We start from the raw sequence: 115,343 nt of genomic DNA on the forward strand, positions 1-115,343 counted from the left end.
GAGTTTACCGAAGCCAACATCGATGTTTTCCAGACCGGCACCAGGACCAGAAATATCCCAGTAGTAGAAGTCGATCATATGAACGTCATGACGTTGGTAGAAGCGCTTACCTGCCCAGATGGTGGAGCCTGGCAGCCATTCGATCAGGTTTTTACCCTGCACGTTTGCTTCACGGAAGGCCGGATCGGTAGCTTCCCAGTCATTCTGTTGTGCGACGGAATAGGCCACGTTAGTGTCGAAATAGAAGCTCTTATCGCCCTCTTTCCACACTTCCTGACCCAATTTTAATTCAGCATAAGTTTCACATTCGTTGCCAAGACGGTATTTACTTTGAGCACCGGTAGTCTGGAAACACTGTTGTTCACCGCCGCTACCTGTCCAACCAATACCGGAACGTGCATAGCCGTGGAAATCAACAGCCATTGCCTGAGCAGACATTACGCCCGCTGCGACGGCAACCGCCAGAGGAAGTTTGCGCAGAGTAATCATCATTCTATCTCCTGAGTCATTGCTTTTCTTTTTTCACATCACCTGTGACAGGCTTTGTGTGTTTTGTGGGGTGCTTAAACGCCCGGCTCCTTATGCAGTCGACGACATGCAGTGCCATCCTCACGGAACAGATGGCAACGCTCTGGCGGCAGGCCGATAGCGAAAGTGGCACCTTCTTCTACCAACACCACGTCGTTCTGGCGGTACACCAGGTTTTGACGAATGGAAGGGATCTGGATATGGATTTGGGTTTCGTTGCCGAGTTGCTCGACGACCTGAACTTCACCCTCAAGGATGACGTCAGCGATATCACTCGGCAGTAGATGTTCCGGGCGAATACCCAGCGACATATTGGCTCCAACCTGGACATCACGGCTTTCAACTGGCAGCCAGACTTGCTGACGATTTGGCATCGGCAGCTCCACCTGCACTTGATCGATTGCAGTGGCGGTCACTTTTACCGGCAGGAAGTTCATCTTTGGCGAACCGATAAATCCGGCGACAAAACGGTCTGCCGGATAGTGGTACAGCTCCAGCGGTTTCCCAACCTGCGCCACGCGACCGGCGTCCAGCACCACGATTTTGTCGGCCAGCGTCATCGCTTCGACCTGATCGTGGGTGACGTAAATCATTGTGCGGCCCAGGCGTTTATGCAGACGGGAGATTTCGATACGCATTTGCACACGCAGTGCAGCATCGAGGTTGGAGAGCGGTTCATCGAGCAAAAATACGCTTGGCTCGGCCACCAGCGTACGGCCAATCGCCACGCGCTGACGCTGACCACCGGAGAGCGCTTTCGGTTTGCGATCCAGCAAATGCGCCAGTTGCAGCACTTCCGCCACCTGGTTGACGCGTTGGTTAATCACCTCTTTTTTTGCGCCAGCCAGTTTCAGGCCAAATGACATGTTTTCTGCTACTGACAGGTGGGGATAGAGCGCGTAAGACTGAAACACCATACCAACGCCGCGTTCTGCTGGCGGAGTGTCATTCATCCGTTTCTCACCGATGAACAGGTCGCCGCTGGTGATCGTCTCAAGCCCGGCAATCATGCGCAGTAAAGTCGATTTACCGCAGCCAGACGGTCCGACAAACACCACGAATTCACCTTCATGGATATCGAGATTGATATCTTTCGATACCACGACCTCGCCCCAGGCTTTCGTTACATTTTGCAGCTGTACGCTCGCCATGCCCTTCTCCCTTTGTAACAACCTGTCATCGACAGCAACATTCATGATGGGCTGACTATGCGTCATCAGGAGATGGCTTAAATCCTCCACCCCCTGGCTTTTTTATGGGGGAGGAGGCGGGAGGATGAGAACACGGCTTCTGTGAACTAAACCGAGGTCATGTAAGGAATTTCGTGATGTTGCTTGCAAAAATCGTGGCGATTTTATGTGCGCATCTCCACATTACCGCCAATTCTGTAACAGAGATCACACAAAGCAACGGTGGGGCGTAGGGGCAAGGAGGATGGAAAGAGGTTGCCGTATAAAGAAACTAGAGTCCGTTTAGGTGTTTTCACGAGCACTTCACCAACAAGGACCATAGATTATGAAAATAAAAACAGGTGCACGCATCCTCGCATTATCCGCATTAACGACGATGATGTTTTCCGCCTCGGCTCTCGCCAAAATCGAAGAAGGTAAACTGGTAATCTGGATTAACGGCGATAAAGGCTATAACGGTCTCGCTGAAGTCGGTAAGAAATTCGAGAAAGATACCGGAATTAAAGTCACCGTTGAGCATCCGGATAAACTGGAAGAGAAATTCCCTCAGGTTGCGGCAACTGGCGATGGCCCTGACATTATCTTCTGGGCGCACGACCGCTTTGGTGGCTACGCTCAATCTGGCCTGTTGGCTGAAATCACCCCGGACAAAGCGTTCCAGGACAAGCTGTATCCGTTTACCTGGGATGCCGTACGTTACAACGGCAAGCTGATTGCTTACCCGATCGCTGTTGAAGCGTTATCGCTGATTTATAACAAAGATCTGCTGCCGAACCCGCCAAAAACCTGGGAAGAGATCCCGGCGCTGGATAAAGAACTGAAAGCGAAAGGTAAGAGCGCGCTGATGTTCAACCTGCAAGAACCGTACTTCACCTGGCCGCTGATTGCTGCTGACGGGGGTTATGCGTTCAAGTATGAAAACGGCAAGTACGACATTAAAGACGTGGGCGTGGATAACGCTGGCGCGAAAGCGGGTCTGACCTTCCTGGTTGACCTGATTAAAAACAAACACATGAATGCAGACACCGATTACTCCATCGCAGAAGCTGCCTTTAATAAAGGCGAAACAGCGATGACCATCAACGGCCCGTGGGCATGGTCCAACATCGACACCAGCAAAGTGAATTATGGTGTAACGGTACTGCCGACCTTCAAGGGTCAACCATCTAAACCGTTCGTTGGCGTGCTGAGCGCCGGTATTAACGCCGCCAGTCCGAACAAAGAGCTGGCGAAAGAGTTCCTCGAAAACTATCTGCTGACTGATGAAGGTCTGGAAGCGGTTAATAAAGACAAACCGCTGGGTGCCGTAGCGCTGAAGTCTTACGAGGAAGAGTTGGCGAAAGATCCACGTATTGCCGCCACCATGGAAAACGCCCAGAAAGGTGAAATCATGCCGAACATCCCGCAGATGTCCGCTTTCTGGTATGCCGTACGTACTGCGGTGATCAACGCCGCCAGCGGTCGTCAGACTGTCGATGAAGCCCTGAAAGACGCGCAGACTCGTATCACCAAGTAATGCTGTGAAATGCCGGATGCGGCGTGAACGCCTTGTCCGGCCTACAAAACTGAAACGCATGTAGGCCTGATAAGACGCATCAGTGTCGCATCAGGCAGTTGTTGTCGGATAAGGCGTGAAAGCCTTATCCGTCCTGGAATGAGGAAGAACCCCATGGATGTCATTAAAAAGAAACATTGGTGGCAAAGCGACGCGCTGAAATGGTCAGTGCTAGGTCTGCTCGGCCTGCTGGTGGGTTACCTTGTTGTTTTAATGTACGCACAAGGGGAATACCTGTTCGCCATTACCACGCTGATATTGAGTTCAGCGGGGCTGTATATTTTCGCCAATCGTAAAGCCTACGCCTGGCGCTATGTTTACCCGGGAATGGCTGGAATGGGATTATTCGTCCTCTTCCCTCTGGTCTGCACCATCGCCATTGCCTTCACCAACTACAGCAGCACTAACCAGCTGACTTTTGAACGTGCGCAGGAAGTGTTGTTAGATCGCTCCTGGCAAGCAGGCAAAACCTATAACTTTGGTCTTTACCCGGCGGGCGATGAGTGGCAACTGGCGCTCAGCGACGGCGAAACCGGCAAAAATTACCTCTCCGACGCTTTTAAATTTGGCGGCGAGCAAAAACTGCAACTGAAAGAAACGACCGCCCAGCCCGAAGGCGAACGCGCGAATCTGCGCGTGATTACCCAGAATCGTCAGGCGCTGAGTGACATTACCGCCATTCTGCCGGATGGCAACAAAGTGATGATGAGCTCCCTGCGCCAGTTTTCTGGCACGCAGCCGCTCTACACACTCGACGGTGACGGCACGTTGACGAATAATCAGAGCGGCGTGAAATATCGTCCGAATAACCAAATTGGCTTTTACCAGTCCATTACCGCCGACGGCAACTGGGGTGATGAAAAGCTAAGCCCCGGTTACACCGTGACCACCGGCTGGAAAAACTTTACCCGCGTCTTTACCGACGAAGGCATTCAGAAACCGTTCCTCGCCATTTTCGTCTGGACCGTGGTGTTCTCGCTGATCACTGTCTTTTTAACGGTGGCGGTCGGCATGGTTCTGGCGTGTCTGGTGCAGTGGGAAGCGTTGCGCGGCAAAGCGGTCTATCGCGTCCTGCTGATTCTGCCCTACGCGGTGCCATCGTTCATTTCAATCTTGATTTTCAAAGGGTTGTTTAACCAGAGCTTCGGTGAAATCAACATGATGTTGAGCGCGCTGTTTGGCGTGAAGCCCGCCTGGTTCAGCGATCCGACCACCGCCCGCACGATGCTAATTATCGTCAATACCTGGCTGGGTTATCCGTACATGATGATCCTCTGCATGGGCTTGCTGAAAGCGATTCCGGACGATTTGTATGAAGCCTCAGCAATGGATGGCGCAGGTCCGTTCCAGAACTTCTTTAAGATTACGCTGCCGCTGCTGATTAAACCGCTGACGCCGCTGATGATCGCCAGCTTCGCCTTTAACTTTAACAACTTCGTGCTGATTCAACTGTTAACCAACGGCGGCCCGGATCGTCTTGGCACGACCACGCCAGCCGGTTATACCGACCTGCTTGTTAACTACACCTACCGCATCGCTTTTGAAGGCGGCGGGGGTCAGGACTTCGGTCTGGCGGCAGCAATTGCCACGCTGATCTTCCTGCTGGTGGGTGCGCTGGCGATAGTGAACCTGAAAGCCACGCGAATGAAGTTTGATTAAGGGAGATAACAAAAATGGCAATGGTCCAACCGAAATCGCAAAAAGCTCGTTTATTTATTACTCACCTGCTACTGCTACTTTTTATCGCAGCGATTATGTTCCCGCTGCTGATGGTCGTCGCTATCTCGCTGCGTCAGGGAAACTTTGCGACCGGCAGCCTGATCCCGGAGCAAATCTCCTGGGATCACTGGAAACTGGCGTTAGGTTTTAGCGTTGAACAGGCTGATGGTCGCATTACGCCACCGCCATTCCCGGTACTGCTGTGGCTGTGGAACTCGGTAAAGGTCGCCGGGATTTCCGCGATTGGCATTGTGGCGCTCTCCACCACCTGCGCCTACGCTTTCGCCCGTATGCGCTTTCCAGGCAAAGCGACGCTGCTGAAAGGAATGCTGATTTTCCAGATGTTCCCGGCAGTACTTTCACTGGTCGCGTTGTATGCGTTGTTTGATCGTCTGGGTGAGTACATTCCATTCATTGGCCTGAATACTCACGGCGGCGTAATTTTCGCGTATCTGGGTGGGATTGCGCTGCATGTCTGGACCATCAAAGGCTATTTCGAAACCATCGACAGTTCGCTGGAAGAAGCTGCTGCGCTGGATGGTGCGACACCGTGGCAGGCCTTCCGCCTTGTCCTGTTGCCGCTGTCAGTACCGATTCTGGCGGTGGTATTCATCCTGTCGTTTATCGCTGCCATTACTGAAGTTCCGGTCGCGTCGCTGTTACTGCGTGACGTAAACAGCTACACCCTGGCCGTGGGGATGCAGCAATACCTCAACCCGCAAAACTACCTGTGGGGTGACTTTGCCGCCGCTGCCGTGATGTCTGCATTACCGATCACCATCGTCTTCTTGCTGGCTCAACGCTGGCTGGTCAACGGCCTGACGGCAGGTGGTGTGAAAGGTTAAAGATGTTGTTCTGCCAATGTTATGCCGCTGCACCCTCAACTTACGTTATCCCAACTTGTGACTGTTATTCGGCGCTCCACGGAGCGCCTTTTTTTCTTTCGTCTGCAATCTGAATCGTTCGCCGGTTAATATTTCCATCATAGAGCTTATTATTTTTACGTTATTTGTTTTCCCACTTACGATAATTCTCTTTCGTGCTCTGAGTCACGGCAATAGTATTGTTTTTATCAATTTTGGATAATTATCACAATTAAGATCACAGAAAAGACATTACGTAAACGCATTGTAAAAAATGATAATTGCCTTAACTGCCTGACAATTCCAACATCAATGCACTGATAAAAGATCAGAATGGTCTAAGGCAGGTCTGAATGAATACCCAGTATAATTCCAGTTATATATTTTCGATTACCTTAGTCGCTACATTAGGTGGTTTATTATTTGGCTACGACACCGCCGTTATTTCCGGTACTGTTGAGTCACTCAATACCGTCTTTGTTGCTCCACAAAACTTAAGTGAATCCGCTGCCAACTCCCTGTTAGGGTTTTGCGTGGCCAGCGCTCTGATTGGTTGCATCATCGGCGGTGCCCTCGGTGGTTATTGCAGTAACCGCTTCGGTCGTCGTGATTCACTTAAGATTGCTGCTGTCCTGTTTTTTATTTCTGGTGTAGGTTCTGCCTGGCCAGAACTTGGTTTTACCTCTATAAACCCGGACAACACAGTGCCTGTTTATCTGGCAGGTTATGTCCCGGAATTTGTTATTTATCGCATTATTGGCGGTATTGGCGTTGGTTTAGCCTCAATGCTCTCGCCAATGTATATTGCGGAACTGGCTCCAGCTCATATTCGCGGGAAACTGGTCTCTTTTAACCAGTTTGCGATTATTTTCGGGCAACTTTTAGTTTACTGCGTAAACTATTTTATTGCCCGTTCCGGTGATGCCAGCTGGCTGAATACTGACGGCTGGCGTTATATGTTTGCCTCGGAATGTATCCCTGCACTGCTGTTCTTAATGCTGCTGTATACCGTGCCAGAAAGTCCTCGCTGGCTGATGTCGCGCGGCAAGCAAGAACAGGCGGAAGGTATCCTGCGCAAAATTATGGGCAACACGCTTGCAACTCAGGCAGTACAGGAAATTAAACACTCCCTGGATCATGGCCGCAAAACCGGTGGTCGTCTGCTGATGTTTGGCGTGGGCGTGATTGTAATCGGCGTAATGCTCTCCATCTTCCAGCAATTTGTCGGCATCAATGTGGTGCTGTACTACGCGCCGGAAGTGTTCAAAACGCTGGGGGCCAGCACGGATATCGCGCTGTTGCAGACCATTATTGTCGGAGTTATCAACCTCACCTTCACCGTTCTGGCAATTATGACGGTGGATAAATTTGGTCGTAAGCCACTGCAAATTATCGGCGCACTCGGAATGGCAATCGGTATGTTTAGCCTCGGTACCGCGTTTTACACTCAGGCACCGGGTATTGTGGCGCTACTGTCGATGCTGTTCTATGTTGCCGCCTTTGCCATGTCCTGGGGTCCGGTATGCTGGGTACTGCTGTCGGAAATCTTCCCGAATGCTATTCGTGGTAAAGCGCTGGCAATCGCGGTGGCGGCCCAGTGGCTGGCGAACTACTTCGTCTCCTGGACCTTCCCGATGATGGACAAAAACTCCTGGCTGGTGGCCCATTTCCACAACGGTTTCTCCTACTGGATTTACGGTTGTATGGGCGTTCTGGCAGCACTGTTTATGTGGAAATTTGTCCCGGAAACCAAAGGTAAAACCCTTGAGGAGCTGGAAGCGCTCTGGGAACCGGAAACGAAGAAAACACAACAAACTGCTACGCTGTAATCTTCCTGTCCAGCACGCCGCGCCATTTCGGCGTGCTGACTTTTTACTCCCGCTTCAGCCGTTTCGAATTACACAGCCACAGGGTGATCACCAGTAACAGGATCGCAGCCGAGTAGATCAACACATCCAGTGGCGATTTATGATCGACGATGATCAAGCGCACAATGGCGGTGATCCCAATATAGACAAAGTAACGTAGCGGGAAGTGAAAACCGGACTGAAAGTACTTCACAATCAGCGCGATAAATTCGAAATAGAGAAAGTAAACCACCAGTCCTTCTACCAGCTCATATTTGCTGGTTTGTTCTGGCGCGAACAGCACATCAGCCAGATGCACCGTTTCTTTGCCGAGGAAGACAACCAAAATCAGGCCGAGGCACAGCAGGCCAAGATTGAGTACGGTCTGCAAAATGGTGGAGATAAACTCCACGCGCGGACGAGAGAGTGACGTCATAGCAGTACCTCCTTCACAGTGGCGAGCTTCCTGTATAACGCAAAAATGTGACGGAGATCTATATTTTTTGTGTATGTTTTGTTCAACCTGGATTTGGAGCGCGCCTCCACCAAAGCCGGATATACCTACCCGTAGGCCGGATAAGCCGCGCCTGGCGGCGCATCCGGCAAGACAAACCGCACCAAAGCCGGTAATTCAAAAATCACCCATTCAGGTGATTCCCAGCCACCAGCAATGCGCGAAAAATCGACAATGTTCCTCTGGAACAAATGAAACGTAACCTGATAAAGGTGGTAAAAATGAAGCCTTATTTTGCTGCTTTGATGTTATCAGTCTCTGTTCTTCCTGCTTATGCTGGTCCGCTCGGTACTGCTGATAAAGCCGACCTACCGCAAAGCAATGTCTCCAGCCCAATGATGGCCCAGTCGCTCAGGCAACCAGACCTGCAACCGATATCGACGGACAGGAAGACAGAATGTTTTCGCCTTTACACACCAGATCGCAAACCGGGAGTGAACTGCGTTCCTGATGGCTCGACAGGCCATTAAGAATGAAGGTGCCAGTGAGTGCGAAAACTGGCACCTTTCCCATGACTTAGCGGAAATTGACGCTACGGTCGCTGGTCATGTCATACAACTGGAACTTACGCCCAAGTTGCTGACCACCGTCACGCGTCAGCGGCGTCCAGCCAATCGCCGCACGGCTGCGTGTCGGGCCAGACGAGAAGAGATCCAACGGTACCGAGACATACACGCCTTTGGTGAAGTCCCCTTCGCCGTACTCCTCTTTCGAAACATTAGTGATCGTGGCATAGCCACCCACCACCACGCCGCTATCAAAGCGTTTGGCGATCTCCAGCGTGCCGCCTTTATCCCCTGCCAGATACTGCCCGACGCTGGCTTTAACTAACACATCCTGAGCGAAAGATGGCGTCCAGTAGGCGGTCAGATGTCCGGTTTTCACGCTGTAGTCGGTGAATTTCATCATATCTTTTGCACTACGCCAGTCGCGCTGTTTAACGTAGTTGGCATCCAGACCAAACGCCCAGTTGCTGTCCAGCGGGCGATACAACACTTCTGCCCCCGCACCGCCAAACATGGTTTCGAGATAACCACCGTAGACCTGACCGTAGAAGCCGTTGCCCAGATGCTGGAAGTAGTTGGCTTGCAGGTTATTCACATAGACATCGTTCTGCACATACTCGCGCACATGGGTACGCACGCGCGGTAAGTGCGAGTCCTGCGGAGGATTAGTGTAGTTAAACTTGTCGTAGTTGTTGGCAAGATTTGCAAACAGGCTGCCGGTGGTCAGCAGATGGTCCGTCAGCCACAAATCTGCCGTTCCCATCACGCCCAGCTGATACATGTAAAAGTTTTCCGGGCCACCGACCGACTGGTTCAGCACCGGATCGATATGGAAATCAAAGCGTGATTTGTCGATATACCAGCCCTGCTCGGTGGACTGCGGAACCACTGGCTCGACGCGTTTTTGCGCCAGCGTCGTTTCGTGGCCCAACGGCTCTCCGGCGAGATGATTTTTCAGGCTGGCGACATCGGTTTCCGTCGTCACCTGCGGCATGTTAAGGCGATTTTCCGTAATGCGGATCGTTTTGATCCCATCCGGCAGATCGTTCATCACGATCCGATTCGCACGGATGATCCCTTCGCGCGAATCACGATATTTCACCTGCTCGCCGGTAACATACAGCGTATCGCCTTTCGCCTGGATCTGTGGATCGGCAAGTCCAGCATTGTATTTCAACAGCGTTAACTGATTCGCCACCACCGAATGCTGCAAAATGGCATCCTGCGGCTGCGGTTGATATTGCGGGCGGGCGTTATCGTTGTAAGACGGGCGCAGATCGTTAAAGTTGGTGCGCAACGTAACGCCAAACATAAAGGTGTTGCCACGTTCATAGCTAAGGTTAACGTCGGCCCAATCGGTAACGCGATAAATCGCACCGACGTTAAACTTACTTTTTTGCTCCAGCTTCCCGGCAAAATCCTGCTGATAATTATTGCCTTCATACTCCAGTTTCAGGCGCAGCGGTTGCCAGGGCGTCTGGTATTCCACGCCGCCAAACAGTGAGGCAGGACCGTGGAACATCTGGCTACCGTCGATAGATCCCGCCTGTTTGTAGCTGTTATCGCGATAGCAATATTTATCACTGGCTGAACAGAGCGGATTTTTCACATTACCGCTGGTGCCCAAATATCCCCAGCCCAGGCCGAGCGTAAAATCGAACGGCCCCCAGGCTTTGCTGGCAACAAGATATTCCGCATCAAACAGCCCCGTACCGCCGATATCCCGCGCACCAACCGCCACTTGCGGCAGCCAGTAACTCTCTTCCCACAAACGCAGTTTGAGATCGAAGGCTTTATCTTTATACGTTTGATCGCCAGAGAACGCTTCGACGCTGCTGTACTGCCGGGTGCGCACGTCGGTGTAGCGCAGCGTTGTTTCCAGCCACGGGAAGAGTTGCACTGAAGCTGAGTAATAACGGTACTGATCGTTATCGCGATAGTTCAGGCTCAACTCCCCTTCCCGCGCCATGCGTGCGGTGGGCGTTTGTAATAATCCTACGCCACCGAAATCCGACTGCGACGGGCCAATGGGCGCAGGATATGTTTCGCCGTAGCAAGCCATGCTAATGCCCAGCGCCAGTAAGCTAAGCAGATGTCTTTTTTTCATTATTGGGGTATCCGCTGCGTCAGAGTCTGAAGAATGTCGGCGTTAAGGGCATCAGGCGTCTCACTCCAGACGGAGTCCGCGAGGCCAACATAAATAATGCTGCCGGGCATCGGCTCTACGTGACGCTTGTTCCAGTAAGCCACCGGCGCTTTTTGCGTGCGTCCGTCCGGGTAAACCACCCACGCGTAGCTGCGATCCGCACCGCTAAGCAGGTTCTGCCCGGAGAGATAGCTCGCCACGTCGCGACCTGGAGTGAATGGCTGCTTGCCAGGACGGCTGATAAGCCCGAACAGCGTGACCGTGGACGGTGGTGGCCCGACCCACAGCGTGTAGTTGCCCTGCAACGGTGGGTTACCGCGTTCGGCAACGCGGACGATATCAGGATCAAGATTGATTTTTTGCCTGCCCGTCACTTTCAACGCCTGAATTTGCTGGCGTAAGGCGTTAATCGCGGCGGCATCGTCGGCGCTGGAATCTGCAGCCAGTTCTGCCAGCCGTGTCAGCAACGCCTGCTGCTGCCGCAATGCTGCCGCCGTTGCCAGCTCTTCGCTAATCACCGCACCGGGCCACCAGCTGTTTGCCAGCCGCGGTTGGCCTACCAGATCGATTAAATGCTCTGCGCCCGTTAGCGTTTTGGCCTCACTGCTGCCATTGCTGAACACCTTGACGGTTCCTGCCGCGAAGACCGATGACGCTCCCACACTCAAAAGCAACGCGACAAAAGTTTGTTTAATCATTGTTTTGCCGCCTTGATGAGAGTGGTTTTCACCGGGAAATAATCCGCGCCGAGATACTGTTCCGACTGGCGAATTTGCCCTACGCTGTCGATCCAATAGCGGTTATGCCAGCGCGCCTGGTCGGTGGAGACTTCTTCGTCCAGCACGCGAACCGGGGTTTCATCGCTGCCGACTTTGACGGTATCGGTACCATTCCATTTGAAGACTGATCGTGCGGTGGCGTAGCGTACCTGCTTATACTCGGTCCAGCCCATCGTGCGCGTCCAGGTTGCACCATCAATGATTTGTGCGGGTTTAATCAGCGGGTCGGCGGCAAGGTTATTCACTTCAATCAGGTTGTCGCCGCCAAGCAAAGTCTTCACCAGACGACCATGTTGTGTGACGAGAGTGGCTTGATCCTGAGTGACCCATTTTTGTTGTCCGTCTTCAGCGAAGGCCAGCACCACAAACAATTGCGGCCCGCCATTAAGCTGCATGTACTGGCTGGCGTAGGGCATATTTTGAATATCATCGTCCGTCAGCTGTACGCCTGGCGTGCCGAACAGACTGTCCCACAGTGAATTGCCCAGCTCTTTAGTCGTGGCTGAACAGGCCTGTAATAACAGGCAGATAAGAATGAGTGCAGGTCGCTTCACGACTCTTCTCCAGAGGGGCAGAATAACCACACCGGAGTGTGGTTATGGTTAATCCCCTTCATATTTCAAGCCACAGATGCGATGACTCGAATTATTTTGGGGATACATACTTTATTACTGGGTACTGGTGGTTGTGGTTGTGGTGGTCCCGGTATTAGAACCATCACCGCCACCGGTTGCCGCGAGCGCGACACCCACCGCCGAGCTTACGGTGCTGACGCTGGTCGCGGAGGAACTCCCCGCCGAAACCGACGTTGCTGCCGACCCTGCCGCTTCGCCCACCTGTACAGGTGCAGCCCACGCAGAAGTCGCCGCAAGCGCAGATATGGCAAAAATGCCATACAGAACTTTTTTCATAACAATTTCCCTTCATTGAATGAATGGAGATTTACCCAAAAACATTTCGGGCGGGATCGAGTATACACAACTAAAGCATGCGAATTACGGCGCGAGGAATTAGCGATGGTGTTTTAGGATAATTGGAATGAATATCAAATATAAGTTTCAACTTATATTTAAATAACAATAAAAATCATAAACTTAAAATAAAAACAAAAGTAATTAATCTGCGTATTTTCCGAAATAAACAACGATTAAAAATCTATTTTAGGATTAACCTCACGGTATGATTTCCGTTAAATCACAGACAAGGGGATTTATCTGATAAAAAAATGCCGACATAACGTCGGCATTGTTATTAAGGTTATTTAATCAATCGTGCTATGTATTAATTGCCGAATACGATGTACATATCGGCATCGACCTGTAGGCCTGATAAGACGCGACCGCGTCGCATCAGGCATCGGTTGCCGGATGCGGCGTGAACGCCTTATCCGGCCTACATAGCGGCATCAGGCATGAACGATGATTAACCGCGCCACGCTTTATAGCGGTTAATCAGACCATTGGTCGAGCTATCGTGGCTGCTGATTTCTTTATCATCTTTCAGCTCTGGCAGAATACGGTTTGCCAGTTGTTTACCCAGCTCCACGCCCCACTGGTCGAAGGTGAAGATGTTCAGGATCACGCCCTGAGTAAAGATTTTGTGCTCATACAGCGCAATCAACGCCCCCAGGCTGAACGGAGTGATTTCGCGCAGCAGGATGGAGTTGGTCGGGCGGTTACCTTCGAACACTTTGAACGGCACCACGTAGTCAAGCGTTGCCGGATCTTTACCCTGATCGCGATATTCCTGCTCAACCACTTCACGGGATTTACCAAACGCCAGCGCTTCGGTCTGGGCGAAGAAGTTAGACAGCAGTTTCTGGTGGTGATCAGAGAGCGGGTTATGGGTGATAGCCGGGGCGATGAAATCGCACGGTACCATTTTGGTTCCCTGGTGGATCAGCTGGTAGAACGCGTGCTGACCGTTAGTGCCTGGTTCACCCCAGATAATCGGGCCAGTCTGGTAATCCACAACGTTACCGTTACGGTCAACATACTTACCGTTGGACTCCATATTGCCCTGCTGGAAGTACGCCGCGAAACGGTGCATATACTGGTCATACGGCAGAATCGCTTCAGTTTCCGCACCAAAGAAATTGTTGTACCAGATGCCAATCAGCGCCAGCAGTACAGGCAGGTTTTTCTCGGCAGGCGTGGTGGAGAAATGCTTGTCCATCGCGTGTGCGCCAGAAAGCAGTTCAACGAAGTTATCAAAGCCGATGGAGAGAACAATCGACAGGCCAATCGCTGACCACAAAGAGTAACGGCCGCCAACCCAGTCCCAGAACTCGAACATGTTGGCAGTATCAATACCAAACTCGCCAACGGCTTTGGCATTGGTGGAGAGCGCAGCGAAGTGTTTCGCAACGTGTTTTTCATCACCTGCCGCTTTCAGGAACCAGTCACGCGCGCTATGGGCGTTGGTCATGGTTTCCTGAGTGGTGAAGGTTTTAGATGCTACCAGGAACAGCGTGGTTTCCGGGTTTACTTTTTTCAGCACTTCAGCGATGTGAGTCCCATCGACGTTAGAAACAAAGTGCATGTTCAGGTGGTTTTTGTACGGACGCAGTGCTTCGGTCACCATGTATGGGCCGAGGTCAGAACCGCCGATCCCGATGTTCACTACGTCAGTGATTGCTTTGCCGGTATAACCTTTCCACTCACCGGAAATAATCGCTTCTGAGAAGGTTTTCATCTTCTCCAGCACCGCGTTGACTTCCGGCATTACGTCTTTGCCATCAACCAAAATCGGGGTATTGCTACGGTTACGCAGCGCTACGTGCAGCACGGCGCGGTTTTCAGTGCGGTTGATCTTCTCGCCAGAGAACATCGACTTAATCGCGCCCGCCAGATCGCACTCTTTCGCCAGATCCTGTAATTTCGCCAGCGTCTCTTCGGTGATGCGGTTTTTGGAGTAATCCACCAGCATCTGATCGTCGAATGTTGCGGAGAACTTAGAAAAACGATCGCCGTCTTTAGCAAAAAGATCGGCGATCGTAACGTCTTTCATTTCATCGAAGTGTTTCTGTAGTGCCTGCCAGGCAGCGGTCTGCGTTGGATTGATGTTTTTCATTAGCAATACTCTTCTGATTTTGAGAATTGTGACTTTGGAAGATTGTAGCGCCAGTCACAGAAAAATGTGATGGTTTTAGTGCCGTTAGCGTAATGTTGAGTGTAAACCCTTAGCGCAGTGAAGCATTTATTAGCTGAACTACTGACCGCCAGGAGTGGATGAAAAATCCGCATGACCCCGTCGTTGACAACCGCCCCGCTCACCCTTTATTTATAAATGTACTACCTGCGCTAGCGCAGGCCAGAAGAGGCGCGTTGCCCAAGTAACGGTGTTGGAGGAGCCAGTCCTGTGATAACACCTGAGGGGGTGCATCGCCGAGGTGATTGAACGGCTGGCCACGTTCATCATCGGCTACAGGGGCTGAATCCCCTGGGTTGTCACCAGAAGCGTTCGCAGTCGGGCGTTTCGCAAGTGGTGGAGCACTTCTGGGTGAAAATAGTAGCGAAGTATCGCTCTGCGCCCACCCGTCTTCCGCTCTTCCCTTGTGCCAAGGCTGAAAATGGATCCCCTGACACGAGGTAGTTATGTCTGAAATTGTTGTCTCCAAATTTGGCGGTACCAGCGTAGCTGATTTTGACGCCATGAACCGCAGCGCTGATATTGTGCTTTCTGATGCCAACGTGCGTTTAGTTGTCCTCTCGGCTTCTGCTGGTATCACTAATCTGCTGGTCGCTTTAGCTGAAGGACTGGAACCTGGCGAGCGATTCGAAAAACTCGACGCTATCCGCAACATCCAGTTTGCCATTCTGGAACGTCTGCGTTACCCGAACGTTATCCGTGAAGAGATTGAACGTCTGCTGGAGAACATTACTGTTCTGGCAGAAGCGGCGGCGCTGGCAACGTCTCCGGCGCTGACAGATGAGCTGGTCAGCCACGGCGAGCTGATGTCGACCCTGCTGTTTGTTGAGATCCTGCGCGAACGCGATGTTCAGGCACAGTGGTTTGATGTACGTAAAGTGATGCGTACCAACGACCGATTTGGTCGTGCAGAGCCAGATATAGCCGCGCTGGCGGAACTGGCCGCGCTGCAGCTGCTCCCACGTCTCAATGAAGGCTTAGTGATCACCCAGGGATTTATCGGTAGCGAAAATAAAGGTCGTACAACGACGCTTGGCCGTGGAGGCAGCGATTATACGGCAGCCTTGCTGGCGGAGGCTTTACACGCATCTCGTGTTGATATCTGGACCGACGTCCCGGGCATCTACACCACCGATCCACGCGTAGTTTCCGCAGCAAAACGCATTGATGAAATCGCGTTTGCCGAAGCGGCAGAGATGGCAACTTTTGGTGCAAAAGTACTGCATCCGGCAACGTTGCTACCCGCAGTACGCAGCGATATCCCGGTCTTTGTCGGCTCCAGCAAAGACCCACGCGCAGGTGGTACGCTGGTGTGCAATAAAACTGAAAATCCGCCGCTGTTCCGCGCTCTGGCGCTTCGTCGCAATCAGACTCTGCTCACTTTGCACAGCCTGAATATGCTGCATTCTCGCGGTTTCCTCGCGGAAGTTTTCGGCATCCTCGCGCGGCATAATATTTCGGTAGACTTAATCACCACGTCAGAAGTGAGCGTGGCATTAACCCTTGATACCACCGGTTCAACCTCCACTGGCGATACGTTGCTGACGCAATCTCTGCTGATGGAGCTTTCCGCACTGTGTCGGGTGGAGGTGGAAGAAGGTCTGGCGCTGGTCGCGTTGATTGGCAATGACCTGTCAAAAGCCTGCGGCGTTGGCAAAGAGGTATTCGGCGTACTGGAACCGTTCAACATTCGCATGATTTGTTATGGCGCATCCAGCCATAACCTGTGCTTCCTGGTGCCCGGCGAAGATGCCGAGCAGGTGGTGCAAAAACTGCATAGTAATTTGTTTGAGTAAATACTGTATGGCCTGGAAGCTATATTTCGGGCCGTATTGATTTTCTTGTCACTATGCTCATCAATAAACGAGCCTGTACTCTGTTAACCAGCGTCTTTATCGGAGAATAATTGCCTTTAATTTTTTTATCTGCATCTCTAATTAATTATCGAAAGAGATAAATAGTTAAGAGAAGGCAAAATGAATATTATCAGTTCTGCTCGCAAACGAATTCCCGTACACTGAACTCTCTGGCTCACTGAGGGCACCATCATGGCACTCCCCCGTATTACCCAAAAAGAGATGACTGAACGCGAGCAGCGTGAACTTAAAACACTGCTGGATCGGGCGCGGATTGCGCATGGTCGCGTATTGACCAACTCCGAAACCAACAGCATTAAGAAAGATTACATCGATAAATTAATGGTTGAGCGTGAGGCTGAAGCGAAAAAAGCCCGCCAGTTGAAGAAAAAGCAGGCTTATAAACCGGATCCTGAAGCGTCATTTAGCTGGTCAGCAAATACGTCGACGCGCGGCAGGCGCTAATCCACAATCAACGCCTGAGATTTTCACTCGTCAGTGTGAACACAATTTTCCCCTCACCCTAACCCTTTTCCCGAAGGGGCGAGGGGACTGTCCGGGCACTTTTGGGCCGTTTTCATCAGTCTGAGGCGTTAATCAGCGCCCCTTCTTTTTACGCCCCGGCGAGGTAAAACGCTTACCGTTGGACGCCGGGCGACCGCCTTTTTCCGCCGTTTTTTCCATCTTAACGACTGGACGTTTGATGCCCGCTGTTTTCGGTTTGGCCTTCGCTTTAGGTTTTACCTCGGAAGAGGAATTTTCAATGAGCTTAAAGAGGTCGATTAACTCATCGTCGGTTAAATCGCGCCATTCCCCCAGCGGAATGCCGCTTAAGCTAACGTTCATGATGCGCGTGCGTTCCAGCTTTTTCACTTCATAGCCGAAATGCTCGCACATGCGCCGGATCTGACGGTTCAGCCCCTGCACCAGGGTAATGCGGAAGACAAACGGCGCTTCTTTTTTAACTTTGCACTTTTTGGTCACTGTCCCGAGGATTGGCACCCCCGCACTCATGCCGCGAATAAACTCCTCGGTAATCGGTTTATCGACCGTCACCAGATACTCTTTCTCATGATCATTGCCAGCACGCAGGATCTTATTCACCAGATCGCCGTGATTGGTGAGGAAAATCAGCCCCTGGGAGTCTTTATCCAGGCGGCCAATCGGGAACACGCGTTTGCTGTGGTTAACGAAATCGACAATGTTATCGCGCTCGCCATCTTCGGTGGTGCTTACAATACCAACGGGCTTGTTCAGGGCGATAAGTACCAAATCTTCGGCTTCCCGAGGTTCAATCAACTGACCGTTTACTTTCACAACGTCGCCGGGTTTCACCTGATCGCCAATGGTGGCTCGCTTGCCATTAAGGAACACATTGCCTTGCTCGATATAGCGATCCGCTTCGCGGCGTGAGCAAATTCCGCTTTCGCTGATGTATTTATTTAAACGGACTGATGAGTCGGGCAGCATAAATTCTCCTGTAAAAAACGGAATATACCGTACCTTTGGGTTGATAAAAAATAGTCATGAGCGAACTATTTGTTATTTCCATTGGCTTGAATTCGTTACCTGCTCAAATCACTTTCCAGAAGCAATGTGCGACATCGTGAGCCATGTCAGTAAGTGGTTAAATTCGCAGTGGTAGCATGCCTCCCGTGATTTCTTACTAACCGGAGAAGTAATGGAACTGCTTTTATTGAGTAACTCGACGCTGCCGGGTAAAGCCTGGCTGGAACATGCACTGCCGCTAATTGCTGAACAGTTGCAGGGTCGCCGCTCAGCGGTGTTTATCCCTTTCGCTGGCGTAACGCAGACCTGGGATGATTACACAGCGAAAACGGCTGCGGTTCTCGCTCCGCTGGGTGTTTCTGTCACCGGTATTCATAGCGTTGTCGATCCCGTTGCCGCGATTGAAAATGCTGAGATCGTGATTGTCGGCGGCGGGAATACTTTCCAGTTGCTGAAACAGTGCCGCGAGCGCGGGCTGCTGGCACCAATTACTGACGTGGTTAAACGTGGCGCTCTGTATATTGGCTGGAGCGCAGGCGCTAACCTTGCTTGCCCAACTATTCGTACCACCAACGATATGCCGATTGTCGATCCGCAAGGTTTCGATGCGCTAAATCTGTTCCCGCTGCAAATCAACCCGCACTTCACCAACGCGCTGCCGGAAGGCCATAAAGGTGAAACCCGTGAGCAGCGTATTCGCGAACTGCTGGTCGTCGCGCCAGAACTGACGATTATTGGTCTACCGGAAGGTAACTGGATCACAGTGAGTAAAGGTCACGCTACGCTGGGTGGCCCGAACACCACTTATGTGTTTAAGGCTGGTGAAGAAGCGGTTCCGCTGGAAGCTGGTCACCGTTTTTAAGTGAATTGCCGGATGCATGATCCGGCATCTTGTTCATAGTGCCTGATGCGACGCTTGACGCGTCTTATCAGGCCTACAGGATTCACAATATTAATACTCGTCCCGTCCTTCATCTTCATCCGGCTGTTCCAGCACACTGTAAGCCACCGAACAAAACAGCGAGTTCAGGCGCTGCATATCTCCCAGTAAGCCTAAATGTAGCGAACTGGTTTCAATGCTCTGCACGTTTTGCTGATGCAGGCGATCGACGTGGGCGTGGGAATAGCGGCGATTAAGAATGCGAAAACGATGTTTGCTGCGACGCAAACGACGAGCGCTGGTGACATCGCCAGAGAAGAACACCGACATTGCCAGCTTTAAATTACTGAGCAATTGCTCATAGAGCGCATCCAGTTCCTTCAACCCATCAAGCGAAAATGCCCGCCGTGCTGCCAGTGATTTGTCAGCAATTTCGCTGCCCATGCGCTCGACGATATCGGAGGCCTGTTCAAGGTTGAGCGACATTTCGATGATCTCTGCCCAGCGGCGCGACTCTTCCTCCGCCAGCTCTTCTTTTGGCATCCGCGCCAGATACAGCTTAATGGCGGTGTAGAGAACGTTGATATCATCTGCCAGCTTACGCAGCTCTTTCTCCTGCCGTGGCTCACCGTGCATCACTTTATTCAACCCTTCCATCATCTGTTCCATGGCGTCGCCAATGCGCAGGGTTTCGCGCGCGGCGTTCGCCAGAGCAAGCGTGGGCGTATCCAGCGCGCTGACATCCAGATGTTTAGGCCGTAGCTGGGTATCCAGTTCCGGTTCATCGCGAATAATCGTTTTGCAAAACCGTGCCATCGGGTCAACAAATGGCAGCATGACCAGGCAACGTACAAGGTTGTAGAAGACGTGGAAATAGATCACCAGTTCCGCTTTTGGCAATGACAACTTCCCCATTGTCTCTGCCAGCAAATGGACAAACGGCAGGATAATCAGGCTACCCACCAGCTTAAACAGCAGACTACCCAGCGCGACACGGCGGGCTGCGGCATTGGCGGCACTGTTGTTGAGCATTGCCAGCAGACCGGAACCGAGGTTAGCACCAATCACCAGACAGAGCGCCACGGGGAAGGAGATAATGCCTGCGGCGGTCAGAGTCGCGGTCAGCAGTACAGCAGCAAGGCTGGAGTAGCTGATAATGGCGAACATCGCGCCAATCAGCGCATCCAGCAGAATATCGCCGGTCAGCGAGGCAAAGATCACCTGAACGCCGTTTGCCTGGGTGATCGGCGTTACGGCCTGCACAATCAACTCCAGCGCTAGCAAAATCAGCCCAAGACCAATACCGACGCGGCCCAGTTGCCCGGCGCGTGACTGTTTGCGTCCGAGGAAAAAAATCACGCCGATAAAAATAAGTAACGGTGACAGCCAGGATAAGTCGAAGGTGAGAATACGCGCCATTAGCGCCGTCCCGACATCTGCACCCAGCACAATGACCAGAGCCGGTGCGAGGGCTACCAGATCCTGAGCGACAAACGAGGTCACCAGCATGGTGGTGGCATTACTGCTCTGTACCAGTGCGGTAACGCCGATCCCCGCGCAAAAGGCGAGCGGCTTTTTTTCGACGCTCCGGCTAAGGACAGTACGCAAACGCGCGCCGAAGACGCGCATTACGCCGGTTCGAACAATATGAGTCCCCCAGACCAGCAGGGCGACGGCAGAAAGCAGGTGAAGCAGCGTTAACACGAGTTCAGGTTCTCCTTATCGTTATATGTTCCTGAAGCAATTGAATGACCAAAGGACCGGAAACACGCTGACTGGCATCTTTACTGTGCCTTTTGACATTCGTTTTTCCGGCTAAGATTATTCCAGCCTGTTTCCAGTATAAGTGTTTCATATTAATAAAGAGACAGGGCACTCATTGAGCGCCCTGTTTGTTGTAAGGAAAAGTGACAGATTTGTGAATCAGTCCGCGTCATACCCCAGATTCGGTGCCAGCCAGCGCTCAACTTCGGTAACGCTCATACCTTTACGGCGGGCATAATCTTCAACCTGATCGCGCTGAATTTGTGCTACAGCGTAGTACTTGCTGTCCGGGTGGCTGAAGTACCAACCCGAAACCGATGCACCGGGCCACATGGCGAAAGATTCTGTGAGTTTCATGCCAGTGTGTTTTTCCACTTCCAGCAGCTCCCAGATGGTGGCTTTTTCCGTATGTTCCGGGCAGGCCGGATAGCCCGGTGCCGGACGGATGCCCTGGTAGTTTTCGCGGATCAGCTCTTCGTTGCTGAGGTTCTCGTTCGGCGCATAGCCCCAGTAGACTTTACGCACACGCTCATGGAGATACTCCGCAAAGGCTTCGGCTAAACGGTCGGCAAGCGCTTTCACCATGATTTTGTTGTAATCATCGTGCTGCGCTTCAAAGGCATCAGCCAGTGCGTCCTCTTCCAGCCCGCCAGTCACGGCAAATGCGCCGATGTAATCTGCTTTACCAGAAAGCTTCGGCGCAACGAAGTCAGCGAGACAGTAGTTAGCGAAGCCTGTTTTTTCGGTCTGTTGACGCAGATGGTGGCTGACGTTGATCACATGGGTACGCGTTTCGTCACGGTAGATTTCAATGTCATCGCCCACACGGTTTGCCGGGAACAGGCCCACCACGCCACGCGGATTCAGCGTTTTCTCGGCGCTTAATTTATCCAGCATGTCGTTGGCGTCTTTAAACAGCCGCTGCGCCTCAACGCCCACCACTTCATCTTCCAGAATGCGCGGATACTTCCCGGCCAGCGACCAGGTCATAAAGAACGGTGTCCAGTCGATGTAATTACGCAGCGTTTCGATGCTGGCTTCGACTTCCTGCACGCCGAGACGGTGCGCCACCGGCGGCGTGTAAGCCTGCCAGTCAAAAGCGAAGTCGTTATCGCGCGCCGCTTCCAGCGTGACCGGTGGTGTGCGCGGTTTCTTGCGCCCGTGCTGAATACGTACGGTTTCGTACTCCTTGCGGGTACGAGCGACAAAATCATCACGCTGGGTATCGGAAAGCAGCGCCGCCACCACACCAACGGTACGCGAGGCATTCTGCACATACACCGTCGGGCCGCTGTAGTTCTGCTCGATTTTCACCGCCGTGTGCGCTTTTGAGGTCGTCGCGCCGCCAATCAATAGCGGAATAGTGAAGCCCTGACGCTCCATCTCTTTCGCCACGTTAACCATCTCGTCCAGCGACGGCGTGATAAGCCCCGAAAGGCCAATCAGATCAGCATTCACTTCTTTAGCGGTACGGAGAATTTTTTCCGCAGGCACCATAACGCCGAGATCGACAATTTCGTAGTTGTTACATTGCAGCACCACACCAACGATATTTTTACCGATGTCGTGGACGTCGCCCTTCACGGTGGCGATCACCATCTTGCCGTTGGTTTTGCCCTGCTCTTTGCTGGCTTCAATAAACGGTTCGAGGTAGGCCACCGCCTGTTTCATGACGCGCGCCGATTTGACCACCTGTGGCAGGAACATTTTGCCTTCGCCAAACAGATCGCCGACCACGTTCATGCCGTCCATCAACGGGCCTTCAATCACTTCAATCGGGCGCGTAGCCTGCTGGCGGGCTTCTTCGGTATCCTGCTCGATAAACTCAGTAATGCCTTTGACCAGCGAGTATTCCAGACGTTTATTCACTTCCCACGAGCGCCACTCCGCCTGCTGGGCGTTAGCGGTGTCGTCGGTTTTGCTGCCGCGATATTTCTCGGCAAGCTCCAGTAAACGCTCAGTGCCATCATCGCGACGATTAAGAATCACATCTTCCACCGCGTCGCGCAGTTCAGCGGGCAGGTCGTCGTAAATCGCCAGCTGCCCGGCATTGACGATCCCCATATCCATGCCATTGCGAATAGCGTAGTAGAGGAACACTGCGTGAATGGCTTCGCGCACCGGATCGTTGCCACGGAATGAGAAAGAAACGTTAGATACGCCGCCGGAAATCAGCGCGTGCGGCAGTTCGCGTTTGATGTCTTCGCAGGCGCCGATAAAGTCCTGCGCATAGTTGTTGTGCTCTTCAATGCCGGTTGCGACCGCGAAGATGTTCGGGTCGAAGATGATATCTTCTGGCGGGAAGCCAACCTCTTCGGTGAGGATTTTGTACGCCCGACGGCAAATCTCGATTTTCCGTGCGCGGGTATCGGCCTGTCCCTGTTCGTCAAAGGCCATTACCACCACTGCCGCACCGTAACGACGCAAGAGCTTCGCGTGATGGATAAAGGCGTCGACGCCCTCTTTCATCGAGATAGAGTTAACAATGCCTTTGCCCTGGATACACTTCAGACCTTTTTCAATGACATCCCATTTTGAAGAGTCGATCATAATCGGCACGCGAGCGATATCCGGTTCACCGGCAATCAGATTGAGAAAACGCACCATCGCCGCTTCGGCGTCGAGCATCCCTTCATCCATGTTGATATCGATAATCTGCGCGCCGTTTTCCACCTGCTGGCGGGCCACATCCAGTGCCTCGCTGTATTTCTCTTCTTTGATCAGGCGCTTGAACTTAGCGGAACCGGTGACGTTGGTGCGTTCACCCACGTTCACAAACAGGCTATCTTCACCAATGTTCAGCGGCTCCAGGCCGGACAAACGGCAGGCTACGGGGATTTCCGGCAGTTTGCGCGGCGCTAATCCTTCTACTGCACGACTCATCGCTGCAATATGTTGTGGCGTGGTGCCACAGCAGCCGCCGACGATATTGAGAAAACCCGCTTGCGCCCATTCACGTATCTGTTTTGCCATCGTGTCGGCGTCGAGATCGTACTCACCAAAGGCGTTGGGTAGCCCGGCGTTCGGGTGCGCGGTGACGTAGCATTCCGCAATCCGTGACAGCTCCTGCACGTACTGGCGCAGTTCATCGGGCCCCAGCGCACAGTTCAGGCCAAAGGTCAGAGCTTCGGCGTGGCGCAATGAGTTGTAAAATGCTTCGGTGGTCTGCCCGGAGAGCGTGCGCCCGGAGGCGTCGGTGATGGTGCCGGAGATCATAATCGGCAGCTCAACGCCCAGCGCTTCAAACTCCGTTTTCACCGCAAAAACCGCCGCTTTGGCGTTAAGGGTGTCGAAAACGGTTTCAATCAGGATCAGATCCGCGCCACCTTCCACCAGCGCTTTGGTGGACTCTCGATAAGCCGCCACCAGCCCGTCAAAAGTGATATTACGAAATGCCGGATCATTTACGTCCGGAGAAATAGACGCCGTGCGGTTGGTCGGGCCGAGAACACCGGCAACGTAGCGCGGTTTCTCCGGCGTGCGCGCGGTCCACTCATCAGCACAAGCTCGCGCCAGTTTCGCCGCCGCAAAGTTGATTTCCGCCGACAGGGATTCCATCTGGTAATCCGCCATCGCAATGGTCGTGGAGTTGAAGGTGTTGGTTTCGATGATATCCGCGCCCGCTTCAAAGTAGGCGTTGTGGATAGCGGCGATCACTTCCGGTTTGCTGAGCACCAGCAGGTCGTTGTTGCCTTTGAGATCGCATGGCCAGTCGGCAAAGCGTTCACCACGAAAATCGGCTTCGTTCAGTCGATAGCTCTGGATCATGGTGCCCATACCGCCGTCCAGCACCAGAATACGTTCATTTAACTGCGCACGCAGTTGTTCCACTTTGCTGCTCACACTTGCTCCCGACACGCTCAACCCAGATTTAATAAAAATTCAACAAACCATACTGGCATAAACGCATCTGTGGTAAAAGCGACCACCACGCAACATGAGATTTGTTCAACATTAACTCATCGGATCAGTTCAGCAACTATTGCATTAGCTAACAATAAAAATGAAAATGATTTCCACGATACAGAAAAAGGAGGCTGTCATGGTCGCACCCATTCCCGCGAAACGCGGCAGAAAACCCGCCGTTGCCACCGCACCAGCGACTGGACAGGTTCAGTCTTTAACGCGTGGCCTGAAATTACTGGAGTGGATTGCCGAATCCAATGGCAGTGTGGCACTCACAGAGCTGGCGCAACAAGCCGGGTTACCCAATTCCACGACCCACCGCCTGCTAACCACGATGCAACAGCAGGGTTTCGTGCGTCAGGTCGGCGAACTGGGACATTGGGCAATCGGCGCACATGCCTTTATGGTCGGCAGCAGCTTTCTCCAGAGCCGTAATTTGTTAGCGATTGTTCACCCTATCCTGCGCAATTTAATGGAAGAGTCTGGCGAAACGGTCAATATGGCGGTGCTTGATCAAAGCGATCACGAAGCGATTATTATCGACCAGGTACAGTGTACGCATCTGATGCGAATGTCCGCGCCTATCGGCGGTAAATTGCCGATGCACGCTTCCGGTGCGGGTAAAGCCTTTTTAGCCCAACTGAGCGAAGAACAGGTGACGAAGCTGCTGCACCGCAAAGGGTTACATGCCTATACCCACGCAACGCTGGTGTCTCCTGTGCATTTAAAAGAAGATCTCGCCCAAACGCGCAAACGGGGTTATTCATTTGACGATGAGGAACATGCACTGGGGCTACGTTGCCTTGCAGCGTGTATTTTCGATGAGCACCGCGAACCGTTTGCCGCAATTTCAATTTCCGGACCGATTTCACGTATTACCGATGACCGCGTGACCGAGTTTGGCGCGATGGTGATTAAAGCGGCGAAGGAAGTGACGCTGGCGTACGGTGGAATGCGCTGACTTTTTCTGGCGGGCAGAGGCAATATTCTGCCCATCATACCTGAGTGGCAATAGAATAAGGGTGTCTGTTAATCGCATTGACGCCAAAATAACTTAATGTCATACACTTCACACACTTTTATTAACTCAGCATTATTTTTAAACATCAAACCACTTAATCATTAACAAAATCGCAAGATCTCATTCCACCGAAACTTTTACGGCTGCATTATGAGATTGAGCGATTTATGATATTTCTTTAGTTGTAATCATATTAAATTTTTTCACTGTTCTGATAGTTAAAATTCAAGACATCAATAAACAATGAGATATTTAAATGATTACTCGCATCCCTCGTAGTTCTTTCTCTGCAAATATTAATAATACAGCCCAGACAAATGAACACCAAACCCTGAGTGAATTGTTTTATAAAGAACTCGAGGATAAATTTTCTGGCAAGGAGCTGGCGACGCCTCTATTAAAAAGCTTCTCAGAGAACTGTAGACAAAATGGTCGTCATATCTTTAGCAACAAGGATTTTGTCATTAAATTTTCCACGTCCGTCTTACAAGCTGATAAGAAAGAAATTACGATAATTAATAAAAACGAAAACACGACACTTACTCAAACCATTGCCCCAATATTTGAAGAATACCTAATGGAAATTTTACCTCAACGCTCAGACACTCTTGATAAACAAGAATTAAACCTAAAATCAGATAGAAAAGAAAAAGAATTCCCAAGAATTAAACTTAATGGTCAATGTTATTTTCCGGGGCGACCCCAAAACCGTATAGTATGCCGACACATTGCTGCACAATATATTAATGATATTTATCAGAATGTTGATTACAAACCCCATCAAGATGATTACTCTTCAGCTGAAAAATTTCTCACGCACTTCAACAAAAAATGCAAAAACCAGACTTTGGCGTTGGTTTCCAGCCGTCCTGAGGGGCGTTGCGTTGCTGCCTGCGGTGATTTCGGGCTAGTTATGAAAGCATATTTTGACAAGATGGAATCAAATGGCATCAGTGTTATGGCAGCCATATTACTGGTGGATAACCATGCTTTGACGGTCCGGCTAAGAATAAAGAACACAACTGAAGGATGTACCCATTACGTGGTTTCGGTTTATGATCCTAATGTAACTAACGATAAAATAAGAATTATGAGCGAAAGCAAAGAGGATATTAAACACTATTCTCTGATGGATTTTATGAATGTAGATTATAGCCTCCTGAAATGGTCAAATGATCATGTTATTAACCAATCTGTTGCAATAATTCCAGCACTTCCGAAAGAACAGCTATTGATGTTAAAAGGATCTGTGGATGAAATAACCCCTCCATTATCACCAGCAACGATGAATTTGCTAATGGCAATTGGTCAGAATCACCAACTTACACAACTGATGATTCAGCTCCAGAAAATGCCAGAACTACATAGAACAGAAATGTTGACTGCCTATAATAGTGGACATATGAACGTTATTAATACTATTTTTAACGCATTACCCACTCTGTTTAATACGTTTAAATTCGATAAAAAAAATATGAAGCCCCTCCTCCTGGCAAATAATTCTAATGAATATCCCGGTTTGTTTTCAGCGATACAGCATAAACAACAAAATGTTGTAGAGACGGTTTATCTTGCTTTATCTAACCATGCACGCCTGTTTGGATTTACCGCTGAAGATATTATGGATTTTTGGCAACACAAAGCCCCACAAAAATACTCTGCCTTTGAGTTGGCTTTTGAATTGGGTCACCGGGTTATTGCTGAATTAATCCTTAATACATTAAATAAGATGGCTGAAAGCTTTGGCTTTACGGATAACCCTCGATACATTGCGGAGAAAAATTATATGGAAGCTTTACTCAAAAAAGCATCTCCCCATACCGTACGCTAAATCTTTGCCTGCGCCGATACGCATAAACATCTTCCACATGCCCTTCACGTATGCGGTTTTGTAGTGCGCGCCAGTAATCAGCGCGGAACAGGTCGGCGTGCATCTCTTCAAACAGCGGACCAATACGCGGGTCGGCGCATAGCCAGTGGCGAAACTCTTCCGGGAAAACATCGCCCGGCGAGACGCTGTACCACGGTTCGCTGGCAAGTTCGTCTTCCGGATAGCGCGGCGGCGGGATGTCGCGGAAATTCACTTCCGTCATGTAGCAAATTTCATCGTAATCATAAAAAACCACACGCCCGTGACGGGTGACACCGAAGTTTTTAAACAGCATGTCGCCAGGAAAAATGTTAGCAGCGGCAAGCTGGCGAATAGCGTTACCGTATTCTTCAATGGCGTCGCGCAACTGCTGACCTTCCACTTGTTCCAGCCAGATATTGAGCGGCACCATCCGCCGCTCGATATAGAGATGGCGAATTACAATCTGCTCACCAAGATCGGTGATTTTTTCCGCTGCTTCCTGGAGCAGTAATTCCATTAATGCCGGGGAAATATGCCGCTTCTCCAGCACAAAGTTTTCAAACTCCTGGGTGTCCGCCATTCGGCCCACACGGTCGTGCTCTTTCACCAGTTGATAGCAGGCACGAACGTGAGCGGCAGACATCTCTTTCTGCGGCGCGAACTTGTCTTTGATGACTTTGAATACCCGATCAAAGCCCGGCAGCGTAAATACCAACATCACCATTCCACGAATACCCGGCGCTTCAATGAACTGCTCATTACAGCCCTGTAGATAAACGAGATATTCGCGGTAGCTTTCGGTTTTGGCGTGCTTCTGGCAGCCGATAGCCATATACAATTCAGCGGTGGTTTTACCCGGCAGAATTTCCCGTAGCCACTCGACCAACGCTGCGGGCAGCGGCGCGTAAACCATAAAATAAGAACGCGCGAAGCCAAAGACGATGCTCGCTTCGGCGGTGGTCGTCAGGCAGGTATCAATAAATAACTCGCCATCGTCCGTCTGGTGGATCGGCAGCAAAAAGGGCAATGTGCCGGAAGACGTGATCAGTTTGCCCACCAGCCAGGCGGCTTTATTGCGGTAAAACAGTTCGTTCGCCACCTGTAAATGACTTTCCGCGAGGTTGTCTGTCCCCAGCGTTTCCGTCAGATGGCGAATGATGTAATGAATGTCACGGCTTTTATTCTGCCAACGCAGACGCAGCGGCAGGTCGCTGATAACGCGCATCAGCAGAGATTCCCAGCCGTGATCGGGGTGAAAGTCTTTCGCCAGCGGGCGCGGAATAGTACGAAAACGGCGCTCTGGCTGGGAGCTAAAGATAAAAAGCCGCTCGGGAGTAAGCGAGCGGTGGTCAAATAACCGACAGTACACGGAGTTAAAAAAGCTCTCCGCAATCTCGAAGCGCGGGTAATCCGGCAACAGCCGCGTGTAATGCTCTTTAACGCGCAGTAAAAATGCCGCGTCCGTACTTTGGCCGTTAGTAATGCAGCGCAGTTGCTCCACGACCAGACCAACGTGATGATCGTAAAGATGGATACGGTTTTTCATCGCCTGCTGGACAGCATGCCAGTCGGCCTGTTCGAAACGCTGCTGCGCCCCGGAAGTCACTTCGAGGAATCGACCATACTGAGCGTCGAAGCCTTGCAAAATGGTTTGAGCAATCAGTAATTCCAGGCCACGCGGCATTTAGCGCCCTCATCAGGAGCAGAGAATTGCCGGATGCGGCGTAAATGCCTTATCCGGCCTACGTTCGGCAACGGTTGTAGGCATGATAAGACGCGCAAGCGTCGCATCAGGCATCGTGCACCGATTGCCGGATGCGGCGTGAACGCCTTATCCGGCCTACGTTCGGCAACGGCTGTAGGCATGATAAGACGCGCAAGCGTCGCATCAGGCATCGTGCACCGATTGCCGGATGCGGCGTGAACGCCTTATCCGGCCTACAGTCAGCAACGGTTGTTGTTGCTTAGAACTGCGATTCTTCGGTGGAGCCGGTCAGCGCTGTAACCGACGACGTGCCGCCCTGAATAATAGTCGTCACTTTATCGAAGTAACCTGTACCCACTTCCTGCTGGTGAGATACGAAGGTATAGCCATCTTTCGCGGCGGCAAATTCCGGCTGCTGCACTTTCTCAACGTAGTGCTTCATACCCTCGCCCTGGGCATAGGCGTTTGCCAGGTCAAACATGTTGAACCACATGCTGTGGATACCTGCCAGGGTGATGAACTGGAACTTGTAGCCCATATCCGACAGCTGCTGCTGGAAGCTGGCAATAGTTTTGTCGTCGAGGTTTTTCTGCCAGTTGAACGACGGCGAGCAGTTATAAGCCAGCAGTTTGCCCGGATATTTCGCGTGGATAGCTTGTGCAAAGCGACGCGCCAGTTCCAGATCCGGCGTGGAGGTTTCACACCAGACCAGGTCAGCATATGGCGCATACGCCAAGCCACGGCTGATCGCTTGCTCAATGCCCGCATGAGTACGGAAGAAGCCTTCACTGGTACGCTCGCCGGTAATAAATTCGCTGTCATACGGGTCGCAATCGGAGGTGATCAGATCCGCCGCATCAGCATCGGTACGGGCAACCAGCAGGGTTGGAACGCCCGTCACGTCAGCTGCCAGACGCGCCGCGACCAGTTTCTGAATAGCTTCCTGAGTTGGCACTAAAACTTTGCCGCCCATGTGACCGCATTTCTTCACTGACGCCAGCTGATCTTCGAAGTGAACTGCCGCTGCACCGGCTTCAATCATCGCTTTCATCAGTTCAAAGGCATTCAGGACACCGCCAAAACCGGCTTCCGCATCGGCAACGATCGGCAGGAAGTAATCGACATAGCGCGGATCGCCCGGCTCAATGCCCGCGGACCATTGGATCTGATCGGCACGACGGAAGGTGTTGTTGATCCGCTCCACCACAGCTGGCACCGAGTTTGCCGGATAGAGCGACTGATCCGGATACATGCTGGCCGCCAGGTTAGCGTCCGCCGCTACCTGCCATCCCGACAGATAGACTGCTTCAATACCCGCTTTCGCCTGTTGCAGCGCCTGACCGCCAGTCAGTGCGCCGAGGCTGTTGATGTAGCCTTTTTTCGACTCACCGTGCAGCAGACGCCACATTTTCGCTGCGCCCAGTTGCGCCAGCGTGCATTCAGGATTGACTGAACCGCGTAATTTCACCACATCTTCCGCACTGTATGGGCGAGTAATGCCTTCCCAACGCGGTTGAGTCCACTCTTTCTGTAATTCTTCAATTTGTTGTGTACGGGTTTTCATGTGCAGATGCTCCATAGTTATGTGGTGGTTTACGCTAACAGGCGGTAGCCTGGCAGGGTCAGGAAATCAATTAACTCATCGGAAGTGGTGATCTGTTCCATCAAGCGTGCGGCATCGTCAAAACGCCCCTGGGAGAAACGTTCTTCGCCCAGTTCGCTGGCAATGACTTTCATCTCTTCGCCCAGCATCTGGCGGAACAAGGCTTTGGTCACCGGTTTGCCATTGCTCAACGTTTTTTGATGATGGATCCACTGCCAGATCGAGGTACGGGAAATTTCAGCCGTCGCCGCATCTTCCATCAGGCCATAAATCGGCACACAGCCGTTGCCAGAGATCCACGCTTCGATGTACTGCACAGCCACGCGAATGTTGGCGCGCATACCTTCTTCGGTGCGTTCACCATCACAAGGTGCCAGCAGCTGATCGGCAGTAATCGGCGCGTCTTGTTCGCGCATCACTTCAAGCTGATTTTTACGGGAGCCGAGAATGTCGTTGAATACCGCCATTGCCGTGTCCGCAAGGCCTGGGTGAGCGATCCATGTGCCATCGTGACCGTTATTGGCTTCCAGCGATTTATCCGCTTTTACTTTGTTGAGCACCTGGTTATTGTGCTCTTCATCTTTGCTCGGAATAAACGCCGCCATGCCGCCCATCGCAAAAGCACCGCGTTTATGGCAGGTTTTAATCAACAGGCGTGAGTAAGCATTCAGGAATGGTTTATCCATCGTCACTGCCTGTCTGTCTGGCAGGACGCGATCGGGATAGTTTTTCAACGTTTTGATATAGCTGAAGATGTAATCCCAACGACCGCAGTTCAGACCAACAATATGGTCACGCAGCGCGTGAAGGATTTCATCCATCTGGAACACGGCGGGCAGCGTTTCAATCAGCAACGTCGCCTTGATGGTGCCGCGCGGCAGATTAAAGCGATCTTCTGCATAGCTGAAGACTTCGCTCCACCAGGCCGCTTCCTGCCAGGACTGGGTTTTCGGCAGATAGAAATAGGGACCACTGCCCTTTGCCAACAGTGCCTGATAGTTGTGGAAGAAATAGAGCGCAAAATCAAACAGGCTGCCGGGGATTGCCTCACCACGCCAGGTGACATGTTTTTCCGGCAAGTGCAGACCGCGTACCCGACAAATCAAAACCGCTGGATTGGGCTTGAGCTGGTAAATTTTGCCTGCTTCATTAGTGTAACTGATGGTGCCGTTAACCGCATCACGCAGGTTAATTTGCCCGTCGATCACTTTGTTCCAGTCTGGTGCCAGTGAATCTTCGAAATCGGCCATAAAGACTTTCACATTGGCGTTGAGCGCGTTGATCACCATCTTGCGCTCTACCGGGCCAGTTATCTCTACGCGGCGGTCTTCTAAGTCCGCAGGAATCCCGCGAATTTTCCAATCAGCATCGCGAATGGAAGCTATTTCCGAAATAAAATCAGGCAACGTTCCGTTATCAATATCTTGCTGCTGCTGAATGCGCGCTGCCAGAAGTTTATTGCGTTGTGGCGTAAAATGCGTCACCAGCTCAGTCAGAAATTCTACCGCTTCGGCAGTAAGAATTTGCCTCTCCTGCTCGCCATACGGCCTTGTGAAAGCCAGTTCATCGGTTGTTGTTGCCTGTTCAGTCATCGTGCAGCTCCTCGTCATGGATCCGAAAACTTCCCCACTGTGAACGAAGGATCGTTGTGCGCTTTTCGTTCAGCACAACTAAGACTACTCATTTAAAATGCAAAATCAAAAACAATTTCCATTTTAATTAAAAATACTTGATAACTTGTTGATAACAATATGAATAAAATTTATTCACCTGCTGAGGTACGTTTCGGAAATAAAAAAGGCACCCGAAGGTGCCTGAGGTAAGGTGCTGAATCGCTTAACGATCGACTATCACAGAAGATTAATCCAGCGTTGGATTCATGTGCCGTAGATCGTATGGCGTGATCTGGTAGACGTAATAGTTGAGCCAGTTGGTAAACAGTAAATTACCGTGACTACGCCAGCTCGCTCGCGGTGTATTTTGCGGATCATTGTGCGGGAAATAGTTATACGGTACATCCGGGTCTAGTCCGGCTTCCACATCGCGGAAAAATTCCTGCGCCAGCGTTTGCGCATCATATTCGGGATGGCCCGTCACAAAGGCAATGCGCTTATCTTTACTGGCAAACAGATATGCATCCCCTTCTTCCGTCTCTGCCAGAATTTCCAGATCGGTGTAATCACGAATCAACGCTGCCGGAAAGTCAGCATAGCGCGAATGCGGTGCCAGGAATGAATCATCAAAGCCACGCGTCAGAAGCGCATGAGGATGGAGAATATGATGCTCGTAAACGCCAGAGAGTTTGTCGGTGCGAGTTTGCTTAGGAATGCCGTAGAGGATATTGAGCGCGGCCTGTACCGCCCAGCAGACAAACAGCGTCGAGGTGACGTGATCTTTCGACCACTCCAGCACCTGTTTGATCTGCGTCCAGTAAGTGACATCATTAAACTCCACCAGGCCCAGCGGCGCACCAGTTACAATCAAACCGTCAAAGTTCTGATCCTGAATATCTTCAAAGTTACAGTAGAAGTTGTTCAGATGCTCTGCGGGCGTGTTGCGCGATTCACGGGAATCGATGCGCAACAGCTGAATATCGACCTGCAAAGGTGAGTTTGAAAGCAGGCGCAGAAACTGATTTTCAGTTTCAATCTTCTTCGGCATCAGGTTAAGGATCAGAACCTTAAGTGGACGAATTTCCTGACCAGACGCACGAGAAGTTGTCATCACAAAGACGTTTTCTTCACGCAAGAAATTGACGGCGGGTAGCTCGTCCGGCACACGAATCGGCATAACCTGATTACCTCACTACATACGCTTATACGTTTAGACATCCAGATAGCTGAAGATAACCAGAAAATTTGCCAATGTCGAGCCTGCATGTTGAAGGTGAGAAAGTTTCAAGGAAAAGACTACGTTATAATATAAGAATGACTAAAAGGAGAGAAAATGGTTATTAGTATTCGCCGCTCACGGCATGAGGAAGGGGAGGAACTCGTTGCGATTTGGTGTCGTTCTGTCGATGCCACTCACGATTTTCTATCAGCAGAGTATCGGACCGAGCTGGAGGACCTAGTTCGTTCCTTCCTGCCGGAAGCGCCGTTGTGGGTCGCGGTTAATGAGCGGGATCAGCCGGTTGGATTTATGTTGCTAAGTGGGCAGCATATGGATGCGCTGTTTATCGATCCTGATGTGCACGGCTGCGGCGTAGGTCGGGTGCTGGTGGAGCATGCGCTCTCGATGGCACCGGAACTGACAACCAACGTTAATGAGCAAAATGAGCAGGCGGTTGGGTTCTATAAGAAGGTGGGTTTTAAGGTTACGGGACGCTCTGAGGTGGACGATTTGGGGAAACCGTATCCGTTGCTGAATCTGGCGTATGTGGGGGAATAAGCCGCCCCCTATCGTGCTATCGTGCCTGCGTAAGCTGGATAAGACGCGCCAGCGTCGCATCCGGCATTTTTTTCTGCGCCAATGCAAAAAGGCCATCCTGACGGATGGCCTTTCGCTTTATTTGATGCCTGGCAGTTTATGGCGGGCGTCCTGCCCGCCACCCTCCGGGCCGTTGCTTCGCAACGTTCAAATCCGCTCCCGGCGGATTTGTCCTACTCAGGAGAGCGTTCACCGACAAACAACAGATAAAACAAAAGGCCCAGTCTTTCGACTGAGCCTTTTGTTTTATTTGATGCCTGGCAGTTCCCTACTCTCGCATGGGGAGACCCCACACTACCATCGGCGCTACGGCGTTTCACTTCTGAGTTCGGCATGGGGTCAGGTGGGACCACCGCGCTAAGGCCGCCAGGCAAATTCTGTTTTATCAGACCGCTTCTGCGTTCTGATTTAATCTGTATCAGGCTGAAAATCTTCTCTCATCCGCCAAAACATCTTCGGCGTTGTAAGGTTAAGCCTCACGGTTCATTAGTACCGGTTAGCTCAACGCATCGCTGCGCTTACACACCCGGCCTATCAACGTCGTCGTCTTCAACGTTCCTTCAGGACTCTCAAGGAGTCAGGGAGAACTCATCTCGGGGCAAGTTTCGTGCTTAGATGCTTTCAGCACTTATCTCTTCCGCATTTAGCTACCGGGCAGTGCCATTGGCATGACAACCCGAACACCAGTGATGCGTCCACTCCGGTCCTCTCGTACTAGGAGCAGCCCCCCTCAGTTCTCCAGCGCCCACGGCAGATAGGGACCGAACTGTCTCACGACGTTCTAAACCCAGCTCGCGTACCACTTTAAATGGCGAACAGCCATACCCTTGGGACCTACTTCAGCCCCAGGATGTGATGAGCCGACATCGAGGTGCCAAACACCGCCGTCGATATGAACTCTTGGGCGGTATCAGCCTGTTATCCCCGGAGTACCTTTTATCCGTTGAGCGATGGCCCTTCCATTCAGAACCACCGGATCACTATGACCTGCTTTCGCACCTGCTCGCGCCGTCACGCTCGCAGTCAAGCTGGCTTATGCCATTGCACTAACCTCCTGATGTCCGACCAGGATTAGCCAACCTTCGTGCTCCTCCGTTACTCTTTAGGAGGAGACCGCCCCAGTCAAACTACCCACCAGACACTGTCCGCAACCCGGATTACGGGTCAACGTTAGAACATCAAACATTAAAGGGTGGTATTTCAAGGTCGGCTCCATGCAGACTGGCGTCCACACTTCAAAGCCTCCCACCTATCCTACACATCAAGGCTCAATGTTCAGTGTCAAGCTATAGTAAAGGTTCACGGGGTCTTTCCGTCTTGCCGCGGGTACACTGCATCTTCACAGCGAGTTCAATTTCACTGAGTCTCGGGTGGAGACAGCCTGGCCATCATTACGCCATTCGTGCAGGTCGGAACTTACCCGACAAGGAATTTCGCTACCTTAGGACCGTTATAGTTACGGCCGCCGTTTACCGGGGCTTCGATCAAGAGCTTCGCTTGCGCTAACCCCATCAATTAACCTTCCGGCACCGGGCAGGCGTCACACCGTATACGTCCACTTTCGTGTTTGCACAGTGCTGTGTTTTTAATAAACAGTTGCAGCCAGCTGGTATCTTCGACTGATTTCAGCTCCACGAGCAAGTCGCTTCACCTACATATCAGCGTGCCTTCTCCCGAAGTTACGGCACCATTTTGCCTAGTTCCTTCACCCGAGTTCTCTCAAGCGCCTTGGTATTCTCTACCTGACCACCTGTGTCGGTTTGGGGTACGATTTGATGTTACCTGATGCTTAGAGGCTTTTCCTGGAAGCAGGGCATTTGTTGCTTCAGCACCGTAGTGCCTCGTCATCACGCCTCAGCCTTGATTTTCCGGATTTGCCTGGAAAACCAGCCTACACGCTTAAACCGGGACAACCGTCGCCCGGCCAACATAGCCTTCTCCGTCCCCCCTTCGCAGTAACACCAAGTACAGGAATATTAACCTGTTTCCCATCGACTACGCCTTTCGGCCTCGCCTTAGGGGTCGACTCACCCTGCCCCGATTAACGTTGGACAGGAACCCTTGGTCTTCCGGCGAGCGGGCTTTTCACCCGCTTTATCGTTACTTATGTCAGCATTCGCACTTCTGATACCTCCAGCATACCTCACAGTACACCTTCACAGGCTTACAGAACGCTCCCCTACCCAACAACGCATAAGCGTCGCTGCCGCAGCTTCGGTGCATGGTTTAGCCCCGTTACATCTTCCGCGCAGGCCGACTCGACCAGTGAGCTATTACGCTTTCTTTAAATGATGGCTGCTTCTAAGCCAACATCCTGGCTGTCTGGGCCTTCCCACATCGTTTCCCACTTAACCATGACTTTGGGACCTTAGCTGGCGGTCTGGGTTGTTTCCCTCTTCACGACGGACGTTAGCACCCGCCGTGTGTCTCCCGTGATAACATTCTCCGGTATTCGCAGTTTGCATCGGGTTGGTAAGTCGGGATGACCCCCTTGCCGAAACAGTGCTCTACCCCCGGAGATGAATTCACGAGGCGCTACCTAAATAGCTTTCGGGGAGAACCAGCTATCTCCCGGTTTGATTGGCCTTTCACCCCCAGCCACAAGTCATCCGCTAATTTTTCAACATTAGTCGGTTCGGTCCTCCAGTTAGTGTTACCCAACCTTCAACCTGCCCATGGCTAGATCACCGGGTTTCGGGTCTATACCCTGCAACTTAACGCCCAGTTAAGACTCGGTTTCCCTTCGGCTCCCCTATTCGGTTAACCTTGCTACAGAATATAAGTCGCTGACCCATTATACAAAAGGTACGCAGTCACACGCCTAAGCATGCTCCCACTGCTTGTACGTACACGGTTTCAGGTTCTTTTTCACTCCCCTCGCCGGGGTTCTTTTCGCCTTTCCCTCACGGTACTGGTTCACTATCGGTCAGTCAGGAGTATTTAGCCTTGGAGGATGGTCCCCCCATATTCAGACAGGATACCACGTGTCCCGCCCTACTCATCGAGCTCACAATATGTGCATTTTTGTGTACGGGGCTGTCACCCTGTATCGCGCGCCTTTCCAGACGCTTCCACTAACACACACACTGATTCAGGCTCTGGGCTCCTCCCCGTTCGCTCGCCGCTACTGGGGGAATCTCGGTTGATTTCTTTTCCTCGGGGTACTTAGATGTTTCAGTTCCCCCGGTTCGCCTCATTAACCTATGGATTCAGTTAATGATAGTGTGTCGAAACACACTGGGTTTCCCCATTCGGAAATCGCCGGTTATAACGGTTCATATCACCTTACCGACGCTTATCGCAGATTAGCACGTCCTTCATCGCCTCTGACTGCCAGGGCATCCACCGTGTACGCTTAGTCGCTTAACCTCACAACCCGAAGATGTTTCTTTCGATTCATCATCGTGTTGCGAAAATTTGAGAGACTCACGAACAACTTTCGTTGTTCAGTGTTTCAATTTTCAGCTTGATCCAGATTTTTAAAGAGCAAATATCTCAAACATCACCCGAAGATGAGTTTTGAGATATTAAGGCAGGTGACTTTCACTCACAAACCAGCAAGTGGCGTCCCCTAGGGGATTCGAACCCCTGTTACCGCCGTGAAAGGGCGGTGTCCTGGGCCTCTAGACGAAGGGGACACGAAAATTGCTTATCACGCGTTGCGTGATATTTTCGTGTAGGGTGAGCTTTCATTAATAGAAAGCGAACGGCCTTATTCTCTTCAGCCTCACTCCCAACGCGTAAACGCCTTGCTATTCACTTTTCATCAGACAATCTGTGTGAGCACTTCAAAGAACGCTTCTTTAAGGTAAGGAGGTGATCCAACCGCAGGTTCCCCTACGGTTACCTTGTTACGACTTCACCCCAGTCATGAATCACAAAGTGGTAAGCGCCCTCCCGAAGGTTAAGCTACCTACTTCTTTTGCAACCCACTCCCATGGTGTGACGGGCGGTGTGTACAAGGCCCGGGAACGTATTCACCGTGGCATTCTGATCCACGATTACTAGCGATTCCGACTTCATGGAGTCGAGTTGCAGACTCCAATCCGGACTACGACGCACTTTATGAGGTCCGCTTGCTCTCGCGAGGTCGCTTCTCTTTGTATGCGCCATTGTAGCACGTGTGTAGCCCTGGTCGTAAGGGCCATGATGACTTGACGTCATCCCCACCTTCCTCCAGTTTATCACTGGCAGTCTCCTTTGAGTTCCCGGCCGGACCGCTGGCAACAAAGGATAAGGGTTGCGCTCGTTGCGGGACTTAACCCAACATTTCACAACACGAGCTGACGACAGCCATGCAGCACCTGTCTCACAGTTCCCGAAGGCACCAATCCATCTCTGGAAAGTTCTGTGGATGTCAAGACCAGGTAAGGTTCTTCGCGTTGCATCGAATTAAACCACATGCTCCACCGCTTGTGCGGGCCCCCGTCAATTCATTTGAGTTTTAACCTTGCGGCCGTACTCCCCAGGCGGTCGACTTAACGCGTTAGCTCCGGAAGCCACGCCTCAAGGGCACAACCTCCAAGTCGACATCGTTTACGGCGTGGACTACCAGGGTATCTAATCCTGTTTGCTCCCCACGCTTTCGCACCTGAGCGTCAGTCTTCGTCCAGGGGGCCGCCTTCGCCACCGGTATTCCTCCAGATCTCTACGCATTTCACCGCTACACCTGGAATTCTACCCCCCTCTACGAGACTCAAGCTTGCCAGTATCAGATGCAGTTCCCAGGTTGAGCCCGGGGATTTCACATCTGACTTAACAAACCGCCTGCGTGCGCTTTACGCCCAGTAATTCCGATTAACGCTTGCACCCTCCGTATTACCGCGGCTGCTGGCACGGAGTTAGCCGGTGCTTCTTCTGCGGGTAACGTCAATGAGCAAAGGTATTAACTTTACTCCCTTCCTCCCCGCTGAAAGTACTTTACAACCCGAAGGCCTTCTTCATACACGCGGCATGGCTGCATCAGGCTTGCGCCCATTGTGCAATATTCCCCACTGCTGCCTCCCGTAGGAGTCTGGACCGTGTCTCAGTTCCAGTGTGGCTGGTCATCCTCTCAGACCAGCTAGGGATCGTCGCCTAGGTGAGCCGTTACCCCACCTACTAGCTAATCCCATCTGGGCACATCCGATGGCAAGAGGCCCGAAGGTCCCCCTCTTTGGTCTTGCGACGTTATGCGGTATTAGCTACCGTTTCCAGTAGTTATCCCCCTCCATCAGGCAGTTTCCCAGACATTACTCACCCGTCCGCCACTCGTCAGCGAAGCAGCAAGCTGCTTCCTGTTACCGTTCGACTTGCATGTGTTAGGCCTGCCGCCAGCGTTCAATCTGAGCCATGATCAAACTCTTCAATTTAAAAGTTTGATGCTCAAAGAATTAAACTTCGTAATGAATTACGTGTTCACTCTTGAGACTTGGTATTCATTTTTCGTCTTGCGACGTTAAGAATCCGTATCTTCGAGTGCCCACACAGATTGTCTGATAAATTGTTAAAGAGCAGTTGCGACGCGGCTTTCAGCTCACTGTCGCGAGGTGGCGTATATTACGCTTTCCTCTTTCAGAGTCAACCCTGAATTTCAGGACTTTTCTCTTCAACCGAACCGGCTGTTTGTGTGAAGTGATTCACATCCGCCGTGTCGATGGAGGCGCATTATAGGGAGTTCTCCGCAGGCCGCAATAGAAAAATTGCAGAAAAATAACTGACTGCTGCATTCCCCAGCAAAACCCCGCTTTATACCTTTTTACGCACAGAGTTATCCACAATCATCAATGTAATTTCTGTATTTTTCCCACGGTAACCACTGTCAAAATTGTGATCACCATTGAAAGAGAAAAATTCGCGAGCGTTGCGCAAACGTTTTCGTTACAATGCGGGCGAAAAATAAGGATGCCCCGTTAGGGGCGTTAGCTGAGTTTTTCGCGAAAAATTCAGCTAACGCTCTCTGTAATAGTCAAATCCAGGGGATTTACCATGCAACAACGTCGTCCAGTCCGCCGCGCTCTGCTCAGTGTTTCTGACAAAGCCGGTATCGTCGAATTCGCCCAGGCACTTTCCGCACGCGGTGTGGAGCTGCTGTCTACAGGGGGCACTGCCCGTCTGTTAGCAGAAAAAGGTCTGCCGGTAACCGAAGTTTCCGATTACACCGGTTTCCCGGAGATGATGGATGGACGCGTGAAGACCCTGCATCCGAAAGTACATGGTGGCATTCTGGGCCGTCGCGGCCAGGACGATGCCATTATGGAAGAACATCAGATCCAGCCTATCGATATGGTGGTTGTTAACCTGTATCCGTTCGCCCAGACCGTGGCCCGTGAAGGTTGCTCGCTGGAAGATGCGGTTGAGAACATCGATATCGGCGGCCCAACGATGGTGCGCTCCGCCGCCAAGAACCATAAAGATGTCGCAATCGTGGTGAAGAGCAGCGACTATGACGCCATTATTAAAGAGATGGATGACAACGAAGGATCGCTGACGCTTGCAACCCGTTTCGACCTCGCCATCAAAGCCTTCGAACACACTGCCGCCTACGACAGCATGATTGCCAACTACTTCGGCAGCATGGTTCCGGCTTACCACGGTGAAAGCAAAGAAGCCGCCGGTCGCTTCCCACGCACGCTGAACCTGAACTTCATTAAGAAGCTGGATATGCGTTACGGCGAGAACAGCCACCAGCAGGCTGCCTTCTATATAGAAGAGAATGTGAAAGAAGCCTCCGTTGCTACCGCAACCCAGGTTCAGGGTAAAGCCCTCTCTTATAACAACATCGCCGATACCGATGCGGCGCTGGAGTGCGTGAAAGAGTTCGCCGAGCCGGCATGTGTGATTGTGAAGCACGCCAACCCTTGCGGCGTGGCTATCGGCAATTCCATTCTTGATGCTTACGATCGCGCGTACAAAACCGACCCAACCTCCGCATTCGGCGGCATCATTGCCTTTAACCGCGAGCTGGATGCGGAAACCGCACAGGCCATCATTTCTCGTCAGTTTGTCGAAGTGATTATTGCGCCGTCCGCCAGCGAAGAAGCCCTGAAAATCACCGCCGCCAAACAGAACGTACGCGTTCTGACCTGCGGTCAGTGGGGCGAGCGTGTTCCGGGCCTCGATTTCAAACGCGTGAACGGCGGTCTGCTGGTTCAGGATCGTGACCTGGGGATGGTCGGTGCGGAAGAACTGCGCGTGGTGACCAAACGTCAGCCGAGCGAACAGGAACTGCGTGATGCGCTGTTCTGCTGGAAGGTGGCGAAGTTTGTGAAATCCAACGCTATCGTCTATGCCAAAAACAATATGACTATCGGCATTGGCGCGGGCCAGATGAGCCGCGTGTACTCCGCAAAAATCGCCGGTATTAAAGCGGCCGATGAAGGCCTGGAAGTGAAAGGTTCCTCGATGGCTTCTGACGCGTTCTTCCCGTTCCGCGACGGTATTGATGCCGCCGCCGCTGCGGGCGTGACCTGCGTAATCCAGCCTGGCGGTTCTATCCGTGATGACGAAGTGATTGCCGCCGCCGACGAGCACGGTATTGCGATGCTCTTCACCGACATGCGCCACTTCCGCCATTAATGGAGCAATAGATGAAAGTATTAGTGATTGGTAACGGCGGGCGCGAGCACGCGCTGGCCTGGAAAGCGGCGCAGTCGCCGCTGGTTGAAACTGTTTTTGTTGCTCCGGGTAATGCAGGCACTGCGCTGGAACCCGCGCTACAGAACGTCGCTATCGGCGTAACCGATATCCCGGCGCTGTTGGATTTCGCACAAAACGAAAAGATTGATCTGACCATCGTCGGCCCGGAAGCGCCGCTGGTGAAAGGCGTGGTCGATACCTTCCGCGCCGCCGGGCTGAAAATCTTCGGCCCAACCGCAGGTGCGGCCCAACTGGAAGGCTCAAAAGCGTTTACCAAAGATTTCCTGGCCCGCCATAAGATCCCTACGGCGGAATACCAGAACTTCACCGAGGTAGAACCTGCGCTGGCGTATCTGCGTGAGAAAGGCGCGCCAATCGTCATTAAAGCGGACGGTCTGGCTGCCGGGAAAGGCGTTATCGTGGCGATGACGCTGGAAGAAGCGGAAGCGGCTGTTCACGATATGCTGGCGGGCAACGCTTTTGGCGACGCGGGTCATCGCATCGTTATCGAAGAGTTCCTCGATGGCGAAGAAGCGAGCTTTATCGTGATGGTGGACGGAGAGCATGTGCTGCCGATGGCTACCAGCCAGGATCACAAACGCGTAGGCGATAAAGATACCGGACCAAACACCGGCGGGATGGGCGCTTACTCCCCCGCGCCGGTAGTAACCGATGAAGTTCATCAGCGCACCATGGAACGTATCATCTGGCCAACCGTGAAAGGCATGGCGGCGGAAGGCAACACCTACACCGGTTTTCTCTACGCGGGCCTGATGATCGACAAACAGGGCAATCCGAAGGTTATCGAATTTAACTGCCGCTTTGGCGATCCGGAAACCCAGCCGATTATGCTGCGCATGAAGTCCGATCTGGTTGAGCTCTGCCTGGCAGCCTGTGAAGGGAAGCTGGACGAGAAAACATCCGAGTGGGATGAACGCGCTTCTCTCGGCGTGGTGATGGCTGCGGGTGGATATCCGGGCGATTACCGCACCGGTGATGTGATCCACGGCCTGCCGCTGGAAGAAGTGGAAGACGGCAAAGTGTTCCATGCAGGCACAAAACTGGCGGATGACGAGCAGGTAGTGACCAGCGGCGGGCGCGTACTGTGCGTCACCGCGCTGGGTCATACCGTGGCAGAAGCGCAGAAACGCGCTTATGCCTTAATGACCGATATTCACTGGGACGACTGCTTCTGCCGGAAAGATATCGGCTGGCGCGCCATCGAACGCGAGCAGAACTAACGCGACAGTTTTGCCAATAGCGTTTTGCGCGTGATCCCTAACTGACGGGCGGCTTCGGTTTTGTTGCCGCCCGTTTTCTCCAGCGCCGCCAGAATCACCTCTTTTTCCACTTCCACCAACGGCTGAATATCCTGACTTTGTCCCAGCGGGATCGGCGTACTGGCAATCGCCAGCGGCAGCTCGCGTTCGGAAATATATTCCCCGGTCAGCAGCACCACTGCCCGTTCCACCGCGTTTTCCAGCTCACGAATATTTCCCGGCCAGTCGTAATGAATCAACAGATCCATCGCCTGGGGCGTAAAACCTTTTACCGCCTTGCGATTACGCTCGGCAAAGCGCTGCAGAAAATGGCCAGCCAGCAGAGGGATATCTTCCCGCCGTTGCCGCAGCGATGGTACTTCAATCGCCACCACATTCAGGCGATAGTAGAGATCCTGGCGAAAACGCCCGGCATTCACCTCTGCGGCAAGATCGCGATGGGTCGCCGCAATCAGCCGGACATCAACCGAGATAGTCTGGTTGCTACCGACACGCTGAACTTCGCGCTCCTGAATCGCACGCAGCAGACGCACCTGCATCATCGGCGAGATATCGCCAATTTCATCGAGAAACAGCGTGCCGCCGTCCGCCTCAACAAAGCGCCCTTCCCGGCGTTTATCGGCTCCAGTAAACGCCCCTTTTTCGTGACCGAACAATTCAGATTCCAGCAAGGATTCGTTGAGTGCCGCACAGTTGAGCGTTACCAGCGGTTTTTCGCTACGTGCGCTACTGGCGTGAATCGCCCTGGCGACCAGCTCTTTACCGGTGCCGGAATCGCCGTGGATCAGCACCGTGGCTTCCGATGGCGCGACGAGGGCGATTTCACTGAGCAGGTGTTGCATCGCCGGGCTTTTACCGACCATACCGAACTGGCTGGCAGTCACCGCAGGTGTTTCAGCATCAATACTGTGCGTATGCGCGAGCGCCTTTTCCAGCGTCGCCTGTAGGTTATCGAAATCCAGCGGCTTGATGAGATAATCCAGCGCCCCGGTTTTCAGTGCCTCTACCGCCGTCTCGACGCTGGAGTATGCGGTCATAATCAGTACCGGAATCGCCGGATTTAACGCTTTGATCTCTTTTAGCGTGGCAATACCGTCCATCTCCGCCATTCGCACATCGCAAAGCACAAGATCAAAAACTCGCTCCCGCACCTGCTCCAGCGCCTGTCGCCCGCTGTTCGCCAGCGCGACGTTATAGCCCCAGCCGCGCAGTAAAGCCTGCAAAATAGTGCAGTGGCTAATGTCATCATCCACCACCAGAATATCGATATTATCGTGCGTCATCCTTGTGGGTCCTTACGCGTAATATTGACCGGAAGACAGAGGGTGAACGTTGCGCCTTTTCCCTCCTGGCTTGCGACCTGAATTGTACCACCGTGTTGTTCAACAATATTATGCACGACCGCCAGCCCCAATCCGGTGCCTTCGGCTTTGGTGGTGAAGTACGGAGTGAAGATGGCTTCAAGCTGACCTGCCGCAATTCCCTTACCGCTGTCGGTAACGCTGATTTTCACGCCCGCGCCGCTTTCGCTGGCCGTCACGCTAATCACACCATGCTGACCAATCGCCTGAATAGCATTGAGATAGAGATTCAACAGGACCTGAGTCAGCCTGTCTGGGTCGGCCTGAATTACCGGTAATGTGTCGTTGGCGGTAAAGCGTAACTGGATCTCCCGGCTGTTTGCATCCTGGCTTACCAGCTGTAATGAGTGGTTAATCAGCGTGTTGAGATCCACCGCCTGCAAAGCCAGATGCGTTGGCTTAACCAGTTCCAGCAACTCGCTTACCACACGGTTTAAACGGTCGGCTTCTTTCGCCATCACCTGCGCCAATTGATGCGCTTCTCCCCCTGCTGGAGCGCGTTCGGCAAAGTATTTCGCCAGCCCTTTAATTGAGGAAAGTGGATTACGGATTTCGTGGGCAACGCCTGCTGCAAGATGCCCCAGTGCCACCAGCTTCTCTTTGCGCTTCATTTCATCCTGCAACAGCTGGCGCGAGCGCAGATAGCGGCGATACCAGAAGAATGACAACACGCTTGCCAGCAAGACCGTCGCCAGGGCGAAGAGGATAATCAGGGTGTTTCTCTGCTCACGATCTTCGGCACTCACAATATTACTGGCGTCGAAAGCGATGAAAATTGCTTGTGGTGTCGCGGCATACTGCTGCATATGGCGCATCCGGTGCATTCCAGCAGCAAACATCGGTTGAAACTGGCGATAAATTTCCAGAACAGGCTCGCCGTCTGCGCTATCGATCCGCCGCCACGCTTCTTCATCTCCCGGATGTAACTGCTGCATTTCCTGCGGGGAATAAAGCTGTTTTCCCACCATGCCGGAGTTGCTATGCATCACGATTGTTCCTTGTTCATCCGTGACCGCAAACCAACGTACTCCAGGCTGCCCGGCCATTTCTTCCAGTAAGGCCTGCTGCTGCGCATGATGCATGCGCATCCCCATGCCGACGCGCGAGCCGGATTCAAGAGCGCGAATAAGTACACTGCCTTTTTCCAGCAGCGTTTGTCTGGCGGCGGCAGTCTCGCGCCCATAATCGCGAATCACCGTCACCGCAAACAGCCCCACCAGCCCAACAATGACCACGGGGAGGATCGCGCTTAACCATTTAGCTAAGGAGTCTTTAGAACGTTGCATAAAACGCATCTTCTTCTTTGCCTGCTCATCCCTTTCTGACAGCAGAAATCATGCCATCTTTTATCAGCGCTTACCCTGCGCTGTAACACAAAGGCTTAAGTTTCAATGAGTAAAAATGACTCGCTACCCGCAGCAGGCGAGTCATTTTTACTCGTTTATCATGCCAGATTACCCGTCATATCAGCGTTTCATCGTTGGCACGGAAGATGCAATACCCGAAGTAAGACAACCATCGGAGGATTAACCATGAAACGGAACACGAAAATTGCCCTGGTAATGATGGCGCTTTCAGCAATGGCGATGGGCTCGACATCTGCATTTGCTCACGGCGGACACGGTATGTGGCAGCAAAATGCCGCGCCTTTGACCAGCGAACAACAGACAGCGTGGCAGAAAATCCATAATGACTTTTACGCTCAAAGCAGCGCACTGCAACAGCAACTGGTGACGAAGCGTTATGAATACAATGCCCTGTTAGCCGCGAACCCACCGGATAGCAGCAAAATTAACGCGGTCGCCAAAGAGATGGAGAATTTGCGTCAGTCGTTAGATGAGTTACGGGTGAAACGAGATATTGCGATGGCTGAAGCGGGTATTCCGCGCGGTACCGGAATGGGTTACGGCGGCTGCGGTGGTGGCGGTCATATGGGTATGGGCCACTGGTAAATCAGAACGTTTTCTCGTTGGGTTGCCAGCGACAGAAATCAGAGTTTGCCACCAACAGTAATTGCGAACCTTCGGGCGCTTCCAGCCATGCCACGCTGACATCAACAGAAGAGCGGCTCTGGCGGCGCTCGATATGCGCTATCGCCTGCGAATCTAAATCAGGTTTAATGGTTTGCCCTTCGCAGGTGGTCACGGTCTGTTCCATCGCATGCCAGCGCCCCTGGCGCAGCACGACTCTCCCCTGACGTAAGGCATCGCTAATCTGGCGGATCTGATCAGCACGATAACGGTATAAATCGATTTGGTCGTTAGAAAGCTGCTGCTTTTCCCCATCGGATTCACGTTGCATAAAGCTCAGATCACCGCGATCGTCAAAACGCGCGCGAATATTCACCGGCGGTTTGCTGTAAACATTGATATTGATGAGCGTGAGGTTATCGCCCTGCCAGCGATACTCTCGCGTCGTGGTATCGCCACTGCGCCACGGGCTAAACACGGCAAGCAGATGCACATTATCGCCGCTGTCTTTTCGCCAGATGCGTACCGCGCCCTGGTCTTCAGCAAATCCACTGGCGGTAAAGGGAGGAAGTGAAGAGTTGTGGCTACAGGCAGTGAGAAACAGCGCACCTGCCAGCATCAATGATCGACGCCAGAAAGACAAAAGGGGTGAAACCACCCCTTCGTTAAAACTGTTCACTGCCACGCAATCTTACTTAACTGCGTCTTTCAGTGCCTTGCCAGAAACAAATGCCGGTACGTTAGCTGCGGCAATTTTGATTTCTTTACCGGTCTGCGGGTTGCGGCCAGTACGCTCAGCGCGGTGGTTCACTTTGAAGGTACCGAAACCAACCAGTTGTACAGCATCGCCTTCTTTCAGAGACTCAGTAATTGCAGCCAGAGTGGACTCCAGAGCAGCTTTAGCCTGGGTTTTGGACAGTTCTGCTTTCTCTGCAATTACATCAATCAGTTGAGTCTTGTTCATAAGTTATCCTTACAATGTGTTTATCGCTTGCTAAGCATCGAGTGCGACGGAAATGCCAGAATAGCACTCTCCTGCATACACGCACCGATAGCCACTTTTTTTCGCCCCCCAAATGTAGACCAGACGGGGGGCGAAAGGGAAGACTCCAGGTACGACAAATCAGGCGTTAAATCACGTTTTCTGGTCTTATTGCTGAAAAATTATACCAATATTGCTCTCACCCGCCTCACGCAGGTCTGCCCTAAGGCCTTTTATCAGCTCGATATCGCGTTCTTCGCACTCAGCTAAAAGTCGGAATATTTCCCACTGAATGTCCCATTCTTGCTCTACAGCTGGGTTTTCTTTAAGCTCTTCATCGCTCATTTCGCGACCAGCCTGAGTCATTTCCAGCATCGCAACGGTCGTGATGGAGGTCTTACTCACTTCCACCGCGTGTTCGAGCGTTTCACCACTCAAACGCGAATGGACCAGTTCACTTAACGCCACGCATGCATCGATTGCCGGATAAACGCCGTACAGATCGAAATCGTCGGCTGAAGGAATCGCTTCTTCAAATTTCTCCAGTTGGCTGTCGAAATTTACTTTTGCGTCTTTAACGGTCAGCGTTTCCCAGATGAGATCGAGAATGCGACGGTAAATTTGCCCATCACCAAAACCGGTTTGCTGGCAGAACATGGCGTAATTGGGGTACATGCGTTCGCATAAGCAAGCCATGAAAGTGACATGCTGCCAGCTTTCCAGGCGCTCCAGACGCAGATGAATTGGGTTTTGTAACATGTTGAGTTCTCAAATACGGAAATTATCCGCAGTTTACCTGAATTAGGGCTGATTTGCTGTATAGCGCACGAACGCCGGACGTTCCGAGGCCACCGCGTCCGCCCAGCGCGTTGGCTCCGGCAGACGATAGCCTTTCATGCAGCGTTGTACCCACGCCAGCGCGCTGTCCACGCTGACCCGATGGCCGGTAGCGATAAACAACGGGTTACAGCGCGCTTTGCTGCGCCAGACCCAGGCCAGCTGCTCGCCTTTATCCATCAGTGGGGCCAGCGCGCCCGGTTCGCTGGAGAGCGGTTCGAATTTACCGCAGAGCCGTTTTTTCGCCACGCCAATGGTCGGCACATCCACCAATAAGCCAAAATGGCTGGCGACGCCAAGACGGCGAGGATGCGAGATCCCATGACCATCGACAAACACTAAATCCGGCTTTTGCGACAGCATCTCCCACGCTGCCAGCAGCGCAGGATATTCGCGGAAGGAAAGAAAACCTGGAATGTAAGGCATGGTGGTGGCGATGCGGGCAACTTTATACTCCACCAGCTCAAGCGAGGGATATTTCAGCAGCACCATCGCCGCTCGCGTCACTTCTCCGCCCTGCTCAAACCCGACATCGGCTCCGGCGATCAGATCCGGTGGATCTTTATCGAGTCGATCCTCGCGGATCACAGAAGAAGCCAGTTCGATTTGTTGAGCGCGTAATGACGCGAGATCCATAATCACTCCTTAGCGGTGATATTGTTCAGACAGTCGATGCACTGCCTCCACGAACACGCCAGCATGTTCTGGCGGCACATCCTGATGGATGCCGTGACCAAGGTTAAAGACATGACCTTCGCCGTGACCGAAACCTGCAAGTATAGTCGCTACTTCTTCTTCAATGCGGGCAGGCGGCGCGTACAGCATCGACGGATCCATATTACCCTGCAACGCGACTTTATTGCCCACACGGCGGCGCGCATCGGCGATATCCGTTGTCCAGTCGAGGCCCAACGCATCGCAACCGGTTTCTGCCATCGCTTCCAGCCACTGTCCGCCGCCTTTGGTAAACAGCGTGACCGGTACGCGGCGACCGTCGTTTTCACGCAGTAAACCATCAACAATTTTATGCATGTAATAGAGCGAGAACTGTTGATAATCGCGCCCGGTAAGCACACCGCCCCAGGTGTCGAAAATCATCACTGCCTGAGCACCGGCTTTAATCTGCGCATTCAGATACAAAGTGACGCTTTTCGCCAGTTTATCGAGTAGAGCGTGCAGCGCCTGCGGATCGGCATACATCATTTTTTTGATCACGGTGAACGCTTTGCTGCTGCCGCCTTCCACCATGTAGGTCGCCAGCGTCCACGGGCTGCCGGAAAAACCAATCAGCGGCACTTCGCCTTTCAGTTCGCGACGAATGGTACGCACCGCGTTCATCACGTAACCCAGCTCATCTTCCGGGTCCGGAATTGGCAGTTTATCGACGTCGGCTTTGCAGGTGACTGGCGAGGTAAAACGCGGACCTTCTCCGGCTTCAAAATAGAGCCCTAACCCCATCGCGTCCGGCACGGTGAGGATATCGGAAAAGAGGATCGCCGCATCCAGCGGGTAGCGACGCAGCGGTTGCAAAGTCACTTCGCACGCCAGCTCGGCGTTTTTGCACAGCGACATAAAATCGCCCGCCTGGGCGCGCGTGGCTTTATATTCCGGTAGATAGCGACCCGCCTGGCGCATCATCCATACTGGAGTGACATCAACGGGCTGGCGCAGCAGCGCCCGCAGATAACGATCGTTTTTAAGTTCGGTCATTTTGGCTGTTCCTTAGTGCGTCAGGCGGTCAGTGTATCATCACTCATACTCTGCCCGACACATCGCCACAGTATCTTCTATCAGACGGCGCGCTACGGTGCCGGGCGGCGGGAGTAACGGCAAATCGTCATAGCGATACCAGTTCGCCTCAAGCAATTCTTTCGGGTCGATCACGATGTCGCCGCTGTCATATTCCGCCATAAACGCGGTCATTAAAGACTGAGGAAACGGCCACGGCTGGGAAGTCACATAACGCAAGTTTTTAACTTTAATTCCGCTCTCTTCCATCACTTCCCGCGCGACCGCCTGCTCGAGGGTTTCGCCCACTTCGACGAATCCGGCAAGTACCGTATGGACACCGTTACGATGGCGGGTATGCTGGGCGAGGAGGATCGAATCATCGCGACGGATGGCAACAATAATGCAGGGGGCGATTTGCGGGTAGTAACGCTCACGGCAATGGCTGCACAGCATCGCCCATTCGGTTTTGCTCGGATACATTTCATGCCCGCAGTAACCACAGTATTTATGCGATCGGTAAAACTCCGCCAGTTGTACGCCTCGTCCGGCCAGTTGAAACAGCCCAACATCGAGATCAATGACCTGACGTACCGACCCCATATCGTGACGCCGCTGCTGTTGTACTAACCAAACAGGTTCCCCCTGCCATTCGCCGATTTGTAGTGCGCGCTGACCCACAAGATCGAAATTTGCCGCTTCGCCATATGGCAATTCTCCCTTCGGCAACCATAATTTTTGTTCATGGCTGACGACCCACCAGCCGTGATCTAATTTTTCAATTATACGATCCATAGCTCTTGCACTACCTTTGCATCACTGGCATGTTTAACATGGTTTTTACATTTCTCACTGAGCAGTTTTTGAATACAAACTTGCGGAGTCAATCATGCTTAACCAGCTCGATAACCTGACGGAGCGCGTCAGAGGAAGTAACAAACTGGTTGATCGCTGGCTACATGTACGTAAGCATCTGCTCGTGGCTTACTACAATCTGGTTGGCATTAAGCCTGGCAAAGAATCGTACATGAGGCTAAACGAAAAAGCCCTTGATGATTTTTGTCAGAGCCTGGTCGATTACTTGTCTGCCGGACATTTCAGTATTTATGAGCGCATTCTTCATAAGCTGGAAGGCAACGGGCAACTCGCGCGCGCCGCGAAGATTTGGCCGCAACTCGAAGCCAATACCCAACAGATTATGGATTACTACGATTCCAGCCTGGAAACCGCCATCGATCATGATAATTACCTTGAGTTTCAACAGGTTTTATCTGACATCGGCGAGGCGCTGGAAGCGCGCTTTGTGCTGGAAGATAAGCTGATTCTGCTGGTGCTTGACGCCGCCCGCGTCAAACATCCTGCTTGAGTTCTGCGCTGTTAACGCGTAATTTACATTCAACGCCCCGTTTGTGGGGGCTAATTTCTTGTCGGAGTGCCTTAACTGGCTGAGACCGTTTATTCGGGATCCGCGGAACCTGATCAGGCTAATACCTGCGAAGGGAACAAGAGTTAATCTGCTATCGCATCGCCTTTGCGGCGATCGTCTCTTGCTTCATCCGTCGTCTGACAAGCCACGTCCTTAACTTTTTGGAATGAGCTATGTCTGCAACAAAACTGACCCGCCGCGAACAGCGCGCCCAGGCCCAACATTTTATCGACACCCTGGAAGGCACCGCCTTTCCCAACTCAAAACGCATTTATATCACTGGCACACAACCCGGCGTGCGCGTGCCGATGCGTGAGATCCAGCTTAGCCCGACGCTAATTGGCGGCAGCAAAGAACAGCCGCAGTACGAAGAAAACGAAGCGATTCCGGCCTACGACACCTCCGGCCCGTATGGCGATCCGCAGATTGCCATTAACGTGCAGCAAGGGCTGGCAAAACTACGCCAGCCATGGATCGATGCGCGCGGCGATACCGAAGAACTTACCGTGCGCAGTTCCGATTACACTAAAGCGCGGCTGGCAGATGATGGCCTCGACGAGCTACGTTTTAGCGGCTTATTAACGCCAAAACGCGCCAAAACAGGACGCCGCGTCACCCAACTGCACTACGCCCGCCAGGGCATCATCACACCGGAAATGGAATTCATCGCCATCCGCGAGAATATGGGCCGCGAGCGCATCCGTAGCGAAGTTTTACGCCACCAGCATCCGGGAATGAGCTTTGGCGCACGTCTGCCGGAAAATATCACTGCGGAATTTGTCCGTGATGAAGTTGCTGCCGGACGTGCGATTATCCCGGCCAACATTAATCATCCGGAATCGGAGCCGATGATTATTGGCCGTAACTTCCTGGTAAAAGTTAACGCCAATATCGGCAACTCAGCGGTCACCTCTTCCATCGAAGAAGAAGTGGAAAAGCTGGTATGGTCCACCCGCTGGGGAGCGGATACGGTGATGGATCTCTCCACCGGTCGCTATATTCACGAAACCCGCGAGTGGATTTTGCGTAACAGCCCGGTGCCGATCGGTACAGTGCCGATCTACCAAGCGCTGGAGAAGGTTAACGGGATCGCCGAAGATCTTACCTGGGAAGCGTTCCGCGACACGCTGCTGGAACAGGCCGAGCAAGGTGTGGATTACTTCACTATCCATGCGGGCGTACTGCTGCGCTATGTGCCGATGACCGCGAAACGCCTGACCGGTATCGTCTCTCGCGGCGGTTCGATTATGGCGAAATGGTGCCTCTCCCATCATCAGGAAAATTTCCTCTATCAACACTTCCGCGAAATTTGTGAAATCTGTGCCGCTTATGACGTTTCGCTGTCGCTGGGCGACGGTCTGCGCCCCGGTTCTATTCAGGACGCCAACGATGAAGCGCAGTTTGCCGAGCTGCATACGCTGGGCGAACTGACCAAAATTGCCTGGGAATATGACGTGCAGGTGATGATTGAAGGCCCAGGCCACGTGCCGATGCAGATGATCCGCCGCAATATGACCGAGGAGTTAGAGCACTGCCACGAAGCGCCGTTTTACACTCTGGGGCCGCTAACTACCGATATTGCGCCGGGCTATGACCACTTCACGTCGGGGATTGGTGCGGCGATGATTGGCTGGTTTGGCTGCGCGATGCTCTGTTACGTAACGCCAAAAGAGCATCTGGGTCTGCCCAATAAAGAAGATGTTAAGCAGGGGCTTATCACCTATAAGATTGCCGCCCACGCCGCTGACCTGGCGAAAGGGCATCCGGGCGCGCAAATTCGCGATAACGCCATGTCGAAAGCCCGCTTCGAATTTCGCTGGGAAGACCAGTTTAATCTGGCCCTCGACCCGTTTACCGCCCGCGCTTATCACGATGAAACCCTGCCGCAAGAGTCAGGTAAAGTCGCCCATTTTTGCTCCATGTGTGGGCCGAAATTCTGCTCGATGAAAATCAGCCAGGAAGTGCGTGATTACGCCGCCACGCAAACTATTGAAATGGGAATGGCGGATATGTCGGAGAACTTCCGTGCCAGAGGCGGAGAAATCTACCTGCGTAAGGAGGAAGCGTGATGTATCAGCCTGATTTTCCTCCTGTACCTTTTCGTTCAGGACTGTACCCGGTGGTGGACAGTGTACAGTGGATCGAACGTCTGTTGGATGCAGGCGTACGTACTCTCCAGCTACGCATCAAAGATCGGCGCGATGAAGAGGTGGAAGCCGATGTCGTGGCGGCAATTGCGCTGGGCCGCCGCTATAACGCGCGATTGTTTATCAACGATTACTGGCGGCTGGCGATCAAGCATCAGGCGTATGGCGTCCATTTGGGGCAGGAAGATTTGCAAGCCACCGATCTCAATGCCATCCGCGCGGCAGGCCTGCGGCTGGGCGTTTCGACACATGACGATATGGAAATCGACGTCGCGCTGGCAGCACGCCCCTCTTATATCGCGCTGGGACATGTGTTCCCGACGCAAACCAAACAGATGCCTTCTGCACCGCAGGGGCTGGAACAGCTGGCACGGCATGTTGAGCGACTGGCGGATTATCCCACCGTGGCGATTGGCGGTATCAGTCTGGCACGCGCGCCTGCGGTGATAGCAACGGGTGTCGGCAGTATCGCCGTCGTCAGCGCCATTACTCAAGCCGCAGACTGGCGTTTGGCAACGGCACAGTTGCTGGAAATTGCAGGAGTTGGCGATGAATGACCGTGACTTTATGCGTTATAGCCGCCAAATCCTGCTCGACGATATCGCTCTGGACGGGCAGCAAAAACTGCTCGACAGCCAGGTGCTGATTATCGGTCTGGGCGGGCTGGGTACACCTGCTGCGCTGTACCTGGCGGGCGCTGGCGTCGGGACGCTGGTACTGGCAGATGACGACGATGTGCATTTAAGCAATCTGCAACGACAAATCCTCTTTACCACTGAAGATATCGATCGCCCGAAATCGCAGGTCAGCCAACAGCGACTGACACAGTTGAATCCCGACATTCAACTGACAGCATTACAACAACGGTTAACGGGTGAGGCGTTAAAAGATGCGGTTGCACGGGCCGATGTGGTGCTCGACTGTACCGACAATATGGCGACTCGCCAGGAGATTAATGCCGCCTGCGTGGCACTCAACACGCCGCTTATCACCGCCAGCGCGGTCGGATTTGGCGGTCAGTTGATGGTACTGACGCCGCCCTGGGAGCAGGGGTGTTACCGCTGCCTGTGGCCAGATAACCAGGAGCCAGAACGCAACTGCCGCACGGCGGGCGTGGTTGGCCCGGTGGTCGGGGTTATGGGCACTTTGCAGGCACTGGAAGCCATTAAGTTATTAAGCGGTATAGAGACACCTGCGGGAGAACTCCGACTGTTCGACGGTAAATCCAGCCAGTGGCGCAGCCTGGCGTTGCGCCGCGCCAGTGGTTGCCCGGTATGCGGAGGAAGCAATGCAGATCCTGTTTAACGATCAAGCGATGCAGTGCGCCGCCGGGCAAACTGTTCACGAACTACTGGAGCAACTCGACCAACGACAAGCGGGCGCGGCTCTGGCGATTAATCAGCAAATCGTCCCGCGTGAGCAGTGGGCGCAACATATCGTGCAGGATGGCGACCAGATCCTGCTTTTTCAGGTTATTGCAGGGGGTTGAAATGTTACGTATTGCGGACAAAACGTTTGATTCACATCTGTTTACCGGCACAGGGAAATTCGCTTCTTCACAACTGATGGTGGAGGCGATCCGCGCTTCCGGCAGCCAGCTGGTGACACTGGCGATGAAACGTGTCGACTTGCGCCAGCACAACGACGCTATCCTCGAACCGCTTATCGCGGCGGGTGTGACCCTGCTGCCAAATACATCCGGGGCGAAAACAGCGGAAGAAGCCATTTTCGCCGCCCATCTGGCTCGTGAAGCGTTAGGCACAAACTGGTTAAAATTAGAGATTCACCCTGACGCCCGCTGGCTGTTGCCCGATCCCATCGAAACCCTGAAAGCCGCCGAAACGCTGGTACAACAGGGATTTGTCGTGCTGCCTTACTGCGGGGCCGATCCGGTATTGTGTAAACGTCTGGAAGAAGTCGGCTGTGCAGCGGTGATGCCGCTCGGCGCGCCGATTGGCTCGAATCAGGGACTGGAAACCCGCGCCATGCTGGAGATTATTATCCAGCAGGCCACAGTGCCGGTGGTTGTCGATGCTGGCATCGGCGTTCCCAGCCATGCCGCGCAGGCGCTGGAAATGGGGGCCGACGCGGTGTTAGTGAATACGGCGATTGCCGTCGCGGACGATCCCGTCAACATGGCGAAGGCATTTCGTCTGGCGGTAGAAGCAGGCCTACTGGCACGTCAGTCCGGACCGGGCAGCCGCAGTTATTTTGCTCATGCCACCAGCCCGCTGACCGGATTTCTGGAGGCATCGGCATGAAAACCTTCAGCGATCGCTGGCGACAACTGGACTGGGACGACATCCGCCTGCGTATCAACGGCAAAACGGCTGCTGACGTAGAGCGGGCGCTAAATGCCTCGCAACTCACCCGCGACGACATGATGGCGCTGTTATCGCCTGCCGCCAGTGGCTATCTGGAACAACTGGCCCAACGGGCGCAGCGTCTGACCCGTCAGCGATTTGGCAACACAGTTAGTTTCTACGTCCCGCTTTATCTTTCCAATCTTTGCGCTAACGACTGCACGTACTGTGGATTTTCCATGAGTAATCGCATCAAGCGCAAAACGCTGGATGAAGCGGATATTGCCAGGGAAAGTGCCGCTATACGGGAGATGGGCTTTGAACATCTGCTGTTAGTCACTGGTGAACATCAGGCGAAAGTGGGGATGGATTACTTTCGTCGTCATCTCCCTGCCCTTCGTGAACAGTTCTCTTCACTACAGATGGAAGTGCAACCGCTGGCGGAGACGGAATACGCCGAGTTAAAGCAACTTGGTCTGGATGGCGTGATGGTTTATCAGGAGACATATCACGAGGCGACTTATGCCCGCCATCATCTGAAAGGCAAAAAACAGGACTTCTTCTGGCGGCTGGAAACGCCGGATCGGCTGGGGCGTGCGGGGATTGATAAGATAGGCCTCGGCGCGCTAATTGGCCTTTCCGACAACTGGCGCGTTGACAGCTATATGGTTGCCGAACATTTGCTATGGCTGCAACAGCATTACTGGCAAAGCCGTTACTCTGTCTCCTTTCCGCGCCTGCGCCCGTGTACTGGCGGCATTGAGCCTGCGTCGATTATGGATGAACGCCAGTTAGTGCAAACCATCTGCGCCTTCCGACTGCTTGCACCGGAGATTGAACTGTCACTCTCCACGCGGGAATCACCGTGGTTTCGCGATCGCGTTATTCCGCTGGCGATCAATAACGTCAGCGCCTTCTCGAAAACGCAGCCAGGTGGCTATGCCGATAATCACCCCGAGTTGGAACAGTTCTCACCGCACGACGATCGCAGACCGGAAGCGGTTGCTGCCGCGTTAACCGCTCAGGGTTTGCAGCCGGTATGGAAAGACTGGGACAGCTATCTGGGACGCGCCTCGCAAAGACTATGAGACGGAATGTAAGAACGTAAATTTATTCCGAGCCGCTACGGAAGATGAAAAACGCAAGGTTGTTGAAAGCGTTGTGTTTTTTTATGGTAGTGCCGTCAGCAGGAATGTTGTCCAGGGCGAAAAGCTTCTTCCTCGTTTCGCCCTGCCTTTCTTAATATTTTCCGTGAAGAATTTGCCCTCTGAATAACACCCATAAAAAAACCCGCCGAAGCGGGTTTTTACGTTATTTGCGGATTAACGATTACTCGTTATCAGAACCGCCCAGACCTGCGTTCAGCAGTTCTGCCAGGCTGGCAGATGCGTCTTCGGCAGTCACCTGCGGTGCAGCCGGAGCTTCACCCGCAGCACGGCGACGCATACGATCCTGGTGGTACGCGTAACCGGTACCTGCCGGGATCAGACGACCCACGATAACGTTCTCTTTCAGGCCGCGCAGTTCGTCGCGTTTGCCCGCAACGGCTGCTTCGGTCAGCACGCGAGTGGTCTCCTGGAACGATGCCGCGGAGATGAAGGACTCGGTTGCCAGAGACGCTTTGGTGATACCCAGCAGATCGCGGGAGTAAGTTGCACCCACTTTGCCGTTCGCTTCCAGTTCGCGGTTTGCGATCTTGACGCGAGAGTATTCAACCTGTTCGCCTTCCAGGAAGTCGGAGCTGCCCGCGTTAACGATGGTAGCTTTACGCAGCATCTGACGAACGATAACTTCGATGTGTTTATCGTTAATCTTAACGCCCTGCAGACGGTATACGTCCTGTACTTCGTTAACGATGTAACGAGTAACAGCATGAACACCACGCAGACGCAGAATGTCGTGCGGCGCTTCCGGACCATCGGAAATTACGTCACCACGTTCTACACGTTCACCTTCGAACACGTTGAGCTGACGCCATTTCGGAATCATCTCTTCGTACGGATCGCTACCGTCTACCGGGGTGATAACCAGACGACGTTTACCTTTGGTTTCTTTACCGAAGGAAACGATACCGCTGATTTCAGCCAGGATTGCCGGCTCTTTCGGACGACGTGCTTCGAACAGGTCCGCAACGCGCGGCAGACCACCGGTGATGTCCTTGGTACCGCCGGATTCCTGCGGAATACGCGCCAGGGTGTCACCAGAGCTGATCTGTACGCCATCTTCCAGCTGAACAATCGCTTTACCCGGCAGGAAGTACTGCGCAGGCATATCGGTACCTGGGATCAGAACGTCGTTACCCTGAGCATCAACGATTTTCAGTGCCGGACGCAGATCTTTACCACCTGCGGTACGTTCTGCGGAATCCAGAACCACCAGCGAAGACAGACCGGTCAATTCGTCTGTCTGACGAGTAATGGTCTGACCGTCGATCATGTCAGTAAAGCGTACAAAACCGCTTACTTCGGTGATAACCGGCATGGTGTGCGGGTCCCAGTTTGCAACGGTTTCGCCGCCAGCAACCTGTTCGCCATCGCCTTTCGCCAGTACCGCACCGTAAGGCACTTTGTAGCTTTCTTTGGTACGACCGAATTCGTCGATCAGTTTCAGTTCGGTGTTACGGGAAGTGATAACCAGTTTACCGCTGGAGTTCACAACCGACTTCACGTTGCTGAGCTTGATGCTACCTTTGTTTTTCACCTGGATGCTGGATTCAGCAGCCGCACGAGATGCCGCACCACCGATGTGGAACGTACGCATGGTCAGCTGTGTACCCGGTTCACCGATGGACTGTGCCGCGATAACACCGATTGCTTCACCTTTGTTGATGATGTGGCCACGCGCCAGGTCACGACCGTAGCAGTGCGCACATACACCAAAGTCGGTGTCACAAGATACAACAGAACGTACTTTTACCGCGTCGACAGAGTTCTCTTCCAGCAGGTCACACCACTGTTCGTGCAGCAGCGTGTTGCGCGGAACGAGGATATCAGCAGTACCCGGCTTCAGAACGTCTTCAGCAGTTACACGACCCAGTACGCGATCGCGCAGCGGCTCTTTAACGTCACCACCCTCGATAACCGGAGTCATCATGATACCTTCATGGGTACCACAATCGTCTTCGGTAACCACCAGGTCCTGCGCCACGTCAACCAGACGACGAGTCAGGTAACCGGAGTTTGCAGTTTTCAGTGCGGTATCCGCCAGACCTTTACGAGCACCGTGGGTGGAGATGAAGTACTGGAGTACGTTCAGACCTTCACGGAAGTTCGCGGTGATTGGCGTTTCGATGATGGAGCCATCCGGCTTCGCCATCAGACCACGCATACCAGCAAGCTGACGAATCTGTGCCGCAGAACCACGCGCACCGGAGTCGGCCATCATGTAGATGCTGTTGAAGGAAACCTGCTTCTCTTCCTGACCGTCACGGTTAATCACGGTTTCAGTTTGCAGGTTATCCATCATCGCTTTGGATACACGATCGTTCGCCGCAGCCCAGATATCGATAACTTTGTTGTAGCGTTCGCCCGCAGTTACCAGACCAGACTGGAACTGCTCCTGAATTTCAGCAACTTCTGCTTCTGCCTCGGAGATGATTTCGTGTTTCTTCTCCGGGATGACCATGTCATCGATACCAACAGATGCACCAGAACGCGCTGCATAGGCGAAGCCGGTGTACATGATCTGGTCCGCAAAAATAACGGTCGGTTTCAGACCGAGAATGCGGTAGCAGGTGTTCAGCATTTTGGAGATTGCTTTTTTACCCAGCGCCTGGTTGACGATGGAGTAAGGCAGACCTTTCGGTACAATCATCCACAGAATGGCACGGCCAACAGTCGTGTCTTTCAGGCTGGTTTTCGCTACTAATTCACCGTTTGCATCTTTTTCATACTCGGTGATACGCACTTTAACGCGCGCATGCAGAGAAGCCAGACCAGAGCGATACAGACGTTCTGCTTCTTTCGGGCCAGTCAGCACCATGCCTTCGCCTTTGGCGTTAACACAGTCACGGGTCATATAGTACAGACCCAGAACAACGTCCTGAGACGGAACGATGATTGGTTCGCCGTTCGCCGGGGACAGGATGTTGTTGGTAGACATCATCAGCGCACGCGCTTCCAGCTGGGCTTCCAGCGTCAGCGGTACGTGAACAGCCATCTGGTCACCATCGAAGTCGGCGTTATATGCCGCACAAACCAGCGGGTGCAGCTGGATAGCTTTACCTTCGATCAGTACCGGTTCAAATGCCTGGATACCCAGACGGTGCAGAGTCGGTGCACGGTTCAGCAGTACCGGGTGTTCGCGGATAACTTCGTCCAGGATATCCCAAACGACAGCTTCTTCGCGCTCAACCATTTTCTTCGCAGCTTTAATGGTGGTAGCAAGACCACGCAGTTCCAGCTTGCCGTAGATGAACGGTTTGAACAGCTCCAGCGCCATTTTCTTCGGCAGACCGCACTGATGCAGACGCAGGTATGGACCTACGGTGATTACAGAACGACCGGAGTAGTCAACACGCTTACCGAGCAGGTTCTGACGGAAACGACCCTGTTTACCTTTGATCATGTCGGCCAAAGATTTCAGAGGACGCTTGTTAGAACCGGTGATCGCACGACCGCGACGACCGTTATCCAGCAGGGCGTCTACCGCTTCCTGCAGCATACGTTTTTCGTTACGTACGATGATGTCCGGCGCAGCCAGATCCAGCAGACGTTTCAGACGGTTGTTACGGTTAATGACGCGACGATACAGATCGTTCAGGTCAGAAGTCGCGAAACGACCACCATCCAGCGGAACCAGCGGACGCAGATCTGGCGGCAGTACCGGCAGAACGGTCAGGATCATCCACTCTGGTTTGTTACCAGACTGAACAAACGCTTCCAGCAGTTTGATACGCTTGGTCAGCTTTTTACGCTTGGTTTCGGAGTTGGTTTCGTTCAGCTCTTCACGCAGCTGTTCGCACTCTTGCTCCAGATCCATGCTCTTCAGCAGAGCCTGGATTGCTTCCGCACCCATCTTCGCGTCGAATTCGTCACCGAACTCTTCCAGCGCGTCCAGATACTGCTCTTCAGTCAGGATCTGCTGACGTTCCAGGTTGGTCATACCGCCTTCGATAACCACATAGGATTCGAAGTACAGTACGCGTTCGATATCGCGCAGCGGCATATCGAGCAGCAGGCCGATACGGGACGGCAGCGATTTCAGGAACCAGATGTGCGCAGTCGGGGAAGCCAGTTCGATGTGGCCCATACGCTCACGGCGTACTTTTGTCTGGGTCACTTCAACGCCGCACTTCTCACAGATGACGCCACGGTGTTTCAGGCGCTTGTACTTACCGCACAGGCACTCGTAATCTTTTACCGGCCCAAAGATACGGGCGCAGAAAAGGCCGTCACGTTCTGGTTTGAACGTACGGTAGTTGATGGTTTCCGGCTTTTTAACTTCACCGAAAGACCATGAACGGATCATGTCTGGCGAAGCCAGAGCAATTTTGATCGCATCAAACTCTTCGGTTTTAGTCTGCGCTTTCAGAAACTTTAATAAATCTTTCACGGATTTGCTCCCGTCGGAGTTAGCACAATCCGCTGCCGGGTTTTACCCCGACAGCAGTGACCTGTTTGAGCGAGAATTACTCGTCTTCCAGTTCGATGTTGATACCCAGCGAACGAATCTCTTTCAACAATACGTTGAAGGATTCTGGCATGCCCGGCTCCATCTGATGGTTGCCGTCCACGATGTTTTTATACATCTTAGTACGACCGTTCACGTCATCAGACTTAACGGTGAGCATTTCCTGCAGGGTGTATGCTGCGCCGTATGCTTCCAGCGCCCACACTTCCATCTCCCCGAAACGCTGACCACCGAACTGTGCCTTACCACCCAGCGGCTGCTGAGTAACCAGGCTGTAAGAACCGGTGGAACGCGCGTGCATCTTGTCGTCGACCAGGTGGTTCAGTTTCAGCATGTACATGTAACCAACGGTTACCGGGCGTTCGAACTGTTCACCAGTGCGACCGTCGTACAGGCGGATCTGACCGGAAGTCGGCAGGTCGCCAAGTTTCAGCAGCTCTTTAATTTCTGCTTCTTTCGCACCGTCGAACACCGGCGTTGCGATTGGCATACCTTTGCGCAGGTTTTCAGCCAGACGCATAACTTCTTCATCGCTGAAGGTACTCAGGTCAACTTTCTGACGAACGTCAGCGCCCAGATCGTACGCACGCTGGATGAATTCGCGCAGTTTCGCGACTTCTTGCTGCTGTTTCAGCATGGCGTTGATCTTGTCGCCGATACCTTTCGCAGCCATACCCAGGTGGGTTTCGAGGATCTGACCGATGTTCATACGAGACGGTACGCCCAGCGGGTTCAGTACGATGTCTACCGGCGTACCGTTTTCATCGTAAGGCATATCTTCGATCGGGTTGATCTTAGAAATTACACCCTTGTTACCGTGACGACCTGCCATCTTGTCACCAGGCTGGATACGGCGTTTAACCGCCAGATATACCTTAACAATCTTCAGCACGCCCGGTGCCAGATCGTCGCCCTGGGTGATTTTGCGGCGTTTCGCTTCGAGTTTCTTCTCGAACTCGTGTTTCAGTTCGTCATACTGCTCAGCCAGCTGTTCCAGCTGATTTTGTTTCTCTTCGTCGGTCAGGCCCAGCTCCAGCCAGCGATCGCGCGGCAGTTTGTCGAGCTTCTCAGCTTCAACGCCACCGGCTACCAGCACAGCACGGATACGGCTGAACAGACCCGCTTCGAGGATCTGCAGTTCTTCAGACAGGTCTTTCTTCGCCTGTTTGAGCTGCATTTCTTCGATTTCCAGCGCACGTTTGTCTTTTTCTACGCCATCGCGAGTAAAGACCTGAACGTCGATAACCGTACCGGATACACCGTTTGGTACGCGCAGAGAAGAGTCTTTAACGTCAGAGGCTTTCTCACCGAAGATCGCACGCAGCAGTTTTTCTTCTGGGGTCAGCTGAGTTTCACCTTTCGGCGTAACCTTACCAACCAGAATGTCGCCACCGGTCACTTCCGCACCAATATAAACAATACCGGATTCATCCAGTTTGGAGAGCGCAGCTTCACCCACGTTCGGGATGTCAGCGGTGATCTCTTCTGGCCCCAGCTTGGTGTCACGGGACACACACGCCAGTTCCTGAATGTGGATGGTGGTGAAACGGTCTTCCTGAACAACACGCTCGGATACGAGGATGGAGTCTTCGAAGTTGTAACCATTCCACGGCATGAACGCTACGCGCATGTTCTGACCAAGCGCCAGTTCACCGAGGTCGGTGGACGGACCGTCTGCCAGCACGTCGCCACGTTCAACCGGTTCACCCAGAGACACACACGGCATCTGGTTGATACAGGTGTTCTGGTTAGAACGGGTGTATTTGGTCAGGTTGTAGATGTCGATACCTGCTTCACCCGGATACATCTCGTCTTCGTTAACTTTGATAACGATACGGGAAGCATCCACGTACTGAACGACACCACCACGTTTAGCTACCGCAGTTACACCGGAGTCAACGGCAACAGCACGTTCCATACCAGTACCAACCAGCGGCTTATCAGCACGCAGAGTCGGAACGGCCTGACGTTGCATGTTCGCACCCATCAATGCACGGTTGGCGTCATCGTGTTCCAGGAACGGGATCAGGGACGCACCGACGGATACCACCTGCTGGGTGGATACGTCCATGTAGTCAACCTGGTCACGGCTGAACAAGCTGGATTCGCCTTTGCTACGGCAAGTTACCAGGTCTTCTACGAAGTGGCCTTCTTCATCCAGGTTGGAGTTCGCCTGGGCGATAACGTAGTTGCCTTCTTCGATAGCAGACAGGTAGTGAATTTCGTCAGTTACAACACCGTCGGTCACTTTACGATACGGAGTCTCAAGGAAGCCGTATTCGTTAGTCTGTGCGTACACGGACAGAGAGTTGATCAGACCGATGTTCGGACCTTCAGGGGTTTCGATTGGACATACGCGACCGTAGTGAGTCGGGTGTACGTCTCGAACTTCGAAGCCTGCACGTTCACGGGTCAGACCGCCTGGGCCGAGTGCGGAGATACGACGTTTGTGCGTAATCTCAGACAGCGGGTTGTTCTGGTCCATAAACTGAGACAGCTGGCTGGAACCGAAGAACTCTTTCACTGCTGCGGAAATCGGCTTGGCGTTGATCATATCCTGAGGCATCAGGGTATCCAGATCGCCCAGAGACAGACGCTCTTTCACCGCACGCTCTACACGTACCAGGCCAACGCGGAACTGGTTTTCCGCCATTTCGCCAACGGAACGGATACGACGGTTGCCGAGGTGGTCGATATCATCGACTTCGCCTTTACCGTTACGGATATCGATGAGCTTTTTCATAACATCAATGATGTCGTCTTTGCTCAGGATACCGGAACCTTCGATTTCTTCGCGCAGCAGAGAACGGTTGAACTTCATACGACCAACCGCAGACAGGTCATAACGGTCTTCGGAGAAGAACAGGTTCTCGAACAGGCTTTCCGCTGCTTCACGAGTCGGCGGCTCGCCAGGGCGCATCATGCGGTAGATTTCTACCAGTGCGCTCAGACGGTCGTTAGTTGGGTCGACACGTAAGGTTTCAGAGATATATGGGCCGTGATCCAGATCGTTGGTGAACAGCGTTTCGATACGCTTGTGACCAGACTGGCTCAGCTTAGCCAGCAGATCCAGGCTCAGCTCCATGTTCGCTGCGCAGATCAGCTCGCCGGTAGACTCATCAATATAGTCTTTAGCAACCACTTTACCTGCGATGTACTCAACCGGGACTTCGATCAGTTTGACGTCGTCTTTTTCCAGCTGGCGAATGTGGCGCGCAGTGATACGGCGGCCTTTTTCTACGTACACTTTACCGTTAGCTTCGATGTCAAAAGATGCGGTTTCACCACGCAGGCGTTCCGGCACCAGTTCCATCTGCAGCTTGTTATCACGGATTTCAAAGATAACTTTTTCAAAGAACAGGTCGAGGATCTGCTCTGTGGTGTAGTTCAGGGCGCGCAGAATGATGGTCGCAGGCAGTTTACGGCGACGGTCGATACGTACGAACAGGTTGTCCTTCGGATCGAATTCGAAGTCCAGCCAGGAACCACGGTAAGGGATGATGCGCGCGTTATACAGCACTTTACCCGAAGAGTGGGTTTTACCTTTGTCGGAGTCAAAGAAGACGCCCGGACTACGGTGCAGCTGGGAAACGATAACACGCTCAGTACCGTTGATAACAAAGGTACCGTTGTCTGTCATGAGCGGAATTTCGCCCATGTAGACTTCTTGTTCTTTAATGTCTTTTACGGTGCCTTCCGGCGCTTCGCGCTCATAGATCACCAGACGCAGTTTAACGCGCAGCGGTGCGGAATAGGTCACGCCACGGATTTGACATTCCTGGACGTCAAACACCGGTTCGCCAAGGCGGTAGCTGACGTATTGCAGCTCGGAATTACCGCTGTAGCTCTGAATCGGGAATACGGAACGGAAAGCAGCTTCCAGACCATACTGCCCTTCAGGATCTTGCTCGATAAATTTCTGAAACGAGTCAAGCTGGATAGAAAGGAGATAAGGTACATCCAGAACTTGTGGACGTTTACCAAAATCCTTACGAATACGTTTTTTCTCGGTATAGGAGTAAACCATAGGGTTCCTCAGCTCGCTGACAAGTCGACCCATCTGTCCATTGAGCGGACAGTTTGTGCAACACTATTTTGTTGACCGGAAAATGGAACACTTTCCGCAATGCCTGTTGCTATCACGCTTAAACCATTTCATTGCGATTTACACAGAACGGACGTCCTGTCGCAGTATATTAAGTCGTCGATAGAAACAAGCATTGAAAGGCACAGCAGTAGTCAAACAGTGTGAAACGCTACTGGCGCCTTACAGCGCAAAAAGGCTGGTGACTAAAAAGTCACCAGCCATCAGCCTGATTTCTCAGGCTGCAACCGGAAGGGTTGGCTTATTTAACTTCAACTTCAGCGCCAGCTTCTTCCAGAGCTTTTTTCAGTGCTTCTGCGTCGTCTTTGCTCACGCCTTCTTTCAGAGCAGCCGGTGCAGATTCTACCAGGTCTTTAGCTTCTTTCAGACCCAGGCCAGTTGCGCCACGTACTGCTTTGATAACAGCAACTTTGTTAGCGCCAGCAGCTTTCAGAATTACGTCGAATTCAGTTTTTTCTTCAGCAGCTTCAACCGGGCCAGCAGCTACAGCTACAGCAGCAGCAGCGGAAACACCGAATTTTTCTTCCATTGCAGAGATCAGTTCTACAACGTCCATTACAGACATAGCTGCAACTGCTTCAATGATTTGATCTTTAGTGATAGACATTTAAATTGTTCCTGAATATCAGAATAAGTTTATACGTAAGCGAATGCGTTAAAAAGATAACTGCGATTAAGCAGCTTCTTTCGCATCGCGTACAGCAGCCAGAGTACGAACCAGTTTGCCAGCCGAAGCTTCTTTCATGGTTGCCATCAGGCGTGCAATTGCTTCTTCGTAGGTCGGCAGAGTTGCCAGGCGGTCGATCTGAGACGCCGGGATCAGCTCACCTTCAAAGGCAGCGGCTTTGACCTCAAATTTTGCATTCGCTTTCGCGAACTCTTTGAACAGACGAGCAGCAGCGCCCGGGTGTTCCATAGAGTATGCAATCAGGGTCGGACCAACAAACGCGTCTTTCAGGCACTCGAACGGAGTACCTTCAACAGCACGGCGCAGCAGGGTGTTACGAACAACACGCATGTATACGCCAGCTTCGCGACCTGCTTTACGCAGTTCAGTCATTTTATCTACAGTTACGCCACGGGAATCCGCAACTACTGCAGACAGCGCGCCTTTGGCTACTTCGCTGACTTCAGCAACAATCGCTTGTTTGTCTTGAAGATTTAAAGCCATTAGCTTTGCTCCTGGATGTTTGCCAGAGAAAATCTCTGGAACTCACTTCACTCCTCCAAACGGAGAGAGCGTCTTAATTACGGTGAGCAGAAACAAGCCAGAATATAAAAGAATAATCTTAGCGTTCTGTCACCGTCTACGCAGGGGATTAAGTTTCTTGCGAAACTCCTGCGGTCTTCGACGGAGGCCTGGATAGGCCAGGCTCCAACGAACAAATCTTTTCTATCCGTCGCTATTCAACTTGTGGCGACGTTGGCTTCCTTCATTCGCACCAGTCACATAGTTAGCTATGCTCCTGGCGACTCACTCAGTTGCCGCCTTGCCACAACCCGAATATCTCGGATATACGTCTGCATTAAGCATTATACGTGGGGGTAAGATTGTAGACAAAATCACCGCCCACGTAAAGGCATTAGTTTACAGAAGCGCTCAGGCCAGCCTGGTCAACTGCAACACCTGCACCCATGGTGGTGGAGATGCTAACTTTCTTGATGTACACGCCTTTCGCCTGAGTCGGTTTTGCTTTTTTCAGCGCAACCAGCAGAGCTTCCAGGTTTTCTTTCAGTTTGTCAGCGTCAAAGTCCACTTTACCGATGGTGGTGTGGATGATGCCGTTTTTGTCGTTACGGTAACGAACCTGGCCAGCTTTAGCGTTTTTAACCGCTTCAGCAACGTTCGGCGTTACAGTACCCACTTTCGGGTTTGGCATCAGGCCGCGCGGACCCAGAACCTGGCCCAGCTGGCCAACAACGCGCATTGCATCCGGAGAAGCAATAACAACGTCAAAGTTCATTTCGCCTTTCTTGATCTGGTCAGCCAGATCTTCCATACCTACCAGTTCTGCGCCTGCAGCTTTAGCAGCTTCAGCATTTGCACCTTGGGTAAATACGGCTACGCGAACGGAACGGCCAGTACCGTGCGGCAGTACAGTTGCACCACGTACGTTCTGGTCAGATTTACGAGCGTCGATGCCGAGGTTAACAGCTACGTCCACGCTTTCTACGAATTTAGCAGTCGCCAGCTCTTTCAGCAGTGCGATAGCTTCGTTGATGTCGTACTGTTTGGTTGCATCAACTTTCTCGCGGATAACACGCATGCGCTTGGTCAGTTTAGCCATTTCTTAGTCCTCCACTACCAGGCCCATGGAACGTGCAGTACCTTCGATGGAGCGAGTCATCGCTTCAATGTCGGCACCAGTCATGTCGGCAGCTTTGGTCTGCGCGATTTCCTGCAGCTGAGCGCGGGAAATTTTACCCACTTTGTCTTTGTTCGGCTTACCGGAACCAGACTTGATACCAGCCGCTTTTTTCAGCAGAACTGCTGCCGGCGGGGTCTTGGTAACGAAAGTGAAAGAACGGTCAGCGTAAACGGTGATTACTACCGGAATCGGCAGACCTTTTTCGATGGAATCAGTTTTTGCGTTGAACGCTTTGCAGAATTCCATGATGTTTACGCCCTGCTGACCCAGAGCCGGACCTACTGGCGGACTCGGGTTAGCCATACCAGCTGCAACCTGCAGCTTGACATAGGCTTGTACTTTCTTAGCCATTATAAATTCCTCAAGTTGGGTAATAACGCCTCTGAGAGGCTCCCCGTGATATAAAAAATCGTTTTACGGGCAAGGCCCATAAAAACAAAAGGCGCGAAATTGTATTCCAATCTCACGCCTTGTGCAACGATTAAATCGCCGCTTTTTTGATCGCTGGGTTAGGCTTTTTCAACCTGGCTGAAGTCCAGCTCTACCGGGGTCGCACGACCGAAGATAGAAACAGACACTTTCAGACGAGATTTCTCGTAATCCACTTCTTCAACAACACCGTTGAAGTCAGCGAACGGACCATCATTAACACGGACCATTTCACCCGGTTCAAACAGCGTTTTCGGACGCGGCTTATCACCAACCTGCTGCAGGCGGTTCATAATCGCATCGACTTCTTTATCGCTGATTGGCGCAGGACGATCGGAAGTACCGCCGATGAAGCCCATCACACGCGGTACGCTGCGCACCAGGTGCCAGCTCGCGTCGTTCATCACCATCTGAACGAGGACGTAGCCAGGGAAGAATTTACGTTCGCTTTTGCGACGCTGACCGCCACGGATTTCAACCACTTCTTCGGTTGGTACCATGACTTCACCAAACAAATCTTCCATGTTGTGTAATTTGATATGCTCACGCAGCGACGTTGCTACGCGGCCTTCAAAACCGGAAAACGCCTGAACGACGTACCAGCGCTTTTTAGGAGCTTCAGACATCTCAGAACCTCAGGCCAGTGATAAAGGATACCAGGCGAACCAGAATACCATCCAGTCCCCACAGGATCAGTGACATTACTGCGGTAACCGCAGCCACAATCAGCGTGGTGTGCAATGTTTCCTGGCGAGTCGGCCAAATGACCTTACGGACTTCGGTACGCGCTTCACGGGCAAAAGCAACGGTAGCTTTACCTTTTGTCGTTAACAGCGCGACACCACCCGCTGCAGCAATCAGAATTACTACGGCCAGCGCACGCAGCGGCAGCATAATGTCGCGATAAAGGTAGTTGCCGACAATCGCCACCAGGAGCAATGCCACCACAACGACCCACTTCATCGCTTCCAGGCCGCGCCCGCTTCCTTGAGCTTCGGTATTCGCACTCATAAACCAACCTGTCAGAAGTTTTCTACAAACATTTTCACCCCGCGATCGCGAGGCAAACCAAATCGAAACGCGTATTAGCTTTTCGGATTATACGCCCTCAACAGAGCCTGTCTCAGCAATGATTATGACAAAGAAAATCACTGATGAGCCAGGTTCTGGTACGAAAGCGTGCAAAAAGGGCATCAAATGATGCCCTTTTAGTGCGCATTGCGTCAAATGTTATCGGCAATTAGCTCAGAACTTTTGCTACAACGCCCGCGCCAACGGTACGGCCGCCTTCACGGATTGCGAAACGCAGACCGTCGTCCATCGCGATCGGGTGGATCAGGGTAACAACCATTTTGATGTTGTCGCCCGGCATTACCATCTCTACGCCTTCCGGCAGTTCGATGGTACCAGTCACGTCAGTAGTACGGAAGTAGAACTGCGGACGGTAGCCTTTGAAGAACGGAGTATGACGACCGCCTTCATCTTTGGACAGAATGTACACTTCAGATTCGAACTTGGTGTGCGGCTTGATGGTGCCCGGCTTAGCCAGTACCTGACCACGTTCGATTTCTTCACGTTTGATACCACGCAGCAGAACACCTACGTTCTCACCAGCACGGCCTTCGTCCAGCAGTTTGCGGAACATTTCAACGCCAGTACAGGTAGACTTCTGAGTCTCTTTGATACCAACGATTTCAACTTCTTCACCAACTTTGATGATACCGCGTTCTACACGACCGGTAACAACGGTACCACGACCGGAGATGGAGAATACGTCTTCGATCGGCAGCAGGAACGGCTTGTCAATCGCACGCTCTGGTTCCGGAATGTAAGAATCCAGGAAGCCAGCCAGTTCCAGGATTTTCGCTTCCCACTCTGCGTCGCCTTCCAGCGCTTTCAGAGCAGAACCACGAACGATCGGAGTGTCGTCGCCCGGGAAGTCATACTGAGACAGAAGTTCACGAACTTCCATTTCAACCAGTTCCAGCAGCTCTTCGTCATCAACCATGTCGCATTTGTTCAGGAACACGATGATGTACGGAACGCCTACCTGACGACCCAGCAGGATGTGCTCACGAGTCTGCGGCATCGGGCCGTCAGTCGCAGCAACTACCAGGATCGCGCCGTCCATCTGAGCAGCACCGGTGATCATGTTTTTAACATAGTCGGCGTGCCCCGGGCAGTCTACGTGTGCGTAGTGACGGGTCGGGGTGTCGTATTCAACGTGAGAAGTGTTGATGGTGATACCACGAGCTTTTTCTTCCGGCGCGTTATCGATCTGGTCGAATGCGCGAGCAGCACCGCCGTAGGTTTTAGCCAGTACGGTAGTGATTGCAGCGGTCAGCGTTGTTTTACCATGGTCAACGTGGCCGATAGTACCGACGTTAACGTGCGGTTTTGTACGTTCAAACTTTTCTTTAGACATCGATTGTCCCTCTAAGACACGGATAAATCGGTGATATCACCACATCAACCAGGCAACATGCCCGACTTGTTGAATGCAATAAACAGAAGGAAAAAACAGGGAGGAGAAAAGAAGTGGTGCTGATAGGCAGATTCGAACTGCCGACCTCACCCTTACCAAGGGTGCGCTCTACCAACTGAGCTATATCAGCACATCTTGGAGCGGGCAGCGGGAATCGAACCCGCATCATCAGCTTGGAAGGCTGAGGTAATAGCCATTATACGATGCCCGCATCCTGGAACTCGGCTACCTGATTTTCATTCTGCACTGAATATCGAGAGAAGCTCTCTTCATTCGAGCCGGTAAGCGAACTTATCGTCTCGGGCTACGCCATCGCGTGGCCGAAATTGGTGGTGGGGGAAGGATTCGAACCTTCGAAGTCTGTGACGGCAGATTTACAGTCTGCTCCCTTTGGCCGCTCGGGAACCCCACCGGACTTGATGGTGCCGACTACCGGAATCGAACTGGTGACCTACTGATTACAAGTCAGTTGCTCTACCTACTGAGCTAAGTCGGCATCAAGTAGCGCGCATTCTATGGAGACATGCGAGTTCATGCAACTAAAAAATTGCATAATTTGTTTTATTGGTCACATTTTATGCGACACGATGAAGAAACAGCCGAACGGAGGGCAGATTAGCACACTTTTTCAACATCATTGTGCTCAACAATGCGCTCCTGCTAAACCATAATTCTTTTTATCAGATGGAATATCTGTCACATTGCTTTTCAACGATATCTTCCTGGCAGAGATTTTTTCTTATTATTCCTCCCCATCTGGTGTTACCCTCCTGCCCATTAACCCATTCAACAGAACTGTGACGCGCCATGGCAAATATCGCTTTGCCGATAGAGCTATGACCGCCAGAAACATGCTTATGAGTATAAAAGAGCAAACGTTAATGACGCCTTACCTACAGTTTGACCGCAACCAGTGGGCAGCTCTGCGTGATTCCGTACCTATGACGTTATCGGAAGATGAGATCGCCCGTCTCAAAGGTATTAATGAAGATCTCTCGTTAGAAGAAGTTGCCGAGATCTATTTACCTTTGTCACGTTTGCTGAACTTCTATATAAGCTCGAATCTGCGCCGTCAGGCAGTTCTGGAACAGTTTCTTGGTACTAACGGGCAACGCATTCCTTACATTATCAGTATTGCTGGCAGTGTCGCGGTGGGGAAAAGTACAACCGCCCGTGTATTGCAGGCGCTATTAAGCCGTTGGCCGGAACATCGTCGTGTTGAACTGATCACTACAGATGGCTTCCTTCACCCTAATCAGGTTCTGAAAGAACGTGGTCTGATGAAGAAGAAAGGCTTCCCGGAATCGTATGATATGCATCGCCTGGTGAAGTTTGTTTCCGATCTCAAATCCGGCGTGCCAAACGTTACAGCCCCTGTTTACTCGCATCTTATTTATGATGTGATCCCGGATGGAGATAAAACGGTTGTTCAGCCTGATATTTTAATTCTTGAAGGGTTAAATGTCTTACAGAGCGGGATGGATTATCCACACGATCCACATCATGTATTTGTTTCTGATTTTGTCGATTTTTCGATATATGTTGATGCACCGGAAGACTTACTTCAGACGTGGTATATCAACCGTTTTCTGAAATTCCGCGAAGGGGCTTTTACCGACCCGGATTCCTATTTTCATAACTACGCGAAATTAACTAAAGAAGAAGCGATTAAGACTGCCATGACATTGTGGAAAGAGATCAACTGGCTGAACTTAAAGCAAAATATTCTACCTACTCGTGAGCGCGCCAGTTTAATCCTGACGAAAAGTGCTAATCATGCGGTAGAAGAGGTCAGACTACGCAAATAATTTGCAGGGGAGCGAATACTCCCCTTTCTTATTTTTCTGCACTACGCAGGGATATTTCACCGCCCATCCAGGGTTTTATTATTCCATCCTGCTCAAGTAATAAAGCCCCCTGTTTGTCTATTCCGCGTGAAATGCCAAATATTTCTTTATCACCAATGATAAGTTTCACTGGGCGATTAATAAAATTATCCAGCTTTTCCCAGCGCGACAGATAAGGTGCCAATCCTTCTTGTTCGAAGAGTTCCAACGCAGCACGTAATTCACGTATTAGCATGGCCGCCAACGTATTACGATCGAGATTGATCCCCGCTTCCTGCAGCGTGATCCACCCCTGATTAACGACACTCTCTTCAACACGGCGCATTGCCATGTTGATCCCGGCTCCAATGACTATTTGCGCCGCATCGCCAGTTTTGCCAGTCAGCTCCACAAGAATGCCTGCCAGCTTGCGATCCTGCAGATAGAGGTCATTAGGCCATTTGACACGAACTTTATCTGCTCCCAGCTTGCGTAATACTTCCGCCATCACGATACCGATAACCAGACTTAAACCAATCGCCGCCGCCGGGCCTTGTTCCAGACGCCAGAACATCGACAAATATAAGTTTGCGCCAAAAGGCGAAAACCATTTCCGCCCCCGGCGACCACGGCCAGCCTGCTGGTATTCTGCAACACAGGCATCGCCCGATTTAAGCTCTCCGATACGATCAAGAAGGTACTGATTCGTGGAGTCAATAACTGGCAGCACGGCTACACTACCGCCATCCAGCTGACCCAATATCTGTTCAGCATTAAGTAACTGGATGGGCCCAGGCAGGCTGTATCCTTTACCCGGAACGGTAAAGACATCAACGCCCCAGTCACGCAGTGTCTGAATGTGTTTATTAATAGCCGCCCGGCTCATTCCCAGCGTTTCACCCAACTGCTCGCCAGAGTGAAATTCACCGTTCGCTAACAGGGCAATCAATTTCAGTGGCACGGTGTTATCCTTCATGAAATTGTCTCCACTGCGCTCACTTCACCTGATGCACCAATAAAGCGGACTTCAGGCTCAAGCCAGACATTAAATTTTTCACCCACTTTTTGTCTTACATGGTGTGCCAGTTGCACCACATCTTCGCTTTTTGCATTGTCTTCATTAATGAGAACTAACGCCTGTTGACGGTGCACCGCAGCCCCACCCATTTGCATCCCTTTTAGCTGGCACTGATCAATAAGCCAACCTGCTGCCAGTTTTACTGAACCATCCGCCTGGGGGTAATTTGGTGCTGTTGGAAATTGTGACAGTAATGCTTCAGCCGTTTCGGCAGATACAACAGGGTTTTTGAAGAAACTACCGGCATTGCCATTCACTTTTGGATCAGGGAGTTTGGTGGTGCGCATATGACACACCGCATTAAATACTTGCTGTGGCGTTACTGTTGTAGGATCCAGACGAGTTAAGTCACCATACGTTAGTACAGGTTGCCACTCTTTTGGCAGACGCAGACCTACGGCTACAATGGCGAAGCGATCCTGGTATTCATGTTTAAAAATACTGTCGCGATAGCCAAAACGGCACTCTTTGGCAGTTAAGCGCACTTGCTTGCCTGTCGCCAGTTCAACACAATCAACATAAGCGCAAACTCGCTGTAATTCTACGCCATAAGCACCAATATTCTGGATAGGTGATGAGCCGACACAACCAGGAATTAATGCCAGATTTTCCAGACCAGGCATACCTTCCTGCAAAGTGTATTTTACCAGGCGATGCCAGTTTTCTCCGGCTCCTACATGTAAATACCACGCATCAGGTTCATCATGAATTTCGATACCTTTGATCCGGTTGATGATCACCGTGCCGCGATAGTCTTCCAGAAAAAGTACATTACTTCCTTCACCCAGAATAAGAACGGGTTGTCCTTCTGCGGTTGCATGCTGCCAGGCATTGAGTAATTGTTGTTCGTCTTCGGCACATACAATGTGCTGAGCATTATGATCAATGCCAAATGTGTTCCAGGGTTTTAAGGAGTGGTTCATAGCTGCTTTCCTGATGCAAAAACGAGGCTAGTTTACCGTATCTGTGGGGGGATGGCTTGTAGATATGACGACAGGAAGAGTTTGTAGAAACGCAAAAAGGCCATCCGTCAGGATGGCCTTCTGCTTAATTTGATGCCTGGCAGTTCCCTACTCTCGCATGGGGAGACCCCACACTACCATCGGCGCTACGGCGTTTCACTTCTGAGTTCGGCATGGGGTCAGGTGGGACCACCGCGCTAAGGCCGCCAGGCAAATTCTGTTTTATCAGACCGCTTCTGCGTTCTGATTTAATCTGTATCAGGCTGAAAATCTTCTCTCATCCGCCAAAACATCTTCGGCGTTGTAAGGTTAAGCCTCACGGTTCATTAGTACCGGTTAGCTCAACGCATCGCTGCGCTTACACACCCGGCCTATCAACGTCGTCGTCTTCAACGTTCCTTCAGGACTCTCAAGGAGTCAGGGAGAACTCATCTCGGGGCAAGTTTCGTGCTTAGATGCTTTCAGCACTTATCTCTTCCGCATTTAGCTACCGGGCAGTGCCATTGGCATGACAACCCGAACACCAGTGATGCGTCCACTCCGGTCCTCTCGTACTAGGAGCAGCCCCCCTCAGTTCTCCAGCGCCCACGGCAGATAGGGACCGAACTGTCTCACGACGTTCTAAACCCAGCTCGCGTACCACTTTAAATGGCGAACAGCCATACCCTTGGGACCTACTTCAGCCCCAGGATGTGATGAGCCGACATCGAGGTGCCAAACACCGCCGTCGATATGAACTCTTGGGCGGTATCAGCCTGTTATCCCCGGAGTACCTTTTATCCGTTGAGCGATGGCCCTTCCATTCAGAACCACCGGATCACTATGACCTGCTTTCGCACCTGCTCGCGCCGTCACGCTCGCAGTCAAGCTGGCTTATGCCATTGCACTAACCTCCTGATGTCCGACCAGGATTAGCCAACCTTCGTGCTCCTCCGTTACTCTTTAGGAGGAGACCGCCCCAGTCAAACTACCCACCAGACACTGTCCGCAACCCGGATTACGGGTCAACGTTAGAACATCAAACATTAAAGGGTGGTATTTCAAGGTCGGCTCCATGCAGACTGGCGTCCACACTTCAAAGCCTCCCACCTATCCTACACATCAAGGCTCAATGTTCAGTGTCAAGCTATAGTAAAGGTTCACGGGGTCTTTCCGTCTTGCCGCGGGTACACTGCATCTTCACAGCGAGTTCAATTTCACTGAGTCTCGGGTGGAGACAGCCTGGCCATCATTACGCCATTCGTGCAGGTCGGAACTTACCCGACAAGGAATTTCGCTACCTTAGGACCGTTATAGTTACGGCCGCCGTTTACCGGGGCTTCGATCAAGAGCTTCGCTTGCGCTAACCCCATCAATTAACCTTCCGGCACCGGGCAGGCGTCACACCGTATACGTCCACTTTCGTGTTTGCACAGTGCTGTGTTTTTAATAAACAGTTGCAGCCAGCTGGTATCTTCGACTGATTTCAGCTCCACGAGCAAGTCGCTTCACCTACATATCAGCGTGCCTTCTCCCGAAGTTACGGCACCATTTTGCCTAGTTCCTTCACCCGAGTTCTCTCAAGCGCCTTGGTATTCTCTACCTGACCACCTGTGTCGGTTTGGGGTACGATTTGATGTTACCTGATGCTTAGAGGCTTTTCCTGGAAGCAGGGCATTTGTTGCTTCAGCACCGTAGTGCCTCGTCATCACGCCTCAGCCTTGATTTTCCGGATTTGCCTGGAAAACCAGCCTACACGCTTAAACCGGGACAACCGTCGCCCGGCCAACATAGCCTTCTCCGTCCCCCCTTCGCAGTAACACCAAGTACAGGAATATTAACCTGTTTCCCATCGACTACGCCTTTCGGCCTCGCCTTAGGGGTCGACTCACCCTGCCCCGATTAACGTTGGACAGGAACCCTTGGTCTTCCGGCGAGCGGGCTTTTCACCCGCTTTATCGTTACTTATGTCAGCATTCGCACTTCTGATACCTCCAGCATACCTCACAGTACACCTTCACAGGCTTACAGAACGCTCCCCTACCCAACAACGCATAAGCGTCGCTGCCGCAGCTTCGGTGCATGGTTTAGCCCCGTTACATCTTCCGCGCAGGCCGACTCGACCAGTGAGCTATTACGCTTTCTTTAAATGATGGCTGCTTCTAAGCCAACATCCTGGCTGTCTGGGCCTTCCCACATCGTTTCCCACTTAACCATGACTTTGGGACCTTAGCTGGCGGTCTGGGTTGTTTCCCTCTTCACGACGGACGTTAGCACCCGCCGTGTGTCTCCCGTGATAACATTCTCCGGTATTCGCAGTTTGCATCGGGTTGGTAAGTCGGGATGACCCCCTTGCCGAAACAGTGCTCTACCCCCGGAGATGAATTCACGAGGCGCTACCTAAATAGCTTTCGGGGAGAACCAGCTATCTCCCGGTTTGATTGGCCTTTCACCCCCAGCCACAAGTCATCCGCTAATTTTTCAACATTAGTCGGTTCGGTCCTCCAGTTAGTGTTACCCAACCTTCAACCTGCCCATGGCTAGATCACCGGGTTTCGGGTCTATACCCTGCAACTTAACGCCCAGTTAAGACTCGGTTTCCCTTCGGCTCCCCTATTCGGTTAACCTTGCTACAGAATATAAGTCGCTGACCCATTATACAAAAGGTACGCAGTCACACGCCTAAGCATGCTCCCACTGCTTGTACGTACACGGTTTCAGGTTCTTTTTCACTCCCCTCGCCGGGGTTCTTTTCGCCTTTCCCTCACGGTACTGGTTCACTATCGGTCAGTCAGGAGTATTTAGCCTTGGAGGATGGTCCCCCCATATTCAGACAGGATACCACGTGTCCCGCCCTACTCATCGAGCTCACAATATGTGCATTTTTGTGTACGGGGCTGTCACCCTGTATCGCGCGCCTTTCCAGACGCTTCCACTAACACACACACTGATTCAGGCTCTGGGCTCCTCCCCGTTCGCTCGCCGCTACTGGGGGAATCTCGGTTGATTTCTTTTCCTCGGGGTACTTAGATGTTTCAGTTCCCCCGGTTCGCCTCATTAACCTATGGATTCAGTTAATGATAGTGTGACGAATCACACTGGGTTTCCCCATTCGGAAATCGCCGGTTATAACGGTTCATATCACCTTACCGACGCTTATCGCAGATTAGCACGTCCTTCATCGCCTCTGACTGCCAGGGCATCCACCGTGTACGCTTAGTCGCTTAACCTCACAACCCGAAGATGTTTCTTTCGATTCATCATCGTGTTGCGAAAATTTGAGAGACTCACGAACAACTTTCGTTGTTCAGTGTTTCAATTTTCAGCTTGATCCAGATTTTTAAAGAGCAAATATCTCAAACATCACCCGAAGATGAGTTTTGAGATATTAAGGCAGGTGACTTTCACTCACAAACCAGCAAGTGGCGTCCCCTAGGGGATTCGAACCCCTGTTACCGCCGTGAAAGGGCGGTGTCCTGGGCCTCTAGACGAAGGGGACGTATCAGTCTGCTTCGCAAGACGCCTTGCTTTTCACTTTCTATCAGACAATCTGTGTGAGCACTGCAAAGAACGCTTCTTTAAGGTAAGGAGGTGATCCAACCGCAGGTTCCCCTACGGTTACCTTGTTACGACTTCACCCCAGTCATGAATCACAAAGTGGTAAGCGCCCTCCCGAAGGTTAAGCTACCTACTTCTTTTGCAACCCACTCCCATGGTGTGACGGGCGGTGTGTACAAGGCCCGGGAACGTATTCACCGTGGCATTCTGATCCACGATTACTAGCGATTCCGACTTCATGGAGTCGAGTTGCAGACTCCAATCCGGACTACGACGCACTTTATGAGGTCCGCTTGCTCTCGCGAGGTCGCTTCTCTTTGTATGCGCCATTGTAGCACGTGTGTAGCCCTGGTCGTAAGGGCCATGATGACTTGACGTCATCCCCACCTTCCTCCAGTTTATCACTGGCAGTCTCCTTTGAGTTCCCGGCCGGACCGCTGGCAACAAAGGATAAGGGTTGCGCTCGTTGCGGGACTTAACCCAACATTTCACAACACGAGCTGACGACAGCCATGCAGCACCTGTCTCACAGTTCCCGAAGGCACCAATCCATCTCTGGAAAGTTCTGTGGATGTCAAGACCAGGTAAGGTTCTTCGCGTTGCATCGAATTAAACCACATGCTCCACCGCTTGTGCGGGCCCCCGTCAATTCATTTGAGTTTTAACCTTGCGGCCGTACTCCCCAGGCGGTCGACTTAACGCGTTAGCTCCGGAAGCCACGCCTCAAGGGCACAACCTCCAAGTCGACATCGTTTACGGCGTGGACTACCAGGGTATCTAATCCTGTTTGCTCCCCACGCTTTCGCACCTGAGCGTCAGTCTTCGTCCAGGGGGCCGCCTTCGCCACCGGTATTCCTCCAGATCTCTACGCATTTCACCGCTACACCTGGAATTCTACCCCCCTCTACGAGACTCAAGCTTGCCAGTATCAGATGCAGTTCCCAGGTTGAGCCCGGGGATTTCACATCTGACTTAACAAACCGCCTGCGTGCGCTTTACGCCCAGTAATTCCGATTAACGCTTGCACCCTCCGTATTACCGCGGCTGCTGGCACGGAGTTAGCCGGTGCTTCTTCTGCGGGTAACGTCAATGAGCAAAGGTATTAACTTTACTCCCTTCCTCCCCGCTGAAAGTACTTTACAACCCGAAGGCCTTCTTCATACACGCGGCATGGCTGCATCAGGCTTGCGCCCATTGTGCAATATTCCCCACTGCTGCCTCCCGTAGGAGTCTGGACCGTGTCTCAGTTCCAGTGTGGCTGGTCATCCTCTCAGACCAGCTAGGGATCGTCGCCTAGGTGAGCCGTTACCCCACCTACTAGCTAATCCCATCTGGGCACATCCGATGGCAAGAGGCCCGAAGGTCCCCCTCTTTGGTCTTGCGACGTTATGCGGTATTAGCTACCGTTTCCAGTAGTTATCCCCCTCCATCAGGCAGTTTCCCAGACATTACTCACCCGTCCGCCACTCGTCAGCAAAGCAGCAAGCTGCTTCCTGTTACCGTTCGACTTGCATGTGTTAGGCCTGCCGCCAGCGTTCAATCTGAGCCATGATCAAACTCTTCAATTTAAAAGTTTGATGCTCAAAGAATTAAACTTCGTAATGAATTACGTGTTCACTCTTGAGACTTGGTATTCATTTTTCGTCTTGCGACGTTAAGAATCCGTATCTTCGAGTGCCCACACAGATTGTCTGATAAATTGTTAAAGAGCAGTGCCGCTTTGCTTTTTCTCAGCGGCGCGGGGTGTGCATAATACGCTTTCCCGCTACAGAGTCAAGCATTTATTTTTGCTTTCTCTGCCGGAGTTCTCAGGAGAACCCCGCTGACCCGGCGGCGTGTTTGCCGTTGTTCCGTGTCAGTGGTGGCGCATTATAGGGAGTTATTCCGGCCTGACAAGAGGAAATTTAAAATAATTTTCTGACCGCGCAACATTCAACCAAATCAGCCTAAAACTGCCAGTTTTTCGAGCGTTTCGAAGCCGTAACGCTGTAAAACGGGCAATAATTGTTCAGCTCCTGGCGTCATTGCCATACAAAAGGCAATATTCGCATCGGCAGATTTTGCATCCGGGGCTTCATGTTCTAACAACCAGGCCGTTCGGCGAGCAATCGCTGCGCCAGAATCCACCAGCCGGGTTCCCTCTGGCAGCACTTGTAACAGTTCTTCTTGTAGTAGAGGGAAATGGGTGCAACCCAATACAACGGTATCTGGCGGCTCTTTCATTCTTAACCACGGGCGTAGGATACGTTTTAGTGCATCCAGAGAAACATCTTCGCCATGTAGCTTCGCTTCAGCCAACTCAACCATCTCTGCCGAGCCCAGCATTTCTATCTGGCATTCATTAGCGAAACGCGCGATCAGCTCATGAGTATAAGAACGTTTAACTGTTCCGCGGGTTGCCAGTAATCCGACAATGCCATTTGCCGTCAGACGTGCAGCAGGTTTAATCGCCGGCACGACACCAACAACCGGGAAGTCGAACTTTTCGCGTAATGCAGGAAGTGAAACGGTACTGGCAGTGTTGCAAGCGACCACAGCCAGCGCAAGGGGATAACGTTCTTGCACCGCGGTGACAATTGCCACCACTCGCTCAACAATAAACGCTTCGCTTTTTTCGCCATACGGGAAAGCGACGTTATCGAAAGCATAAATGTAATGGAGATCCGGTAAGAGATGCCGGATCTCGTCATAGACCGACAACCCACCGACGCCGGAGTCAAACACCAGCACGGTGGGACGTGGTTCAGAAGGTGTAGCTGCCAGACAAGGTGTATTCCCGTCCTGCAGTTTGGTAGCCATAGACTGTCTCATAATCTTTGTCGAACAGGTTGGCTATTTTACCACGAACTGTCAGGTGAGAGGTGACCGGATACGCAACCGCAAGATCCCACAAGCTCACACCGCCCATTTTAACGGTTTGATAAGGATAAGATGAGTAATCCTTATCATAGCGAGTGCCTAAATACTGATAAGTAATACCCCAGTCGAAGTCATACAACTGCCAGTCGAGCTGGTATTTCACCTGCTGTTTAGCACGGCGTAACAACGGCGTGTCGGTAATCGCATTGCGCGCATCGACATAATCATAACTCACAGTATGCGTCAGTGGTCCGGTATCAAAATTGGCGGTCGCCTCGACGCCCTTAATCCGCGCTTTCCCTTCGTTGTAATATTTCAGGGTGTGATCATCATAATCGATCAAGTCACTGACATCGTTACGATATCCGGAAATACGCCAGTTCACCCCAGCGGTTAAGCCTTCAAACGCGCCTTCCCACTGTTTGCTTTTCTCCGGGTCCAGATTCGGATTTCCGTAGAAGCCATACAGTTGCCCCAGATTTGGTGCCTTATAAGATGTCCCGTAGGAAGCAATGAAGCGATAACCTTCGATGAATTCCCAACCGGCGCTGGTTTGCCAGGTTCCATGACGACCAAACTGTGAGTTATCGTCACTGCGTGCTGCGCCTTCAAAGGTAAAATCGCCGACTTGTTGCAGCCCGGTCAGATAGATGCCGGTATTACGTTGATCATATCCATCCTCAACATAACCTGTACCCGGCGTCGTAGTCTGTTTCTGCCAGTCGACACCCGCACCAATACTACCGTGACCAACGATGACATTGTTTGCCCACTGGACGGTGTATTGCTTCATCTCATCGAGCGTCGCCGACGAATCATAACGACCATAATGGGGATCGTAGTTGTAATCTTTGCTATGGCTATAGCTGGTAATGAGTTGTGATTTAATCAGTTCGCCGTTATAGCGCAGCCCGGCGTCCCAACTTTGGCTATAGAGTTTACGGGTATCGAGCAACGGTGAACCGGGAGAATAATACGCGTCATAATTGGTACGGTTATCATAGCCATAGCCGCGCACAAAGCCGCTCCAGGCATCAGTAAAGTTATGCTCCAGCGCGCCATAAAGCGTTTTACTTAAAAAACCATCGTTATCTGTCTGCGCTTGCGTTCCGGTATTACCATAGGCAACAACATCATAACCATGAGTATGGGCATAATCGCCCAACAGCGTTACCCGTGTCTTATCCCCCAGTTGTTGCTGCGTAGAGACATCATAGTTCTGATAACTATTGCTTCCCCACCCTGCTGAAATTTCCGTTCCGGGTTCATCGCGCGTCGTGATGATATTCACCACCCCGCCTATTGCATCGGAACCATAAACAGCGGAGCGCGGCCCACGGATATATTCAACACGCTGGACAAGCGCAATAGGGAACTGGCTAAGGTCGGCAGAACCACTCACCCCCGCCAGATTCAGGCGTACGCCATCAATTAACACCAACACATGACTGGCATTTGTACCGCGAATAAAAATAGATGAGAGCTGACCTGAACCGCCGTTTTGGGTGATATCGACGCCCGGAAGACGGCGCAGCACATCATTGACCGAGGTCGACTGCCAGCGGTCGATATCCTGACGGGTCACAACGGTGGTTGGTGCAAGCACAGTGCTGCGCGGCTGTTCAAAACGGTTAGCAGTAACGACGAGAGTATCCGGGCTGGTATCCTGTGCCCAAGCGGAAAATGCCGTGACGGAACACGCCGTCAGCAGCGAAGCTTTTTTAATCATTGTAAAGCATCCACAATAGAAGAAGGATGCCGCAGGTTTCATCAATATTACGCGATGATGAGAACCAGATGCGACGTTGGCCGGCAGGTCTTCGGGCTTGGAGGGGTATCTAAGATACTAAGAGATGATGACTTCCCACCGGATGGCAGTGTCCGCATAACGCAATCATCGCACCTTTCCTTACCGCTGCGCGTCAGCTCCAGATTCGCACTGGATTCCCTATTAACTCACAGGACCGGCAAGTGGATGCTACAGGTTGTAACAAGTTACTGTCCAGACGTAGCTCACAAATAGGAATTCATCAAGATCTGGACATCTGATGAGCAATCCCTACAATCGCCGCGTACTTTAATTTTTCAGGATACATCATGACCCCCGAACACCTTCCAACAGAACAGTATGAAGCGCAGTTAGCCGAAAAAGTGGTACGTTTGCAAAGTATGATGGCACCGTTTTCTGACCTGGTTCCGGAAGTGTTTCGCTCGCCGGTCAGTCATTACCGGATGCGCGCGGAGTTCCGCATCTGGCACGATGGCGATGACCTGTATCACATCATTTTCGATCAACAAACCAAAAGCCGCATCCGCGTGGATAGCTTCCCCGCCGCCAGTGAACTTATCAACCAGTTGATGACGGCGATGATTGCGGGTGTGCGTAATAATCCCGTTCTGCGCCACAAGTTGTTCCAGATTGATTACCTCACTACGCTGAGTAATCAGGCGGTGGTTTCCCTGCTATACCATAAGAAGCTGGATGATGAGTGGCGTCAGGAAGCGGAGGCCCTGCGCGATGCACTGCGCGCGCAGAATCTGAATGTGCATCTGATTGGTCGGGCAACGAAAACCAAAATCGAGCTGGATCAGGATTACATCGATGAACGTCTGCCGGTCGCAGGGAAAGAGATGATCTACCGTCAGGTAGAAAACAGCTTTACCCAGCCGAACGCGGCGATGAATATTCAGATGCTGGAATGGGCGCTGGACGTAACCAAAGGCTCAAAAGGCGATTTACTGGAGCTGTACTGCGGCAACGGTAACTTTTCATTAGCGCTGGCGCGCAATTTTGATCGGGTATTAGCCACCGAAATCGCTAAGCCGTCGGTTGCTGCTGCGCAATACAACATCGCAGCTAACCATATTGATAACGTACAAATTATTCGTATGGCGGCAGAAGAATTTACTCAGGCGATGAATGGTGTGCGCGAGTTTAACCGCCTGCAAGGGATCGACTTAAAGAGTTATCAGTGCGAAACCATTTTTGTCGACCCACCGCGCAGCGGTCTGGACAGTGAAACCGAGAAAATGGTGCAGGCGTATCCGCGTATTTTGTACATCTCCTGTAACCCGGAAACGTTATGCAAGAATCTGGAAACATTAAGCCAGACGCACAAGGTCGAACGTCTGGCTCTGTTTGATCAGTTCCCCTACACGCACCATATGGAGTGCGGCGTATTACTGACCGCGAAGTAAAACCCATGCCGGATGCGCCAGCATCCGGCATAATACCGATTACTCAGCAACTTCCTGCTTACGGTTACGCATCTTCGCGCCAATCCAGAACACCATAATGACGGAGAGTACTGCCGGGAAGAAGTTAGAGCCGATATCCGGATATTCCGCACGAACTACCGTGCTGTACAGCAGTACGCCGAGAATAAAACAGGCAGCTGCCAGACCCGGCAAGCCTACCGGCATAGTGCGATTAAGATAACGTTGATGCAGGCAGTAAACCGTCAGCACCAGGGAAATAATCGGGAATACAGAAAATGGCACAATGGAGCTAAACAGCGCTGCGAAAGTACCATTAATCGATAAGCCAGCAACTAACGCCAGCAGCAGCGTACCTCTATCTTGATTTGCTTGTTTCATTACTCGTCCTTCACATTTCCCGGAATAATTGCGGTTTTCTCTTGTTCACGGCGATACCAGTAATAAGCCCCTTTCGAAATCATTCGCAGTTGCAGTACCAGTCGCTCTTCTAATTGCCGACGTTGTTCGACGCCGACGTCCAACGCCTCGGCACCCGCACTGAAGACAATTGTCACCATTGCTTCGGCTTGCGCTTCAGTAAACGCACGCGGCATATGGTTTTCGAGTTCCAGATAGTCCGCAAGTTCCGCAATGAAGTGCTGAATTTCACGCGCAACGGCGGCACGAAACGCAGCGGAGGTGCCGGAGCGTTCCCGCAATAATAACCGGAAGGCGTTAGGATTATTACCGATGAACTCCATAAATGTGGAGACCGAGGTGCGGATCACACTCCCGCCTTTGGCGATACGCTGACGCGCCTGGCGCATGAGTTGGCGTAGCATTAAACCGCTCTCATCAACCATGGTCAGACCCAGTTCGTCTACGTCGCGGAAATGCCGATAAAAAGAGGTGGGAGCAATGCCCGCTTCACGCGCCACTTCACGCAAACTCAGGCTGGCGAAGCTGCGTTCAGCACTTAATTGGCTAAATGCGGCTTCCACCAGCGAACGGCGGGTTTTTTCTTTTTGTTGCGCTCTTACGCCCATCACGATGTCTGAATCCTTGCCAAAAGTACTGCTGGCACTATACCAGAGAATGAACATACTGGATTGCTCCAGTATTGTGAATGAACGGTAACGCAATAAAACATATTTACTGCAATTCTTTGGCCGGTTCTTTTACGTACAGCGGAAACCTGCCGCTTAAACGGAGAGTATCGTCGATAAAAATCCAATAAAACGTCAGGGCAAAAGTAAGAAACAGACAAAGCAAAGGCCGCTCAGGATATAGCCAGATAAATGACGGGGATCAATTGGCTTACCCGCGATAAAATGTTACCATTCTGTTGCTTTTATGTATAAGAATAGGTAAGCCCTACCATGCCACATTCCTACGATTACGATGCCATAGTAATAGGTTCCGGCCCCGGCGGCGAAGGCGCTGCAATGGGCCTGGTTAAGCAAGGTGCGCGCGTCGCAGTTATCGAGCGTTATCAAAATGTTGGCGGCGGTTGCACCCACTGGGGCACCATCCCGTCGAAAGCTCTCCGTCACGCCGTCAGCCGCATTATAGAATTCAATCAAAACCCACTTTACAGCGACCATTCCCGACTGCTCCGCTCTTCTTTTGCCGATATCCTTAACCATGCCGATAACGTGATTAATCAACAAACGCGCATGCGTCAGGGATTTTACGAACGTAATCACTGTGAAATATTGCAGGGAAACGCTCGCTTTGTTGACGAGCATACGTTGGCGCTGGATTGCCCGGACGGCAGCGTTGAAACACTAACCGCTGAAAAATTTGTTATTGCCTGCGGCTCTCGTCCATATCATCCAACAGATGTTGATTTCACCCATCCACGCATTTACGACAGCGACTCAATTCTCAGCATGCACCACGAACCGCGCCATGTACTTATCTATGGTGCTGGAGTGATCGGCTGTGAATATGCGTCGATCTTCCGCGGTATGGATGTAAAAGTGGATCTGATCAACACCCGCGATCGCCTGCTGGCATTTCTCGATCAAGAGATGTCAGATTCTCTCTCCTATCACTTCTGGAACAGTGGCGTAGTGATTCGTCACAACGAAGAGTACGAGAAGATCGAAGGCTGTGACGATGGTGTGATCATGCATCTGAAGTCGGGTAAAAAACTGAAAGCTGACTGCCTGCTCTATGCCAACGGTCGCACCGGTAATACCGATTCGCTGGCGTTACAGAACATTGGGCTAGAAACTGACAGCCGCGGACAGCTGAAGGTCAACAGCATGTATCAGACCGCACAGCCACACGTTTACGCGGTGGGCGACGTGATTGGTTATCCGAGCCTGGCGTCGGCGGCCTATGACCAGGGGCGCATTGCCGCACAGGCGCTGGTAAAAGGCGAAGCCACCGCACATCTGATTGAAGATATCCCTACCGGTATTTACACCATCCCGGAAATCAGCTCTGTGGGCAAAACCGAACAGCAGCTGACCGCAATGAAAGTGCCATATGAAGTGGGCCGCGCCCAGTTTAAACATCTGGCACGCGCACAAATCGTCGGCATGAACGTGGGCACGCTGAAAATTTTGTTCCATCGGGAAACAAAAGAGATTCTGGGTATTCACTGCTTTGGCGAGCGCGCTGCCGAAATTATTCATATCGGTCAGGCGATTATGGAACAGAAAGGTGGCGGCAACACTATTGAGTACTTCGTCAACACCACCTTTAACTACCCGACGATGGCGGAAGCCTATCGGGTAGCTGCGTTAAACGGTTTAAACCGCCTGTTTTAAAACTTTATCGAAATGGCCATCCATTCTTGCGCGGATGGCCTCTGCCAGCTGCTCATAGCGGCTGCGCAGCGGTGAGCCAGGACGATAAACCAGGCCAATAGTGCGGCGTGGTTCCGGCTTAATGCACGGCAGATAAACAACCCCATCGCGTTTGCGCTCCGGCGGCACAGCCAGCGCTGGCAGTAAAGTGATCCCGCTACCTGCCGCCACCATGTTGCGCAGAGTTTCCAGGCTGGTCGCGCGGAAGTGTGTATCTTCATCCGCCCCGGCTTCAAAACAGAAACCCATTGCCTGATCGCGCAAACAGTGACCATCTTCCAGCATCAGCAGTTTTTCCCCTGCCAGATCGGCCATCGGTACGCATTCGCGGTTCGCCCACGGGTGATCTTCATAGATAGCCAGCAACATTGGCTCATCAAACAACGGCACTTCAATGAATGCTTCGCTCTCTTTCACCAGCGCGAGGATCACGCAATCGAGTTTGCCGCTGTCCAGTTGCGCCAGTAACTGGTGGGTCTGTGCTTCATGCAGATACATTTCCAGCTTTGGAAAGGTCTGGTGCAGCATAGGGATAATATGCGGTAGCAGGTACGGTCCAACTGTGGGAATCAAACCAATGTGCAGCGGTCCGGACATCGTCTCGCCCTGCTGGCTTGCCATCTCTTTAAGGACTTTCACCTCACGCAGCACGGTACGCGCCTGATCCACCAGCAGCATTCCCGCCTGGGTGAACAACACTTTACGGCTGGTCCGCTCCAGCAACATCACGCCCAGCTCATCTTCCAGCTTACGAATTTGCCCGCTAAGCGTCGGCTGGCTAACGTGGCAGGAATCTGCCGCACGCCGAAAATGGCGGTGTTCAGCCAATGCCACCAGGTACTCAAGATCACGAATATTCATTATCCATCCTCCATCGCCACGATAGTTCATGGCGATAGGTAGAATAGCAATGAACGATTATCCCTATCAAGCATTCTGACTGATAATTGCTCACAGAAACGGAGCGGCACCTCTTTTAACCCTTGAAGTCACTGCCCGTTTCGAGAGTTTCTCAACTCGAATAACTAAAGCCAACGTGAACTTTTGCGGATCTCCAGGATCCGCTTTTTTTTGCCATAAAAAAGCCCGGCGATAAGCCAGGCTCAAATTTATACATATAAATGTTCTTACCCTAACCGAGCATGCGCAAAAGCAATCGCCTGCGCCACCTGCTGCGGTGAGACGCCGCCTTTTGCCGCACGCTTGTCGAGGCACGATTGCAGCGACAGAATCGGATAGACATCTTCGTCAATCACCTGACTGAATTTCTGCAACTCACTGAGCGGCAGATCTTCCAGCGGTTTGCCCTGACGAATGGCTTCCACCACCGCTTCACCAACAATATGGTGCGCCTCGCGGAACGGTACGCCTTTCGCCACCAGATAATCCGCCAGTTCGGTGGCGTTGGCGTAACCCTGCTGAGCCGCTTCCTGGCAACGTGGACGTTTCACCTGAATGCCGTCCAGCACCAGCGCCGCCATATGCAGGCAGTCCAGCCAGGTATCGAGCGCGTCGAACAGACCTTCTTTGTCTTCCTGCATATCTTTGTTGTAAGCCAGCGGCAAACCTTTCAGCGTCATCATCATGCCGGTTAACGCCCCCTGCACCCGACCGCATTTACCGCGAATCAGCTCCAGCGCATCCGGGTTTTTCTTCTGCGGCATTAATGATGAACCGGAAGTCACGCGGTCAGAAAGCTCCACAAACCCCGCTTCGCCGGTGTTAAAGAAAATCAGATCTTCAGCAAAACGCGACAGATGCACCATGCCGATAGCGGCAGCAGAAAGCAGTTCCAACACATGGTCACGGTCAGAAACGCTGTCGAGACTGTTACGGGTCGCCGAAGCAAAGCCCAGCCAGCCTGCTAACTGTTCACGGTCGATTTCATAGGCCGTTCCCGCCAGCGCGCCACAGCCTAGCGGGCTGACATCCAGACGCTTAAGCGCATCCTGCAAACGGCTTTCATCACGCGCCAGCATCTCAACATAGGCCAGGCACCAGTGCGCGAACGTCACCGGCTGGGCGCGTTGCAGGTGAGTGTAACCTGGCATTACCGCGTCCTGATTGTTTTGTGCGGTTTCCACCAGCGCCGATTGCAGCTGCCGGTTAGCCGTCAGTAACTCGCTAACGGTATCTTTGCACCACAGTTTCAGGTCAGTCGCTACCTGATCATTACGGCTACGCCCGGTATGCAGCTTTTTGCCTAACTGGCCCACTTTGTCGATCAGTTTGCCTTCCACCCAGCTATGGATATCTTCGGCGTCGCTTTCAAGGATTTGTTGTGGCCTGGCGCGAACATCTTCCAGCAACACGTTCAGCGCCTCTTCCAGTTGCGCCTGCTCTTCTGCGGTTAACACGCCTACCGTGACCAGGGCTTTGGACCAGGCCACAGAGCCAACAATATCCTGCTCCGCCAGACGGTAATCAAAGCGCAGTGAGTCGTTGAATTGTTTGAACCGTTGATCTGCTGCCTGGGTAAAACGCCCGCCCCAAAGTGCCATAACTCTGTTTCCTTATTTTGAAATTCAATGCCGGAAAGCTGCGCCTCCGGCCAACAAAACTTAAGCTAAAATCCGCGTACCCATCGGCATACCGTTAAACAGTGCCGGAAGCTGCTCCGCATGACGCCAGGAGGCGATATCTACCGGACGGCCCAGCGTGCGGGCCGCATCCAGCGCCGCGTTCACTTTCACTATCATGCCGTCAGTAATAATGCCCTGCTCAATCAGTTGTTCTGCTTTCGCGGCGGTCATTTCGGCAATGCGTTGCCCTTTGCCGTCGAGAATGCCGCTGACGTCGGAGAGCAAAATCAGATCCGCGCCCAGCGTTGCCGCCAGCGCCGTTGCCGCCTGGTCGGCATTGACGTTCATCAGTTGCCCTTCGTCTGTTACGCCAATGGAGCTGACCACCGGCAGATAACCGTTCTCCAGCAAGGAGTTGATAAGCTTAGGCGAACCTGGCTGCGCCAGTCCAACATGGCCTAACTCTTCATCAAGCTGGGTCACTTTGACGCTGTCGCCGTCACCGAGAAACAAACCTACGGCCGCAATCTGATGTTTCTTCGCCCATGCCAACAGGGTTTTATTTGCCGTTCCCGCCAGTGCTCCGGTGATAATGTCTATCTGATCCGCAGGCGTCACCCGCAGGCCATTTTTCTTTTTCACCGGCAGATTCAGCCCTTTCATCAGCTCATCCACCACGCAACCGCCGCCGTGCACAATCACCAGCGGACGCTGATGTGACTCACGATAATTCACCAGTGCGCTAAACAGACGTTCCAGCGCCTCTTCACTATCCAGCAGTACGCCGCCCAGTTTGATAATTAATGGATTCATCATTGCACCCTTAAATAAGAGACTGCGTTTCCGCATAGCCGAAACGAATATTGGCGCACTGTACCGCTTGTGCCGCCGCGCCTTTCAGTAAGTTGTCTTCGGTCGCCACAATAATCAGATGCTCGCCCTGAACGGCAAACCCGATATCGCAAAATGGCAGCCCAACGACATTTTTCAGCGCCGGAACGCCTTTGTCATACAGCCGCACCAGCGGTTTATGGGCATACGCCTGCTGTAACACTTGCGCGACTTGCGCCTGGGTCACACCCGATTTCAGGCGGCAGGTAATGGTTTCGAGAATGCCGCGCGGGAAATTGCCCAGATGTGGGGTGAAGATAACGTCAGCACCGAGGTGTGTGGCGATCTCTGGTTGATGGCGATGAGTAAAGACGCCATACGGTTGCAGGCTAACTTCACAAAAGCTGTTTGAAATGGCCGCTTTACGCCCTGCACCGCTCACGCCGCTGGTGGCGTTGATCACCGGCCACTGATTGAGGTCAAGAAGATCGGCATCAATCAACGGTTTCAGCGCCAGCTGTGCCGCCGTCGGATAACAGCCCGGCACCGCAATCAAATTCGCTTCTTTTAATTTATTACCGCACCACTCCGCCAGACCGTAGGCTGCCTGTTCCAACAGTTCCGGGTATTGATGGGTAAAGCCGTAATATTTTTCATAGAAGGTGGCGTCGTTAACACGAAACGCGCCGGAAAGGTCGAACACCACGCAGCCCGCTTCAAGAAACTGCGGCGCTAAATCGTGGCTAACTTCATGGGCGGTGGCGAGAAACACTACGTCCACCCCTGGGCTAAACTCGCTGATATCCGACATCGGCTGCAACGGCAGATCAACGATGCCTTTTAGCTGCGGATGCAAATCGGAGATTAACTTTCCCGCATCATTGCTTTGCGCTGAAACAGTCAAAGCGGTTATGTTCATATGCGGATGGCGATTTACATAGGTCACTAGCTCTGCGCCAGCGTAGCCGCTGGCACCCACAATCAGCGTATTCAACATCGGGGCTATTCACCTTCTTATGTCTGGTTGCCAGGTTAAACGTAAAACATTCACCTTACGGCTGGTGGGTTTTATTACGCTCAACGTTAGTGTATTTTTATTCATAAATACTGCATGAATATTGATACTATCATGACCAGAGGTGTGTCAACAATGAAAAACAAATTACCGCCATTTATCGAGATTTACCGCGCTCTGATTGCCACACCTTCAATAAGCGCCACGGAAGAGGCACTCGATCAAAGCAATGCAGATTTAATCACTCTGCTGGCGGACTGGTTTAAAGATTTGGGCTTCAATGTGGAAGTGCAGCCTGTTCCAGGAACTCGCAACAAATTCAATATGCTGGCAAGTATCGGACAGGGGGCTGGCGGCTTGTTGCTGGCGGGGCATACCGATACGGTGCCATTTGATGACGGTCGCTGGACGCGCGATCCGTTTACACTGACGGAGCATGACGGCAAGCTTTACGGCTTAGGCACCGCCGACATGAAAGGCTTTTTTGCGTTTATCCTTGATGCGCTACGCGATGTCGACGTCACGAAACTGAAAAAACCGCTCTACATTCTGGCGACTGCTGATGAAGAAACCAGTATGGCCGGAGCGCGTTATTTTGCCGAAACTACCGCCCTGCGCCCGGATTGCGCCATCATTGGCGAACCGACGTCACTACAACCGGTACGCGCACATAAAGGTCATATCTCTAACGCCATCCGTATTCAGGGCCAGTCGGGGCACTCCAGCGATCCAGCACGCGGAGTTAACGCTATCGAACTAATGCACGACGCCATCGGGCATATTTTGCAATTGCGCGATAACCTGAAAGAACGTTATCACTACGAAGCGTTTACCGTGCCATACCCTACGCTCAACCTCGGGCATATTCACGGTGGCGACGCTTCTAACCGTATTTGCGCTTGCTGTGAGTTGCATATGGATATTCGTCCGCTGCCTGGCATGACACTCAATGAACTTAATGGTTTGCTCAACGATGCATTGGCTCCGGTGAGCGAACGCTGGCCGGGTCGTCTGACGGTCGACGAGCTGCATCCGCCGATCCCTGGCTATGAATGCCCACCGAATCATCAACTGGTTGAAGTGGTTGAGAAATTGCTCGGAGCAAAAACCGAAGTGGTGAATTACTGTACCGAAGCGCCGTTTATTCAAACGTTATGCCCGACGCTGGTGCTCGGTCCGGGTTCCATCAATCAAGCTCATCAGCCTGATGAATATCTGGAGACGCGGTTTATTAAACCCACCCGTGAGTTGATTATCCAGGTAATTCACCATTTTTGCTGGCATTAAAACGTAGGCCGGATAAGGCGCTCGCGCCGCATCCGGCACCGTTGCCAAACTCCTGTGCCGCAATAATGTCGGATGCGATGCTTGCGCATCTTATCCGACCTACACCTTTGGTGTTATGTATGGCGATTTTTTAACATTTCCATAAGTTACGCTTATTTAAAGCGTCGTGAATTTAATGACGTAAATTCCTGCTATTTATTCGTTTGCTGAAGCGATTTCGCAGCATTTGACGTCACCGCTTTTACGTGGCTTTATAAAAGACGACGAAAAGCAAAGCCCGAGCATATTCGCGCCAATGCGACGTGAAGGATACAGGGCTATCAAACGATAAGATGGGGTGTCTGGGGTAATATGAACGAACAATATTCCGCATTGCGTAGTAATGTCAGTATGCTCGGCAAAGTGCTGGGAGAAACCATCAAGGATGCGTTGGGAGAACACATTCTTGAACGCGTAGAAACTATCCGTAAGTTGTCGAAATCTTCACGCGCTGGCAATGATGCTAACCGCCAGGAGTTGCTCACCACCTTACAAAATTTGTCGAACGACGAGCTGCTGCCCGTTGCGCGTGCGTTTAGTCAGTTCCTGAACCTGGCCAACACCGCCGAGCAATACCACAGCATTTCGCCGAAAGGCGAAGCTGCCAGCAACCCGGAAGTGATCGCCCGCACCCTGCGTAAACTGAAAAACCAGCCGGAACTGAGCGAAGACACCATCAAAAAAGCAGTGGAATCGCTGTCGCTGGAACTGGTCCTCACGGCTCACCCAACCGAAATTACCCGTCGTACACTGATCCACAAAATGGTGGAAGTGAACGCCTGTTTAAAACAGCTCGATAACAAAGATATCGCTGACTACGAACACAACCAGCTGATGCGTCGCCTGCGCCAGTTGATCGCCCAGTCATGGCATACCGATGAAATCCGTAAGCTGCGTCCAAGCCCGGTAGATGAAGCCAAATGGGGCTTTGCCGTAGTAGAAAACAGCCTGTGGCAAGGCGTACCGAATTACCTGCGCGAACTGAACGAACAACTGGAAGAGAATCTCGGCTACAAACTGCCCGTCGAATTTGTTCCGGTACGTTTTACCTCGTGGATGGGCGGTGACCGCGACGGCAACCCGAACGTCACTGCCGATATCACCCGCCACGTCCTGCTGCTCAGCCGCTGGAAAGCCACCGATTTGTTCCTGAAAGATATTCAGGTGCTGGTTTCTGAACTGTCGATGGTTGAAGCGACCCCTGAACTGCTGGCACTGGTTGGCGAAGAAGGTGCCGCAGAACCGTATCGCTATCTGATGAAAAACCTGCGTTCTCGCCTGATGGCGACACAGGCATGGCTGGAAGCGCGCCTGAAAGGCGAAGAACTGCCAAAACCAGAAGGCCTACTGACACAAAACGAAGAACTGTGGGAACCGCTCTACGCTTGCTACCAGTCACTTCAGGCGTGTGGCATGGGTATTATCGCCAACGGCGATCTGCTCGACACCCTGCGCCGCGTGAAATGTTTCGGCGTACCGCTGGTCCGTATTGATATCCGTCAGGAGAGCACGCGTCATACCGAAGCGCTGGGCGAGCTGACCCGCTACCTCGGTATCGGCGACTACGAAAGCTGGTCAGAGGCCGACAAACAGGCGTTCCTGATCCGCGAACTGAACTCCAAACGTCCGCTTCTGCCGCGCAACTGGCAACCAAGCGCCGAAACGCGCGAAGTGCTCGATACCTGCCAGGTGATTGCCGAAGCGCCGCAAGGCTCCATTGCCGCCTACGTGATCTCGATGGCGAAAACGCCGTCCGACGTACTGGCTGTCCACCTGCTGCTGAAAGAAGCGGGTATCGGGTTTGCGATGCCGGTTGCTCCGCTGTTTGAAACCCTCGATGACCTGAACAACGCCAACGATGTCATGACCCAGCTGCTCAATATCGACTGGTATCGCGGCCTGATTCAGGGCAAACAGATGGTGATGATTGGCTATTCCGACTCAGCAAAAGATGCGGGCGTGATGGCAGCGTCCTGGGCGCAATATCAGGCACAGGATGCATTAATCAAAACCTGCGAAAAAGCGGGTATTGAGCTGACGTTGTTCCACGGTCGCGGCGGTTCCATTGGTCGCGGCGGCGCACCTGCCCATGCGGCACTGCTGTCACAACCGCCAGGAAGCCTGAAAGGCGGCCTGCGCGTAACCGAACAGGGCGAGATGATCCGCTTTAAATATGGTCTGCCAGAAATCACCGTCAGCAGCCTGTCGCTTTATACCGGGGCGATTCTGGAAGCCAACCTGCTGCCACCGCCGGAGCCGAAAGAGAGCTGGCGTCGCATTATGGATGAACTGTCAGTCATCTCCTGCGATGTCTACCGCGGCTACGTACGTGAAAACAAAGATTTTGTGCCTTACTTCCGCTCCGCTACGCCGGAACAAGAACTGGGCAAACTGCCGTTGGGTTCACGTCCGGCGAAACGTCGCCCAACCGGCGGCGTCGAGTCACTACGCGCCATTCCGTGGATCTTCGCCTGGACGCAAAACCGTCTGATGCTCCCCGCCTGGCTGGGTGCAGGTACGGCGCTGCAAAAAGTGGTCGAAGACGGCAAACAGAGCGAGCTGGAGGCTATGTGCCGCGATTGGCCATTCTTCTCGACGCGTCTCGGCATGCTGGAGATGGTCTTCGCCAAAGCAGACCTGTGGCTGGCGGAATACTATGACCAACGCCTGGTAGACAAAGCACTGTGGCCGTTAGGTAAAGAGTTACGCAACCTGCAAGAAGAAGACATCAAAGTGGTGCTGGCGATTGCCAACGATTCCCATCTGATGGCCGATCTGCCGTGGATTGCAGAGTCTATTCAGCTACGGAATATTTACACCGACCCGCTGAACGTATTGCAGGCCGAGTTGCTGCACCGCTCCCGCCAGGCAGAAAAAGAAGGCCAGGAACCGGATCCTCGCGTCGAACAAGCGTTAATGGTCACTATTGCCGGGATTGCGGCAGGTATGCGTAATACCGGCTAATCTTCCTCTTCTGCAAACCCTCGTGCTTTTGCGCGAGGGTTTTCTGAAATACTTCTGTTCTAACACCCTCGTTTTCAATATATTTCTGTCTGCATTTTATTCAAATTCTGAATATACCTTCAGATATCCTTAAGGAATTGTCGTTACATTCGGCGATATTTTTTCAAGACAGGTTCTTACTATGCATTCCACAGAAGTCCAGGCTAAACCTCTTTTTAGCTGGAAAGCCCTGGGTTGGGCACTGCTCTACTTTTGGTTTTTCTCTACTCTGCTACAGGCCATTATTTACATCAGTGGTTATAGTGGCACTAACGGCATTCGCGACTCGCTGTTATTCAGTTCGCTGTGGTTGATCCCGGTATTCCTCTTTCCGAAGCGGATTAAAATTATTGCCGCAGTAATCGGCGTGGTGCTATGGGCGGCCTCTCTGGCGGCGCTGTGCTACTACGTCATCTACGGTCAGGAGTTCTCGCAGAGCGTTCTGTTTGTGATGTTCGAAACCAACACCAACGAAGCCAGCGAGTATTTAAGCCAGTATTTCAGCCTGAAAATTGTGCTTATCGCGCTGGCCTATACGGCGGTGGCAGTTCTGCTGTGGACACGCCTGCGCCCGGTCTATATTCCAAAGCCGTGGCGTTATGTTGTCTCTTTTGCCCTGCTTTATGGCTTGATTCTGCATCCGATCGCCATGAATACGTTTATCAAAAACAAGCCGTTTGAGAAAACGTTGGACAACCTGGCCTCGCGTATGGAGCCTGCCGCACCGTGGCAATTCCTGACCGGCTATTATCAGTATCGTCAGCAACTAAACTCGCTAACAAAGCTACTGAATGAAAATAATGCCTTGCCGCCGCTGGCTAATTTCAAAGATGAATCGGGTAACGAACCGCGCACCTTAGTGCTGGTGATTGGCGAGTCAACCCAGCGTGGACGCATGAGTCTGTACGGTTATCCGCGTGAAACTACGCCGGAGCTGGATGCGCTGCATAAAACCGATCCGAATCTGACCGTGTTTAATAACGTGGTTACGTCTCGTCCGTACACCATTGAAATCCTGCAACAGGCGCTGACCTTTGCCAATGAAAAGAACCCGGACCTGTATCTGACGCAGCCGTCGCTGATGAACATGATGAAACAGGCGGGTTATAAAACCTTCTGGATCACCAACCAGCAGACGATGACCGCCCGCAATACCATGCTGACGGTATTTTCGCGCCAGACCGACAAGCAGTACTACATGAACCAGCAACGTACGCAGAGTGCGCGTGAATACGACACCAACGTGCTGAAGCCGTTCCAGGATGTGCTGAATGACCCTGCGCCGAAGAAACTGATCATCGTTCATCTGCTGGGTACGCATATCAAATACAAATACCGCTACCCGGAAAATCAGGGCAAGTTTGATGGCAATACCGATCATGTTCCGCCAGGATTAAGCGCAGAAGAGCTGGAATCATATAACGATTATGACAACGCTAACCTGTATAACGATCATGTGGTTGCCAGCCTGATTAAAGACTTTAAAGCGGCAGACCCGAACGGATTCCTGGTTTACTTCTCTGACCACGGTGAAGAGGTTTACGACACGCCGCCTCATAAAACCCAGGGGCGTAATGAGGACAACCCGACGCGTCATATGTACACCATTCCGTTCCTGCTGTGGACGTCGGAAAAATGGCAAGCGACTCATCCCCGTGATTTCTCACAGGATGTCGATCGTAAATACAGCCTGGCGGAACTGATCCACACCTGGTCAGATTTGGCGGGCTTATCTTACGACGGTTACGATCCAACCCGTTCAGTGGTGAATCCGCAGTTCAAAGAAACTACCCGCTGGATTGGTAACCCGTACAAGAAAAACGCGCTGATCGATTACGACACACTGCCGTATGGCGATCAGGTGGGTAATCAGTAATTATCAGCCAGGCGCTATTTGCCGGATGCGACGCTTGACGCGTCTTATCCGGCCTACAGATCGCGGCGGTAGGCTGGATAAGGCGTTTACGCCACATCCGGCAATACAACTGCCGCAATGTTTACATCGAACTCCCCTCAGGCCACACTTTTCAGGTGGCCTTTTTTAATAATGCCAGTTACTGTTTTCCCGTCTACATACCTAAGGGAATAACATGTATCACGACGTCAGCTATCTGCTCTCCCGCCTGATCAACGGCCCGCTGTCCCTGCGCCAGATTTACTTTGCCAGCAGTAACGGCCCGGTGCCCGATCTTGCGTATCAGGTCGATTTTCCACGGCTGGAAATTGTGCTGGAAGGTGAGTTTGTTGATACCGGCGCTGGAGCAACGTTAGTTCCCGGCGATGTGCTGTACGTTGCCGCTGGTGGCTGGAATTTCCCACAATGGAAAACACCCGCTACCACCTTTAGCGTGCTGTTTGGCAAACAGCAACTCGGCTTCAGCGTCGTGCAATGGGATGGCAAACAATATCAAAATCTGGCGAAGCAACACGTCGCCCGGCGCGGCCCACGCATAGGTTCTTTTCTGCTACAAACGCTCAATGAAATGCAAATGCAGCCGCAGGAGCAGCAAACGGCAAGGCTTATCGTCGCCAGCCTGCTTAGCCACTGCCGCGATTTGCTTGGCAGCCAAATCCAGACCGCCTCACGCAGCCAGGCACTATTTGAAGCTATTCGCGATTATATCGACGAACGCTATGCCTCCGCGCTTACCCGCGAATCTGTTGCGCAGGCGTTTTATATTTCGCCAAATTACCTCTCGCACCTGTTTCAAAAAACGGGGGCCATTGGTTTTAACGAATACCTGAATCACACGCGACTGGAGCACGCTAAGACGTTATTGAAAGGCTATGACCTGAAGGTAAAAGAAGTGGCGCACGCCTGCGGCTTTGTCGACAGCAACTACTTCTGCCGTCTGTTTCGTAAAAACACCGAACGCTCGCCGTCGGAATATCGTCGGCAGTACCACAGCCAACTGACAGAAAAACCGACTACTCCAGAATAAGATGGGTTTGCTGCGGCGCAGAAAGCACTTTGCGCACCGCGCTCATTACCCGCTGCGGCTCACGCAGGAATGCGTAGATGCTGCATTGCACATAGCGGCAATGTTCAAATCGCTCGGCACCGGCAAGCTCGATATCCGTAATCAACAGAGCAACATCCGCCCGACGGATATCCTCGTCCGCTAAACGATTCTCCGTTCCCAGCGCGCCCTGAGTTTCAATGCTGACTCCCCACTTCTCTAACAGGCACAACTTTTCCAGCCGTTCCGCCGCCATATAAGTATGCGCCACGCCACTGACGCAGGCGGTTACTGCCACCAGGTATGCCATTTTAACCTCCCACGGTAACCTGAAATCCGGCCCGTTCTGCCATTTCGCGCATCGTTGTCACATCGGCTGACGACGGCGCAGGCACCTCTTTCATCGACCATGTTTTCCCCAGCAGGCGGTATTTCGGTTCGCCGTACTGATGAAACGGTAACAGATGGATCTGCCTGATTTTCAGCGGGATCAGTACATCCAGCGCCTGCTGCATATTCTCCCGGCTGAGCGTGAAACCAGGGATCAACGGTAAACGCGGGATCACGTTGACACCCTCACTCACCAGCAAACGCAGATTCTCCAGCACGCGTGGCAGGTTCATCTTCACCACATCCCGCGCCTGAGTCGCGTCCATAATTTTTAAATCGAACAGCACTTCATCGCACAATTTCGCCAGCGGTAACAGCTTGCTTGCTGGCGCGTCTCCGGCAGTTTCAATGGCGCATGACACACCCCACAGCCGCAGTCGCTGTAAAAAACGGGTAGCAAACTCCGCCTGCATTAACACTTCGCCGCCAGAAAGCGTGACGCCGCCGCCGGACGTGCGAAAAAAAATGTCATCTTTCATCACTTCCCGTTCCAGAGCGTCAAGGCTGATATCGCGACCAATCCGTTCAAACGCCCCGGAGGGGCATTCATCCGCATCACGCAAACATTTCGCACAGTGCAGACATTTCGCCTCTCTGCGTACCGTCTGGATTTTGCCGGAGATCGACTCCGGATTAGCACACCACGGGCAAAGATGCGGACAGCCTTTAAAAAAGACCACCGTACGAATGCCCTCACCATCATTCAGTGAATAACGCTGAATGTTGAAAATGCGCGCCACATCATTGCGGCGCGTTTCCACAACGTTACAGCTGATGCGCTGTCCGGCGGATGATGTCATCCTGGATCTCCTTCGACAGTTCGACAAAGAAGGCGCTGTATCCGGCAACGCGCACCACCAGCCCGGCATAATCTTGTGGGCGCTGTTGCGCTTCCCGCAACGTGTCGGCGTTCACCACGTTAAACTGAATATGTTGTAACTTAAGCTGGGTAAACGTCCGTAAGAAGTCGGCCAGTTTGCGTAATCCCGCTTCACCTTCCAGGGTCGCCGGAGTGAATTTCACGTTCAGCAATGTACCGTTAGACAGCAGTGTGTTATCGAGCTTACTGACTGACTTCAGTACCGCCGTTGGCCCTTGTGCGTCCTGACCCAGCATAGGTGACAAGCCGCCGTCTGCCAGCTGTTCTCCGGCAAAACGACCGTCTGGCGTCGCGCCAACCACCGATCCCAACGGAACGTGAGCAGAAACGGTATACGATCCCGGCGTGAAGTAGCCGCCGCGCGGGTTCTGGTATTTTTCCACTTCTTTGCAGTAGTGGCGCAACAGTTCGGCGCTAATGTTATCCACCTCGTCGATATCGTTACCGTATTTCTCAAAGCGGTTAATTAAGCGAGCGCGGACTTTTTCGCCTTCTGGCGTTGCAAAGTTGGCTTTTAATACCGACAGCAATTCGTCAAAACTTAAACGCTGTTGATCAAAAACCATCCCTTTCAACGCATGGAGAGAATCGCTCAGGTTGGCGATACCGATCCCCTGTACGCCGGAGAAGTTATAACGCGCGCCGCCATCGGTAATATCGCGGCCTTTTTCCAGACAATCGCTGATAAAAGACGAGAGCAGCGGTACAGGTGCCCAGTCGCGATGGCCGATATCGCAAATATTACTGCCTTCAACCATCAGGGTGATGTAGTGGCTGATCTTGGCACGGATCTGTTCCAGTAAACCTTCATAAGTCAGCGCGGCATTGCCTTCATTTTCATGCAGGCAGATTTCCATCACTTTCAGCAGGTTAAACATCGCGATGTCATGCAAGCCGTAGGTTCTGCCGGGAATAGATAATTCCACACAGCCCACTACGGAATAGTCGCGCGCATCTTCCAGCGAAACGCCACGGTTGAGGAACGCTGGCACCACCACTTCATCGTTAAAGATTTGCGGAATACCGGTGCCGAGGCGAATGGTTTCGGCGGTTTTCATCAGGAACGGCGTGTCGATCAAGGCGTTAGTGCGCACGCCGAGGTTCGGTTGCGGTAATTGCACGCTTTGATAGGCGTCAAGGCAAAGGAACGAAAGCACGTTCACCGCGCTACGTCCGTTCTCGGTTAACCCGCCGAGCAGTGCGGTATAGCCGGTCGGGAAACCGGCGAAATAACGCGCGCTGCTGGTGGAGCGCAACAGCACGATGTCGTTGCATTTCACCCATAAAGATTCGAGCAGTTCTTTCAGGAACGCCGCATCTTCGCCCTGGGTTAATGATGTCTGATAGAACGGCAACATATACTGGTCGAAGCGCCCCAACGATAGCGAACTGGCGTTGGATTCGTATTGCAGAATGATGTTCATGTACCAGAATAACTGGCACGCCTGCCAGAACGTCTGCGGCTTATGTTGCGCGTTATGGCGGGAGATCTCCGCAATAGTCAGCAGCTCTTCGCGACGCTGGGCATCTGTGCAGTTTGCCGCCATCGTTTCCGCCAGTTCGGCGTAACGCAAAATGTGTTTCTGCGAGGCTTCCAGCAGTAACAGCGCTGCCTGATAAAAGTGATTCTCCGGCTGTTGCTGACAATGTTGCTGCATCTGTGCTACCAGCTCCCCCAGCCCGTGATTCAGCAGGCGTGGGTAATCAATAATAATGTGCCCCTGGCCTTTATCTGTCTGGTTGATGCTGAAAATCTGCGTGCTGGTCGCGGCTTTTACTTCATCTGTCATCTGCCCGTTGATGAAATCTTTCATCGAACGTTTTTCCCCGTACGGGAACAACTCTTCGCGGTAGATACGTTTATCTTCTTCGCTGATAGCAAAGCGGTCCTGCGGACGCGTCGGGAATTGATCCAGCTCTTTCAGCAGCCAGTAAGGGTCCATTTCCGGCGACATAATCCCGGCGCGCGGTTTTACGGTGCGGTTACCGGCAATCAGTTCTTCATCACGAATCGAAATTTCAACATGTTCAAGGATATACGCTGTTGCTTTCGCCCGGCGCAATATCACCGGTTCGCCTTCGGTTTGCCGATGGCTGGCGGTATAAAGCAGCGCCCGCTCCAGCGAGATTTCACGGGTATTGGAAAACAGTGCAGTTTTGAGGCGAGAGATACGATTCGTCATGAGGAACTCCTGTGGGAAAGCGAACCCGCCCTTGCGAGCGGGAGAAGAACTTAAGCGGTTTGCGCCAGGTGAGCTTCAATTTTGCTCATAATGGCGTCAGCACGTTTTACCGCATCGCTGATGTTGACGCGCACGATGGTCTTGCCAGCAAAACGCTCTTCAAACTTGATGCCGATATCTTTGGTCAGAATCACCATATCAGCGCTCGCCACGTCTTCCGCTGTCAGTTCATTTTCCAGACCAATTGACCCCTGGGTTTCTACTTTCACTTCCCAGCCTTTCGCTTTCGCGGCACTTTCCAGCGCCTCTGCTGCCATATAGGTATGGGCAACACCTGAAGGACATGCGGTTACTGCAATAATTTTCGTCATGGCTTGTTCCTCAATTAATTAATTTCAAAATCCAAATCCAGGTCGTCTTCTTTTTCATCAGTCGAAGACCCATTTTTACGCGCCAGACTTTTCAGCACGTTCACACAAACAGCCGTCACCACTGCTCCGACAGCCACTGCGGCGATATAACCCAGCTTGCCTTCAACCACCGGCAGTACAATCAGACCACCCCAGCCTGCATAGCACTGCGCACCGACCAGCGCCGCAGTTACCGCACCACAAACAGAACCAACCATGATGGAAGGAATGACACGCAGCGGATCGGCAGCGGCGAAAGGAATCGCCCCTTCAGTAACCCCAACGCACCCCATCACCAGCGCCGCTTTACCAGTTTCGCGCTCTTCTGCGGAGAAATTTTTACGACCAATCAGCGTCGCCAGCCCCATCCCCAGCGGTGGAACACAAATCCCAACAGCGGCAATAGCCACCACGGTATAAACACCCTGAGCAACGCAAATCAGCATGAAGGCATAGGCCACTTTGTTAACCGGACCGCCCATATCGAACGCCAGCATCAGACCCATGATCACCGCCAGCATAACAATGCTGCCCTGCTGCATCCCCTGAAGCCACTGAGTCAGGCTGTTGGTCAACGCCCCTACAGGCTCGCCCAAGCCCCACATCATGATGCCTGCGGTAATCAGTGTGCCGACGATAGGAATGATGAAGATAGGCATCACCGAGCGCAGAACTTTATGCACCGGAATTTTCTTCAGGTAATGCACCACGATGCCGCCGATAATCCCGGCGATCAGCGCACCAAAGAAGCCCGCACCAAAGCTGTTACCAACCCAGGCACCGATAGCGCACGGAGCCAGCGCAGAACGCTCTGCAATGGAGTAACCAATGTAAGCGGCGAGGAAAGGCACCATCAGCGTCAAACCCGCAACGCCGATATCAAACAGTTTTTTCAGATTCGGATCGGCTACGGCATCCGGCACTGCGCCTTTGCCATACAACATGACGGAAACCGCCAGCAAAATACCGCCCGATACCACGAAGGGAATCATGTGTGAAACGCCCGTCATTAAATGCTGACGGGTATTTTTCAGGATCTGCACCAACTCATTCATAAGCTGCTCCCGGGCTTGCAAAAGCCCATGTCCATATTTTTGATGGAGGAAACAATAGGCAATCGCAGGCGGAGCAAACAGTGGATAAAAAGGCCATTTACTGGACTTTTGTAATATCAGTACAAAAATGCGATCCGCCTCATAACTTGCGATAATCCGGAAGCATGCCGCAAAACGGCGTCTTGTGAGACGCGTCGCAAATTGACGGTTACATTACATTTGTCCAGCTTTTGGCAGATTTGTCACATGGCAGGCCGTTGCCGTGCGCTCTTATCCTGTAAACAGAAAACCGTACCGGGAGAGAGGCAATGGCCCTGATTGTGGAATTTATTTGTGAGCTACCTAACGGCGTACATGCACGTCCGGCAAGCCACGTTGAAACGCTGTGTAATACTTTTTCATCACAAATTGAGTGGCATAACTTGCGCACTGACCGCAAGGGCAACGCCAAAAGCGCCCTTGCGCTGATTGGCACCGATACGCTGGTGGGCGATAACTGCCAGTTACTGATTTCCGGGGCCGACGAACAGGAAGCGCACCAGCGTTTAAGCCAATGGCTGCGCGATGAATTCCCCCACTGCGACGCACCGCTGGCGGAAGTTAAATCTGACGAACTGGAACCACTGCCGGTTTCACTGACCAATCTGAATCCGCAAATTATCCGCGCCCGCACCGTGTGCAGCGGTAGCGCAGGCGGCATTCTGACGCCGATCTCTTCTTTAGATCTCAATGCGCTGGGTAATCTTCCTGTTGCCAAAGGCGTTGACGCCGAGCAATCCGCGCTGGAAAACGGCCTGACACTGGTATTGAAAAACATTGAATTTCGACTGCTGGATAGCGACGGTGCTACCAGCGCGATACTGGAAGCTCACCGATCCCTGGCTGGCGATACTTCTTTACGTCAGCACTTACTGGCAGGCGTCAGCGAGGGATTAAGCTGTGCCGAAGCGATTGTCGCCAGTGCACACCACTTCTGCGAAGAGTTCGCCCGTTCCAGCAGTAGCTACCTGCAAGAACGCGCCCTGGACGTACGCGACGTCTGCTTCCAGTTACTCCAGCAAATCTACGGTGAGCAACGCTTCCCGGCACCGGGAAAACTGACGCAGCCCGCCATTTGTATGGCTGATGAACTGACCCCCAGCCAGTTCCTCGAACTGGATAAAAATCACCTCAAAGGATTGTTGCTCAAAAGCGGCGGCACCACCTCACATACGGTGATCCTTGCCCGTTCGTTCAACATTCCAACGCTGGTTGGTGTGGATATTGATGCCCTCACTCCGTGGCAGCATCAGACGATTTATATCGACGGCAACGCTGGGGCGATTGTGGTTGAGCCAGGGGAAGCCGTAGCCCGTTATTATCAGCAAGAAGCCCGCGTACAGGACGCCCTGCGTGAGCAACAGCGTGTCTGGCTGACCCAACAAGCCCGTACCGCTGACGGTATCCGCATTGAAATTGCCGCTAACATCGCTCACTCCGTGGAAGCACAGGCCGCGTTCGGCAATGGTGCGGAAGGCGTTGGTTTGTTCCGCACTGAAATGCTCTATATGGATCGCACCAGTGCACCGGGCGAAAGCGAGCTGTACAACATTTTTTGTCAGGCGCTGGAGTCTGCCAACGGACGCAGCATTATTGTGCGCACTATGGACATTGGCGGCGACAAACCCGTTGATTATCTAAACATTCCCGCAGAGGCAAACCCGTTCCTCGGTTATCGCGCGGTGCGTATTTATGAAGAATACGCCTCGCTGTTCACCACACAACTACGGTCGATCCTGCGCGCCTCCGCTCACGGCAGCCTGAAAATCATGATCCCGATGATCTCCTCAATGGAAGAGATCTTATGGGTGAAAGAAAAACTGGCGGAAGCCAAACAGCAACTACGTAACGAACACATTCCGTTTGATGAGAAGATCCAGCTCGGCATTATGCTGGAAGTGCCGTCGGTGATGTTCATCATCGATCAATGCTGCGAAGAGATTGATTTCTTTAGTATTGGTAGTAATGACCTGACGCAGTATCTGCTGGCGGTGGATCGCGATAACGCTAAGGTTACTCGTCACTACAACAGCCTGAATCCGGCATTCTTGCGGGCGCTCGATTACGCCGTGCAAGCGGTGCATCGCCAGGGAAAATGGATTGGTCTGTGCGGTGAGCTGGGAGCGAAAGGTTCCGTGCTGCCGTTGCTGGTCGGTTTAGGGCTGGATGAGCTGAGCATGAGCGCACCATCAATTCCGGCGGCGAAAGCGCGGATGGCGCAACTTGATAGCCGTGAGTGCCGCAAGTTGCTCAACCAGGCAATGGCCTGCCGTACTTCGCTGGAAGTGGAACACCTGCTGGCGCAATTCCGCATGACCCAACAAGACGCACCGCTGGTCACCGCCGAGTGCATCACACTGGAAAGCGACTGGCGCAGCAAAGAAGAAGTACTCAAAGGCATGACCGATAACCTGCTGCTGGCGGGCCGCTGCCGCTATCCGCGTAAACTGGAAGCCGACTTGTGGGCGCGCGAGGCCGTTTTCTCTACCGGTCTGGGCTTTAGTTTTGCCATTCCACACAGCAAATCAGAACACATTGAGCAATCCACCATCAGCGTAGCGCGTCTGCAAGCGCCGGTGCGTTGGAGCGATGATGAAGCGCAATTCATCATTATGTTAACCCTGAACAAACACGCTGCGGGCGATCAGCATATGCGCATTTTCTCGCGCCTCGCTCGTCGCATCATGCACGAAGAATTCCGTAACGCGCTGGTTAACGCCGCCTCTGCCGACGCTATCGCCAGCCTGCTGCAACATGACTGGAACTGTAAAAGGAAACATCATGGAACTGTATCTGGACACCGCTAACGTCGCAGAAGTCGAACGTCTGGCACGCATATTCCCCATTGCCGGGGTGACAACTAACCCGAGCATTATCGCTGCCAGCAAGGAGTCCATCTGGGAAGTGCTGCCGCGTCTGCAAAAAGCGATTGGTGATGAGGGCATTCTGTTTGCTCAGACTATGAGTCGTGACGCGCAGGGTATGGTGGAAGAAGCGAAGCGCCTGCGCGACGCCATTCCGGGCATCGTGGTGAAAATCCCGGTGACTTCCGAAGGTCTGGCCGCCATTAAGATGCTGAAAAAAGAAGGTATTACTACACTTGGCACCGCTGTATATAGCGCCGCACAAGGGTTATTAGCCGCACTGGCAGGGGCAAAATACGTTGCTCCGTATGTTAACCGCGTAGATGCCCAAGGCGGAGACGGCATTCGTACGGTTCAGGAGCTGCAAGCACTGTTAGAAATGCACGCGCCAGAAAGCATGGTGCTGGCAGCCAGCTTTAAAACGCCGCGTCAGGCGCTGGACTGTTTACTGGCAGGATGTGAATCCATCACCCTGCCCTTAGATGTAGCGCAACAAATGCTCAACACCCCTGCGGTAGAGTCAGCTATAGAGAAGTTCGAACACGACTGGAATGCCGCATTTGGCACTACTCATCTCTAAAGGAGCAATTATGGACCGCATTATTCAATCACCGGGTAAATACATCCAGGGCGCTGATGTGATTAATCGTCTGGGCGAATACCTGAAGCCGCTGGCAGAACGCTGGTTAGTGGTGGGTGACAAATTTGTTTTAGGTTTTGCTCAATCCACTGTCGAGAAAAGCTTTAAAGATGCTGGACTGGTAGTAGAAATTGCGCCGTTTGGCGGTGAATGTTCGCAAAATGAGATCGACCGTCTGCGTGGCATCGCGGAGACTGCGCAGTGTGGCGCAATTCTCGGTATCGGTGGCGGAAAAACCCTCGATACTGCCAAAGCACTGGCACATTTCATGGGTGTTCCGGTAGCGATCGCACCGACTATCGCCTCTACCGATGCACCGTGCAGCGCATTGTCTGTTATCTACACCGATGAGGGTGAGTTTGACCGCTATCTGCTGTTGCCAAATAACCCGAATATGGTCATTGTCGACACCAAAATCGTCGCTGGCGCACCTGCACGTCTGTTAGCGGCGGGTATCGGCGATGCGCTGGCAACCTGGTTTGAAGCGCGTGCCTGCTCTCGTAGCGGCGCGACCACCATGGCGGGCGGCAAGTGCACCCAGGCTGCGCTGGCACTGGCTGAACTGTGCTACAACACCCTGCTGGAAGAAGGCGAAAAAGCGATGCTTGCTGCCGAACAGCATGTAGTGACTCCGGCGCTGGAGCGCGTGATTGAAGCGAACACCTATTTAAGCGGTGTAGGCTTTGAAAGTGGTGGTCTGGCTGCGGCGCACGCAGTGCATAACGGCCTGACCGCTATCCCGGACGCGCATCACTATTATCACGGTGAAAAAGTGGCATTTGGTACGCTGACGCAGCTGGTTCTGGAAAACGCACCGGTTGAGGAAATCGAAACCGTAGCTGCACTTAGCCATGCGGTAGGTTTGCCAATAACTCTCGCTCAACTGGATATTAAAGAAGATGTCCCGGCGAAAATGCGAATTGTGGCAGAAGCGGCATGTGCAGAAGGTGAAACCATCCACAACATGCCTGGCGGCGCGACGCCAGATCAGGTTTACGCCGCTCTGCTGGTAGCCGACCAGTACGGTCAGCGTTTCCTGCAAGAGTGGGAATAACCTACTCCAAACTCCCGGCTTGTCCGGGAGTTTGAACGCAAAATTGCCTGATGCGCTACGCTTATCAGGCCTACGCAATCTCTGCAATATATTGAATTTGCGTGCTTTTGTAGGCCGGATAAGGCGTTCACTCCGCATCCGGCACTCTGTGCCAGTAATCTGAAACTCCCACGTTGTTCAGGAATTTTTTATCCGCTTCTGGACATTTTCTCTACAGAACAATCGTTAGCCCGGAAGGTCGAATCTGTGACTCTTATTTTCACGGACGAACCAGATGAAAGCTTCACTGGCGCTGCTCAGCCTGCTAACGGCATTTACCAGCCACTCCTTAAAATCTCCCGCCGTTCCACCAACCGTGGTACAAATCCAGGCCAATACCAACCTTGCCATCGCAGACGGTGCCAGACAGCAAATTGGCAGCACGCTATTTTACGATCCGGCGTATGTGCAGCTTACTTATCCTGGCGGTGATGTTCCGCAAGAACGCGGTGTATGTTCCGATGTGGTGATCCGCGCATTGCGCAGCCAGAAGGTCGATTTGCAGAAACTGGTTCACGAAGATATGGCGAAGAATTTTGCTGAGTACCCGCAAAAATGGAAGTTAAAGCGCCCGGACAGCAACATCGATCACCGTCGGGTGCCTAATCTGGAAACCTGGTTTAGCCGCCATGATAAAACACGCCCCACCAGCAAGAACCCCAGTGACTATCAAGCGGGCGATATTGTCTCCTGGCGACTGGATAACGGGCTGGCACATATTGGGGTGGTTTCAGATGGCTTCGCCCGCGACGGTACGCCGCTGGTGATACATAACATTGGCGCAGGCGCGCAGGAAGAAGATGTGCTGTTTAACTGGCGGATGGTGGGGCATTATCGTTATTTTGTTAAATAAGAGATCGCCCCACATGAAGAAAAAATTCAGATCCTTTTTACACTGACGGCTTCTTTTTTCTTACGGCTCACCAGCGCCAGTGCCAGCACAATCAGCACAATACCGCTACCCTCAACCGCGCCAGGATTCTCACCGAGCAGCCACCAGGAAAAGAGTACGCCGCAAACGGGAACGGCCAGTGTGCTTAAGCTGGCAATACTGGCAGGCAAGTTTTTCAATACAAACAACCATAAGCTCCACGCCAGCGCCGTCGCCAGAATCGCACTGTAGGCCAGCGCCCAGAACACGGTGGGTTGCCAGTCAATTTCACGTTGCGGTACCAGTAAAGCGACCACACTCATCACCAGCGCCGCATACAGCATCTGCCAGGATGTTAACGACAATAAATCCACGCGCGGATGACGGGCGTAAAGGCGTTTAGCGACAATGGCGCTCGCCCCCCAACTGACACCGGAGAGGATCGCCAGCATGGCGCTTTTCATCGAAGAGAAATCGAGTTGCCACGGCTGCAACACCAAAAATAAACCGAAAGCGGCAATCAGAATCGCGAAATATTGCCCACGTCGCAGGCGTTCACCGAGAAACAACGCGGCGAAAATCACTACCCAGAACGGCATGGTATAGCTCAGGATCGCTACTTTCCCCGCTCCGCCGCTGACCAGCGCCCACTGCGCCAGACCAACCATCCCACAGGTTTGTAACAGGGCAATGGCTAAGGTGTAATTAAACGGCGTCGGGCGCATTCCGCGACCACGTAATAAAAGGACGATGAATAAAACGAGAGCGCCGAAAATGCAGCGTAAGGCGGTGAAGTCGAAGGCACCGATGTAGCTGGTGACTTGCTTCATGAAAATCCAGCTATAACTCCAGATAAGTGTGAGCACAACCAGGCCACTGATTGCCAGTGGGTTGCTCTTTCCTGCGGCAGACATGAGAGATCCAGTGTGTAGTTTTCCTGTGGACACTATACGCCGGTAAAGAAACTTCAGCGACTGCCTGAAAGGCAGTCGCTGAAGAAGGTCAGATTACAGCATGTCGAAACGGTCGAGGTTCATCACTTTCACCCATGCCGCCACGAAGTCTTTAACAAACTTCTCGTGGGCATCGCTGCTGGCGTAAACTTCAGCCACCGCACGCAGGACTGAGTTAGAACCAAATACCAGATCCGCACGGCTGGCTGTGTATTTCACTTCGCCAGTTTCACGGTCACGGCCTTCGAACAGCTCTTTCGATTCGTCCGCCGCTTTCCACTCGTAACGCATATCCAGCAAATTCACGAAGAAGTCATTGCTCAATACGCCAACGCGGTCAGTGAAGACGCCGTTTTTGCTGCCATCGAAGTTGGCACCCAGTACGCGCATCCCGCCCACCAGCGCAGTCATTTCCGGCGCGGTCAGCGTCAGTTGCTGGGCTTTGTCGATCAGCAGTGACTCGGTGGTGGAAACATCCAGACGAGCACGATAGTTACGGAAACCGTCAGCAATTGGCTCCAGCAGTTCGAACATCTCAATGTCAGTCTGATCCTGACGCGCATCAACGCGACCCGGCGCAAACGGTACATGAATGCTCAAACCTGCGGCGCTTGCGGCTTTCTCAACACCAACCACACCAGCCAGCACGATGATATCCGCCAGCGAGGCTTTACCAGACTCTTTCTGGATTTTCTCCAGAACAGGCAGAGCACGAACGGCTGCGGCGTTCACATCCCAGTCGCGCTGCGGCATTAATGCCAGACGCGCACCGTTGGCACCACCGCGTTTGTCGCCACCACGGAAGGTAGAAGCAGATGCCCAGGCCACCGATACCAGCTCACTAACAGACAGACCAGAATCCGCAATCGCGAATTTCAGATCGATAATGTCCTGCTCGGTCGGGTTGTAGATCGGCTGCGGCAGCGGATCTTGCCAGATCAGATCTTCTTTCGGCACTTCCGGCCCGATGTAGCGAGATTTCGGCCCCATATCCCTGTGCGTCAGTTTGAACCAGGCACGGGCAAAGGCTTCGTTGAACGCCTGCGGATCGTTGAGGAAACGACGAGAGATCTTCTCGAACTCAGGATCAAAACGCAGCGTCAGGTCGGTCACCAGCATTGTCGGTTTACGTTTCTTCGACGGATCAAACGGATCCGGGATAATTTCCGGTGCGTCTACCGCTTCGAACTGGATTGCGCCAGCCGGGCTGCGGGTCTGTACCCACTCATACTTGAACAGGTTCTCGAAGAAATAGTTGCTCCACTGGGTCGGCGTCTGGGTCCAGACTACTTCCAGACCAGAGGTAATGGCATCTGCGCCAACGCCGCTGCCGTAAGTGCTCGCCCAACCTAAACCTTGTTCTTCAATCGGTGCAGCTTCTGGATCAGGACCTACATTTGATGTCGGACCGGCACCGTGGGTTTTACCCAGCGTATGACCACCCGCAATCAGCGCCACGGTTTCTTCGTCGTTCATGCCCATGTTGCCGAAGGTCGCGCGGATAGCTGCTGCCGCAGAAAGCGGTTCGCCGCTGTGATCCGGGCCTTCCGGGTTAACGTAAATCAGACCCATCTCGGTTGCACCCAGCGGTGCTTTCGCCAGCGCTTCCGGATGACGGTGAGTCAGCCAGGCTTTTTCATCACCCCAGTTAACATCCAGATCCGGTTCCCAGACGTCTTCACGACCGGCACCAAAACCGAAGGTACGGAAGCCGGAGTTTTCTAGCGCCACGTTACCCGCGAGGATAAACAGGTCGGCCCAGGAGATTTTCTGACCATATTTCTGTTTGATTGGCCACAACAGGCGACGCGCTTTATCGAGGCTTACGTTATCCGGCCAGGAGTTCAGCGGTGCAAAACGTTGCTGACCACGACCCGCGCCACCGCGTCCATCGATTGAACGGTAAGTCCCCGCGCCGTGCCAGGCCATACGAATAAACAGACCGGCGTAACTGCCCCAGTCGGCTGGCCACCACGGTTGAGATTCTGTCAACAGGGCTTTCAGATCTTTTTTCAGGCCGTAGTAATCTAATTTGCTGAATTCTTTGCGGTAGTCAAAGTCCTCACCCAGTGGGTTAGAACGATTAGAATGTTGGTTTAACAGGTCAACACGAAGTTGATTTGGCCACCAGTCGCGAGTGGTTGTGCCCGCCCCCGCACTCTGGTCGTGACCGCCCTGATGGAACGGGCATTTGCCAGTGGCTGTGGTGTTATGGATATCGTCTGACGTGCTCATCAATGTGCTCCCCTCTACAGTGTTACCGTTACGATACACAGCGTTAGAGAGAAGTTATAATTGAATTAATCCACGGATGCGATAGTTGAGATCTTACATATTGTTGGTTAAAGAGATGTAGATCAAATTGATCTTAATTAAGCTTTTTTGATTATGTCCGAATTCGGACAAATGCTTTATAAAAAAGGGTTTTAGCTTCATATCCTTCAAGTAATGAGGGAGAAAACAAGGCTGATAACCTTATTTTCCCGCCCTCATTTCGAGGCAGCATTTTGTGCTCTGTTTAAAATTTGTGATCACTGTGTGATTTTCACAAAAGCCACACTATTTATAAACCAGGTCGAACCCCCAGCGTATGGCAAATCGCGTAACTCATTTCAGCACGGTTAAGCGTATAGAAGTGGAAATCTTTCACTCCTTCACGGCTTAAAATCTTCACCATATCCATGGCAATATTCGCGCCAACCAGTTTGCGGGTTTCGGCATCATCATCCAGACCGTCGAACATTTGCGCCATCCACGCCGGAATACGCACGTTGGTCATATCGGCAAATTTCTTCGCCTGTTTAAAGTTAGATACCGGCAAAATTCCCGGAATAATTTCCACATCAATGCCCGCCGATACACAGCGGTCACGAAAACGCAGGTAGCTTTCGACATCGAAGAAGAACTGAGTAATCGCGCGGTTGGCTCCGGCATCCACTTTGCGTTTCAGATTAAGCAAATCCGCCTGAGCGCTTTTTGCTTCCGGGTGAACTTCCGGATACGCCGCCACGGAGATATCGAAATCTGCCACTTCTTTTAACAGCGTCACCAGGTCAGAAGCATACATTTCTGGCTTACCACTTCCCGGCGGCAGATCGCCACGCAGCGCCACGATATGACGAATACCGTTATTCCAGTAGTCGCGTGCAATGGTGCGCAGCTCGTCGGGCGTCGCATCAATGCAAGTAAGATGCGGTGCCGCTTCCAGACCAGTGCGATCTTTAATGCCTTTAATAATGCTGTGCGTACGGTCGCGCTCGCCGGAGTTCGCGCCATAGGTCACCGATACAAACTTCGGTTTCAGGCTGCTAAGGCGATCGATGGAGTTCCACAGGGTCTGCTCCATTTCACTGGTACGCGGCGGGAAAAACTCGAACGAAACGTTAATCTGCCCCTGGACTTCTGCCAGGCTCTGATTCAGGGCATCCCGCTGGCTGGCGTGAAAAAAGCTCATACCTTACCTCATCAATCGCTTGTAGTTATATGTTGTGTTGTGCACATCTATCCGTTTAGACGTCCAGATGTAAAGATGAAGGAAAAGCCGAAGGGCGTCAACCGAAAAATGACCAATGATGGTGAGGAAAAATCAGGGAAGATGAAAAAACTTCAGGATGGTAAGAAAAAGAAAATCCGGTATGCAAAGCAAACCGGACTGCAAATATAAACTAACCATGTACTTATTGCTTCTTGCCGGATTCGTCGTAAACGCTTAATCCGGCCTAATCCTATGATAATTCAATATATTTCATTAGAAACCATAAACCCGAAAACATGAGTACCGGGCATTATTAAATTTCTGAAATTACAACAACTGTGCCAGCCGGTTGATATCCGACTGAATCGCCCCGGCGGTGACGTCGCGCCCCGCGCCAGGCCCACGGATCACCAGCGGGTTGTCGCGATACCAGCGGCTTTCGATGGCAAAGACGTTATCGCACGGCAGCAGTGATGCCAGCGGATGGTCTTCACGCACCGCCTCCACGCCCACACGCGCTTTGCCGTTGGCATCGAAACGCGCCACGTAGCGTAGCACCAGCCCCATTTCGCGGGCCGCTTCCAGCCGTTGCACCATCTGCTCGTTAAGTTCATCGCCATTTTCAAAGAAATGGTCGATGCTGCCGCCTTCGCAATGAGCAGGCACCAGCGATTCCACACGTACCTGGTCCGGTTCAATGTTGTAACCCGCTTCACGCGCCAGAATTACCAGCTTGCGCATTACGTCTTTGCCGGAGAGGTCGTCACGCGGATCAGGCTCGGTTAAGCCCTGCTGCCACGCCTGATCCACCAGCTCGGTAAACGGCACGCTACCGTCGAATTGCAGGAACAGCCAGGAGAGCGTGCCGGAGAAGATCCCGCTGATCGACAAAATAGTATCGCCGCTGTCGATCAGATCGCGCACGGTGTGGTTGATCGGCAAGCCCGCACCGACGGTGGCATTGTACAGCCAGTGACGCCCGGTTTTTTCGAAGGCGTCGTGGATCTGGCGATATTTATTGCTGTCGCTGGCTCCCGCCAGTTTGTTGGCGCTGATAACGTGGAAACCGTGGCTGGCGAAATCAAGATACTGATCAGCAAGCTGCTGGCTGGCGGTAACGTCCAGCACCACTAAATCATCATACGGATGGGCGCGCATCCACAGGAACAACGACTCTTCATCCTGCTCAACCGCTTCATCGTTGAAGAAGGCTAACGCGCGGCTGGCGTCCAGCCCGTCATAGCTCAACAGGCTGCGGCGGCTGTCCACCACACCTGCCAGCACAAACTCAAAGCCGGTACGTGCCGAAAGCGTGCTCTGCTCACGGGCGAACAGTTCCAGCCAACGGGAACCGATATTGCCCTTACCGAACAATACCAGGCCGATGCGTTTTTCTGCGCGGAAGACGGACTGATGCAGCCCCTGAATCAGGCTTTCGGTCGGGCCGGTGCGCAGTACTGCCACCAGGCTGATGCCGTCATCGGACTGCCAGGTAAATTCGACCGGCTGGCCTTTCAGTTGCTGCCAGAAGCGGTGGCAATGCAGCGGGTTACGGGTGACGC

At 52.4% G+C, this 115,343-nt stretch carries 85 protein-coding genes, 6 tRNA genes, 6 rRNA genes and 3 riboswitches (2 of these 100 only partly in view); of the genes, 33 read left to right on the forward strand and 64 right to left on the reverse strand.

The features are described from left to right. Together lamB and malK are read right to left on the reverse strand one after the other, a co-directional pair. Positions 1 to 492 carry the 5' end (the start) of a maltoporin LamB gene (gene lamB, locus ACU8XX_RS22905; protein WP_000973658.1) on the reverse strand. Its footprint begins 849 nt before the window's first position, so 492 of the gene's 1,341 nt are visible here — the first part of the coding sequence; it begins with the start codon at positions 490 to 492; its stop codon lies off the left edge, out of view. 71 nt (positions 493 to 563) lie between these two features. Then, a complete protein-coding gene (gene malK / locus ACU8XX_RS22910; protein WP_000179165.1) occupies positions 564 to 1,679 on the reverse strand; it encodes a maltose/maltodextrin ABC transporter ATP-binding protein MalK in 1,116 nt (371 codons plus the stop codon). Positions 1,680 to 2,043: 364 nt separating this feature from the next. On the opposite strand from malK, the gene malE reads away from it, so the two are divergent. The 4 genes from malE to xylE all read left to right on the forward strand — a co-directional run bounded on the left by malE (position 2,044) and on the right by xylE (position 7,684). Then, positions 2,044 to 3,234, forward strand: a complete 1,191-nt coding sequence (gene malE / locus ACU8XX_RS22915) for a maltose/maltodextrin ABC transporter substrate-binding protein MalE (RefSeq protein ID WP_000695387.1) — start codon at positions 2,044 to 2,046, stop codon at positions 3,232 to 3,234. Between the two features lie 153 nt (positions 3,235 to 3,387). After that, positions 3,388 to 4,932 (forward strand): maltose ABC transporter permease MalF, encoded by a 1,545-nt coding sequence (malF, locus tag ACU8XX_RS22920; protein WP_001297290.1) that lies wholly within the window; start codon positions 3,388 to 3,390, stop codon positions 4,930 to 4,932. Positions 4,933 to 4,946: 14 nt separating this feature from the next. Further along, positions 4,947 to 5,837 (forward strand): maltose ABC transporter permease MalG, encoded by an 891-nt coding sequence (gene malG, locus ACU8XX_RS22925; protein WP_001252058.1) that lies wholly within the window; start codon positions 4,947 to 4,949, stop codon positions 5,835 to 5,837. Between the two features lie 371 nt (positions 5,838 to 6,208). Beyond that, the gene (gene xylE / locus ACU8XX_RS22930) at positions 6,209 to 7,684 is read left to right on the forward strand and encodes a D-xylose transporter XylE (protein WP_001097274.1); all 1,476 of its coding nucleotides are present in this window, start codon (positions 6,209 to 6,211) and stop codon (positions 7,682 to 7,684) included. A 43-nt stretch (positions 7,685 to 7,727) separates the two neighbouring features. On the opposite strand, the gene psiE is transcribed toward xylE, so the two are convergent. Then, a complete protein-coding gene (psiE, locus tag ACU8XX_RS22935) occupies positions 7,728 to 8,138 on the reverse strand; it encodes a phosphate-starvation-inducible protein PsiE (RefSeq protein WP_000202902.1) in 411 nt (136 codons plus the stop codon). 125 nt (positions 8,139 to 8,263) lie between these two features. Then, on the reverse strand, positions 8,264 to 8,407 hold the full coding sequence (locus ACU8XX_RS22940) for a hypothetical protein (RefSeq protein ID WP_000487766.1): 144 nt from the start codon (positions 8,405 to 8,407) through the stop codon (positions 8,264 to 8,266). On the opposite strand from ACU8XX_RS22940, the gene ACU8XX_RS22945 reads away from it, so the two are divergent. Further along, positions 8,408 to 8,686, forward strand: coding sequence for a periplasmic protein (locus ACU8XX_RS22945; protein ID WP_001295279.1), 279 nt, complete (start codon positions 8,408 to 8,410; stop codon positions 8,684 to 8,686). 46 nt (positions 8,687 to 8,732) lie between these two features. On the opposite strand, the gene ACU8XX_RS22950 is transcribed toward ACU8XX_RS22945, so the two are convergent. The 5 genes from ACU8XX_RS22950 to pgi form a co-directional block, all read right to left on the reverse strand. Further along, complete coding sequence (locus ACU8XX_RS22950) at positions 8,733 to 10,829, reverse strand: YjbH domain-containing protein (RefSeq protein WP_000745711.1); 2,097 nt, start codon at positions 10,827 to 10,829, stop codon at positions 8,733 to 8,735. Then, positions 10,829 to 11,566 carry a capsule biosynthesis GfcC family protein gene (locus tag ACU8XX_RS22955; RefSeq protein WP_000595505.1) on the reverse strand — a complete coding sequence of 246 codons (738 nt, stop codon included), beginning with the start codon at positions 11,564 to 11,566 and terminating at the stop codon, positions 10,829 to 10,831. Before ACU8XX_RS22955 ends, ACU8XX_RS22950 begins: the two co-directional genes overlap by 1 nt. Continuing rightward, entirely contained in the window at positions 11,563 to 12,201 is a 639-nt protein-coding gene (locus tag ACU8XX_RS22960) for a YjbF family lipoprotein (protein WP_001301119.1), read from the reverse strand. The genes ACU8XX_RS22955 and ACU8XX_RS22960 overlap by 4 nt, the downstream gene beginning before the upstream one ends. Positions 12,202 to 12,315: 114 nt before the next feature. Further along, the gene (gene yjbE / locus ACU8XX_RS22965) at positions 12,316 to 12,558 is read right to left on the reverse strand and encodes an exopolysaccharide production protein YjbE (protein ID WP_000757333.1); all 243 of its coding nucleotides are present in this window, start codon (positions 12,556 to 12,558) and stop codon (positions 12,316 to 12,318) included. Positions 12,559 to 13,069: 511 nt separating this feature from the next. Continuing rightward, positions 13,070 to 14,719 carry a glucose-6-phosphate isomerase gene (pgi, locus tag ACU8XX_RS22970; protein WP_000789986.1) on the reverse strand — a complete coding sequence of 550 codons (1,650 nt, stop codon included), beginning with the start codon at positions 14,717 to 14,719 and terminating at the stop codon, positions 13,070 to 13,072. A 236-nt stretch (positions 14,720 to 14,955) separates the two neighbouring features. Then, a riboswitch (Lysine riboswitch) is annotated at positions 14,956 to 15,152 on the forward strand. A gap of 91 nt (positions 15,153 to 15,243) precedes the next feature. On the opposite strand from pgi, the gene lysC reads away from it, so the two are divergent. Next, positions 15,244 to 16,593, forward strand: a complete 1,350-nt coding sequence (gene lysC, locus ACU8XX_RS22975; protein ID WP_001290310.1) for a lysine-sensitive aspartokinase 3 — start codon at positions 15,244 to 15,246, stop codon at positions 16,591 to 16,593. Between the two features lie 252 nt (positions 16,594 to 16,845). Beyond that, positions 16,846 to 17,118: a DUF3811 domain-containing protein gene (locus ACU8XX_RS22980; protein WP_001207634.1), complete on the forward strand. Its 273-nt coding sequence runs from the start codon at positions 16,846 to 16,848 to the stop codon at positions 17,116 to 17,118. A 132-nt stretch (positions 17,119 to 17,250) separates the two neighbouring features. On the opposite strand, the gene rluF is transcribed toward ACU8XX_RS22980, so the two are convergent. Continuing rightward, a complete protein-coding gene (gene rluF / locus ACU8XX_RS22985) occupies positions 17,251 to 18,123 on the reverse strand; it encodes a 23S rRNA pseudouridine(2604) synthase RluF (protein ID WP_000936377.1) in 873 nt (290 codons plus the stop codon). A gap of 211 nt (positions 18,124 to 18,334) precedes the next feature. On the opposite strand from rluF, the gene pepE reads away from it, so the two are divergent. Then, positions 18,335 to 19,024, forward strand: coding sequence for a dipeptidase PepE (gene pepE, locus ACU8XX_RS22990; protein ID WP_000421763.1), 690 nt, complete (start codon positions 18,335 to 18,337; stop codon positions 19,022 to 19,024). Positions 19,025 to 19,114: 90 nt separating this feature from the next. On the opposite strand, the gene ACU8XX_RS22995 is transcribed toward pepE, so the two are convergent. Both ACU8XX_RS22995 and metH read right to left on the reverse strand, forming a co-directional pair. Next, entirely contained in the window at positions 19,115 to 20,746 is a 1,632-nt protein-coding gene (locus ACU8XX_RS22995; protein WP_000956830.1) for a Na/Pi cotransporter family protein, read from the reverse strand. 219 nt (positions 20,747 to 20,965) lie between these two features. Next, positions 20,966 to 24,649, reverse strand: a complete 3,684-nt coding sequence (metH, locus tag ACU8XX_RS23000) for a methionine synthase (RefSeq protein WP_000096011.1) — start codon at positions 24,647 to 24,649, stop codon at positions 20,966 to 20,968. A 199-nt stretch (positions 24,650 to 24,848) separates the two neighbouring features. On the opposite strand from metH, the gene iclR reads away from it, so the two are divergent. Beyond that, complete coding sequence (iclR, locus tag ACU8XX_RS23005; protein WP_000226403.1) at positions 24,849 to 25,673, forward strand: glyoxylate bypass operon transcriptional repressor IclR; 825 nt, start codon at positions 24,849 to 24,851, stop codon at positions 25,671 to 25,673. Positions 25,674 to 25,989: 316 nt separating this feature from the next. Then, positions 25,990 to 27,564, forward strand: coding sequence for a ShET2/EspL2 family type III secretion system effector toxin (locus ACU8XX_RS23010; RefSeq protein ID WP_000632890.1), 1,575 nt, complete (start codon positions 25,990 to 25,992; stop codon positions 27,562 to 27,564). Here the strand turns inward: ACU8XX_RS23010 and aceK are convergent. The 4 genes from aceK to metA form a co-directional block, all read right to left on the reverse strand. After that, complete coding sequence (gene aceK / locus ACU8XX_RS23015) at positions 27,533 to 29,269, reverse strand: bifunctional isocitrate dehydrogenase kinase/phosphatase (RefSeq protein WP_001137223.1); 1,737 nt, start codon at positions 29,267 to 29,269, stop codon at positions 27,533 to 27,535. The genes ACU8XX_RS23010 and aceK overlap by 32 nt on opposite strands. 280 nt (positions 29,270 to 29,549) lie before the next feature. Further along, the gene (gene aceA, locus ACU8XX_RS23020; RefSeq protein ID WP_000857856.1) at positions 29,550 to 30,854 is read right to left on the reverse strand and encodes an isocitrate lyase; all 1,305 of its coding nucleotides are present in this window, start codon (positions 30,852 to 30,854) and stop codon (positions 29,550 to 29,552) included. A gap of 29 nt (positions 30,855 to 30,883) precedes the next feature. Further along, complete coding sequence (gene aceB, locus ACU8XX_RS23025; RefSeq protein ID WP_240765309.1) at positions 30,884 to 32,485, reverse strand: malate synthase A; 1,602 nt, start codon at positions 32,483 to 32,485, stop codon at positions 30,884 to 30,886. A gap of 268 nt (positions 32,486 to 32,753) precedes the next feature. Continuing rightward, entirely contained in the window at positions 32,754 to 33,683 is a 930-nt protein-coding gene (gene metA / locus ACU8XX_RS23030; RefSeq protein ID WP_446908381.1) for a homoserine O-succinyltransferase MetA, read from the reverse strand. A 156-nt stretch (positions 33,684 to 33,839) separates the two neighbouring features. Here metA and ACU8XX_RS23035 point away from each other — a divergent pair, with 156 nt between their 5' ends. Further along, complete coding sequence (locus ACU8XX_RS23035) at positions 33,840 to 34,283, forward strand: acetyltransferase (protein WP_097466716.1); 444 nt, start codon at positions 33,840 to 33,842, stop codon at positions 34,281 to 34,283. Between the two features lie 294 nt (positions 34,284 to 34,577). Here ACU8XX_RS23035 and rrf (ACU8XX_RS23040) read toward each other — a convergent pair. The 4 genes from rrf (ACU8XX_RS23040) to ACU8XX_RS23055 all read right to left on the reverse strand — a co-directional run bounded on the left by rrf (ACU8XX_RS23040) (position 34,578) and on the right by ACU8XX_RS23055 (position 39,673). Further along, positions 34,578 to 34,693 (reverse strand): 5S ribosomal RNA (rrf, locus tag ACU8XX_RS23040). 94 nt (positions 34,694 to 34,787) lie between these two features. After that, positions 34,788 to 37,691, reverse strand: a 23S ribosomal RNA gene (locus ACU8XX_RS23045). Between the two features lie 193 nt (positions 37,692 to 37,884). Continuing rightward, positions 37,885 to 37,960: transfer RNA gene (locus ACU8XX_RS23050), tRNA-Glu, on the reverse strand. A gap of 171 nt (positions 37,961 to 38,131) precedes the next feature. Next, a 16S ribosomal RNA gene (locus ACU8XX_RS23055) occupies positions 38,132 to 39,673 on the reverse strand. The 16S, 23S and 5S rRNA genes sit together here with 1 tRNA gene alongside, the layout of an rRNA operon. Before the next feature lie 616 nt (positions 39,674 to 40,289). On the opposite strand from ACU8XX_RS23055, the gene purH reads away from it, so the two are divergent. Both purH and purD read left to right on the forward strand, forming a co-directional pair. Further along, positions 40,290 to 41,879, forward strand: coding sequence for a bifunctional phosphoribosylaminoimidazolecarboxamide formyltransferase/IMP cyclohydrolase (gene purH / locus ACU8XX_RS23060; protein ID WP_001187559.1), 1,590 nt, complete (start codon positions 40,290 to 40,292; stop codon positions 41,877 to 41,879). An 11-nt stretch (positions 41,880 to 41,890) separates the two neighbouring features. Beyond that, positions 41,891 to 43,180 carry a phosphoribosylamine--glycine ligase gene (gene purD / locus ACU8XX_RS23065; RefSeq protein WP_000866812.1) on the forward strand — a complete coding sequence of 430 codons (1,290 nt, stop codon included), beginning with the start codon at positions 41,891 to 41,893 and terminating at the stop codon, positions 43,178 to 43,180. On the opposite strand, the gene zraR is transcribed toward purD, so the two are convergent. Both zraR and zraS read right to left on the reverse strand, forming a co-directional pair. Next, a complete protein-coding gene (zraR, locus tag ACU8XX_RS23070; RefSeq protein ID WP_000148551.1) occupies positions 43,177 to 44,502 on the reverse strand; it encodes a sigma-54-dependent response regulator transcription factor ZraR in 1,326 nt (441 codons plus the stop codon). The two genes, purD and zraR, sit on opposite strands and share 4 nt — an antisense overlap. Continuing rightward, the gene (gene zraS / locus ACU8XX_RS23075; RefSeq protein WP_001211923.1) at positions 44,499 to 45,875 is read right to left on the reverse strand and encodes a two-component system sensor histidine kinase ZraS; all 1,377 of its coding nucleotides are present in this window, start codon (positions 45,873 to 45,875) and stop codon (positions 44,499 to 44,501) included. The genes zraR and zraS overlap by 4 nt, the downstream gene beginning before the upstream one ends. A 237-nt stretch (positions 45,876 to 46,112) precedes the next feature. Between zraS and zraP the strand changes: the two genes are divergently transcribed. Beyond that, on the forward strand, positions 46,113 to 46,532 hold the full coding sequence (gene zraP / locus ACU8XX_RS23080) for a zinc resistance sensor/chaperone ZraP (protein WP_001296714.1): 420 nt from the start codon (positions 46,113 to 46,115) through the stop codon (positions 46,530 to 46,532). A 1-nt stretch (position 46,533) separates the two neighbouring features. On the opposite strand, the gene ACU8XX_RS23085 is transcribed toward zraP, so the two are convergent. The 6 genes from ACU8XX_RS23085 to nudC form a co-directional block, all read right to left on the reverse strand. Beyond that, the gene (locus ACU8XX_RS23085) at positions 46,534 to 47,229 is read right to left on the reverse strand and encodes a DUF1481 domain-containing protein (protein WP_001300651.1); all 696 of its coding nucleotides are present in this window, start codon (positions 47,227 to 47,229) and stop codon (positions 46,534 to 46,536) included. Between the two features lie 12 nt (positions 47,230 to 47,241). After that, complete coding sequence (hupA, locus tag ACU8XX_RS23090; RefSeq protein ID WP_001044513.1) at positions 47,242 to 47,514, reverse strand: nucleoid-associated protein HU-alpha; 273 nt, start codon at positions 47,512 to 47,514, stop codon at positions 47,242 to 47,244. A 186-nt stretch (positions 47,515 to 47,700) separates the two neighbouring features. Beyond that, positions 47,701 to 48,291: a YjaG family protein gene (locus ACU8XX_RS23095; protein ID WP_000940106.1), complete on the reverse strand. Its 591-nt coding sequence runs from the start codon at positions 48,289 to 48,291 to the stop codon at positions 47,701 to 47,703. A 42-nt stretch (positions 48,292 to 48,333) separates the two neighbouring features. After that, positions 48,334 to 49,005 (reverse strand): deoxyribonuclease V, encoded by a 672-nt coding sequence (gene nfi, locus ACU8XX_RS23100; protein WP_000362388.1) that lies wholly within the window; start codon positions 49,003 to 49,005, stop codon positions 48,334 to 48,336. Between the two features lie 9 nt (positions 49,006 to 49,014). Then, positions 49,015 to 50,079, reverse strand: coding sequence for a uroporphyrinogen decarboxylase (hemE, locus tag ACU8XX_RS23105; RefSeq protein ID WP_000137657.1), 1,065 nt, complete (start codon positions 50,077 to 50,079; stop codon positions 49,015 to 49,017). A gap of 39 nt (positions 50,080 to 50,118) precedes the next feature. Then, complete coding sequence (nudC, locus tag ACU8XX_RS23110; protein WP_000373940.1) at positions 50,119 to 50,892, reverse strand: NAD(+) diphosphatase; 774 nt, start codon at positions 50,890 to 50,892, stop codon at positions 50,119 to 50,121. Between the two features lie 94 nt (positions 50,893 to 50,986). On the opposite strand from nudC, the gene rsd reads away from it, so the two are divergent. The 7 genes from rsd (at position 50,987) to thiH (ending at position 57,061) form a co-directional block, all read left to right on the forward strand. Continuing rightward, on the forward strand, positions 50,987 to 51,463 hold the full coding sequence (gene rsd / locus ACU8XX_RS23115) for a sigma D regulator (RefSeq protein ID WP_000934302.1): 477 nt from the start codon (positions 50,987 to 50,989) through the stop codon (positions 51,461 to 51,463). Positions 51,464 to 51,515: 52 nt separating this feature from the next. Further along, positions 51,516 to 51,616: riboswitch (TPP riboswitch) on the forward strand. An 80-nt stretch (positions 51,617 to 51,696) separates the two neighbouring features. After that, positions 51,697 to 53,592 (forward strand): phosphomethylpyrimidine synthase ThiC, encoded by a 1,896-nt coding sequence (gene thiC / locus ACU8XX_RS23120; RefSeq protein ID WP_001276903.1) that lies wholly within the window; start codon positions 51,697 to 51,699, stop codon positions 53,590 to 53,592. Next, positions 53,592 to 54,227, forward strand: a complete 636-nt coding sequence (gene thiE, locus ACU8XX_RS23125; protein ID WP_000284615.1) for a thiamine phosphate synthase — start codon at positions 53,592 to 53,594, stop codon at positions 54,225 to 54,227. The genes thiC and thiE overlap by 1 nt, the downstream gene beginning before the upstream one ends. Next, the gene (thiF, locus tag ACU8XX_RS23130) at positions 54,220 to 54,975 is read left to right on the forward strand and encodes a thiazole biosynthesis adenylyltransferase ThiF (protein WP_000999737.1); all 756 of its coding nucleotides are present in this window, start codon (positions 54,220 to 54,222) and stop codon (positions 54,973 to 54,975) included. Before thiE ends, thiF begins: the two co-directional genes overlap by 8 nt. After that, the gene (gene thiS / locus ACU8XX_RS23135; protein WP_001166226.1) at positions 54,959 to 55,159 is read left to right on the forward strand and encodes a sulfur carrier protein ThiS; all 201 of its coding nucleotides are present in this window, start codon (positions 54,959 to 54,961) and stop codon (positions 55,157 to 55,159) included. Before thiF ends, thiS begins: the two co-directional genes overlap by 17 nt. Position 55,160: 1 nt before the next feature. Then, complete coding sequence (gene thiG, locus ACU8XX_RS23140; RefSeq protein ID WP_000944104.1) at positions 55,161 to 55,931, forward strand: thiazole synthase; 771 nt, start codon at positions 55,161 to 55,163, stop codon at positions 55,929 to 55,931. Next, a complete protein-coding gene (thiH, locus tag ACU8XX_RS23145; RefSeq protein ID WP_000847447.1) occupies positions 55,928 to 57,061 on the forward strand; it encodes a 2-iminoacetate synthase ThiH in 1,134 nt (377 codons plus the stop codon). The genes thiG and thiH overlap by 4 nt, the downstream gene beginning before the upstream one ends. A gap of 241 nt (positions 57,062 to 57,302) precedes the next feature. On the opposite strand, the gene rpoC is transcribed toward thiH, so the two are convergent. The 13 genes from rpoC to ACU8XX_RS23210 form a co-directional block, all read right to left on the reverse strand. Next, positions 57,303 to 61,526: a DNA-directed RNA polymerase subunit beta' gene (gene rpoC / locus ACU8XX_RS23150; RefSeq protein WP_000653944.1), complete on the reverse strand. Its 4,224-nt coding sequence runs from the start codon at positions 61,524 to 61,526 to the stop codon at positions 57,303 to 57,305. Between the two features lie 76 nt (positions 61,527 to 61,602). Beyond that, entirely contained in the window at positions 61,603 to 65,631 is a 4,029-nt protein-coding gene (rpoB, locus tag ACU8XX_RS23155; RefSeq protein ID WP_000263098.1) for a DNA-directed RNA polymerase subunit beta, read from the reverse strand. A 319-nt stretch (positions 65,632 to 65,950) separates the two neighbouring features. Beyond that, a complete protein-coding gene (rplL, locus tag ACU8XX_RS23160) occupies positions 65,951 to 66,316 on the reverse strand; it encodes a 50S ribosomal protein L7/L12 (protein WP_000028878.1) in 366 nt (121 codons plus the stop codon). Between the two features lie 66 nt (positions 66,317 to 66,382). Further along, positions 66,383 to 66,880 (reverse strand): 50S ribosomal protein L10, encoded by a 498-nt coding sequence (rplJ, locus tag ACU8XX_RS23165; RefSeq protein ID WP_001207201.1) that lies wholly within the window; start codon positions 66,878 to 66,880, stop codon positions 66,383 to 66,385. A 412-nt stretch (positions 66,881 to 67,292) separates the two neighbouring features. Further along, the gene (gene rplA, locus ACU8XX_RS23170) at positions 67,293 to 67,997 is read right to left on the reverse strand and encodes a 50S ribosomal protein L1 (protein ID WP_001096684.1); all 705 of its coding nucleotides are present in this window, start codon (positions 67,995 to 67,997) and stop codon (positions 67,293 to 67,295) included. Between the two features lie 3 nt (positions 67,998 to 68,000). Beyond that, positions 68,001 to 68,429 carry a 50S ribosomal protein L11 gene (gene rplK / locus ACU8XX_RS23175; RefSeq protein ID WP_001085926.1) on the reverse strand — a complete coding sequence of 143 codons (429 nt, stop codon included), beginning with the start codon at positions 68,427 to 68,429 and terminating at the stop codon, positions 68,001 to 68,003. Positions 68,430 to 68,587: 158 nt separating this feature from the next. Continuing rightward, entirely contained in the window at positions 68,588 to 69,133 is a 546-nt protein-coding gene (gene nusG / locus ACU8XX_RS23180) for a transcription termination/antitermination protein NusG (protein WP_001287516.1), read from the reverse strand. Between the two features lies 1 nt (position 69,134). Next, positions 69,135 to 69,518: a preprotein translocase subunit SecE gene (gene secE / locus ACU8XX_RS23185; protein ID WP_001275702.1), complete on the reverse strand. Its 384-nt coding sequence runs from the start codon at positions 69,516 to 69,518 to the stop codon at positions 69,135 to 69,137. A 229-nt stretch (positions 69,519 to 69,747) separates the two neighbouring features. Beyond that, a complete protein-coding gene (gene tuf / locus ACU8XX_RS23190; RefSeq protein ID WP_000031784.1) occupies positions 69,748 to 70,932 on the reverse strand; it encodes an elongation factor Tu in 1,185 nt (394 codons plus the stop codon). Positions 70,933 to 71,046: 114 nt separating this feature from the next. Further along, positions 71,047 to 71,122: transfer RNA gene (locus ACU8XX_RS23195), tRNA-Thr, on the reverse strand. A gap of 6 nt (positions 71,123 to 71,128) precedes the next feature. Next, positions 71,129 to 71,203, reverse strand: a tRNA-Gly gene (locus ACU8XX_RS23200). Between the two features lie 116 nt (positions 71,204 to 71,319). Then, positions 71,320 to 71,404 (reverse strand) — tRNA-Tyr (locus ACU8XX_RS23205). Between the two features lie 8 nt (positions 71,405 to 71,412). After that, positions 71,413 to 71,488: transfer RNA gene (locus ACU8XX_RS23210), tRNA-Thr, on the reverse strand. Between the two features lie 361 nt (positions 71,489 to 71,849). Between ACU8XX_RS23210 and coaA the strand changes: the two genes are divergently transcribed. Further along, a complete protein-coding gene (gene coaA, locus ACU8XX_RS23215; RefSeq protein WP_000023081.1) occupies positions 71,850 to 72,800 on the forward strand; it encodes a type I pantothenate kinase in 951 nt (316 codons plus the stop codon). 28 nt (positions 72,801 to 72,828) lie between these two features. Here the strand turns inward: coaA and birA are convergent, their stop codons facing one another. The 8 genes from birA to btuB all read right to left on the reverse strand — a co-directional run bounded on the left by birA (position 72,829) and on the right by btuB (position 82,983). After that, positions 72,829 to 73,794 carry a bifunctional biotin--[acetyl-CoA-carboxylase] ligase/biotin operon repressor BirA gene (birA, locus tag ACU8XX_RS23220; RefSeq protein WP_032173770.1) on the reverse strand — a complete coding sequence of 322 codons (966 nt, stop codon included), beginning with the start codon at positions 73,792 to 73,794 and terminating at the stop codon, positions 72,829 to 72,831. Beyond that, on the reverse strand, positions 73,791 to 74,819 hold the full coding sequence (gene murB / locus ACU8XX_RS23225) for a UDP-N-acetylmuramate dehydrogenase (protein ID WP_001016666.1): 1,029 nt from the start codon (positions 74,817 to 74,819) through the stop codon (positions 73,791 to 73,793). The genes birA and murB overlap by 4 nt, the downstream gene beginning before the upstream one ends. Positions 74,820 to 74,953: 134 nt before the next feature. Further along, positions 74,954 to 75,069 (reverse strand): 5S ribosomal RNA (gene rrf, locus ACU8XX_RS23230). Between the two features lie 94 nt (positions 75,070 to 75,163). Further along, positions 75,164 to 78,067: ribosomal RNA gene (locus tag ACU8XX_RS23235) — 23S ribosomal RNA — on the reverse strand. A gap of 193 nt (positions 78,068 to 78,260) precedes the next feature. After that, positions 78,261 to 78,336, reverse strand: a tRNA-Glu gene (locus tag ACU8XX_RS23240). Positions 78,337 to 78,421: 85 nt separating this feature from the next. Continuing rightward, a 16S ribosomal RNA gene (locus ACU8XX_RS23245) occupies positions 78,422 to 79,963 on the reverse strand. A 373-nt stretch (positions 79,964 to 80,336) separates the two neighbouring features. Beyond that, on the reverse strand, positions 80,337 to 81,194 hold the full coding sequence (gene murI / locus ACU8XX_RS23250; RefSeq protein ID WP_000201820.1) for a glutamate racemase: 858 nt from the start codon (positions 81,192 to 81,194) through the stop codon (positions 80,337 to 80,339). Further along, positions 81,139 to 82,983, reverse strand: coding sequence for a TonB-dependent vitamin B12 receptor BtuB (btuB, locus tag ACU8XX_RS23255; RefSeq protein WP_000591359.1), 1,845 nt, complete (start codon positions 82,981 to 82,983; stop codon positions 81,139 to 81,141). Before btuB ends, murI begins: the two co-directional genes overlap by 56 nt. A gap of 65 nt (positions 82,984 to 83,048) precedes the next feature. Continuing rightward, positions 83,049 to 83,238, reverse strand: a riboswitch (cobalamin riboswitch). 113 nt (positions 83,239 to 83,351) lie between these two features. On the opposite strand from btuB, the gene trmA reads away from it, so the two are divergent. Beyond that, positions 83,352 to 84,452 carry a tRNA (uridine(54)-C5)-methyltransferase TrmA gene (gene trmA, locus ACU8XX_RS23260; RefSeq protein ID WP_000187022.1) on the forward strand — a complete coding sequence of 367 codons (1,101 nt, stop codon included), beginning with the start codon at positions 83,352 to 83,354 and terminating at the stop codon, positions 84,450 to 84,452. Between the two features lie 39 nt (positions 84,453 to 84,491). On the opposite strand, the gene ACU8XX_RS23265 is transcribed toward trmA, so the two are convergent. Together ACU8XX_RS23265 and fabR are read right to left on the reverse strand one after the other, a co-directional pair. Beyond that, positions 84,492 to 84,851 carry a YijD family membrane protein gene (locus tag ACU8XX_RS23265; protein WP_000806411.1) on the reverse strand — a complete coding sequence of 120 codons (360 nt, stop codon included), beginning with the start codon at positions 84,849 to 84,851 and terminating at the stop codon, positions 84,492 to 84,494. Continuing rightward, positions 84,851 to 85,501, reverse strand: coding sequence for an HTH-type transcriptional repressor FabR (gene fabR, locus ACU8XX_RS23270; protein ID WP_001309117.1), 651 nt, complete (start codon positions 85,499 to 85,501; stop codon positions 84,851 to 84,853). Before fabR ends, ACU8XX_RS23265 begins: the two co-directional genes overlap by 1 nt. Positions 85,502 to 85,831: 330 nt before the next feature. On the opposite strand from fabR, the gene sthA reads away from it, so the two are divergent. Next, positions 85,832 to 87,232, forward strand: a complete 1,401-nt coding sequence (gene sthA, locus ACU8XX_RS23275; protein ID WP_001120810.1) for a Si-specific NAD(P)(+) transhydrogenase — start codon at positions 85,832 to 85,834, stop codon at positions 87,230 to 87,232. On the opposite strand, the gene oxyR is transcribed toward sthA, so the two are convergent. The 4 genes from oxyR to argC all read right to left on the reverse strand — a co-directional run bounded on the left by oxyR (position 87,215) and on the right by argC (position 91,621). After that, positions 87,215 to 88,132, reverse strand: coding sequence for a DNA-binding transcriptional regulator OxyR (oxyR, locus tag ACU8XX_RS23280; RefSeq protein ID WP_001025939.1), 918 nt, complete (start codon positions 88,130 to 88,132; stop codon positions 87,215 to 87,217). The two genes, sthA and oxyR, sit on opposite strands and share 18 nt — an antisense overlap. 266 nt (positions 88,133 to 88,398) lie before the next feature. Next, complete coding sequence (gene argH / locus ACU8XX_RS23285; RefSeq protein WP_016241742.1) at positions 88,399 to 89,772, reverse strand: argininosuccinate lyase; 1,374 nt, start codon at positions 89,770 to 89,772, stop codon at positions 88,399 to 88,401. Positions 89,773 to 89,832: 60 nt separating this feature from the next. Next, on the reverse strand, positions 89,833 to 90,609 hold the full coding sequence (gene argB / locus ACU8XX_RS23290; RefSeq protein ID WP_001302318.1) for an acetylglutamate kinase: 777 nt from the start codon (positions 90,607 to 90,609) through the stop codon (positions 89,833 to 89,835). Between the two features lie 7 nt (positions 90,610 to 90,616). Further along, positions 90,617 to 91,621, reverse strand: a complete 1,005-nt coding sequence (gene argC, locus ACU8XX_RS23295; RefSeq protein WP_000935370.1) for an N-acetyl-gamma-glutamyl-phosphate reductase — start codon at positions 91,619 to 91,621, stop codon at positions 90,617 to 90,619. Between the two features lie 153 nt (positions 91,622 to 91,774). On the opposite strand from argC, the gene argE reads away from it, so the two are divergent. The 4 genes from argE (at position 91,775) to ACU8XX_RS23315 (ending at position 98,910) form a co-directional block, all read left to right on the forward strand. Continuing rightward, entirely contained in the window at positions 91,775 to 92,926 is a 1,152-nt protein-coding gene (gene argE, locus ACU8XX_RS23300) for an acetylornithine deacetylase (RefSeq protein WP_001301272.1), read from the forward strand. 351 nt (positions 92,927 to 93,277) lie between these two features. After that, the gene (gene ppc / locus ACU8XX_RS23305; RefSeq protein WP_001005586.1) at positions 93,278 to 95,929 is read left to right on the forward strand and encodes a phosphoenolpyruvate carboxylase; all 2,652 of its coding nucleotides are present in this window, start codon (positions 93,278 to 93,280) and stop codon (positions 95,927 to 95,929) included. A 181-nt stretch (positions 95,930 to 96,110) separates the two neighbouring features. Continuing rightward, complete coding sequence (locus tag ACU8XX_RS23310; protein WP_000556295.1) at positions 96,111 to 97,844, forward strand: phosphoethanolamine transferase CptA; 1,734 nt, start codon at positions 96,111 to 96,113, stop codon at positions 97,842 to 97,844. A 214-nt stretch (positions 97,845 to 98,058) separates the two neighbouring features. Continuing rightward, positions 98,059 to 98,910, forward strand: a complete 852-nt coding sequence (locus ACU8XX_RS23315) for an AraC family transcriptional regulator (protein ID WP_000274624.1) — start codon at positions 98,059 to 98,061, stop codon at positions 98,908 to 98,910. Here the strand turns inward: ACU8XX_RS23315 and ACU8XX_RS23320 are convergent. The 5 genes from ACU8XX_RS23320 to ACU8XX_RS23340 are packed head-to-tail and all read right to left on the reverse strand — an operon-like array spanning position 98,897 to position 103,846. Further along, a complete protein-coding gene (locus ACU8XX_RS23320; RefSeq protein WP_000323846.1) occupies positions 98,897 to 99,238 on the reverse strand; it encodes a PTS fructose-like transporter subunit IIB in 342 nt (113 codons plus the stop codon). The genes ACU8XX_RS23315 and ACU8XX_RS23320 overlap by 14 nt on opposite strands. A 1-nt stretch (position 99,239) precedes the next feature. Further along, on the reverse strand, positions 99,240 to 100,118 hold the full coding sequence (locus ACU8XX_RS23325; RefSeq protein ID WP_000204139.1) for a [formate-C-acetyltransferase]-activating enzyme: 879 nt from the start codon (positions 100,116 to 100,118) through the stop codon (positions 99,240 to 99,242). Further along, positions 100,084 to 102,381: a formate C-acetyltransferase gene (locus ACU8XX_RS23330; protein WP_240765313.1), complete on the reverse strand. Its 2,298-nt coding sequence runs from the start codon at positions 102,379 to 102,381 to the stop codon at positions 100,084 to 100,086. The genes ACU8XX_RS23325 and ACU8XX_RS23330 overlap by 35 nt, the downstream gene beginning before the upstream one ends. Before the next feature lie 50 nt (positions 102,382 to 102,431). After that, on the reverse strand, positions 102,432 to 102,752 hold the full coding sequence (locus tag ACU8XX_RS23335) for a PTS fructose-like transporter subunit IIB (RefSeq protein WP_000161265.1): 321 nt from the start codon (positions 102,750 to 102,752) through the stop codon (positions 102,432 to 102,434). 14 nt (positions 102,753 to 102,766) lie between these two features. Next, positions 102,767 to 103,846 (reverse strand): PTS fructose transporter subunit EIIC, encoded by a 1,080-nt coding sequence (locus ACU8XX_RS23340; protein WP_001004454.1) that lies wholly within the window; start codon positions 103,844 to 103,846, stop codon positions 102,767 to 102,769. A 308-nt stretch (positions 103,847 to 104,154) separates the two neighbouring features. Between ACU8XX_RS23340 and ptsP the strand changes: the two genes are divergently transcribed. From ptsP to ACU8XX_RS23360, 4 genes are all read left to right on the forward strand, one after another. Continuing rightward, positions 104,155 to 106,692 (forward strand): phosphoenolpyruvate--protein phosphotransferase, encoded by a 2,538-nt coding sequence (gene ptsP, locus ACU8XX_RS23345; protein ID WP_112034039.1) that lies wholly within the window; start codon positions 104,155 to 104,157, stop codon positions 106,690 to 106,692. Beyond that, positions 106,667 to 107,329 (forward strand): fructose-6-phosphate aldolase, encoded by a 663-nt coding sequence (fsa, locus tag ACU8XX_RS23350; protein WP_000424845.1) that lies wholly within the window; start codon positions 106,667 to 106,669, stop codon positions 107,327 to 107,329. Before ptsP ends, fsa begins: the two co-directional genes overlap by 26 nt. A 10-nt stretch (positions 107,330 to 107,339) precedes the next feature. After that, positions 107,340 to 108,443, forward strand: a complete 1,104-nt coding sequence (gene gldA, locus ACU8XX_RS23355; RefSeq protein ID WP_000374004.1) for a bifunctional L-1,2-propanediol dehydrogenase/glycerol dehydrogenase — start codon at positions 107,340 to 107,342, stop codon at positions 108,441 to 108,443. Positions 108,444 to 108,717: 274 nt separating this feature from the next. Continuing rightward, entirely contained in the window at positions 108,718 to 109,335 is a 618-nt protein-coding gene (locus ACU8XX_RS23360) for a DUF1287 domain-containing protein (protein WP_000647891.1), read from the forward strand. 26 nt (positions 109,336 to 109,361) lie between these two features. Here ACU8XX_RS23360 and yijE read toward each other — a convergent pair whose 3' ends face one another. The 3 genes from yijE to metF all read right to left on the reverse strand — a co-directional run bounded on the left by yijE (position 109,362) and on the right by metF (position 113,760). After that, positions 109,362 to 110,267, reverse strand: coding sequence for a cystine transporter YijE (yijE, locus tag ACU8XX_RS23365; protein WP_001271262.1), 906 nt, complete (start codon positions 110,265 to 110,267; stop codon positions 109,362 to 109,364). A gap of 93 nt (positions 110,268 to 110,360) precedes the next feature. Further along, positions 110,361 to 112,541 carry a catalase/peroxidase HPI gene (katG, locus tag ACU8XX_RS23370; RefSeq protein WP_001300600.1) on the reverse strand — a complete coding sequence of 727 codons (2,181 nt, stop codon included), beginning with the start codon at positions 112,539 to 112,541 and terminating at the stop codon, positions 110,361 to 110,363. Between the two features lie 328 nt (positions 112,542 to 112,869). Then, the gene (metF, locus tag ACU8XX_RS23375) at positions 112,870 to 113,760 is read right to left on the reverse strand and encodes a methylenetetrahydrofolate reductase (protein ID WP_000007523.1); all 891 of its coding nucleotides are present in this window, start codon (positions 113,758 to 113,760) and stop codon (positions 112,870 to 112,872) included. 75 nt (positions 113,761 to 113,835) lie between these two features. On the opposite strand from metF, the gene ACU8XX_RS23380 reads away from it, so the two are divergent. Then, complete coding sequence (locus ACU8XX_RS23380; protein WP_000660586.1) at positions 113,836 to 113,970, forward strand: hypothetical protein; 135 nt, start codon at positions 113,836 to 113,838, stop codon at positions 113,968 to 113,970. A gap of 138 nt (positions 113,971 to 114,108) precedes the next feature. Here ACU8XX_RS23380 and metL read toward each other — a convergent pair whose 3' ends face one another. Beyond that, a protein-coding gene (gene metL, locus ACU8XX_RS23385) for a bifunctional aspartate kinase/homoserine dehydrogenase II (RefSeq protein ID WP_000110772.1) crosses the window boundary here: on the reverse strand, positions 114,109 to 115,343 show its 3' portion. It continues 1,198 nt past the right edge of the window; only the last 1,235 of its 2,433 coding nucleotides appear in the window; its start codon lies beyond the right edge, outside the window — the gene reads right to left on this strand; its stop codon occupies positions 114,109 to 114,111.

It is taken from the genome of Escherichia sp. MAL-1, from assembly GCF_052948035.1.

Bases quoted from the DNA above. Each gene is read 5' to 3' on its own strand.
- ptsP (WP_112034039.1), top strand. From the start codon at position 104,155: ATGGCCCTGATTGTGGAATTTATTTGTGAGCTACCTAACGGCGTACAT.
- aceA (WP_000857856.1), bottom strand. From the start codon at position 30,854: ATGAAAACCCGTACACAACAAATTGAAGAATTACAGAAAGAGTGGACT.
- xylE (WP_001097274.1), top strand. From the start codon at position 6,209: ATGAATACCCAGTATAATTCCAGTTATATATTTTCGATTACCTTAGTC.
- ACU8XX_RS22980 (WP_001207634.1), top strand. From the start codon at position 16,846: ATGGCACTCCCCCGTATTACCCAAAAAGAGATGACTGAACGCGAGCAG.
- argB (WP_001302318.1), bottom strand. From the start codon at position 90,609: ATGATGAATCCATTAATTATCAAACTGGGCGGCGTACTGCTGGATAGT.
- tuf (WP_000031784.1), bottom strand. From the start codon at position 70,932: ATGTCTAAAGAAAAGTTTGAACGTACAAAACCGCACGTTAACGTCGGT.
- zraS (WP_001211923.1), bottom strand. From the start codon at position 45,875: ATGCGTTTTATGCAACGTTCTAAAGACTCCTTAGCTAAATGGTTAAGC.
- ppc (WP_001005586.1), top strand. From the start codon at position 93,278: ATGAACGAACAATATTCCGCATTGCGTAGTAATGTCAGTATGCTCGGC.
- zraP (WP_001296714.1), top strand. From the start codon at position 46,113: ATGAAACGGAACACGAAAATTGCCCTGGTAATGATGGCGCTTTCAGCA.
- ACU8XX_RS23310 (WP_000556295.1), top strand. From the start codon at position 96,111: ATGCATTCCACAGAAGTCCAGGCTAAACCTCTTTTTAGCTGGAAAGCC.
- ACU8XX_RS23265 (WP_000806411.1), bottom strand. From the start codon at position 84,851: ATGAAACAAGCAAATCAAGATAGAGGTACGCTGCTGCTGGCGTTAGTT.
- ACU8XX_RS23035 (WP_097466716.1), top strand. From the start codon at position 33,840: ATGGTTATTAGTATTCGCCGCTCACGGCATGAGGAAGGGGAGGAACTC.
- rplJ (WP_001207201.1), bottom strand. From the start codon at position 66,880: ATGGCTTTAAATCTTCAAGACAAACAAGCGATTGTTGCTGAAGTCAGC.
- rplL (WP_000028878.1), bottom strand. From the start codon at position 66,316: ATGTCTATCACTAAAGATCAAATCATTGAAGCAGTTGCAGCTATGTCT.
- purD (WP_000866812.1), top strand. From the start codon at position 41,891: ATGAAAGTATTAGTGATTGGTAACGGCGGGCGCGAGCACGCGCTGGCC.
- ACU8XX_RS23095 (WP_000940106.1), bottom strand. From the start codon at position 48,291: ATGTTACAAAACCCAATTCATCTGCGTCTGGAGCGCCTGGAAAGCTGG.
- thiG (WP_000944104.1), top strand. From the start codon at position 55,161: ATGTTACGTATTGCGGACAAAACGTTTGATTCACATCTGTTTACCGGC.
- malG (WP_001252058.1), top strand. From the start codon at position 4,947: ATGGCAATGGTCCAACCGAAATCGCAAAAAGCTCGTTTATTTATTACT.
- katG (WP_001300600.1), bottom strand. From the start codon at position 112,541: ATGAGCACGTCAGACGATATCCATAACACCACAGCCACTGGCAAATGC.
- pgi (WP_000789986.1), bottom strand. From the start codon at position 14,719: ATGAAAAACATCAATCCAACGCAGACCGCTGCCTGGCAGGCACTACAG.
- malF (WP_001297290.1), top strand. From the start codon at position 3,388: ATGGATGTCATTAAAAAGAAACATTGGTGGCAAAGCGACGCGCTGAAA.
- oxyR (WP_001025939.1), bottom strand. From the start codon at position 88,132: ATGAATATTCGTGATCTTGAGTACCTGGTGGCATTGGCTGAACACCGC.
- malE (WP_000695387.1), top strand. From the start codon at position 2,044: ATGAAAATAAAAACAGGTGCACGCATCCTCGCATTATCCGCATTAACG.
- argE (WP_001301272.1), top strand. From the start codon at position 91,775: ATGAAAAACAAATTACCGCCATTTATCGAGATTTACCGCGCTCTGATT.
- birA (WP_032173770.1), bottom strand. From the start codon at position 73,794: ATGAAGGATAACACCGTGCCACTGAAATTGATTGCCCTGTTAGCGAAC.
- purH (WP_001187559.1), top strand. From the start codon at position 40,290: ATGCAACAACGTCGTCCAGTCCGCCGCGCTCTGCTCAGTGTTTCTGAC.
- nfi (WP_000362388.1), bottom strand. From the start codon at position 49,005: ATGGATCTCGCGTCATTACGCGCTCAACAAATCGAACTGGCTTCTTCT.
- ACU8XX_RS23010 (WP_000632890.1), top strand. From the start codon at position 25,990: ATGATTACTCGCATCCCTCGTAGTTCTTTCTCTGCAAATATTAATAAT.
- rpoB (WP_000263098.1), bottom strand. From the start codon at position 65,631: ATGGTTTACTCCTATACCGAGAAAAAACGTATTCGTAAGGATTTTGGT.
- gldA (WP_000374004.1), top strand. From the start codon at position 107,340: ATGGACCGCATTATTCAATCACCGGGTAAATACATCCAGGGCGCTGAT.
- trmA (WP_000187022.1), top strand. From the start codon at position 83,352: ATGACCCCCGAACACCTTCCAACAGAACAGTATGAAGCGCAGTTAGCC.
- ACU8XX_RS23330 (WP_240765313.1), bottom strand. From the start codon at position 102,381: ATGACGAATCGTATCTCTCGCCTCAAAACTGCACTGTTTTCCAATACC.
- thiE (WP_000284615.1), top strand. From the start codon at position 53,592: ATGTATCAGCCTGATTTTCCTCCTGTACCTTTTCGTTCAGGACTGTAC.
- aceK (WP_001137223.1), bottom strand. From the start codon at position 29,269: ATGCCGCGTGGCCTGGAATTACTGATTGCTCAAACCATTTTGCAAGGC.
- thiH (WP_000847447.1), top strand. From the start codon at position 55,928: ATGAAAACCTTCAGCGATCGCTGGCGACAACTGGACTGGGACGACATC.
- lysC (WP_001290310.1), top strand. From the start codon at position 15,244: ATGTCTGAAATTGTTGTCTCCAAATTTGGCGGTACCAGCGTAGCTGAT.
- ACU8XX_RS22950 (WP_000745711.1), bottom strand. From the start codon at position 10,829: ATGAAAAAAAGACATCTGCTTAGCTTACTGGCGCTGGGCATTAGCATG.
- hupA (WP_001044513.1), bottom strand. From the start codon at position 47,514: ATGAACAAGACTCAACTGATTGATGTAATTGCAGAGAAAGCAGAACTG.
- ACU8XX_RS22945 (WP_001295279.1), top strand. From the start codon at position 8,408: ATGAAACGTAACCTGATAAAGGTGGTAAAAATGAAGCCTTATTTTGCT.
- ACU8XX_RS23315 (WP_000274624.1), top strand. From the start codon at position 98,059: ATGTATCACGACGTCAGCTATCTGCTCTCCCGCCTGATCAACGGCCCG.
- zraR (WP_000148551.1), bottom strand. From the start codon at position 44,502: ATGACGCACGATAATATCGATATTCTGGTGGTGGATGATGACATTAGC.
- thiS (WP_001166226.1), top strand. From the start codon at position 54,959: ATGCAGATCCTGTTTAACGATCAAGCGATGCAGTGCGCCGCCGGGCAA.
- ACU8XX_RS23380 (WP_000660586.1), top strand. From the start codon at position 113,836: ATGAAGGAAAAGCCGAAGGGCGTCAACCGAAAAATGACCAATGATGGT.
- pepE (WP_000421763.1), top strand. From the start codon at position 18,335: ATGGAACTGCTTTTATTGAGTAACTCGACGCTGCCGGGTAAAGCCTGG.
- nudC (WP_000373940.1), bottom strand. From the start codon at position 50,892: ATGGATCGTATAATTGAAAAATTAGATCACGGCTGGTGGGTCGTCAGC.
- ACU8XX_RS23360 (WP_000647891.1), top strand. From the start codon at position 108,718: ATGAAAGCTTCACTGGCGCTGCTCAGCCTGCTAACGGCATTTACCAGC.
- murI (WP_000201820.1), bottom strand. From the start codon at position 81,194: ATGGCTACCAAACTGCAGGACGGGAATACACCTTGTCTGGCAGCTACA.
- btuB (WP_000591359.1), bottom strand. From the start codon at position 82,983: ATGATTAAAAAAGCTTCGCTGCTGACGGCGTGTTCCGTCACGGCATTT.
- ACU8XX_RS23320 (WP_000323846.1), bottom strand. From the start codon at position 99,238: ATGGCATACCTGGTGGCAGTAACCGCCTGCGTCAGTGGCGTGGCGCAT.
- nusG (WP_001287516.1), bottom strand. From the start codon at position 69,133: ATGTCTGAAGCTCCTAAAAAGCGCTGGTACGTCGTTCAGGCGTTTTCC.
- murB (WP_001016666.1), bottom strand. From the start codon at position 74,819: ATGAACCACTCCTTAAAACCCTGGAACACATTTGGCATTGATCATAAT.
- fsa (WP_000424845.1), top strand. From the start codon at position 106,667: ATGGAACTGTATCTGGACACCGCTAACGTCGCAGAAGTCGAACGTCTG.
- thiF (WP_000999737.1), top strand. From the start codon at position 54,220: ATGAATGACCGTGACTTTATGCGTTATAGCCGCCAAATCCTGCTCGAC.
- rplK (WP_001085926.1), bottom strand. From the start codon at position 68,429: ATGGCTAAGAAAGTACAAGCCTATGTCAAGCTGCAGGTTGCAGCTGGT.
- rplA (WP_001096684.1), bottom strand. From the start codon at position 67,997: ATGGCTAAACTGACCAAGCGCATGCGTGTTATCCGCGAGAAAGTTGAT.
- secE (WP_001275702.1), bottom strand. From the start codon at position 69,518: ATGAGTGCGAATACCGAAGCTCAAGGAAGCGGGCGCGGCCTGGAAGCG.
- yjbE (WP_000757333.1), bottom strand. From the start codon at position 12,558: ATGAAAAAAGTTCTGTATGGCATTTTTGCCATATCTGCGCTTGCGGCG.
- thiC (WP_001276903.1), top strand. From the start codon at position 51,697: ATGTCTGCAACAAAACTGACCCGCCGCGAACAGCGCGCCCAGGCCCAA.
- ACU8XX_RS23335 (WP_000161265.1), bottom strand. From the start codon at position 102,752: ATGACGAAAATTATTGCAGTAACCGCATGTCCTTCAGGTGTTGCCCAT.
- metA (WP_446908381.1), bottom strand. From the start codon at position 33,683: ATGCCGATTCGTGTGCCGGACGAGCTACCCGCCGTCAATTTCTTGCGT.
- psiE (WP_000202902.1), bottom strand. From the start codon at position 8,138: ATGACGTCACTCTCTCGTCCGCGCGTGGAGTTTATCTCCACCATTTTG.
- coaA (WP_000023081.1), top strand. From the start codon at position 71,850: ATGAGTATAAAAGAGCAAACGTTAATGACGCCTTACCTACAGTTTGAC.
- yijE (WP_001271262.1), bottom strand. From the start codon at position 110,267: ATGTCTGCCGCAGGAAAGAGCAACCCACTGGCAATCAGTGGCCTGGTT.
- hemE (WP_000137657.1), bottom strand. From the start codon at position 50,079: ATGACCGAACTTAAAAACGATCGTTATCTGCGGGCGCTGCTGCGCCAG.
- aceB (WP_240765309.1), bottom strand. From the start codon at position 32,485: ATGACTGAACAGGCAACAACAACCGATGAACTGGCTTTCACAAGGCCG.
- argC (WP_000935370.1), bottom strand. From the start codon at position 91,621: ATGTTGAATACGCTGATTGTGGGTGCCAGCGGCTACGCTGGCGCAGAG.
- argH (WP_016241742.1), bottom strand. From the start codon at position 89,772: ATGGCACTTTGGGGCGGGCGTTTTACCCAGGCAGCAGATCAACGGTTC.
- rluF (WP_000936377.1), bottom strand. From the start codon at position 18,123: ATGCTGCCCGACTCATCAGTCCGTTTAAATAAATACATCAGCGAAAGC.
- ACU8XX_RS23340 (WP_001004454.1), bottom strand. From the start codon at position 103,846: ATGAATGAGTTGGTGCAGATCCTGAAAAATACCCGTCAGCATTTAATG.
- ACU8XX_RS23325 (WP_000204139.1), bottom strand. From the start codon at position 100,118: ATGACATCATCCGCCGGACAGCGCATCAGCTGTAACGTTGTGGAAACG.
- metF (WP_000007523.1), bottom strand. From the start codon at position 113,760: ATGAGCTTTTTTCACGCCAGCCAGCGGGATGCCCTGAATCAGAGCCTG.
- iclR (WP_000226403.1), top strand. From the start codon at position 24,849: ATGGTCGCACCCATTCCCGCGAAACGCGGCAGAAAACCCGCCGTTGCC.
- sthA (WP_001120810.1), top strand. From the start codon at position 85,832: ATGCCACATTCCTACGATTACGATGCCATAGTAATAGGTTCCGGCCCC.
- ACU8XX_RS22955 (WP_000595505.1), bottom strand. From the start codon at position 11,566: ATGATTAAACAAACTTTTGTCGCGTTGCTTTTGAGTGTGGGAGCGTCA.
- malK (WP_000179165.1), bottom strand. From the start codon at position 1,679: ATGGCGAGCGTACAGCTGCAAAATGTAACGAAAGCCTGGGGCGAGGTC.
- rsd (WP_000934302.1), top strand. From the start codon at position 50,987: ATGCTTAACCAGCTCGATAACCTGACGGAGCGCGTCAGAGGAAGTAAC.